Genomic DNA, 112,912 nt, shown 5'->3' with positions numbered 1-112,912 from the left:
TGTCATGTCGATGAAACGGACGTTGCTGTCCGGGCTGGTCCTCGCTCCGCTGTGCCTCGCCCTGCCCGGGACCGCGGCGGCCGCGGCCGGCCCCGTGTCCCGGGGCGAACCGCTGCCGCTCACCACCGGCTGGTGGCCCAACGGCTCCAGCAGCGACGAGGAGTCGGCCGTGTTCGCGGGCGTCGGCGGCGCCGGCGTGCTGCACCACGAGTCCGGTTCGGACGAATGGGGCCACCGGTGGAGCAACCACGACGCCAGCCTCGCGGGCATCGGCGGTGCCGCCGTGCTGCACGGGTCGCACGAGTCCTGGGGCGGCGGGCACCAGGACTGGCCGACCCAGGACACTTTGGGCGGCCACGAGTCGGCTGCCGTCGAGGCTTCGCCAGTCCGTCACACCGCGGCCGAGGATGCGGCCCCGGCCGTGACCCCGGTCAAGGCCGCCCCAGTGACGCCGGCCAAGAAGGCGGCCGTGCGCACCGTTCACTCCGTCCCGGTGCACGCGATCCGCGAGTCGGCGCCGGCCGTTCGCGGCGGCGACGATGACGACTACCCGGCCGGCAACGGCGCCGGAGCGTCGTATCACGCCCAGGCCGCATCCGCCGGTCCGGAAGGCGCGAACTCGGCGCAGGTGAGCAGCCACGCGGGCCGCGACCACGCCTGGTACAGCGCTTCCGAATTCGGCGCGGGCCCGGAGGGTGCCAGCTCGGCTGGAGTCGCCGCGCTCGCCGTGCCTGGCGCGGCGGGATACCGGACGTGGGATGTCGCGGCCGGTGCGACGGGCGCCTACAGCCACTCCACCCACGCCGCGGCGTGGGACGACAACGACTCTGACCTCGACTGAACCTGCTCGCACGAATCGGAAACCCGGCGAAGGGCTGGTGCGGAAGCACCAGCCCTTCGTCCTGTCCGCCGCCGCTCGCGCCCGGAGCGCACCGAGCGCCTCGCGATTCCGGTGCGACCGGTCGAATCGTCAGCCGGACGTCGCCGCAGCTCTTTTCCGAGGTCCCCGGCTCGCCCTCCGCCAGTCGAGCGAGTAGTCACCGGAGTTTTTCACCGAGGGTAACCATTTACCGCCACAGGACCCGTCGATCGTGAAGTTTCTTCCTCGATAGAGCTGGGTAACCAGAGCGATTTCCCGCCGAGGAAAAAGACACTCTTCGGAATGCTTTCCAGGAAAACAATCGCTTTCTCCCGGACCGCTCGGTAATGTCGGGAGCGCCAGGAGCGAACCGACCCCGAACCGGTTCGCTCCTGGCACTGGGGATGCGACACCGGCCGTGCCGGAGAGGAAGAACGGCGGGGAATCCGCCGGGCCGTTCTCGACGCGGAGGAGACCGTGGTTCAGAATTGAGGTGAGTCACCCCGGCCTTTCGCCGGATCTCGTGGCCACACCAGTCCTTATCAGCGTTTTCCGCAGTCGGCAAGAGTGGCATCGGACGAGTCGCGGAGCATCGAGCTGTCCGCGGTTTCCCTTGCGGCGACCCGGGTTCCGCCGTTGCTGGAGCGTCAGTACTATCGGCGGCGGTTCAGCCAGGAGCCGTGGAGGACGCGCCAGCGAGGCGGGTTCGCCCCCGGCTGTCCTCCCTTGTCAATGCCCAGCATTTTTTAGCGCGGGCGGACCTTTCGCGTCCGCTCGCCGACTCGGGGGAGGAATGGACAGTCATCTGACGATCGGCGCCCCGGGCGCCACGTACACCCCGCGCCTGGTGGCCATCACCGGCGATCGGCTCATCCACCCGGCCGATCCGCGCAACGACCTCGCGCGGATCGTGGTGCGCTGGGCGCGGGCGTGGGTCCCGGAAACCTGGGCCGCGCGCCAATATTTCGCTTCGCTGGGCATCGGGGACGACGAGGCGCCGCGCTACACCGACCGCGACGTCGCCGGCTGGCTGCTGCTCCAGCCGCAGCAGGGGTCGCTGGCCTCGCGGGTCCGCTCGTGCGAACTGGACGTCGCCACGGCCCTCGCGGCGGAAGCGGAGGCCTGGCCCGCGTAGCCGCCGATTCGCGGAAAGCTCCGCGCCGCCGAACACGGCGGCGCGGAGCACTTTCTCGTGCTTGGAATATTCTTCTTCCGAGGTGCGCTGCCCGCATTTCCCGAAGCGGCGTCCCGGCGATCGCGGGGAAACGCGGATTGTTGGCCAGAATGCAATAACGACGCGGATAACCCGAACGGGATCATGTCTCTCGGTCAGCGGCCCGGCAGCCGACACGATGGTGGCATGAAGTGGCAATAGCCCCTGGTTGTCAGTACGTTTTGCTCATCCGGTCGCGGAGCACACACCTTCATTGCCGCGGCCGCTGACGCAATCGTCAGAGTGCGCGGCCGGCGAAGCCGGTCGCGAAAATCCCAGAGGAGTTCTGAATGCTGAAGAAGATCGGTCTCGTGTCCACGGCGATGGCGGCCGGCGCGTTCCTGTTCGGCGGCATCGCGGCCGCCGCTCCGGCGGAGGGCCACCACCACGGCCAGCACGGCGACGGACCCGACCAGGTCGGCTTGGTGAACCTGAACAACACCGACGTGCTGCACAACGTCAACGGCACGCTCGGCCTGTGCGGCAACGACGTGAACGTCCTCGGCGTCCAGGTCCCGATCCGCAACTCGCTCAACGGCATCGGCGTGCCGATCCTGTCGCCGGGCGAGAACCACGCGGCGGGCGAATCCCCCTACAACTGCGCCTCGGGCGCCGTCGTCGACGGCGGCACCGTCCAGGGCGACTGAGTCTCCTGCCAGGCCGCCCGCTGTGTGTGCGGATAGCCGGCCGAGGCATGGAGTCCGACGGTTCGCGTCAGCGCCCTGAGGTGCACCCGGAGCGCGGGGAGAGCTGCACACTCCTGCTCCGCGCCCCGGGTGTCCCCGGCGCCTTGCGACGTCGGCACGGGTGGGACCGGTGACCTGGCTGAGGCAATGCCGGTCCCACCCGGCGTACTCGACACCGTAACCCACTTCCGCCGTCCCGGCGCTCAATGCCCGGGACGGCACTCTTTTGTGCTGGCCCCTCCGGATCCCGGCGGCAGCTCTTCCGCAGCTGGCAGCACTCGGCTTCCGGACCGGTTGTCCGAGCTGGCTGCCCTTCTGGTGCTTGTCTCGCCTCGGTTACCGTGGTGCCCGGTCAGCCGCATACGGCCGCCGATCAGGACGCCGCGGATCGGACCGACTGTCCGAGCTAGCCGCCGTTCTAGTGCTTGCCCGGCTACCGCAGTGGCCCGATCAGCCGCACGTGGCCGCTGATCAGGAGACCGCGGGGCAGACCGACTGTCCGAATTGGCCGCCGTTCTGGGTTTGCCTCGCCCGGTTACCGCGGTGCCTGATCAGCCGCACACGGCCGCCGAACAGGGACACTGCGGACCGGACCGGCAGTCCGAGCTGGCCGCCCTTCTAGCGCTTGCCTGGCCCCGATTACCGCAGTGTCCTGATCAGCAGCATGCAGCCGCCGATCAGGACACCGCAGACCGGACCGGCAGGCCGAACTGGCCGCCCTTCTGGTGCATGTCTCGCCCCGGCTACCGCAGTTCCCCGATCAGCCGCACACGACCGGCAATCAGGACACCGCGGAGCGGCAACGGCGCCGCCCGGGAGCAGGGCGATCATCGGCGATCAAGCGAAGGTGCGCGGCCCGCCACACCGTGCACCGCGCCCGGCCGAACCATCGCCGTCCGGAGCAGGTGCGGCAGTGGCCGCGCTCGTCGGGTTCGTGCGCGGCCAGCAGATCCCGCCACGCACCGGTCAGCTGGGGAATCACCGTATCGGCCAAAGTGGACTTCGACGGGTCGTCCACTTTGGCCAAGAGGGTGTCGACGTAGTCGAGGCGCTCCCGCACGGCCGCACGCAGCGCCGAGTCCAGAACTTCGTCCACGATCGTCTCCCCGCTTCGCCAGCGGCCTCAGGCCCCCGGCGGAGTGCGCCGCGGCCCGGCGGGCGGATACGTGTTCACGGGCGGACTTTGCTCCGGAGCGGCCGGATACCCCGACATCGCACCGGGTTTGGGTCCCCGGCGCGCCAGGCCCGCGAGACCGACAAGGCCGAACAACCCGAGCAGGCCCCACAAGCCATTGTTGCCGTTGTCGTGATCGTCGTGGTTGGCACCGTTGTCGCCGGTGTTCTGAACGGGCACCGGCTGCGCGGAATCGGATGCCGTTACGGCGGCCTCGGCGCTCCCCGCCGCGAACAGCGGGAGCACGGCTGCGGCACAGAGAGCGCAGACCTGACGGCGTACTTGAGCAGTCATCGGGAATTCCCCTTCCGGAAAATGCGGGTGAACTGTCCGCGGCGGTCCTGGACCGTCCGCGCGGCCGAAGCGGCCACGTGCCGAGCCGTCTCGCGCAGCCGCCGGACCGGCCTCTTCTCCTGATCGGCGGATTCACCGACGGCAGAAGCCGGTTGCGGCTCTTCGGCAGATTCCGCCGGAGCGGCCACATGCCGAGCCCTGTCACGCAACCGCTGCACCGGCTCCTTCTCCTGATCAGCGGATTCACCGACGGCAGAAGCCGGTTGTGGCTCCTTTGAAGACTCCGCCGAAGCGGTGCCATCCCGAGTCGTCTCACGCAACCGCCGAACCGGCTCCTTTTCCCGACCAGCGGAGACGCCGACGGCAGAAACCGGTTGCGGCTCCTCGGGCGACTCCGCCGAAGCGGCCACGTGCCGAGCCGTCTCACGCAGCCGCCCCACCGGCTCCTTTTCCCGACCAGCGGAGACGCCGACGGCAGAAACCGGTTGCGACTCCTCGGAAGATTCCGCCGAAGCGGCCACGTGCCGAGCGCTCTCGCGCAACTGCCGGACCGGCTTCTCTTCCTGACCAGCGGAGACGCTGGCAGCGGAAGCCGGTTGCGGCTCCTTGGAAGACTCCCGAACTGCCTCTGCGACATCGCCAGTGAAGCTTCCGGAATTCCCGAGATCACCGTTGGCAGGGAACGGCTGAGTCGGAACCAGCGCCGCGTCCGGTTCTCGCTCAACGGACCGGGATTCCGCCGCCGCAGCGGGTGCCGGTTTCTTGGGCACACCAGGCCGCGCCAAGCGTCCAGCGGACGGCGGCGCTTGCGGCCGGAGAGCCGCGGGTGCGTGCTGCGGTCCCGACACGCTCGCGGGTACGGGGCTGTCGTGCTCACCGGTACGCGCCCGGGGCACCGCGTTTGGCTCGGTGGCCTGGCCGCCGTCGTGATGGAGCATGTCCGGGGTGATCCGGGGCAGCATCAACGGGGTGTGTGCGGCGTCGGCGTTCGGGACCGCGGGTTCCCGCGCGACCGGATACCGGGCCAGCGGGTCCCGGCCGGACGACGGCATTCGCGCCCGGAGCAGGCCGTAGAGTCCGGGCAGTCCGGCCAGGCCCGCCAATCCCCACCAGGCAGTCATGGCGATCCTCGCTTCCCTCGCGTCAACCGGGTCCGCGATCGGATAACCGGTCGGCGCGCGGACAATCGCGAGACCACCTGGACGTGTGACGCCGGAATCGAAAGCGGGCTACGCGGATTCTCCGGAAAGTTCGGCAAGCTTGCCCAGGATTTCGGCACCGTCGCCCAACGCTTCGCGCTCCACCGGCGAGATGCGCCACCACACCACCCCGGTGACGACCCTGCTCGGCGGAAGAACAACGAGATCTCCCGGGGAAAGAGCCTCCACCCCGGGCACCGAAGCGCAATTCCCGCACGTGCCGGGTTCGACGAAAAAGAAAGCTCCGTGCGGCGACAACGCCATCGGGCCGAGCGGCTCGCCTCCACTGAACGCGGCGAGTGCGCGCCAGCCGAGATGCGTCGGCGCGCGCAGGACGTCGAAATGCTCGCCGACCGGCGCGAGAATCGCCTGCCGGTGTACGGCCCACCATTCCGAGATCACGCGCGGATCGACCGAGGCCTCAGACCGGGGCACCGTCGGCTCCCGGCCGCCGAGCAGCTCGAAAGTGACCGGATGCCAGGTAGTCAGCCCGTCGCACACCGGCCCCGGCAACACCGGCCAGCCCCGCGCGGCGTAATGCTCGGCCGCCGCACGCAGAGCGCGCAACGCGGCCCCGTGGTCCCTGGCCAGACAACGCGAACGGCTTCCGCGCACGACAACGGTCATTACAAGGATCCCTTCCGAGAGACGAGCCCCGGCCGCGCGGATCGAACGGCGGTGGTCGGTGCGGGAATCGGCAGCCGGGGTACCGCCCGACAACCTTGCGGCCGAAGCTCGCCGCGGACCAGCCCGTAAACCGGCAGCAAACCGGAAGCGGGCGTTGCCGGGAGGCGCCTCGGACAGCACACAGTTCGCTTCCGCCTCAACTCCTCAGCGCGTCTGATTGCCCTCAGGAGCTGTGACGGCGGCGATCACGCGGTGCCGCCCACCGCCCCTGCCAGCCGGATCTGGTTGCGGCCGTTCTGCTTCGCCTGCAGCAACGCGCCGTCGGCGGAAGTGAGCAGCTGCTCCGCGGAGACGCCGTCGCCGGGATACGACGCGACTCCCATCGACGTACTCACTCCAGCCAGTGTCCGAGGCGACCCGTCTGTCGTAGCGGTCAGCACGATCGGGGTACTCGCGAGCCGGGCGCGAATCCGTTCGGCTACCGCCAGCACTTGGCCGCGCCCGAGGCCCGGCAGCAGGATCGCCAGCTCGTCCCCGCCGTAACGGGCGACGAGGTCCTGAGCCCGGACCTCCGACCGGACCAGGTCCGCGACCGCGCGGATGGCCTGGTCGCCCGCGGGATGCCCGTAGGTGTCGTTGATGGCCTTGAACTTGTCGAGGTCCAGGAACAGCACGCCGAGGCTGGTCTGGCTGAGTTTCGCGCGGTCGAGGGCCGCGGTGACGACGTCGGCCCAGTACACCGGCGTCGCCAGCCCGGTCTTCTGGTCCGTGCGGGACGCCCGCAAGTACTGGGGCAGCAAGAGATCGCGGTGCACGCACAGCACGGCGATCATCGGAGCAGGCAGCGCCCACGGCTCGTGCACCAGCAGCACGGCCATGGTCGCGCCGAGTCCCAGCGCCGAAGCGACGACCAGCTGGTCGCCGGGATGTCCGAGGGCTTGCCGGACCGGCAGTTTCCCGGGTGCCGACAGGCCGATCGCGACGACGACCAAAGCGTAGTTCACCAGCCACCACACGGCGGCCGCGCCAGCCACGAGCAGCAGCGACCACACGTCGTGCGGCAACCGGGCGCCGTCGGGCGAAACGTTGTCCAGGACCATCGAAGCGACGGCCGACGCGAGCACGAACGTCGCGGCGGAGTAGATCTTCCGGTACAGGATCGTCGGCCCGTAGACCCGGTACCAGCAATAGCCGTACGACACCGCAGTCAGGGCGATGACGAGCGGCAGCGGGAGCACCATCAGCGCGGCGAAAACCCACAGGCTCTTGAGATTCGTGTACGGCGCTTTCTTCGACGCCTGCTCGCGACGGCGCTCGATCGTGCGGACCGCCTCGAGATGCGCCACCGCGGCCGCGGTGAGCAGAGCGAACCACCACCACTGCGTCCGCGTGACCGAGACGGAGACCGACGAAAACACCGCGATCGCGACCGCGACGGCGTCAACCGCGAGCACCAGGCACAGCGCGGGACGCGGCAGGGACCACAACCCCCGCCTCGCTCTGCGTCTGCCACTCTCACCAGTCACGCTGGTATTCGCCCCTGTCCACGAAGAGTAACCAGAATAATCGCACTGTGACCGGCAGTCGATACGCCGGTCGGACCAACCACCCGCGAGAAAGGCACCGCCATGAGCAACGCACCCGGCAACGAATGGACCCGGTTCGGCCGCGGCAACGAGTGGACTCGCTGCCAGGGCAACGAATGGACCCGGCGAGGCAACGAGTGGGGCCGCCGCGGCAACGAGTGGACCCGCTGATCCGCTACCCCGGTTCGCGGCGGGCGCGGTTCCAGGCCGCACCCGCCGCGAGCGCCGTCAGCACGCCGAGTCCCCCCGAGACGGCGAGGACCGTGCTCGCGCTCGCCGCGGTCGCCGCGAGACCGGCCAGCGCGATCCCGGCTCCTTGGCTGGTCGTCAACGCGGTAGCGGCCAGCCCGTACGCCTGCGCCCGCCGATGATCGGGAACCGCCACCGTGAACGCCGCCGACGCCGGCAGATGGTAAGCGCTCGCCATGCCCGACAGCCCCCACAAAACCGCCGTCACGACCAGCCCCGGCCGCGTCGCGCACACCACGAGCGGCACGCTGGCCGCCATCGCGAGCGGCCCGAGCAACCGCATCCGCACCCGCGACGGCAACCGGGACACGATCAGCATCCCGAGCACCGTCCCCGCCGGACTCGCCGCGAGCAGCACCCCCACGGCCTGAGCGGACCCGCCGATCGACTCCGCGTACGGCGCCGCCAGCCCCTCGACCGTGACGTAAAACCCAGCCACACAAGCCAAACCGACCAGCGAACGCAACCGAGGCGTCCGCACGACCAGCACCGTCCCGGCCCGCAGATCCGCCCACCACCGCCCCACCCGAGTCCCGCTGTCCACCATTCCCGGCGCCGGCCGCCCCCGGATGCCGAACCGCACCACCACAGCCGACACCACGAACGTCACCCCGTCCGCGAGGAGCGCCTGCCCCGGCCCGAGAAACGCGACCAGCGTCCCGCCCGTCGCGAACCCCACCACCTGCGCCAGCTGGACCACCATGTCCAGCACGCCTTTGCCCAGCACGAACTCCTCGCCCGGCAAAATCGCCGCCGCGGTCGCCGCCCGAGCCGCGTTGCCCGGCGCCCCCACCGCCTGGACCACCACCAGCAGCGCCGCGACCGCGGGCAGCGGCAGCGCGGGAATCGCCATCGCCGCGACCAATCCCGCGCGCAGCAGATCCGCCCCCACCATGACCCGCCGCCGCGGCCACCGATCCGCCAGCCCCGACAGCAACGGACCGGCGAAAATCGACGGCACGTAGGTCAAGGCGTAGACCCCGGCGGTCCAGCCCGCCGAACGCGTCCGGTCGAACACCAGCAACGACAACGCCACCCGCGCGAACTGATCGCCCGCGACCGAAACCACCATGCTCGCGAACAGCGCCCGGAACTCGGACCTGCCGAACACCCGCCGATACGTCGCCACCCGTCTACTGTGGCCGATCACCGCCGACGCGGCACACCCCCGCAGGTACGGAAGCTCGATTTCGGCGGAGGATTCCTTTTTCTGCTTCGAGAGCGTTGCCGGGGCATGGCAATGTGCTGATTTCGTAGTGTGCGGCGGGGATTTCCGCCCGATTGGCCTATCGCCTCAGCCAGGCGAACCACGTCCGACCATCTGGTCCCCGACCAAGACGACACAGGGCCGCTGAAAAGTTCTTCGAGCATCGGCCAGACCCAGCGCCTCCTCCTCGATGAATTCCGTGGTCGGCACTCCCTTAGCCACCATCGCCCGGCGTCCGGGAAATAGCGCGCCGGACTCGATGCCGCAGATCCGCATCCAGCACCTGCGAATATTTCATCCTGCCGAGCAGTTCCCCGATAAATTCGACGCCGAAGTTCGGCAGTCGTGCCATCTCGACTGCCCAGAACACGGCCAGCCGCATCCAGTAGGGCCGTCCAGAATTCCAAGCCGACTCGACGGCAAGCTCGATCAGCCTCTCCGGCGTCGGCACTCCGCCCCCGCGGAGCGATTCCCACGCACGGGAAAACTCTCCCAGGCAGAACTCCAGATCACGCTCCAAGAAGGGCCACATCGGAACGAACCCGGACGCCTCAAGAGTCGCGCGGCCCTCCTGTTCGACGCCCACGCCGATCAGGCCGCCAGGCATGATTCCGATCCATGCCCCGTCGCCGCGGTACACGACCGGAGTCCACCCGGCCGCCTCGATCCCGCAGCCAGTCGGCGTCCCGAATTCCATAGCCATTCAAGAACTCTAGTGCTCGTTGTCTTCCGGGAACACCTTATTCGTCGCAGCTAGGAGAGGTTGCTCGAGAACGGCTCCGTGGTCTCCGTCAAGGGCGTACTTTGCCCGGGTCTTGGCTGACGTTCGCACCACGCCCTTCCGCTGCGCCACCACTCCCGGCGGCGAACCACGCCTCAGACTTCCTCTGTGCCCGCGAGGGTTCAACCCGGCTCCCCCGGGTAACCGGACCCCGAACCGCGACGGGAAGGATTGGCATGTGCCGTCTGTTCGGGCTGTCCGCCGCCCCGCACCGGGTGCACGCTACGTTCTGGTTGCTCGAAGCGCCCGACAGTCTCGCCGCCCAGAGCAGGCGTGAACCGGACGGGACCGGGCTCGGCGTTTTCGACGAGCGGGGCGTCCCGCAGGTGTGGAAGCAGCCATTGGCCGCTTACGAGGACGAAAAGTTCGCCTGCGAGGCGAAGCAATGCGTCTCGACGACCTTCCTCGCCCACATCCGTTACGCCTCGACCGGCGGCCTCGAACCAGCCAACACCCACCCCTTCCTCCAGCACGGGCGGTTGTTCGCCCACAACGGCGTCATCGGCGACTTGCCCCGACTGGAGGAGCGGCTCGGCGAGTACCGGGACCTGGTCCAGGGCGACACCGACTCCGAACGGTTCTTCGCCCTCGTCACCAAGGAAATCGACGCCCGCCGCGGCGACGTTGGCGCCGGGATCGCCGCCGCCGCGCGCTGGGTGGCCGCGAATCTGCCGGTCTACGCGCTCAACCTGATCCTCACCACGCCGGACGGACTGTGGGCCTTGCGCTACCCCGACACGCACGACCTGTTCGTCCTGCAGCGTTGCGCCGGAGGCCCGCACGGCGACCGTCACCTGGAACACGCGAGCGCCGCCGGCCGGATCCGGGCGCGTTCGGGCAGTCTCGCGCGCCATCGCGCCGTGGTCGTCGCCAGCGAACGCATGGACGAAGACCGCGGCTGGCAGGATCTGCGGCCTGGCGAACTGCTGCACGTCGACGCGGACCTGACGGTGACCCGCCGGATGGTGCTCGATCAGGCGCCGCGCCATCCGTTGAGCCTCGACGACCTCGGTGCCCATGCTGCCGCGTCCCAGCAAGGAAAGTGAGCCGTCCGACCGCAGCACCGGCGACGTCGCGGTCAGCCCCGTGGCCGCCCGCGAACCCGTCGCGATTCCCGGCGGCCGCATCCCGGACGGAGAACTGGGCAACGGCACCTCCGGATCCAGGGCGGGCTCGCCGTTACTGCCGACCTGGCAGCCGGGGAAGGACAGGCCGCCGGTGGCGAGCTAACCGATGACTTGGTGTCAAAAGCCTTGGTGAATCCGTCCATCAGGTATCGGTCACCTGTCAGGGAAGTACTCCCTTCAGCTGCCGGGCGACAGTGGCCAGCAGAGCTGGAACCTGCGGTCACCAGCCCATGGCATCGAGCCGGGCGAGGATCAGTTCCACCGCCTCGCCTGGCGTAGTCCGGGTCGTATCGATGCGGACCGCGGGATCTTCCGGGGGCTCGTAAGGCGAATCGATGCCGGTGAAATCCGGAAGCAGGCCAGCCCGTGCCTTCCGGTAGAGCCCCTTCGGGTCCCGTTCTTCGGCCACTTCCAGTGGCGTGTCGACGAAAACCTCGCAAAACTCCCCGGATTCGACCAGGCCGCTGGCGAGCGCCCGTTCCGAGCGGAACGGGGAGATGAACGACACCAGCACCACCAGCCCGGCGTCCACCATGAGTTTCGCGACTTCGGCTACCCGCCGGATGTTCTCCGTCCTCGCCTCGTCGCTGAAGCCTAGGTCGCGGTTGAGGCCGTGCCGGACGTTGTCGCCGTCCAGCAGGTAGGTGTGCTTACCCAGCGCGTGCAGCCGTCGTTCGAGGAGGTTCGCGATGGTGGACTTGCCCGCTCCCGACAGGCCGGTGAACCACACGACTCCTGGGCGGTGGCCGTTGCGTGCGGAGCGTTCCGCCTTGCCGACGTCGAGTGCTTGCCAGCGGACGTCCGGTGCGGCGTGCATGGCCTCGCGCACCAGGCCCGCGCCTAGGGTGTCGTGGTCGAAGCGGTCGGTCACGAGGAAGCCGCCGGTGTGGCGGTTGTCGTCGTAGGGGTCGAAGGCGGCCATCCGGTGCGTGGCGATCTCGCACTCGCCCAGTTCGTTGAAGCCGAGCGTGTCCGCCGGGAGCTCGGCCTGGGTGTCGAGGTCGATCCGGTGCCGGATCGCCGTCACGGTGCCGGGCACGACGGCCGTGCCGAGCTTGAAGTCGTACGGGCGGCCGATCGCGAGCGGTTTTTCCGAGAGCCACGCGAGCCGGGCGACGAACCGGTCCCCCGCCGTCGCCGGGTCGTCCGCGGCGCACAGCAATTCGCCGCGGCTGATGTCGAGTTCGTCGGTCAGCGTCACCGTGACCGACTGCCCGGCGAGCGCGAACTCGGCGTCCCCGGACGGCGCGAGGATCCGGTCGATCCGGGACTCGCGGCCGCTCGGCAGCGCGCGCACCCGTTCGCCGCGCCGGATCGTGCCGCCGGCGATCAGGCCGCTGTAGCCCCGGAAATCCGGGTCCGGCCGGTTCACCCACTGCACCGGCAGCCGGAACGCGGTCTCCGGCGACGGGTCCGGGGCCACCTTCACCGTCTCCAGCAGCTCCAGCAGCGGCGGGCCTTCGTACCACGGCGTGCGGTCGCTGGGCGAGGCGACGTTGTCACCGTCCACAGAGGACACTGGGACGCACTGGACGTCCGGCAGGCCGATCGTTTCGGCGAACCGCCGGTACTCGCTTTCGATGTCGGCGAACACCCGCTGCGAGAACGACATCAGGTCGAGTTTGTTCACCGCCACCACGACCGACGTGATCCCCAGCAGCGCGACGAGGCGGCTGATCCGCCGGGCATGCGGCAGCACGCCCTTGCGCGCGTCGACGAGCACGAGCGCGAGGTCGGAGACCGACGCGCCGGTGAGCACGTTCCGCAGGTACTGCTCATGCCCTGGAGTGTCGGCGACGACGAACTTCCGCCGCGCGGTGGAGAAGTAGCGGTAAGCCACGTCGATCGTGATGCCCTGTTCGCGCTCGGCCGTCAGTCCGTCGGTCAGCAGTGCGAAATCCATTGCCGCGCCTCGCGTCCCAAACCTGGCCGAGTCCGCGCGCAGTGCCGCGAGCTGGTCCTCGGGCACCGAGCCGGTCTCGTACAGCAGCCGTCCGATCAGCGTGCTCTTGCCGTCGTCGACGCTGCCGCACGCCAGGAACCGCAATACGCTCTTGTCGTCCGCACGAGGATCCATCAGAAGTACCCGTCCCGCTTCTTCCGTTCCATCGACCCCGTGCCGTCGTGGTCGATCATCCGTCCTTGCCGCTCCGAAACCGCTGCCTGCGCGACCTCCGCCACCAGTTCCGCCACGGTCGACGCGGTGCTCTCCACCGCGCCGGTCAGCGGGTAGCAGCCGAGCGTGCGGAACCGCACCGTCTTGAGTTCCGGCGTTTCCCCCGGCTCCAGCGGAAGCCGGTCGTCGTCCGCCATGATCAGCATGCCGTCGCGCCGGACCACCGGCCTCGGTTTCGCGAAGTACAGCGGCACCACGGGGATTTCCTCGCGCTGGATGTACTCCCACACGTCCAGCTCGGTCCAGTTCGACAGCGGGAACACCCGAACGCTCTCGCCTTCGCGGGTGCGCCCGTTGTACGTCCGCCACAGTTCCGGGCGCTGTCGCTTGGGGTCCCACTGGTGCTGCGCGGACCGGGTCGAGAAGACCCGTTCCTTGGCCCGCGAAAGCTCCTCGTCGCGACGCGCCCCGCCGAATGCCGCGTCGAAGCCGTGTTTGTCGAGCGCCTGCCGCAATCCCTGCGTTTTCCACCGGTCGGTGTGCACCGCCGAGCCGTGCGTGAACGGGTTGACGCCCTCGGCCAGGCACTCGGGGTTCTGGTGCACGATCAGGTCGAGCCCGAGTTCGGCCGCCGTCCGGTCGCGGAACTCGATCATCTCGCGGAATTTCCACGTGGTGTCCACGTGCAGCAGCGGGAACGGCAGCCGGGCCGGCCGGAACGCCTTGAGCGCCAGCCGGAGCAGCACCGAGCTGTCCTTGCCGATCGAGTAGAGCAGCACCGGGCGTTCGCTCTCGGCGACGGCCTCGCGGATGATGTGGATGCTTTCGGATTCCAGCTGGTCGAGCCGGCTCAGCGGACTCAGCGCACTCATCGGGGCAGCCCTTCCATGCGGTCGCGGTCGAGCGGACTGGGGCGGCGGTCGAGCCGCGCGGAGAGCAGCCGAGCGGCGTCCTCGGTGCGACCGGCCGAAATCAGGGCGTACAGCAGGGTTTCTTCGACGACTTCGCGTTGCGCGAGGCTGCCGCCGACCGAGCCGAGCGACGAATGTGCCCGGCGCAGCGCGGAAATCGCCTCTCCCCAGCGCTGTTCGAGCACTGCCGCCAGCCCCGCGCACACCGGCTCGAGCGATTCCCGGCAGGAACTCGCCGCCGCCCAGTTCTCCAAGCGGCGCAACGCCTCGACGTCGTTCGCGGCGGCGAGGGTCACCGCCGCGTGCAGTGCGGCGAAGGAATTCGGCGGGCACGTCAGCCATTCCGGCGGCGCGGCGGCGAGCACCCGCCCGGCCTGCCCGACCGTCCACTGCCGGGTCACCGCGCACCGCCAGATCAGCGATCCCGAGTCGACCAGTGCGCGCGGGCCGGTGACCAGCGGCGCGTCGAGCTGTTCGGCGTACCGGCGGCGCACTGCCTCGGCGTCGCCGAGAGTCAGCTCGTGCAGGGCGGCGTGCCAGGAGAAGTGCGCGCGCCCGGCCGCCTCGGCAGACCAGTCCCGGATCCAGCCGTCCAGCCACTCCAATCCCGCGCGGTGCGCACCTTGTTCGTAGAAGACATGCGTGCGCGCGTGCACCGCGTGCGCTGACGCGGGCTGTTCGGCCAGCGCCGCGACAGCCAGCGATTCGGCCTCGTCCCAGCGCCCCTGTTCCTGCCGGACGAAGGCCAGCTGGCCGCGATACCACCAGTCCCCGCCGAACGTCCGACCGAGCCGCTCGATCAGCGCCCACGACTCTTCGCCGCAGGTGAGTCCACCGAAGGCGATAGTCGGCACCGCGACGCTGATCGCCAGTGCGTCTCTCGGGTACTGGTCGAGGTACCGCAGCAGAGCACCGCCCCGGTCTTCCGGCCGGGAGATCAGCTCGGCGACCGCGGCGACGAAAGCGCGTTCCCGTTCGTCGCCGCGGGTAGCGTCGAGCGCGGCCCGCAACCGCTCCCGGCAGCCGGAGGCCACGCCCCATTCGTGTCCGAGTAGCGCCAGCGTCGCGTGCCCGAGCGCGAACCCGGGGTCGGCCTCGGTCGCCGCAGTCAGCCGCTCGATCGCGCCGTCCTGTCCCAGCAGAACGCGGTCTACGCCTTCGTTGAACGCCTCGGCGGCCTCGGGGGTCGTGCTCAGCGAGAGCCCGTACCGGTCCCGCGGCCGCCGACGACGGCACCGATCGGCGAAAGCCAGGACCTCGGCGGCGACAATCCCCGCCTGCGCCCGGATCTCCGGGATCGCGGTGGTCTCCCACAGCGTGCCGATCCGCAGCGAGCCGAGTGTCCACAATGGATGATCGGCCAGCCTGCCGCCGTCGCCGGTGCCGAAGCCGAGCCCGTGCGGCCCCGGCTCCGCCAGCCCGCGGGCCAGCAAGTCCGCCACCAGCGGGTCCTGGACCTCGTGCGGCCGTTTCCTCGGCCCGGTGCAGTTGACCACGGCTCCGGCCCGCAGGATCCGGCCGCCGGTCAGCGTCACCTTCAGCCCGTCTCCGTCGGCGGCAGCGTCGAGCACCTCCGCGGGCAACACCCGCAGCCGTCCCGCGCGGCGAGCCGCGTGCAGCCGATCGGCGGCCTCCGGCGGCATCCGGTGCCGGAGCACGTCCCACTGCCGGACACAGGTGCCGAGAAACCGGTCTTGCTCGGCGGGAGAAAAGGATTGCCAAACCGCCGGTGTGTGCGGGCGCAGGCCGTCGACGGCGGCGCGCCAGCCGCGTCCGTCGCGCAGGCAGGCCCGCATGTGGCCGGTCACCGCGCGCCGCACGTCGTCCAGTCCGCCGAGTCCCGCCGGGTCGAGCGGAGCAGGCGGCGACGGCCGTCTCGCGTGCCGTCGCGGCAGAAGGCCGTGCCGGGAGATCGCGGTGACAGTCCGGCCCGGCCCTTCAAGCGCCAGCGCCGCGTCGACCATGGTCAGGCCGGTCCCGACGAGCAGGACGTCCTCGCCGGCCGGGATGCGCTCGAGCGCGCCGGGCGCCCAGGGGTCGGCGACGAACCGGGGCGAGGCGCGCAGGCTCTCCGGAGCCCAGTCGCAGCCGGGCGGGAAGACGCCCAGCGCGAGCACCGCGGCGTCCGCGCTCAGCACCTCGCCCGAGGCCAGTGTCAGCTCGACGCCGCCCGCGCGGCGGAGGCCGACGACCCGGTGGCGCACCCGCCGCAGCCGCGCGCACGACGCCCGTTCGGCCTCCGCGAGCACCTCGCCGAGATACCGGCCGAACTCCGCCCGCGGCAGGAAGCCGTCCGGTTCCGCGCCCGCCCACCGCGCGAAGTGGCCTGGTTCGCCGTCGACCGCGCTCAGCTTGCCCGCCGGGACGTTGAGCAGATGCCGGGCGTTCGAGGCCGAGTACGCGACGCCCCGCCCGGCCTCGCCCCGGTCGACGAGCAGGACTTCGAGCGGGCTTTTCGCCTGTGCCAGCAGCCGGATCGCGGTCAGCGTGCCCGCGGCTCCGGCCCCGACGATCGCGACCCGTGCTCCGGTTCGCTCCATGGTGCCCCCAGTAATCTACTTAATTGGTAGATTTTATAGATTTAAGAGGAAAACGATAGCCGCCCCCCGCCCGCGCCGGAAGGCTCCGGCTGCGGGAATGATGAGGGCGTGAGGGTGACAGCGAAGGTCGACTACGCCATCCGTGCCTGCGTGCAGCTGGCCGCCGACGCCGACGACGGACCGGTGACGGCCGCCCGGCTCGCCGTCGAGCAGGACATCCCGCTCAAGTTCCTGCACGCGGTGCTGACCGACCTGAAACGCGCCCGGCTCGTGCAGAGCACGCGCGGGCCGGACGGCGGGTACGCCCTCGCCCGGCCCGCCACCGAGATCAGCGTGGCCGACGTCTTCCGCGCGATCGACGGCCCGATGCTGACCGTCCGCGACCGCGGGCTGTCGGACCTGCACTACACCGGGCCCGCGCGGCCGCTGCTGGAGCTGTGGATGGCGACCCGGACCAGCCTGCGCGACATCTTCGAGAACACGACGCTCGCCGGAGCCGTGGCGGGCGAACTGCCCTCCGCGGTCACCGAGCTCGCGCAGCGCTACCGCGACGACCGCCGTTACTGAAGAAGCGACTCGACCAGTTCGGCGGGCCCCGGCTGCGCGTCGTTCTCGGCTTTCAACGCTCGCGCGGCCTCGCGGTGGACGTCCCCGAGCAGCGTCCGCACGTGCTCTCGGACCAGATCCGGCTCAAGCAGCTGATAGTCGACGCTCAGGCCGATCTTGGCGGCGGAGATCAGCTTCCCGTTGACGAACGCGTCCGCCATGCCGGGCACCGCCAGCTGCGGCAGGCCCGCGGCGACCGCGGCCATCATCGTCCCGCCGTGCCCGGCGTGCACCACGACGTCGCACGAGGGCAGCAGATTCTCCAGCGGGACGCCGGTGCGGAACACCGCGTTGGCCGGCCCCTCGCCGAGCAGCCCGCGAGACTTCTCGTCGAGCAGGACGATCTGTTCCACCGGCTCGCCGGAGAGCGCGTCGAGCACCGCCCGCACCGGAGCGACGTGGCCGCCCGCGCGGGCGAACGTCGCGCTCCAGGCGACGACGACCTTCGGCGCCCGCGACGCCGGGGGTTCCCGTTCGAGCACCGCCGAACCATTGAAAGGGACATACCGAATATTCCGGGAATCAGGCAACGAATCGACCGAGAGGCTCGGCGGCGCGGGTTCCGCGGTATGCGTTCCGGTCAGCGGCGTCCGGCCTTTTTCGGCAAACCATGAAATACCGAAACGATTGCAGAGCTCTTCGAGCGGCTCTACCGCATTCGGAACGCGAAGGTAACCCGAATCGGGGCCCCAGCAATGGCGTGCCGACGGAATGCCGAGCAATCCGGCCAGCACCGGACCGGCGAAGCACCTCGGTTCGAACACCACGAGATCGGGCCGCCAGCCCCGGCAGTGCTCCAGCAGCGGCTCGATCATCGCCTCGCTCGTCCCGGCGAACATCGCCGCGCTGCGCCGGGCGCGCTCGGCGTGGTGGGCCCGCCAGTCGATGTCCGCGGCGGGATCCGGGGCCGCGTCCGCCCCGCGCCAGTACGAGGCGAAGTCCGGATCCGGGCCCGCGGGCACGGTGACCAGGCCCGCTCCGGTGACCACCGGCGCGAACCCGGGCGCGCAGGCGAACCGGACATCGTGCCCGGCGTTGCGGAACGCCCACGCGGTGGGAAACAACGGGTAGCAATGACCCGCCGCGGCGAGAGCGGTGAACAGGACACGCATCGGCCAGGCTCCTTCCGTCCGGAACCGACCCTGCCGCCGCGCCCTCGAGGCGGGCGCACCGATCGGTGAAAAGAGGTAAAAGCTCGGCAAACCCGCAGGTGTTGAGCGGTGTCGGCGGTGTTGACAAAGCCATAGTCCCGGTGTTGAGTGGCACCCACTGGGTGGAATATCGACTGACTGCACGTTTTGCCGGGCAAGCGGCGCCGGACGCTTCCCCGGCAAACGGCTATTCGGGGCGGACTGAAGCACGAAAATCATTCGGTCTTTTGTGCCAGCTGCCGTGGAAACGACCCGCTCATCGGGTCCTGGGGGTAGGGATGCTGACCAATGAGCCTGGAAGTCAATGTATTAGGTCCGGTCGAGGCTTATCTCGACGGGCGAGCCGTCACGCCGTCGGCTCCGAAGATCCGGCGGGTGCTGGCCATGCTCGCGCTGCGCTGCGGGAAAATCGTTCCCGCTGAGCAGATCATGGACGAGCTGTGGGGCGAGAACCCGCCGAAAAGCTCCACGACGACCTTGCAGACCTACATCTACCAGCTGCGCCGATCGGTCTTCGACGTCGCGGCCGGCCTGCACGCGCCGTCGCTGATCACGCGGACGCCCGGCTATCTGCTCAATTTGCCGAGCGAGAATGTCGACGCGTGGCGATTCAAACGGGACCTCGATCGCGGTCGCGAGCTGATGGCCCGCGGGCAGACCGCCGCGGCGCTGAAAGCCGTCAACGACGCATTGCGGCTGCGGCGCGGCAACCCGCTCGCCGACGTCCGGTGCGGGCTGCTGCTCGAAGGCCAGGTCGCGGCGCTCAACGAGGACTGGCTCAGCGCGGTCGAACTGCGCTTCGACGCCGAGCTGCTGCTCGGCACGCACGCGAACATCATCGGGGATCTTCGCGAGCTGGTGAACCAGAACCCGCTCAACGAAAAACTGCACGCCCAGCTCATGCTGGCGCTGCACAAGTCCGGCCGCCGCGCCGACGCGCTCGGGGTCTACCAGCAGATCCGCGCGAACCTGCGCGAGGAGCTGGGCTCCGACCCGTCGCCGGTGCTGCGCGAAGCGCAGGCCGTCGTGCTCGGCGGGCAGGCGCGCGAGCACATCCGGGCGAGCGGGCCCGCGACGCGGGCGAGGGACGGGCTCGTCCCCCGGCAGCTGCCGCCGGACATCTCGGACTTCACCGGGCGCGGCGCGGAAACCGCGCAGCTGGCCGACTTCGTGGCCAGTCCCGGCGGCCGGGACTCCAGCCGGGTGGTGTCGGTCACCGGCGGCATCGGCTCCGGGAAGACGTCGCTGGCGGTGCACGTCGCCCACCGGGTGAAGGAGCATTTCCCGGACGGGCAGCTGTACGCCGAGATGCGCGCCGCCGACGGCACGCAGACCTCGGCCCGCGAGGTGCTCGGCCGGTTCCTCCGGTCCCTGCACTACCGCACCGAGGAGATCCCGGAGTCGCTGCCGGAGCGGGCCAGCCTCTTCCGCTCGGCGCTGGCCCCGAAGTCGATGCTGGTGCTGCTCAACGGAGTCGAGGACGCGAGCGACATCCGCGACCTCATCCCGGCCGGGCCGGGCAACGCCGTGATCGTCACCAACCGCAGGCCCGCCTACGGCCTTCCCGGCGCGCGCGAGCTGAAAGTCGGCCCGATGACCGCCGACGACGCGGTGCGGCTGCTGTCGGCGGTGGCCTGGAACCATCCGGTCGCCGAGCACCCGGACGCGGCGCGCAAGGTCGTCGAGCTGTGCGGGCGGGTCCCCCTCGCCGTCCGCGCCGCCGCCGAACGGCTGCGGACGTGGAACTGCCTGACCCTGGACGATTTCGCGAACCGGCTGGAGCATCGCACCGCCCGGCTCTCGGAGCTGCGCACCCGGGACTTCGACCTGGCCGCGCGGATCGCGGAGGCCTGCGACGCACTCGACGTCCAGGCCCGGGAAGTGCTCCGGCAGCTGGCGATCCACGACCCCGCGGTGTTCTCCGAACGCCGCGTCCGGCGGCTGGCCCCGCCCGGCTGCGACGTCGAGTCGGTGCTGACGACGCTGCTGGAGTCGCGGCTGATCACGTTCGCGCCGTCCGGCGAGCACAGACGGCCGCAGTTCCAGATCCCGGAACTGGCGCGGCTCTACGCGCTGGAACAGCTGTCCGCACCGGCTCGCGCGGCTTGCTAGCCGCGTCGAACCGGGAAAAGCAGCGGGGTCCCTTCCTTCGAGGAAGGGACCCCGTCGCTTTCCGGGTCCGGGCTATCTGCCCAGCAGCACGGCCGCGTTGAACCCGCCCAATCCCCTTGCCACCACCAGGATCCGGTCGAGCCGCAGCTCGCGCGCGGCGCCGTGCACGAGGTCGAGCCGGTACGCGGAGCCCGAGACCGCGGGGGTCGGCGGCAGGACTTGCTCGGTCAGCGCCCGGCAGGCCATCGCGAGGTCCCACGACGCGCCGGCCGCGTACATCCGGCCCACGCCCGCCTTCGGGGCCGTCACCGGCACCCCGTCCGGGCCGAACACCTCCGCCAGCGCGGCGGCCTCCGCCGCGTCGAGGTCGGCGGAACCCGCCGCGTCCGCGAACACTGCGTCCACTTCGGACGGTCCGATTCCCGCGTCGGCGAGGCATTTCCGGATCGCGGCGGCCAGCCTCGGCGGGCGGGAGGTCCACGGCGCCGGGTCGAACGTCGCGGCGTAGCCGAGCACCTTGGCCAGTTCCCGGCCGCGCCCGGCCCGCTCCATCGTCATCATCACCGCGCCCTCGCCCGGCACGTGCCCGGCCGCCGCGGCCTCGAACGGCAGATACGCCGTGCGCGGGTCCTTGCCGGTGCTCAGCCTGCCGCTCGTCATCAGGCAGACCAGCCCGTAGGGCGAGAGCGCGGAGTCGTAGCCGCCGACGACCGCGTGGGAGGCGCCGTCCCGGAACGCTTGGCGCGCCTGGCCGACGACGTCGAGCCCGCCGGCCTGTTCCGAGCACACGACGCTCCCCTGCCCGCGCAGGTCGTGCCGGATCGACACCTGGCCGGTGGTCGCCGCGTAGAACCAGGCGATCGACTGATAGGCGCTCACTTCCTCCGGCCCGCCCGACCACAGCCCGGTCATCTCCCGCTGTCCGAATTGGACCCCGCCGGACGAACTGGCGACCAGCACCGCCCGTTCGTCCGGGGGAATCTCCGCCCACTCGGTGTCCGCCACCGCCATCCGCGCGGCGGCGAGGCCGAAATGAGTTCCGGGGTCGGTCTGCACCCGCAGGCGCTTGGGAACCCATTCCCCGGTGTCGAAACCGCGCACCTGCCCGGCGAGGACCGTCGGGTAGGACGAAACGTCGAACGAACTGATCGGCGCCAGCGCCGAGCGCCCTTCGACCGCCGCCGTCCACGAAGCGTCGAAGTCGTTGCCGTTCGGCGCGACCACGCCGATCCCGGTGATCGCGAGCACGTCAGCCACAGCCGTCCTCCGGTTTGGTCAGCACCACCGCGGACTGGAATCCGCCGAACCCGCTGCCGATGCTCACCGCGGTGCCGACCCGGTGCGCCCGCGCGGCGAGCGGCACGTAGTCGAGATCGCACTGCGGATCGGCGGTGCGCAGGTTCGCCGTCGGCGGCACGAATCCGTGTTCCATCGCCAGCACGCACGCCACCAGCTCGATCGATCCGATGGCGCCGAGCGAATGCCCCACCATCGACTTGATCGAACTCATCGGCACCGCGTAGGCGTGGTCGCCGAGGGCGAGCTTGACCGCGGCGGTCTCGTGCCGGTCGTTCTGCACGGTGCCCGAGCCGTGTGCGTTGACGTAGTCCACTTGTTCCGGCGCTCGCCCGGCTTTGGTCAGCGCGCGGGTGATCGCCTGCGCCATTTCGACGCCGTCCTCGCGCAGCCCGGTCATGTGATAAGCGTTGCTGCGGCTGGAAAATCCGGAAACCTCGCAGTACACGCGCGCACCGCGCCGCCGGGCGTGCTCCGCTTCCTCCAGCACCAGGATCGCGGCCCCCTCGCCGAGCACGAAGCCGTCCCGGCCGCGGTCGAACGGGCGCGACGCCTCGGCCGGATCCCCGGCGAACGGAGTCGTCGCGCGGATCGCGTCGAAGCAAGCCACCGTGATGGGCGAGATCGGCGCGTCGGTCGCCCCGGCGATCATGACCTCCGCTCCGCCGTCCTCGATGGTCCGCGCGGCGTAACCGACCGCGTCGAGCCCGGACGTGCAGCCGTTCGAGACCGTCTTGACCGGGCCTTCCGCGCCCGCCGCCCAGGCGACCTCGGCCGACAGCGAGCTGGGCACGAGATACCAGTGGCAGTGCGGCGACGCGTAGCCCGGATCGACTTCCCACAACCGGCCGCGGTCGCTGACGACGACGTACTCGCGCTCCAGCGCCATGGTCTGGCCGACCGCGCTGCCGAGGCTCACTCCGATGTCGCCGGCGTCGGTGTCCGACAGCGCGAGCCCGCTGTCCTCGATCGCCTCCCGCGCGCTCACGACGGCGAGCTGCGCGGCCCGGTCCATCCGGCGGGTGTCGCGTTCGGACAGTCCTTCGGCGAGCGGGTCGAAATCGCATTCGGCCGCGACCTGCGACCGGAACCGGGACGGATCGAACAGGCTGATCCGCCGCGTCGCCGTCCGGCCCGCGCGCAGCAGCTCCTCGAACTGTTTCGCCCCGGCGGCCCCGGGCGCGACCACGCCGATCCCGGTGACGACCACGCGCCTGCTCACGGCCGCTCCGCGGGATACGCCTCGGTGTCGACGTGGCCGACCTCCGGGCGCGGCGCGAGCGGAGCGAGGAAGAACACCGCCTGCGCCGGCTCGTCGCCGTGGTTCTCCAGCCGGTGGCGCGCGCCGCGGGTGATCATCACGGCCTGGTCGCGTTCCAGCTCGACGGGCTCGCCGTTGACCCGCACCCGGACGCGCCCGTCGGTGACGACCAGGAATTCGTCGGAGTACGGGTGGTAGTGCTCGGAAACGTGCTCGCCGGGTTCGAGCCGCACGATCCCGGTGAAGCCCGCTGTCGCGCCGACTGTCGCCGGGCTGAGCAGCACCCGCAGGTCCCCGCCCCGGCGCCGGTTCGGCTGCACGGAGTCGAACCGGACCACGTCCGCGGTTGAAGCAGTCATGCGAAGGCCCTTTCTCAGCGGGTCCAGGTGTAGAACGGTTTCGCCATGGCGTCGCGCGGTTCCCGCCACGACTCGTGATAGGGACTGACCACTTCGGACAGTCTGGTGTCGATGTCGCGGAAGAGCGGATGCTCGCGCACCGTGCGCAGGTTCGGCTCCACCGCCTCGTCGGCCTCCACGAGGTGGAAATACAGGCCGTGGAAGGAAAACAGCGTCCGGCGGGACACCCCGAGCAAATGCGGCAGCTCGGTCCCGTCGGAATCGGCGAAGGTCTGCGCGACGTAGTCGAGGTCCTTCTCGTCGACTTTCGCGACGATCAGCGTTCGGTCACCCATGCCCCGGATCGTGGCTGGCCCGGCTGGGTCCGGGCTCGACTATCGCTGATGCGCGGCCCCGGCCCAGAACGCCTCCAGCCGGGGTCAAGCAGCGGCGGAAACGCTGGCGGGCATGGACGTTCACACCGGATCGCTGGCCTTGTCCGCGTTGCTGAGCGGCGTCGTCTCCGGCGTCTTCGCCGGGATCGTGCTCAGCGTGCTGCCGACCCTGCGCGCACTCCCGCCGGGCGACTACGTGCGGCTGCACGCGATGCTGGGCCGCGGCTTCCACCCCACCATGCCCCTGCTCGTGACGGTGCTCCTCGCCGCGCAAATAGCCGTGCTGTGCACCGACCCCGGCGTGCCTGCCGCGCTCGTCGTGGCCGGGGTCGCGGGCGTGCAGGTCGTTTCGCACTTCGGCAACGTGCCGCTCAACCGGATCGCGCGCACGACGCAGCCGGACGCGATCGGCCCGGAATGGGCGGATCCGCGTCCGGCTTGGGCGCGCTGGCACTACGTGCGTACGACGCTCGCGCTCGCCTGCTGCGCGACCGATCTCGTCCTGCTGCTCTGAACCGCCTCGGCGACCCGGTCCAGCTGGGCCGGGTCCGCGTCGCAGGGGAACAGCAGCAGCTCGTCGCACCCCGCCGCCGCGTACGTCCCGAGCACCTCGGCGAGTTTGTCCTCGTCGGTGACGGCGTGCTCCAGAACCCGGGAAACGGCGGGCCCGAAGTACGAGTAGTAGTCCGACAGATAGGCCTCGGCCTTCGCCGCCGCGCCCGGGCCCAGGCAGAAGTAGGTCAGCGCGACCATCCTCGGCCGTCCGGCCCGGCCTGATTCCTGCCACGCCGAAGTCGCGGCCGCCACCCGGTCCTGGTACGCCCGCACCGAACTGCCGCCCGCGATCCAGCCGTCCCCGCGCCGGGCGAACCGGCGCAGCGCCGCCGCAGAATGCCCGCCTACCAAAACCTCCAGCCCGGCGGGCAGCTGCTCGAGCACCTCGTCGAGCAACCGCCCGCGCCGGTGGTAGTCCACTCCGGACACCTCGAAATCGTCCGGGCGCCCGCCCGCGGCGACGCCGAGGGTCACCCGGTCGCCGGCCAGCCGCACGAGCGAGTCGAGCTGTTTGGCCAGCAGAGCCGCGTTCCCCCGGTACGCCGCGAGCAGGACGCTGAAGGTGAGCCGGACCCGGCTGGTCGCCCCCGCCGCGGCGGCGAGGGCGACCACGGGTTCGAGATTGTCGTACACCAGCCGGTCGAGCACGGCCACGCTGCTGAACCCGTGCTCCTCCGCACCCCGTGCCCAGTCGAGCGCGGCCGGACCGCGCCCGCCGGGCACCGTCGTCGGCAATCCGATGCCGATGTCCACGACCGCCTCCCTCAGGGCTTCACGGCGATCACCAGGGTGTCGAGGTACCCCAGCCGCCGCGTCTCGATCTCGGCGAAGCCCGCCTCGGCGCACCACGCCTCGCACTCGCTCGCTTCGTACTCGCGGCCGTGCTCGGTGGTGAACAGCATGTGCAGGCTGACGATCAGCTTGAACTGGCGCAGTTCGTCGTCGAGCATGACGTCGTAGATCGCCAGCCGCCCGCCCGAGGGCAGCGCGTCGTAGGCCTTGCGCACCAGCGTGCGGCACTCCTCGTCGCCCCAGTCGTGCAGCACGTGCCCGATCACCAGCACGTCCGCGCTCGGCAGGTCGTCGGCGAAGAAGTCGCCGCCGACGAACGACACCCGGTCGCTCACCCCGCGCCGCCGCATGTGGTCGGCGAACGGCTTGCCCATCGCGGGCAGGTCGAACACCGTGCCGGTCAGCCCGGGGAACTCGCTGACCAGCGAAGCCAGCACGTTGCCGCGCGCGCCGCCGATGTCGGCGACGGTGCGGACGTCGCTCCAGTCCAGCGCCTTCGCCAGCGCTGGCGAGACCAGCGCGTTCATCGCGTCCATCATGTCGAGGAACCGCAGCACCTGCTCGGGCACCTCGGTCACTTCGTCGAACGGGTTGCCCTTGCGCTTGCCGACCTGCGGCTCGCCGCTGACCAGCGCCTCGGGCAGTTTGCCCCAGGCTCCGTAGAGCACCTCGTCGGCGCGGCTGAGGAAGCCGCCGACGTAGCCGGGCTCGCCGGGGACGAGGTACCGGCGGACGGCGGCGCTGGTCGCCAGCCCGTCCTCGGTCTCCCGAAGCAGGCCCAGTTCGACGAGCACGCCGAAGAACGCGTGGGCGGGCCGCGGGTGCAGGCCCAGTTTCTCGCGCAGCTCCTCCTCGGCGAGCGCGCCGTCGCCGAGCAGCGGGAACACCCCGAGTTTCAGCGCGCTCAGCACGACCTGCGCCTCGGCGAACCGGGTGCCCAGCGCGAGCAGCTGGACGGGGTTGGTCGGGGCGGAGTTGTCCGTCCGCGTGGTCACCATCGCTCACCTTCCGGTCTGTCTGACAGTCGGCACAGCTCATCGCGGCGCGCTCAAGCCCGGCTCGAAAACGGTCCGCTTGAGCGCGCCTTGAGGGCGACAAGCGAAAGTACTTCCAGAACGGAAGCACTTCAGGGAGGGGACCGCGTGGGGGCCACCGACGTCGAAATCCGCTTGTTCGGCACCACGGAGATCATTTCCGGGACCGGGGCGCAGCGGGTCAGCTCGCCCAAGCTGCGCACCATGCTGGGCCTGCTGCTGATCTCCCCCGGGTCGGTGAGCGCGGTCGACGCGCTGGTCGCCGAGGTGTGGCGGACCCCGCCGAAGAACGCGCTCGCCACCGTGCAGACCTACCTGTACCAGCTGCGCCGCCACCTCGACGGCGTCGTGCCCGGCGGATCGCGGCACCTGGTCACCCACCCGGCGCGCTACCAGGCGGTGTTCCCCGCCGAGGCGGTGGACGTCCTGCGCTTCCAATCGCTGGCCGCGGCCGGTCTGCAAGCGCTTTCCGCGGACCAGCCGGAAGAAGCCGACGAATTGCTCAGCGAGGCGCTGCGGCTGTGGCGCGGCGAGCCGTTCGCGGACATCCCGCTCGGACCCGGTCTCACCGCGGCCGCGATCCGCCTGCGCGAACTGCGCGACCTCGTCGAAATCTCCCGGATCGACGCCGCCGTCCTCAGCGGCAGGCACGCCGAGATGGTGCCGGTGCTCGAACGGCTCCTGGTCTCCCAGCCGCTGCACGAGGGGTTCGCCGCGCGGCTGATGGTGGCCTACGCGAAGTCCGGTCGCGCGGACCGGGCGGCGAGGCTGTACGAACGGCTCGGCGCGCGCCTCGACGAGGAGCTCGGACTGCCGCCGATGCCGAGGCTGCAACGCCTGCGCGACATGCTGGCCGCCCCGCAATTGCTTCCGGATTGGGAGTTGTTGCGCATCGACGAGCGCCCCGGCCAGACCGGCGTCATCATGACCGATCACCTGTACACGCAGCCGATTTCGCTCAGCGGGCGCGCGGGCGAGATCACCATGCTGTCGGAATGGCTCGTCCCCGGCGAGAAATGCGCGCCCGGTCCGCGGATCGCGGCCGTGCACGGGCCGACCGGGGCCGGGAAAACGGCGGTGTGCCTGTCGGTCGCGCGCGGGATCCAGCATCATTTCCCGGACGGCCTGCTCGTGCTGGACCTCGGCAGCTGCCGGAGCGCGCCCGAGCTGATCCGCGAGATCCTCGGCAGAGCGGGAGTCCGCACCGACGATCTGGCCGGCGACGAACTCGTGGCGTGCTACCGCTCGTGGGCGGCGACCCAGCGGTTCCTGCTGGTGCTCGACAACGCGCGGAGCCTCGACCAGGTGCTGCCGCTCGTGCCCACGTGCGAGGAGGCCGGGCTGCTGGTGAACGGCCCGATCCGGCTCGGCGGCCTGCTCGGCACGCGCAGTGTCACGCTCGACGCGCTCGGCGAGGCGGACACGATCGTCGCGCTGCGCCGGTGTCTCGGCGAACGCTGGGCGGCGGAATCGCCGGACGCGGTGCGCGAGGTCGCGCGGTCCTGCCACGGTTTGCCGCTCACGGTGCAAGCCGCCGCGCAGATCGCCCGCAACCGAGGGCTCGGCGCCCGCGAGCTCGCCGCGCTGCTGGCCGACGAAAAGACGCGCTGGCGGGAACTCGACGCCGCCGTGCCGCGGATCGCCGACCAGCTCGCCCGGTGCTGGGCGCAGCTCGACGACGACGCCCGGCGGGCCTGGTGCGTGCTCGCCGCGCTGCCGGACCGGTTCGGCGTCGCCGACGCCGCCCGCGTCCTGGACGTGCCGCCTGCCGAGGCCGCCGCGCTGCTCGGCAGGCTGCGGGAAGTGTCGGTGCTGCGCGACTACCCCGACTCCCGGTACTCGCTCTACGACCTGGCTCGCGGGAGGGTCGCGTGCGCGTCCTTTTCGTGAACTCGGCTCTGGCCTCGCACCTGTTCCCGATGGTGCCGCTGGCGTCGGCCCTGCGCGAGGCCGGGCACGAGGTCGAATTCGCCGTGCCGCCCGACGTCGCGTGGGAGGCCCACCGGGTCGGGCCCGCGACCGAGCACGACCGGGTGTTCGCCAGGGTCCTGCGCACTCCGGCCGGGCCGAAACCGGGGGTGCCCCGGGTGCTGGGCCTGTTCGCCGAGGCGGCGTCGGCGATGGCGGCGGACCTGACGGCGCTGCTCGAGCGGCGGCGGCCGGACCTCGTGGTGTTCGAGCCGATGGCGCTGGCCGCGCCGCTGGCCGCCCGGCGTGCCGGGATCCCGTCGGTCCGCTTCCGCTTCGGCCCGGATCTCCTGGAGCGGTTTTTCCCGCAGCTGCTGGACAATCTGCCCCCGGCACTGGTCGCGGACGCCGGGCCGGACGCACTCGCGGGCGGGCTCACGCTCGATCCGTGCCCCGCCGGGCTCGGCTCGCCGTCCGTCGCGCCGGTCTGGCCGATCCGCTACACCCCGGCCTGGCCCGGCGACGGCGACGCGCCGGGCGGCCGCGGTTTCCGGGTGTGCGTTTCCTGGGGCAGCACGCTGTTCCGGGTCGCGCCGGACCGGTTCCTCGCCGGGGACGCGGCCCGGGCCGTGGCTCCCGAAGCGGACACGGTGTTCGTCGTCGTGCGCCGCGAGCAGGTCGACGCGCTGGGGCCATTGCCGCCCAACGTCGTCGTCCTGCCGGATGTGCCGCTGCACCGCGTGCTCGCGCACAGCGACCTGCTGGTCGGGCACGGCGGAGCCGGGACCATCCTGACCGGGGCCGCGGCCGGGCTGCCGCAGCTGCATCTGCCCCAGCTGCCAGACCACAAGTTCCACGCCGCGGCCTTGGCCGCGACGGGAGCCGGGCAGGTGGTGGCGTCGGTCGGCGAACTGGCTGTGCGGCCGGAACTGCCTGCGGCGCGGGAACTCGCGGCCGCGATCGCCGCCGCTCCGGCACCGGACGAGACGGCGGCGAAGCTGGCGGTGCGAGCATGAAAATCGCGGTGCTCGGGTGCGCGTCGATCGCGAACCGGCTCGGTCCGGTGCTGCGCGCGGATCCGGCGTTCGAGCTGACGGCCGTGGTCAGCCGGACCGCCGGACGAGCGGCCGAATTCGCGCGGAAGTTCGAGTGCGAGGCGATCACCGGGTACGAACGGCTGCTGTGCCGCGACGACATCGAAGCCGTCTACGTGCCGCTGCCGACCGGCCTGCACTTCGACTGGATCCGGGCCTGCCTCTCCGCGGGCAAGCACGTGCTCGCCGAGAAATCGCTCACCACGAGCGCGAGCCGGACCCTTGAGCTGGTCCGGCTCGCCGAGAAGAAGTCGTTGGTGCTGCTGGAGAACTTCGGGTTCCTGCACCACCGGATGCACGACGACGTCCGGCGTCGCGTCGCCGACGGGCTGATCGGCGACCTGCGCGCGTTCGAGGCCGAATTTGCCTTCCTGCCGCGCGCCGCGGACGACATCCGCTATCAGCGCGACCTCGGCGGCGGGGTGCTGCTCGACGCCGGTGCCTACACCGTTCGCTGCGCACAATTCTGGCTGGGCTCCGAACTCGACGTCATTGGCGCGTTCGCCGGGATCGACAACGAAACCGGCGTCGATGTGCGCGGCAGCGCGATGCTGGTCGGCGCGGAGGCGGTCCCGGCGCAGCTGAGCTACGGCTTCGACCATTCCTACCGCTGCCACTACACGCTCTGGGGCACGCGCGGCTCGCTGCGCGTCGACCGCGCGTTCACCGCGCCCGCCGGCTTCGCGCCCCGGTTCTTGTTCGAACGCGACGGCGAGACCGAAGAGATCACCGGCCCTTCCGACGACCGTTTCGCCGCGATAGCACGGCATTTCGCCCGGCTGATCGATGGAACCGAGGACCCGGCGGCGGAGTACGCCGCCGCGGTGCGGCAGGCCGAACTGCTCGAAGACATCACCAGGACCGCATACCAGCTCGGGTGCGCTCCGCTGCACCCGAAACACTGAGGAGATCCCGAATGCGCGTGCTGTTCGCGTCGTGGGCGTGGCCGTCCCACTATTTCCCGTTGGTGCCCTTGGGCTGGGGGCTGCTCGCGGAAGGCCACGAGGTGCGCGTCGCGAGCCAGCCCGCGCTGATGCCCGCGGTCACCGCGTCCGGCCTCGCCGGGGTCCCAGTCGGCACGGACCTGGACTTCGCCGCGCTCATGCGCAAGCCGATGGAGGGCGTCGGCGCCGCGCGGATGTCCCGGGAATTCTGGCGGGAACTGGCTGCCCGCAAGACTGCCGAAGCGATGGCCACCTTCGTCACGCTCGCCGAGAACATGCTCGACGACCTGCTCGCGCAGTGCCGCGCGTGGCGGCCCGACCTCATCGTGCACGACACGACGACCTACGCCGCGCCGATCGCCGCCGCGCTGCTCGGCATTCCCGCGGTGCGCCACACCTGGGGCCCCGACCTGATGGCCCGCTTCGACACCTCCGGCCTGGGCGATCTCCTTGCCCGCCATGGCCTCTCCCAGGACGACCTCGCCGCGAGGACGACCGTCGACCCGTGCCCGCCGAGCATGCAGATCGACTCGCCGCTGCACCGGACCTGGCTGCGCTACACCCCCTACAACGGCCCGGCCCGGGCACCGCGGTGGACGTGGGAGCGGCGCGGCGATCGGCCACTGGTCTGCATCACCATGGGAACGACGAGCGGGAAACTCGGCGGCGAGGACCGGCCGCTGCCGCTGAAGATCGTCGACGCACTGTCCGATGTGGACGTCGTGCTGGCGGTGTCGGAGGCGGAGCGGGCGGCGCTGGGGACGCTGCCGCCGAACGTCCGCACCGAGGTGATGATTCCGCTGCACGTCGTGCTGCCGCACTGCGATCTGCTGGTCCAGCGCGGCGGCGGCTGCACGACGATGACCGGGCTGACCTACGGGGTGCCGCAGCTGGTGGTGCCGTACCTGCCGGACCACGCGTTCAACGGACGCCAGTTCGCGGCGACCGGAGCCGGCCTGATGCTGCCCGACGGCGAAACGACCCCGTCGTCGCTGCGCGAATCGCTCGACCGGCTGCTGAACGAAAAGACGTTCGCGGCGAAGGCCACCGAGGTCCAGGCGGAGATGGCGGCTCAGCCGTCCACCGCCGAGGTCGTCGGGGAACTCGAGAGCCTGGTGTGCTGAGCCGGTTGCCCGGCACGCGTTTCGGAACCGCGCGAAAGGCTGCCGGACGGTTCGTCGTCCGGCAGCCCAGCGGCGTCAGCGACGCGGTGGCCCAGTCACCACGCCAGCACTTCCGACCCCCGCAAGAGACAGCCCGACGGCCCGTCGTCCGGCAGCGCGGCCGCGTCGGCGATGTCCGCGGCGGCCTCCTCGGGCAACCGCTGGCCTTTCGGCATCATGTCCGTCCGCGTCGTGCCCGGATTGACCGCGTTCACCAAGACGCCGTCCGCGCGGTGCGCCGCGGCGAGAAGCACCGTCAGCGCGTTCAACGAGGTCTTGGACATCGAGTAAGCCGGGATCGCGGGTGCGAGGCCGTTGGCGAAACACCCCGTCCCGCTCGACACGAACACGACCCGTCCCCAGCCCCGCTCGGCCATGCCGGGCACGAACGCCTGGCACACCCGCCACGCCCCCAGCACGTTGACCTCCCACGTGCGCGCGACGTCCGCCAGCGGCACGGTCGCCGCGGACGCACCCCGGTCGAGCAGGATCCCGGCGTTCGGCACCAGTACGTCGACCGGTCCGGCTTCCGCCGCGCACTTGTCCACAGAAGACTGCGAGGTCACGTCGAGCTGCAGCGCGGTGCAGCCGGTTTCGGCCGCCGCCGCTCGGGCGTCGTCGAGAGAGCGAGCGGTGAGCAGCACTTCGTAGCCGCGCGAGCGCAGTTCGGCGCAGACGGCTTTGCCGATCCCCCGGTTTCCGCCGGTGACCAGCGCCCGGCGCACAGATGCAGATGCCATGGGCCGACCCCAGTACACCGGCCTCGAGCCGCGCTCGCGGCCCGGCCGCATGAGCGCTTCCCCGGTCCCGCTCTACCGGGCCGGGGCACGCTGGCGGCAGACCCGGCCGTTTCCCGGAGGTAGCATGACGCAGCTAGCCGATCCACTGGTCTTCCCGTTCGCGGCGGAGACCCCGCTCGACCCGCCCGCCGAGTTCGCGCGGCTGCGCGAGCAGGACCCGGTCGCCCGGATCACCCTGCCGACCGGCCACGAAGCCCGGCTGCTCACCCGGTACGCGGACGTGCGCTACGCCTTGTCCGCCAAGGAGTTCAGCCGCGAGGCGATCACCAAGCCCGGCGCCCCGACGGTGTTTCCGCTCGCCTCGGGCTCGAAGTCGATCTTCGTGATGGACCCGCCGGAGCACACGCGGCTGCGCAAGCTGGTGGCGAAGCCGTTCAGCCCCGCCGCGACCGCGCGGGTGGAAGCGGAGATCGCCCGCCGCGCCGACGAGCTGCTCGACCGGCTGGCCGCGAAGGGCCCCGGCGCGGACCTCGTCTCCGGGCTGGCCAAGGCATTGCCGATCTCGGTGATCTGCGCGCTGCTCGGCGTCCCGGAGTCCGATGTGGACTCCTTCGGCGCGTGGACCGACGCGATGCTGGACTTCGGCGCGGGCTCGCGCGAGCGCGTTGAAGAGGCGACCGGGAACCTGACGCGGTATCTCACCGAACTCGTCGAAGCGAAACGCGAGCACCCTGAACCGGATCTGCTCACCGACCTGGTGCGGGCGCACGACGAGGGCGACCGGCTGAGCACGGCCGAGCTGATCGCGTTCGGCTACACCCTCCTCGGCGCGGGCTACCACGCCACCGCGGCGGAGATCGTCCACGGTTTCCTGAATCTGCAACGCCATCCGGAGCAGGCGGAGCTGCTCCGCACCGACCCCGGCATCGACGCCACTGCCGCCGACGAACTGGTGCGCTACTCCCAGACCGGCGGACTGGGCTCGCTGCGCATCGCGACCGCGGACGTCGAATTGTCCGGCGTCGTCGTGCGGGCCGGAGAAGCCGTGCTGCCTTCGATCAACGCGGCGAACCGCGACCCCGAGGTCTTTCCCGGACCGGACGCACTCGACCTGCGGCGCACCCCGAACCGGCACCTCGCCTTCGGGCACGGGCCGCACAACTGCCTCGGCGCGCTGCTCGGCCGGGTCGAGGTGCGCCGCGCGCTCGGCGGGCTGCACCGGCGGTTCCCCGGGGTGCGCGCGACCGTCGCCGAATCCGAGCTCGTGTGGGGTCGCGGCGCGTTCCGCCTGCCCGCCGAACTCCCGATTTCCTGGAGCTGACATGACAGCAGTGGTGCTCGGCGGAACCGGTTTCCTCGGCGGGCACGTCTGCCGCGCGCTGGCAGCCGCGGGCCGCCCGGTGGTGGTGGTCAGCAGAAGGCGGCTGCCCGGCGTCGTCCAAGTCGCGCACGACGAGCGGGCGTACGACGAGCTGACGGCGTTGTTCGCGCGGCTGCGGCCGGAGGTGGTGGTCAACGCGTCCGGCATGGCCTGGGCCCCGATCCCCGACCCGGAGAAATCGGTGAACTGCTCGCTGGCGGCGGCGACCGCGGAAGCGGCCCGCGACACCGGGGTGCCCCGGCTCGTGCATTTCGGCTCGTCCCACGAGTACGCGCCCGCTCCGCACGGCTCGGCGCTGCCGGAGGACTTCGAGACCGGCCCGCGCACGCCTTACGGCACAAGCAAATTCCTCGGCACTCAAGCGGTGCTGAAAGTCGCGAGCGACGGAGTGGACGCGGTCGTGCTGCGCGTGTTCAACGCGTTCGGGCCCGGCGTGCCCGAGCCGAGCCTGCTCGGCCAGACTGTGCGCCGGCTGCGTGCCGGAGAACGAGTCATCGAGCTGCGGCAGCCGTTGCAGTACCGCGATTTCGTCGACGCCAGGGACGTCGCGAGCGCGGTGACCGCGGCGGCGGGTGCGCCGCCCGGCGCCTTCGCGGGCGGGACCGTCCTCAACGTCGGCCGCGGCGAGGGTCTCTGCACCCGCGACGTGGTCGACGGGCTCATCGAAGCCAGCGGGCTCGACGCCCGGACCGTGCTGACCGACGCCGACGGCGGGAGCCGCGTCGCCGGGCTCGACTGGCAGTGCGCGGACACGACCCGGATCGGCGCGATGCTGGGCTGGAAGCCCGCGATCGGCATCAGCGCCACTCTGGCGGACCTGTGGGAATCAGCTGAACGGGGAGACTCGGATGACCGATGACGTCAAGGCCTCGATTCTCGAGGGCGTCCGGAAACTGCACGACAGCCGGGCGGCTCCGGGCTTCGTCCCCGGCCGGACGCCGATCCTGCCCTCGGGCGCGGTGCTCGACGCCGACGACCGGGCCGCGCTCGTGGAGGCGGCCGCCGAACTGCGGATCGCCGCCGGAGTGGACTCGCGGAAGTTCGAGCGGAAGTTCGCGAAGTACCTCGGCCTGCGCAAAGCGCACCTGACGAACTCGGGCTCGTCGGCGAACCTGCTGGCGCTGTCCGCGTTCACCGCGCCCGAGCTGGGCGACCGGCGGATGCGGCCGGGCGACGAGGTGATCACGGTCGCGGCCGGATTCCCGACCACGGTGAACCCGATCGTGCAGAACGGGCTCGTCCCGGTGTTCGTCGACGTCGACCTGCCGACGTACAACACCACCGCCGAGCGGGTCGCGGCCGCGATCGGGCCGCGCACGCGGGGCATCGCGCTCGCGCACGCGCTGGGCAACCCGTTCGAGGCCGCGGAAATCGCGGAACTGGCGAAGGAACACGGCCTGTGGTTCCTGGAGGACAACTGCGACGCGGTGGGATCGCTCTACCGCGGCCAGCTCACCGGGACGTTCGGCCACTTCAGCACGGTGAGCTTCTACCCGGCGCACCACCTCACGATGGGCGAGGGCGGCTGCGTGCTGACCGCGGATCTTTCGCTGGCCCGGCTCGTCGAGTCCTATCGGGACTGGGGCCGCGACTGCTGGTGCGAACCGGGCGAGGACGACCGCTGCCAGAAGCGGTTCGGCTGGTCGCTCGGCACGCTCCCGGACGGCTACGACCACAAGTACACGTTCTCGCACGTCGGCTACAACCTGAAATCGACCGACCTGCAGAGCGCGCTCGGCCTGTCCCAGCTGGCCAAACTGGACGAGTTCGGCAGGCTCCGGCGGGCGAACTGGCAGCGGCTGCGCACCGAGCTGGACGGGCTGCCCGGCCTGATCCTGCCGGAGCCGACGCCGGGCAGCGACCCCAGCTGGTTCGGGTTCGTCATCACCGTTTCGCCGGACGCCGACTTCAGCCGCCGGGATCTCCAGCTGTACTTGGAAAAACGGCGGATCGGCACGCGGCTTCTGTTCAGCGGCAACCTCACCCGGCACCCGGCGTACCAGGACGTCGAGTACCGGGTGCACGGAACGCTGGAGAACTCGGACGTGGTGGCCAGCCAGACGTTCTGGATCGGCGTGTACCCCGGGATCACCGACGAGATGATCGACTACATGGTGTCGTCGATCCGGGAGTTCGTCGCGCACGGCCGGTGAACCGACGGGCCGTCGCCAGGCACTACGCCCGGCGACGGCCCGTCCGCGCGGAGAACGTCAAACGAGTGCTTCCAGTTTCGCGGCGACTTCCGCCGGGGACGGCAGGCTCTCGCTTTCCTCGCGCAGTTTCGCCGCTGCCTGCCGGAATTCCGGCTCAGTGAGCACGCGTTCGATGTCGGCGGCCACCTCGTCGATCTCCGCTGTCGCCGGATGCACGACGCCCGCGCCGGTGCCCGCCAGCTGGCGACCGTTGAACATCAGATCCGGCATGTTCGGCAGCACGACTTGCGGCACGCCCTCGCTCATCGCGGTCATGAGCGTCCCGGAACCGCCGTGGTGGACGACCAGGTCGCAGGTTTGCAGCAACGCCTGCAGCGGCACCGGATCCACCACGGACACATTCGGCGGGAGACCGCCGAGACTCTCCTTCGCGGTCGTCGGCACCACGACGTCGATCGGGAGCCGGGCGATCGCGTGCAGCAGGCCGGCGAGATCCAGACCGCGGGAGACGCCCAGTTCGGACTGCGAAAGCCCCCACGTGACACAGACCCGGGGCCGCTCCGCCGGCGTGAGCCATTCGGGGATCGTGCCGCCGCCGTTGTAGGGCACGTATCGCATCGGCTGGTAGCCAGTGGCGCGGTCGATCTGCAGGCGCGGCGGGCACGGGTCGATCGTGAGATCGCCGTTGACGCCCAAGGTCTCCAGTCCGTGGCGGGCCAGCAGATCGGCGAACAGCTCGGTCTCGATGCTCGGCAGGTCGGCGGTGAAGTCCGGAGCCCACAGGTGCCGGATCGCCGGGACGCCGAGCAGTTGCCCGAGCAGCGGCCCGGCGAAGGTGGTCGGCTCGAACAGAATCAGATCCGGCCGCCACTGCCTGCCGAACGCGAGGGCGTCGTCGGCCATCACCTCGGCCAGCGTGAGGAAGTGCCCGAGGCCTTTGCGGGCTCGCAGCAGCACTTTCGCCTCCGCGGAATCGGCATCCCAGCGGCTCGGCAGCGCTTCGGTGGAGTTGGCTTTGGCCCCGAGATTGGCGCGCAGCAGCTCGGCGACGTCGACGTCGTGCCCGGCCGGGGTCATGGTCAGCCCGGACTCGGTGACCGTGCCGGCGAACCCCGGCTGGCTGAGCACCCGCACCTCGTGCCCCGCCGCGCGCAGCGCCCAGCCGAGCGGCACCAGCGAGAAATAGTGGGACCGGCCCGCCCAGGACATCAGCAGCACTTTCATCGTGAACTCCCCTGGTTTCGTGAGAACGCGTCCATCGTCGGCGCTGCGGCTCGATTCCGGCTGAGCGGTTGTCCAACGCGGCTCGAGACGCGGCGGACACGATGGACCGGTCCGGAATTCCGTCGCGGAGGTGGCGCGTGAAACAGGCATTCGAGCAGCTGGCTGTCGCGGGCGGCAGCCCGGAGTTCGACCGCGCGATCTACTTCGGAGTCCCGAACGTCGGCGACCGGAGAGCGTTTTCCGCGCGGGTGGACCAGATCTTCGACTCGCGGCGGCTGAGCAACGGCGGCCCGATGACCGAGGCGCTCGCCGACCGCGTCCGGCAGAGCGCGGGCGTGCCCGGCTGTGTGCTCGCCTGCAACGCGACTTCCGCGCTGCAGCTGGCGATTCGCGGATTCGGGCTGACCGGCGAGGTGATCGTCCCGTCGATGACGTTCGCCGCGACCGCGCACGCGGTGTCGTGGCTCGGGCTCACCCCGGTGTTCTGCGACATCGACCCGGTGACCCACAACATCGATCCGGCACAGGCCGAGCGGCTGATCACGCCGCGCACCAGCGCGATCATCGGCGTCCACCTGTGGGGACGGCTGTGCGACGTCGGGGCGCTGGAGGCGATCGCCGCCCGGCACGGCCTGCGGCTGCTGTTCGACGCGGCGCACGCCTACGGCTGCTCCCGGGACGGCCAGCCCACCGGAAGCGGCGGCGACGCGGAGATCTTCTCCTTCCACGCCACCAAATTCGTCAACGCCTTCGAGGGCGGCGCGGTCGTCACCCGCGACCGGGAAGCCGCAGAGCGGATGGCGGCGATGCAGAACTTCGGGATCGTCGGCGGCGACACCGTGGGCTATCTCGGGACCAACGCCAAGATGAGCGAGATCAGCGCGGCGATGGCACTGACCTCTTTGGACAGCATCGACGATTTCGTCAAGCACAACCAGCGCAACCACGAATGCTACGCGGCCTTGCTGAACGGACTGCCCGGAGTCGATTTCGTCCGGTACGACGACCGCGAGGACAACAACTTCCAGTACGTGGTGCTGACCGTCGACGCCGAGGGAGCCGGGATCTCCCGCGACCGGCTGCTCGAGATCCTGGCCGCGGAAAACATCCACGCGAAGAGGTATTTCTCGCCGGGCTGCCACCGGATGCCGCCCTACGCCCCGTCCGCGCCGCTGCCGCACACCGAATGGCTGGCCGACCGCGTGCTGGCGCTGCCGACCGGAACCGCGGTAAGCCAGCAGGACGCGCTGCGGATCGGCAGCATCGTCCGCACGGCGCTGGGCGCGGCCCCGCTGGCCTGACGCGTTCCGCGGGGCCGGGTTCGCCGGTACGCCGAACGCCCAGCCCCGCTCACCTGACCCGCGCTTCGGTCCGGCCAACCCCCTGGACCGTCCCCTTCCGCAGGCCCGGATTCGCCAAGTGCACCGCCCCAACGCCCAACCCCGCCCGCCTCACCCGTGCCTGGTCCGGCCAACCGCCTGGCCCGACCCGTTCCGCAGGCCCGGGTTCACCGGCGCTCCGCTCCACCGTCCAACCCCGCTCTCCCCGTCCACACGCGAAAAATCCGGCCCGGCAACCGCCAGGCCGGACCCCGCCGTGCCCATCAACCCCGGCACCACCGCAACCCCGCGCGGCACCGGCCCGAACCTCAGTAATTCACCGCGACTTGAGCGGCTCCCACCACGCGCGGTTCTCCCGGTACCACCGCACCGTCTCGGCCAGCCCGTCGTCGAACTTCACCCGCGGCGCGTAGCCCAGCTCGGCGGTGATCTTCGCGATGTCGACCGAGTACCGCCGGTCGTGCCCCAGCCGGTCCTCGACCCGGTCGACCCGGTCCCAGCCCGCCCCGGCCGCCGCCAGCAGCCGACCGGTCAGGTCCAGGTTCGTCAGTTCCGTGCCGCCGCCGATGTGGTAGACCTCGCCGGGGCGGCCGTGCTCGGCGACCAGTTGGATTCCCTGGCAGTGGTCGTCCACGTGCAGCCAGTCCCGCACGTTCCGCCCGTCGCCGTACAGCGGCACACGCCGGCCGTCGAGCAGGTTCGTCAGGAAGCGCGGAATCACCTTCTCCGGGAACTGGTACGGCCCGTAGTTGTTCGAGCAGCGGGTCACGCACACCGGCAGCCCGTAGGTGCGGAAGAACGACCGGGCGAGCAGGTCGGAGGACGCTTTCGAGGCCGAGTAAGGGGAATTCGGCTCCAGCGCGTGATCTTCGAGCCACGAGCCGTCGGCGATCGAGCCGTACACCTCGTCGGTCGACACGTGCACGAACTTGCCGGTTCCCGCGGCCAGCGCCGACTGCAGCAGGTTGTGCGTCCCGAGCACGTTCGTCCGCACGAAATCCGCCGAAGCCGCGATCGAACGGTCCACATGCGACTCGGCGGCGAAGTGCACCACCAAGTCCACAGTGGACATCAGGGCGGGCATCAGCTCGGGATCGCAGACGTCCCCGTGCACGAACCGCAGCCGCTCGCTTCCCGCCACCGGCGCGAGATTCGCCTTGTTCCCGGCGTAGGTGAGCTTGTCGAGCACGACCACCTCGGCGTCGGCCAGCGCGGGATACGCCCCGCTCAGCGCCTGCCGGACGTAGTGCGATCCGATGAACCCGGCCCCGCCGGTGACCAGCACGCGCATGCCGCACTCCTACCAGCACAGTGAACGCAGCGCCGCGATCAAGCTCCGCGCCTGGACATTGACGTAGTTGCTGTGCCGCAACAGCTCGGCGAGCCTGCCGAGCGGGATCCAGCGGTAGCCCGGCGGGACGTCGCCGGGATCGTCCTCGACGATCAGGTACCGGTTCTGCGCGTGATAGAACCGGCCGCCCTCCTCGGATTGCATGCTGTCGAAGCGGATCCGCTCCGGAGGCAGGGAGTCCAGCCGGTCGAGGAACGCGGGCCGGTGCTCCGCGGGCACGTCCGCGTAGTTCTCCGCCGTGCACTGGATGGTCGGCCCCAGCTCGACGATGTCGAGGCACCCCGCTTCGACGCGCGCCTGCACGAGCAGCTCGGCCGTTCCGTCGACCACCCTGGCGAAGAACGCCACGATCCCGTTGGCGCACGGCGCGATCAGCGGCTGCGACCACGTGGTGACCTCCCGCGTCCCCGCGGCCACCGAAACGCCGACGATCTCGAAGTACTTCCCGCTCTCGTGCCGGATCGCCAGGTCGTCGAAGATCCACCGGTCGATCTTGCGCAGCGGGACCAGCGCGGCCGACACGTCGCGCCGCGCCTTCACCTCGGTGAACCAGCTCAGCAGCTGGATGACCGCGTCGGCCGACCGGGATTCGGCGGCCAGCGACCGCGCCAGCGCGCGGCCGAACGGCGTCGAAGGCGTGCCGGAGTAGGGCATGCACGACAGCACGGTGCGCGAATCCATGTTGACGAAGTTGTCGATCTTCATCAGCTCGGCGATCTGGTCGAGCCGCAGCCACGTGAATCCGGGGTGCACCTCGACGTCGTCGAAGACCTCGACGATCATGTTGCGATTGCGCTTGTGGTAGAACCACGCGCCCTGCTCGGATTGGAGCACGTCCGCGACGACGGCGCCGCGGCCGGGGCCGGCGAAGTACTCGAGGTACTTCGTCGGCGCTCCTTTGTGGACGCGGGAGTAGTTGCTCTTCGTCGCCTGCACGGTCGGCGAAAGCTGGAGTTCGTTGAGGTTTCCCGGCTCCATCTTCGCCTGCATCAGGCAGTGCGGCACCCCGTCGAAATGCTTCACGAGGATCCCGAGTATCCCGATCTCCGGCTGGCTGATGATCGGCTGGTTCCACTCCGGGAAGTATTCGCTGTCGGTGCGGACGCGCAGTCCTTCGACGGAGAAGAACCGCCCGGAATCGTGCACCAGGTTGCCGGTTCCGGTGTCGAAGGACCACGCGTCGAGTTCGGCGAGCGGAGTCCGTTCGACCCGGAACCCGCCCGCGTCGGCTTGCCGGTTCCAGTCGGCGAGGAACGCGCCGAGATCGACGCGTGGTCCTCCGCGTCGCAAGGATCGGACCATCTTCGGCTCCTTTGGACGGTGTCTGCCGACACCCTCCCGCGGCCCGCTCGACGCGTCCTTGAGCAGTCGTCCCGGCGCGGTCCCGCCCGGCTCAGCCGCGCATCACGGTCAGAATCCCCGCGAGGTCGCTGCCCGTCAGCCCGAGTCCCTTGACCAGAAAGGTGAAAAGGTCGCCGTAGTCCTTGCGCACCTGATCGCGCGCGGCGTCGAGGTACTGGACGAAGCAGTACACGCCGCCGAGGGACACATTGGACAGCAGGTACTCCGCGTTGATGTCCGCACGCGAAACCCCCAGGAGCGCGTGCAGGATCGCGACCAGCCATCCGGACCGGTGCGCGCCGGCGGAATCGTGGAACAGCAACGGAACATTGCCCGACGAGGCGATCCGCTTGAGCGTGCGCGCGAACGCCGCCCGCGACGCCGGACTGGTCACATAGGACACATAGTTCGCCTGCGTGGCCGGATCGGGCTGGCCCGGCGGGGGCACTTCCATCGCGGACACCGCCGCGGCCTGTTGCGCGGCCCCGTAAATCGGCTCGGACACGTAGGTCACGCCGCCGGGCAGCACGTCCGGCCCGTAGTACTGCAGTTCGATCGGCGTCCGGAAGTCGATGGCGTACTTGAGATTCAACGCGGCGAGCTGTCGCGCGCCCGCCGAGGTCACTTGCGACAGCGTGCCGCCGCGGTACACCTTGCGCAGCGCGACGGTGCCCACCGCACAGGAGTATCCGCCGATGTCCCGGATGTTGCGCGCACCGTCCACGACGATGTCCTGATGCGCGGTGTCCGCACGTGCGATTCCCGGCAGCAGCAGCGCTCCCGCGGCCGCCGCCCCCACCCCCATGAACGACCGCCTGGTCAATCCTGTCATTCTCACTCCTTCACCCGTTCGGACTCCCCGAAGGTGCGAAGAAGGTAAACCGGACAGGTCGACCGGCGCTCGATATTCGTCGATTCAGTCCCGGATCAGCCGGTTCTGCCGGTTCAGGCGCGGCGGCGGCCGCTGTCGAACCAGGCCTTGGCCCGTCCGTTCGCCCAGATCAGCACGCCGACCGGGAGCAGCAGCCCGAACAGCGAGACCGGCTTGAGGGTCACGGCGAACTCGGTGAGCGTGATCAGCAGGACCACCGTCATCAGGATGTTGACCTCGACGCGCCGGCCCCAGCCGTGCTTGATCCGCACGGTGGTGATGACGCAGCAGACGCCGAAGGCCACCGAAAGGATCGACCAGATCTTCGAGCCCTCGCCCGCCACGCCCGCGAGGATCGTGAGCGCCCCCGCGCACAGGGTCAGTGCTTTCACGAGCCGGACCGAACCCGGTGCCTCAACACTGGAAGAAAGTTTCATGCTGGAAGGATATCAGCTCCAACAGCTACCCGCGAGCAATAACTTCGGTCACCCCTAGAGCAGAGTCGGACACGAGGCGTCATTCCGGCGCCCGGCGAGCCGCTCCAGATCGCCGACCAGGTCGTCCACCGACGGCAGCACGTGCGAATACCGCTGCAGCGCCCGCGCGCGGCTCCGGTATCCGGGATCGGCCAGCACCTTGGCGCAGGCCGCCGCCAAGTTTTCGACACTTGCTTCCGCCGGGGAAACGACCTCCGCGACCCCCGCCTCGGCCAAGCTGGCCAGGTTGTGCCGGTGGTCGCCGGCGATCGGCACCCCGACCATGGGAACGCCCAGGTGCAGCGCCTCCTTCACGCTGTTGAGCCCGCCGTGGGTGACGAACAGGTCGCACGAGCTCAGCATCAGCGGCTGCGCCACGAACGTAGTGACCTGCACGTTCTCAGGAGCCGGATAGCGCGCGGGGTCCCGCCCCGAGCCCACCGCCACGACCGCCTGGCAGTCCAGCCCGCCCAGCGCCTCGATCACCGAGCGGACGAATCCGCCCGCGCCGGGCAGGTCGTAGACCACGGTGCCGAACCCGGCGAACACTGTCCGCTTCGCGGGGTCCAACGCGGCCGCCCACTCCGGCATCCGCTCGCCGGGGCGTTCCGAGCTGCGGTGCTGGTAGCAGCGGACGTTCGGCAGCGCCAGCTCGGCCGCGCCGAACTCCGGCGGCAGGAAGCTGACGTGCCCGTGCCGGTACAGCCGCGCGGCCTCGGGATCACTGTCGAGGCCCAGCTCGCGGCGGCTTTCGTCGAGCTTCGCCGCCACTCGCGCCGGAGCGGCCACATGCGGGCCGCCGAAGGACGCGACCGACACGTGCGGCACGCCCATCGCCTCGGCCGCCAGGTAGCCGCCGTACTCGTCCAGCTCGCGGACGACCAGGTCAGGGGGCTCGGCGAGCGATTCGGTAATAGCCCGCGCCGACTTGACCGCGGCCGAGCCGAGATAGAGATCGACGACCGGGTCCTCGATGCCCGCGTAGGCGTCGGCGGCCTCGGCGAACGGCAGGTGGAAGTAGCCGCGGGGCAGCAACGGCACCACCTCCGGGGTCCAGTCGTGGCCCGCGGGAAGGAAGTCGAAGCCGTACCCGGTCACCTCGTCGCGCAGCCGCTCCGCCGAGCACACCGTCACCCGGTGCCCGCGCCGCTGAGCCGCGTGCGCGATCGGGACGAGGGGACGCAGATGCCCGCTGGCCGGCTGCGTGGTGAAGAGGATGTCTAGTGCGGTCATGGCCCCAGCGTGCGCGCGCCGCCTCAGGGGAAGCTCAAAGTTTCTCGGCCATTCCACCACTGCGGTACTACTTAGAACGCTAATACTTGCACGGCGGTAGTTCTTCTGCCATCCTGAGCGGGTGAATGACGCAACAACGGACGATCTGCTGCTCCTCACGCGCTCGCTCTCGACGATCAGCACGATCCTGCAGCGGGGCCAGCGGCGGGCACTGGACCCGACCCGCTTCGGGCTGTTCCAGCTGGCCATGGAGAGGCAGGCCATCCGGCCCTCGGACGTGGCCAAGGAACTGCAGGTGTCCGCGTCCTCGGTGACGCGGGCGGCGCAGGCGCTGCAGGACGAGGGCAAGATCGTGATGATCGACAATCCCACCGACCGGCGCGGCTACCTCATCTCGCTGACCGACGAGGGCCGCGAGGAACTGCTGGAGGTCGAGCGGCGCGGCGTCGAGTTCTTCCGCGCCGAACTCGCCGAGTGGGACTCCGACAAAGTGCACATCCTCGGCTTGCTGCTCACGCGGCTGGTCGAAACCCTCAGCAGCAGGCACGAGCAGCGGCGACAGGAGCGCGAAGCCTCCGGGCAGCTCGGCGTCTGAACACCAGAACTTTTCGAAAGGCCAGAAATGTCCGACAACCAGCCCGGCGTCCAAGAAAAGGCGAAGGACTCGCGCGCGAAGTTCCTCCTTCCGCTGCTTCTCGACGTCGTCGCCCCGGTCGCGCTCTACTACATCCTGCATTCGATGGGCGTCAACGACGTGCTGACGCTGAGCATCGCCGGTCTCATCCCGGCGGTGCGCGTGCTCTACACCGCGATCACCGCGCGGAAACTCGACAGCCTCGCCGTGCTCGTGCTGCTGATGGTCGTGGCGAGCCTCGCGCTCACCCTGGTCACCGGCAACGCGAAGTTCGTGCTGGCCAAGGAATCCTTCTTCACCGGCGCGGCGGGCATCTGGTGCTTCGTCACGCTGCTCGCCGAAAAGCCGATCATGTACTACGCCGCCCGTCCCTTCGCGACCCGCGGCAAGGCCGCGCGCGAGCGGCTGTGGGAGCCGACGTGGCGCGAATCGCGCGAGTTCCGCTCGTTCGTCAAGCAGATCACCATGGCGTGGGGCGTGATGTTCGTCGTGGACGCGGTCGCGCGCATCCTCGTCATCCAGTCGATGAACGTCGACAAGGCGGTCTTCGAGTCCCAGCTGCCCGGCATCGTGCTGTTCATCGGCACCCTGGCGTTCACCCGCCGGACCGGGTCCAAGATCCGCAAGCTGCTCGACGCGCGCATCCCCGAAGCGCAGTGACATGACGCTGACCGCGATCAAAGCCGACCGCCTGCACAAGAAATACCATTCGCCGCGCGGGGACGTCACCGCGGTGCACGAAGTCAGCATCGACGTCCCCCGCGGCGAGTTCTTCGGCGTGCTCGGCCCGAACGGCGCGGGGAAATCGACCACGATCGGCATGCTCACCACGCTGGTCCGCCCGAGCGGCGGCAGCGCGGAGGTCGCCGGATTCGACGTCCGGCGCGACCCGGAGCAGGTGAAGCGCCGGATCGGCGTGGTGTCCCAGGGCAACACACTCGACCGGAAGCTCAACCTCGCGGAGAACCTCGAATTCCGCGCCCGGTACTTCGGGCTGCCCGGCCCGGCCGCCCGCGAGCGCGCGGGGCAACTGCTGGAACTGCTCGACCTCACCCGCCGCGGCAACGCCATGGTGGACGAGCTGTCCGGCGGGCAGGCGCGGCGGCTGATGGTCGGCCGCGCGCTGGTGCACAGCCCGGAGATCCTCTTCCTCGACGAGCCGACCGCGGGCATCGACCCGCAGGCGCGGGCGAACCTCTGGGACGTGTTCCGGCGGCTGCACTCCGCGGGCGTCACGATCGTGCTGACCACGCACTACCTCGAAGAAGCCGAGGAGCTGTGCGACCGGATGGCGGTCATCGACCAGGGCCGGGTGCTCGCCGTGGACGACCTCGCCGGACTGACCAAGCTCGCCAACGCCGAAAGCGTGGTGAGCGTGACGTTCGACGGGCCCGCGCCGCGGGCGGCGGACTTACGGGCCCGGCTGGGCGACCGCCGGTTCGAGGTGGACGGGGACCGGGTGCAGGTGTTCACCGCCGATGCGAACGGCGTGCTCGGCGAACTGGTGAACCTCGGCTCCCGCGCGGAGCTGACCGTGCGCGACGCCTCGACGGTCTCGCCCTCGCTCGAGCACGTCTTCCTCGCCCTCACCGGAAGGGAGTACCGGGAATGACCGACCTCGTCCTCGCCGACCGGGCGGCGCTGCCGGAGCCGACCGCGCTGCGCGCGATGCGCGGCATGCTCGCCCGCGATTTTCGCGTGCTGCGCAAGGACATCGTCACCTTCGTGGCGCGCACCGCGATCCAGCCGCTGCTGCTGTCGTTCGTTTTCGCGGTGGTGCTGCCCGCGATCGGGTCGGCGGTCGGCGCGGGCCGGTCGTTCTCGTCGGTGCTGCTGCCGGGGCTGATCGCGAGCACCACCATCCTCAATGGACTCACCGGCGTCACCATGTCGCTGCTCAACGAGCTTTCCTACACCAAGGAGATCGAGGACCGCGCGCTCACGCCGGCGTCGGTGCGGATGCTCGGGGTGGAGAAAATCCTCTGGGGCGCGGTGCAGAGCCTGGTCTCCGGGCTGGTCGTGGTCCCGGTCGCGCTGCTGGTGCACGCGCCGGGCCAGGGGCCGTCCGTCGACATCACCGATCCGGCGCTGCTGATCGCGCTGGTGCTCCTGCTGCCGCTGCTGGCGTCGAGCATCGGGCTGCTGCTCGGTTCCGTTCTCGACGGCCACAAGTTCAACGTGCTCATCTCGTTCATCATCGTGCCCGCCATGATGCTCGGCTGCGTGTACTTCCCGTGGGCGGCGCTGGGGGCGCTGCCGTGGCTGCAGGTCGTCGTGCTGGTCAACCCGATCGTGTACGCCAGCGAAGGACTGCGCGCGGCGTTGATCTCCGGGACCCCGCACATGCCTGTGTACGTGATCCTGCCGGTGATCATCGGCGGCATCATCGGCACCGCCTGGGTAGGGCTCCAGCGTTTCGAGCGGCGGGTCATCAAATAGGAAAGGGCTGCCGATGACCTACGTCGACATCGACGACCTCGGCGCACCGGAGCTTCCGGACCGGCTGCGCGCGTGGGCGGAACGCCAGGACCGCGAAGAAGCACTGGCCGGGCTCGATCCGGAATCGTTGCTGGCCCGTGCCGCCGAACAGGCGGGCGCGGACGATTTCGGCGACGACTGGTTCCGCGAGCCGCTGGCAGCGCTGTGCCAGTCGCTGCGGACCGAGGCGGGGCTCAGCGCGTTCGGCGCGCTGGCGCAGCAACAGCAACTGCTGCAATTGCTAAGCGGCAGGCTGCGCGTGGAACAGCTGTACGCGAAGCATCCGGAGATCGCGGACGTGCCGCTGCCGGAACCGATCGTGGTCGCCGGGCTCCCCCGGTCCGGCACCACGTTCCTGCACAGCCTGCTTGGTGCCGACGAACGGATGCGGCTGCTGGCCGACGACGAGACGACCGGGCCGCCGGAAGCGGACGCGGGGGCGCCGTCCGGGCATTACGACCAAGTGCTGGAAGCCGGGCTGCCGCACATGAAACGCATGCTGCCGGTGGACGAGGAGAGCGCTCAGGAGGAAATCCGGCTGCTCGGGCTGAGCTGCGCTTCGGTGCTGTTCGAGACCCAGGTGCCGCTTCCGTCCTATCGGGACTGGTACCTCCGCACCGATCAGACGCCCGCTTACCAGTACCTCGCCCGCACGCTGCGCGCGCTGCACTGGCTTCGCGGCGGCGGCCGCTGGGCGCTCAAGACCATGCAGCACGTCGAGCAGATTCCCGCGCTGCTGGCCGCGTTCCCGGACGCGGTGGTGGTGCGCACGCACCGGGACCCGGCGGCGGTCGCGGTCTCGATCGCCACGATGCTTTCCTACGGCCAGCGCCTCATGACGGCCGAGGTGGACCCGGCGCGGGTCGGCGGCTACTGGGCGGAGCGGGTCGCCGGAATGACGGATCGCTGCGTGGAAACACGTTCGGCGCCTTCACGGGTGGTCGATGTGACGCTGGCCGAGATCCGCGACGATCCGGACGGCGTGGTGGACCGGATCTACGCGGTCGCCGGGCTGCCGATGACGGAGCAGGCGAGGGAAGCGATGGCCCGGCTGCGTGCCGAGCGGCATCCGCACCGGTTCGGGCGGGTACGGTACGACCCGGCGGTGCTGGGGATCGACCCGGCGGCGATGCGGGCGCGCACCGAGCGGTACCGCGCCGAGTTCGGGGTCCCGGCGGAAGGCTGATCCTCCAGTCCGTCGCGAGCGGGCCGTGGTTTTCTCGGGCTCCGACGCGAAACGAGGTGGGCGGATGAGTCGTACGCTGCGCGGCCCCCGGGTCAGGTATCCGCTCGGCGGCCGGGTGGACCGGCTGGTGGCCCGGTGGGCCTCGGCGACCCCGGACGCGACCGCGCTGCTCTGGCGCGGCTCCGAGATCACCTATCGCGAACTGGTCGGCGACGCCAGGCGCGTCGCGGGGTCGCTGGCCGAGCGCGGAGTACAGCCGGGCGACATCGTCGCGGTGCGGTTGAGCCGAAATCCGTCGATGGTGGCGGTGCTGCTGGGTGTGTTGATGACCGGAGCCGCGTACGCGGGTGCCTCGCCGCAATGGCCGCTGGCTCGGTTCCGACAGATCGTCGCGGCGACCGGCGCTCGTCTGTCCATTGAGGACAGTGATGTTCCCGGCCTGCTGCATGGCACGGAATCCGGCCCGGTTCCCGGCGACGGATCCGCCGCGTGCAGCGTGTTCTTCACCTCCGGAACCTCCGGCACTCCCCGCGCGGTGCTGTCGCCGCACCTCGGCACCGCGCGGATCGCTCTCGACCCCATGTTGGATTTCCGTGCGGACACCCAGATCCTGCACATCTCGCCGCTGGGCTGGGACGCGCCGTCGGTCGAGATGTGGGGGCCGCTGATCAACGGAGGGAGCTGCGATCTCTTCGACGGCACGCATCCGACGTCGCGGGACCTGGCGGCGTCGATCGCGCGCGGGACGAACACGGTGTTCCTCACGACAAGTCTTTTCAACGCCATCGTCGACGAAGACCTCGGCAGTCTCTCCGGCTTGCGGCACCTGATGACCGGCGGCGAACGGATCTCGCCGCGGCACGTTTCGCGGGTGCTCAACGAGCATCCCGGGCTGCGGCTGTCGCATGTGTACGGTCCGGTGGAGAGCACGATCTTCGCCACCGGCGCGGACTTGCGGCCCGGTCCGGACTTGCCGATCGGCAGTCCGATGGCCAACACCGGCGTTCACCTGATCGACGGGGAGATCGCGATCTCCGGCGACGGGCTGGCGCTGGAGTACCTCGGCGCGCCCGAGGAGACCGCCGCGAGTTTCGTCACGCTGCGCTCGGGCGAGCGGGCCTATCTCACCGGCGATCGCGCGACGGTCGGCGAGGACGGCCTGCTGCGGTTCCTCGGCCGGGCGGACCGGCAGTTCAAACTGCGCGGCGTGCGGATCGACCCGGCCGAAATCGAAGCGGCGATGGCGGAGACCGAGGGGGTGCGACGGGCGGCTGTCGTCGCGCTGCCGCTCGGCCAGGTCGCGAAGCGGGAGTCGGTAGGCTTCTTCGTGGGCGACGCCGATCCGCAGGTGGTGCGGAAACGCCTGGCTTCGCTGTTCCCGGCGGCGTGCGTGCCGGGCCGGATGTTCGCGGTCGAGGCGCTTCCGTTGAACGCCAACGGAAAGGTCGACGCCGCCCGGCTGGCGGAGCTCGCCGCCGCGCCGGATTCCGGTTCGCGTGCGGCGCGGACCGGCGATCCGCGGCTCAACGCCGTCGTCGCAGCCGCGGCCGACCTCCTAGAATGCGAGGTCGGCGCGGACAGCGACCTGCTGGCGCTCGGCGCGGACTCGATCGTGGTGATCCGCCTCGCCAGCCGGCTGCGGGAGATGGGGGTGACGGCCGGTCTCGTGCTGGCCCACCGGACTCCCCGTCTCATCGCCGAGAACGCCCGCCCCGACTCCGCGCCGCGGACTCCGCAGAAGCGCTCGCCGCTGCTCACGCACGGGATTCCGACGACGCAGTACCGGATGTGGTATCTCAGCCAAACCAGCCCGTCAGCCCGGGACCTGGTGAACCCGCTGCTGTTCCGCCTGGACGGCCCGGTGGACGTGCCCGCGCTGCGAGCGGCCGTGCGCACGGTCGTGCGACGCCACGCCGCGCTGCGCACCCGGCTGATTTCCGTCGACGACAAGACCATCGAGCCCGTTGCGGTCGCCCCGGACGACGTCCCGGACCTGCTGGAGACAGGCGCGGATCTCGAGGAGTTCTTCAGCCGCCCCTTCGATCTCCCGTTCCGCGCGGCGCTGACCGGCGACCGGCTGGCCCTCGCCGTGCACCACACAGCTTACGACGGCTGGTCCGAGGAAATCCTGTGCCGGGAACTTTCGGCCGCGTACGCGGGCACGCCGCTGCCGCCGGCTCCGCTGAGCTTCCAGGACGCCGCCCGGCTGCAGCGTGAGCAGATCGAGGGACGGATCGACGGGGATTTCTGGCTGGACCACCTGCGCGACGTCCCGGAGCTTCCGCTGCACTCGCAGAAAGTCGACGGCCCGGGACCGCTCGGCGAGGTACCGGTGCGGCTGCCCGCGATTCCTCCCGAAGCCTTGCGGAAGACCGGCGCGACCGCGACCGCCTTCTACCTCGCCGCCTGGATCCAGACGCTGCGCGCGGCGAGCGGCAGCGAAGACTTCGCCGTCGGGATGCCGATGGCCGGGCGCATCATCGAGGAAGCGTCCGACGTTATCGGGTGTTTCGCCTCGTCCGCAGTGCTGCGCTTCGCTCCTTCGGCGGACTCGCTGGTCGACCGTGCCCGGTCGCTGCTGGAACGCGTCCTGACCGACCAGTTCGTGCCGCTGGAGCGGTTGTACTGGGAACTGCGTCCCGAGCCGGGGCGGAATCCGTTCTGCCAGGCAGGTTTCGTGGTGCAGCACGGCGCTCCGGCTTCGCTGCCGGACCTGCCGGTGACGCGGCTGCGGGTGCCGCAGCGGAACTCGATGTTCGAACTGGCCCTGGTGCTGTGGCCGGGTTCGCCGCGGGACTGCCATCTCTGGTACCGCACGGATCTCTTTCCGGCCGGACTCGCCCGCGACCTGGCAGCGGAGTGGACGCGGGCGCTTGCGCGGCTGCTGGCCGCCGGGTGACAGTTTCCGGCTGGTCGAAGGGAAACCGCTGCGACCCGCTCCAGGGAGAAATCCGTTTCCGCCAATCTGGATTCGCAAGTGGGCGCATGGGACGCACCCAATGCCACATCGCGGTTTCCTCAGCAGGCGGACGCGGTGCCCGGCGGTCCACGACGCGAACGTCCGTGAGGGCCACCTTGAGGGAATCTGATTCCCTCAAGGTGGCCCTCACGGACCTCCCAGCCACCACCCGCCCCAAGCCCCGACGACGCTCCCAGCCCCCCGCCCCGAAACTCCCGCCCGCCCAACGAAATTCCCCGGCTGGTCAGGGGAGGAGACCAGCCGGGGAATGCGGGAACCGGGCAGTCAGCGAAGGATCTCCACTGTGCCCGCGTCGCCGTTCACGGTGACGATCTGCCCGGTGCGCAGCACCTCCGTGCCGTCGCCGGTGGCGATCACGGCGGGGATGCGGTACTCGCGGGCGATGATCGCCGGGTGGGAAAGCAGGCCGCCGGTGTCCGTGATCAGCGCGCCCACCTTCGGGAACAGCAGCGACCACTGCGGAGTCGTCTCCGGGCAGACCAGGACCTCGCCCTCGCGCAGCTCGTCGAACTGGTCCTCGCCGAGGATCACGCGCACCGGGCCGGTGTACTCCCCAGGCGAGCCCGCGACGCCGGCGAGGTCGCCCGTCGCCGAGGAAGCCGCAGTCGCGTTGCCGCGGCCGTAAATCCACATCAGCACCGTCATCGGGTGGCGGACCTGCTCCGGAAGGTGCTGCAGCCACGCGGGCGGCTCGTCGGAGTCAGAAGAGGGCGCCGGGTCCGGGCCGTAGTGCAGCGGGCCCCGGTTCCGCACCGCCCAGGTGTAGCGCGCCCGGCGCTCGCCGAGGACCTCGCGAGCGGGAACGGCGCCGTCGCGCAGCGCGGGAACGAGTTCCTCCACTTCGAGGAAGAACACCTCGTCGGGGTCCGAAAGCAGGCCGCGCGCGGCCAGCCGGACACCGAATTCCCGCACGGTGTAACGGAAAAGCCCGCGGGTGGTGGCGATCAGGAAAGCCTTGTCGTCCCGCGAGGGCTGGGCGCGCTCGGCGCGGGCGAGCAGATGTTCGAAGCGGCCGATCGCGCCGGGGTTCTTGTCGCGCAGCAGCGCCAGCGCCTCGTCGACCACGCCGCGCCGGGTTTCGGCCGACGACTCCGCGGCGGCCTGCGCGTCGTATCCGCCGGTCACCTGGTCGACCAGCAGCCGCAGCACCGTCCACTGCTGCTCCGCCAGCGTCGGCTCCGAAATGTCGACGCCCATCACGCGATGGCAGTACCGGTCGACGTACGCCGCCCACCGCTTCGCGAGTTCCGGGTCGAGGCCGGCCAGCGCGGCCGGGACGTCCAGCGCGGCGGACACCTCCAGCTCGGCCAGCCGTTCCGCCAGCTCCGGCTTCGAGCGCACCCAGCTCGCGATCTCGGCCAGCGCGAACGCCGGCTCCGTGGTCATCCCCGGCAGGCCGATCACGGCTTCCAGCGACCGGGGCAGATCCCAGCCGAGCTCGTCCCGGCAGAACAGGCCGAACTCCCCCATCAGGTACAGCCCGGCCGACCCGATCCGGAAGTGCACGGTGAACAGGTCGTCGACCAGTTCCCGCACGACGCCGAGCTGGCCGGTCAGCGCGGCGTCGTCCGCGCCGGCCAGGTCGAAGCGGCGGAATTCCCCGATGCGGCCGGTGAATTCCGCGCGCCACTCGCTGTACCAGCGCTCGATCGTCGCGCCGTGATCGTCGCGCTCCACCGCGGCGGCCACCGCGTCCAGCCGCGGCCCGAACTCGTCCGGGGCCAGTTCGATCAGCTGCGAATACGGCCATCCGCCGATCTGCCGGTACTCCAGGCCGTTCGCCATGCCGTAGTCGGCCATCCCGCGCGTGGACCGGTTCAGCACCGGCTGGAATTCGCTGACCTGCAACGGTTTCCACGGCCGGGTCGAGAACATGTCGCGCGTCCAGCGGCCCGGCGGCACCTCGATGCGGATCGGCGAAACCGCTTCCGGCTCGTCAGGCAGCGTGGTGATCGGGCGGGCCTGCACCAGCCAGATCCGCTCGCCGTCGAAGGCCCACTCGATGTCCTGCGGCTGCCCGAAATGCCGCTCCGCCGTCCTGGCCAGCTCCGCGACCTCGGCGATCCGGTCCGCCTCCAGCGCGTCCTCACGGCCCGATTTCCGCTCCGGGGCTCCGCCGGCGACGACCCATTCGTCCGGGGACGCCTGCCCGGAAACCAGCCGCTCGCCGAGCCCGCGCACCGCGTTCACCACGACCTCGTCGCGCCGTCCGGTGAGCGGGTTCGCGCTGAACGCCACGCCCGCCGCGACCGCGGGCACCATCTGCTGCACCACCACGGCCATCGCGCTCTCGCCGTCCGCCCCGTGCGCGCGCTGGTACTCGCGGACGTGCGCGGAACTCGCCGACGCCCAGCAGGTGCGCAACGCATCTTCCAGCGCCGCCCGGCCGCGCACGTTGAGCACGGTCTCGTACTGTCCCGCGAACGAACTGCCCGCCAGGTCTTCCTTCACCCCGGACGACCGCACCGCGACGTCGGCGTCGCCGAGCGCGGCGGCCAGTTCGTCCAGCGCCGCAGCCACGTCCGCGGGCAGCGGCACGGTCGGATAGTCCGTTCCGGCCTCGGCCACCCGGAGCTGGGCGTCGGTGGTCACGACGCGGCCGGGCGGCACCGGCAGCCCGGCCCGCAGCATCTCGCCGAGGAAAGCGGCCTTGCGCCCTACGCGCGCGGTGTCGTCGGTCCCGGCCAGCTCCAGCGGCTCGACATAGCGGTTCACCGATCCGTCGGATGATTTCATAACGGTAGTATCTCCCAAGATCGTCCGGTGCGCAACCGCGACCGCCTTACTGCCGTGCACCTCTGTATATCGCATCGCGCACGAGGCCGGCTTGAGCACTTTCGCCCGCCGAAATACTTCCAATTCGGTAGCTTATCGGTCATTGAGTTCGGCTCGAGACGGCCGCCGCACGATGGGCCGGGTCGAGACGAAAGGCGGTGCCGCGATGCGGATCCTGTTCGCCACCTGGGCGTGGGGGTCGCACTACTACCCGATGGTGCCGCTCGCCTGGGCCGCCGCGGCCGCCGGGCACGACGTGCGGGTCGCCAGCGCGCCCGCGTTCTCCGAAGTGATCGTGCGCTCCGGCCTGCCCGCGGTGGAGATCGGCAAGGACGTCGACGTGCCGGCGCTGATGCGCGAACGCAAGGCGGGCGCGATCTCGCGGCCCGGCGACGCCAGCCGCGAGCAGCGGGCGAAGGAAGGGATCTCCATCTTCGCCGACGTCGCCGAGCGGATGGCCGACGACCTCGTCGCCTTCGGCCGGGCGTGGCGGCCCGACCTGGTGGTGTTCGAGCCGACGACGTTCGCCGCGCCGCTGCTCGGGCAGGTGCTCGGCGTGCCGTCGGTGCGGCACCTGTGGACGGTCGACTTCACCAGGGACATCGACCTCTTCGAGGAAGAACTGCTCGGCCCGCTGGCCCGCAAGTTCGGCCTCGACCGGGTGCGCGCGCTCGGCGATCTCACCGTCGATCCGTGCCCGCCCCGGCTCCAGGCTCCGAAAGCCGTGCCGCGCCAGCCGATCCGGTACGTCCCCTACAACGGCCCGGCCACGGTGCCCGGCTGGCTGAACACCCCGCCGGACCGCGACCGCGTGTGCGTCACCTGGGGCACCTCGCTGGCGCGGATGGGACTGGGCGCCGACACCTTTCGCGTGCCCGCCCTGCTGGAAGTGCTCGCCGAGCAACCCGTCGAGGTGGTCGTGACGCTCGTCGAGGAACAGCGCGCGCTGCTGAAAACCGTGCCGGGCAACGTGAAAATCGTCGACCCGGTGGCGCTCAACCTCCTGTTCCCGACGTGCGCCGCGGTGGTGCACCAGGGCGGTGGCGGCACCATGATGACCGCCGCCGTGCACGGGCTGCGCCAGCTCGCCGTCCCGCAGCTGCCCGACCAGATGCTCAACGCGCGCACCCTGGCGGGCACCGGGGCCGGAGCCATGGTGAGCGGGCTGGACTTCGACCCCGAATCGTTCGGCCGCGAGCTGAGCCGCGTGCTCGAAGACGGCGCCGTCGGCGCGCAAGCGGCGGCGCTGGCCGGGGAAATGGCGGACCGGCCAGGAGCTTTCGAAGTCGTCTCGACGCTGGAACGCCTGAATCTGGAGGAATGATGCCGACTCTCGCCCTCGACGAACTCAAGACGATCCTCTACGACGTCGCAGGCGACGGCGAGGAGCCGATCTCGCCGGACAACCTCGACGTCGCCTACGGCGACCTCGGGTACGACTCGCTGTCGGTCATGGAGCTGAGCGTCCAGCTCAAGCGGCGGTACCAGGTGGTGCTCCCGGAGGAGCTGGTCACGCCCGAGCTGACGCCGCGCCGGACCCTCGCGCTGGTCAACGAAGCCCGGCAGGGGGTCGCCTGATGGCCGCGCGGACGGAGAACACCGTGCGCATCGACGCGCCGCTGGACCTGGTCTGGGACATGACCAACGACATTCCTTCGTGGACCGAGCTGTACAGCGAGTACGCCGAAGCGACGGTCCTCGAACAGGACGGGAACCGGATCGTATTCCGGCTGACCATGCACCCGGACGAGAACGGCAAGCAGTGGTCCTGGGTGTCCGAGCGGGTCGGCGACCGCGAACGCGGCGTCGTGCACGCTCGCCGCATCGAAACCGGGCCGTTCGAGTACATGAACATCCATTGGTATTACTCGGATTCCGGCGACGGCGGCGTGCGGATGCGCTGGGTGCAGGAGTTCGAGATGAAGCCCGACGCGCCGGTCACCGACGAGCAGATGGCCGAGCGGATCAACCGCAACACCCCGGTGCAGATGGCCCGGATCAGCGAGCGGGTCGAGGCGGCCGCGAAGGCCGGGGCGCGGTGAACCACGGGCTCGCCGTGGCGGGGGTGCTTCTGCAGGGTCTCGCCTGCGGGGTCATGCTCGCCACCGCGATCGGGATCTTCCCGATGATGCAGCGGATGTCCTTCGGCCAGTACGCCGCGTCGGTGCGGCTGCTCTGGCCGCGGTTCGACCCGGTCATGCCGATCCTCAACGTGTCGGCGACCTTGGTCAACACGGCGCTGGCCATCACCGCGGAAAGCGTTCTCCCGCGCGCCTTGTTCGGTTCGTCGGCCCTGTTCCTCGTCGTGGTCATCGTGATCTCGGTGGTGAAGAACGTGCCGATCAACAAGGCGGTCAAGGCGCTCGACCCCGACGATCGGCCGGACGGCTGGGCCGACCCCCGCCAGTCCTGGCGCAAATGGAACCTCATCCGCACCTCGCTGGCCGTCAAGGCGCTGGCGACGACTGTCGGCGGCGCCGTCGCGCTCGGCATGGCGTGACCCATTCCAACGAAAGGATCGCAGTGGACCTCAGGCTCACCGGAAAGAACGCCGTGATCACGGGCGGCACCAAGGGAATCGGCAAAGCGATCAGTCTCGCCTTCGCCAGGGCGGGCGCACGGGTGCTCGCCTGCTATCACAGCGACCACGACGCCGCGGAGAAGCTGCGCGTCGACCTCGGTTCCGAAGCGGGCCACCGGGTCGTCTCGGCCGATGTGTCCACTCAGGACGGAGTAGCGTCCCTTGTGGACACCGCGAAGTCGGAGTTCGGCCGCATCGACCTCATCGTGCACTGCGCCGGGGTGATCAGCCACGTCCCGTTCGGCGAACTGGACCTGCCGGAGTGGCGCCGGATCGTCGACACGAACCTCACCGGCGCGTACTCGCTGGTGCGCGACAGCCTGCCGATCCTGTCCGACGGGGCCGCGGTGTCGTTCATCGGCTCCGGCTCGGCGTTCAACGGAGTGCCGGAGCGCGCGCACTACACCGCGTCGAAGGCGGGCCTGACCGGGCTGTGCCGGTCGCTGGCCAAGGAGTTCGGCCCGCGCGGCATCCGGTTCAACGTCATTTCCTCCGGCATCGTGCAGACCGAGAAAGCGGTGCCGGAGAAGACGGTCAAGTCCTACACCCAGCGGATCCCGCTCGGACGGCTCGGGCGGCCCGAGGAGGTCGCGGCGGTCGCGACGTTCCTCGCCAGCGACGCGGCGAGCTACGTCAACGGAGCCACGGTCTCGGTCGACGGCGGGATCTGATGTACCGGGTGACAGTCAAGATCGAGGTCCGGCCGGGCACCGGGCCGGAGTTCGAGCGCGAATGGCCGCGGGTCGGCGAGTCCGTCGCGGGCTTCGACGGCAATCTCGGCCAATGGCTGGCCAGTGACGCGGGCACCCCGGACGTCTATTACGTGACCAGCGACTGGACCGACGAAGAGGCGTTCGGGCGGCTCGAACGCAGCGAGCGGCACCGCGAACACCGCGCCGTCGTCGACCGCTACCGGGTCAAGGGCTCGATGACGGCGATGCGCGTGCTGCGGGTGATGACGCCGTGAGCCGGGTGCGCGTGCTGGTCTATTGCGCGACCGACGAACCGGACCGGCTGCTGGAGTCCTATCACGCGGTCAGCTCCGCGATGGAGGGCACGCCGGGGCTGGTCGGCAACGAACTGCTCCGCTCCCCTCTCCGGCCGGGCGCTTTCGCCGTGGCCAGCGAATGGACCAGCTTCGCCGAATTCCAGGCGTGGGAACAGGGACCGGACCACCGGGACACGACCGCGCCGATCCGGCCGTACCAGGACCCGGCGATGTCGCCGCCGTTCGCGATCTACGAGGTGATGGCCGCATGGTGAGCCTGGCAGGCAAGAACGTGGTGGTGACCGGCGGTTCGCGCGGTCTCGGCCGGGCCATCGCCGAGGCCGCCGCCGCCCAGGGCGCGCAGGTGTGCACGTGCTCGCGCAGCGGACCGGTGCAAGCGGACGTCACCACCGAAGCGGGGGTCGCGCGGCTCGTCGAAGAATGCGGCGAGCGCCTCGGTTCGGTGGACGTGCTGGTCAACAACGTCGGTGTGGACGGCCACCGCCCGCTGGGCGAACTCGACGCCGCCGAGTGGACCCGGGTCCTCGACGCGAATCTGACCTCGGGGTACGCGGTGATCCGCGGGCTGCTGCCGCTGCTGAGCGACGGCGCTTCGATCGTCAACGTGGGAGCTTCCGCCGCGTTGCGCGGACGGCCGGCGTCGGCCCACTACACGGCGTCGAAGGCGGCACTGGTCGGGATGACGAAGTCGCTTTCGCGGGAGCTGGCCTGCCGCGGCATCCGGGTCAACGTGGTGTCCCCCGGCGTTCTCGAAGACGAGGACAAGCCAGGCCCGCCGCCGCACGTACGGGAGCGGGTGCTCGCCGCGGTGCCGATGGGCCGGTTCGCGGCGTACGCCGACGTCGTCGGCCCGGTGCTGTTCCTCGCGTCCGACTCCGCCGCTTACGTCACCGGGCAGAACCTGCTCGTCGACGGCGGCATGTGAACCAAAGACGCGGCATGTGAACCAAAGACAAGGAGTGTGAACCATGCCTTTCCAGGCGATCACCTATGACATCAAGGACGGCTGCGAGGACGAGATCGCCGAGCTGTTCGCCGCCTTCCAGCGGGTGGACACGCCTGTGATGACGGACGAGGACGGCCGCGAGGTCGGCAAGCTGCTCGGCACCGCCGTGTTCATCAAGGGCGACGTCATGGTGCGCGTGATCCACTACGAGGGCGACTTCGCGGCGGTCGGGCGGCACATGTCGACGCAGGCGGGCGTGCACGCGCTGGAAGAAAAGCTGAAGCCCTACCTCGCGGTGCCGCGCGACACCGAAGCGCCGGAGAACTTCCGCAAGCACTTCGCCAAGAGCCTGATGCGCCGGATCTCCGCGCTGGGTTCGGCGGAAGAGCCGGTCGCCAGCTGATGGCCACGCGAATCGCCATGCTCGGCCTCGGCCGGATGGGCAGCGGAATCGGCTCGCGCCTGACCGAACAGGGCTTCGCGGTCACGGTCTACAACCGGACCGCGGCCAACGCGGCCCCGCTGACCGCCGCGGGCGCGGTGTACGAGCCGTCGCCCGAGGCGGCGGTGCGGGACGCGGACTTCGTCCTCGTCAGCCTCGCCGATTCGGCGGCGGTCGACGAGGTGCTCTCGCCGAAGGTGCTCGGCGCGCTGGCGCCGGGCACGCTGATCATCGACCTGACGACGACCTCGGCGGAGTACGCGCGCGCCAAGGCGGCCGAACTGGCGGAGGCGGGCTTCGGGCGGGTCGAGACGTGCGTCCTCGGCAATCCGTTCCAGGCGAAGTCGGGTGAGCTGCGGCTGCTGGTTTCCGGAGCGGCTGAGGACGTCGAGCGGGCGAAGGAAGTGCTGGACGCGATCGGGCACGAAGTCCGGCACCTCGGCCCGGCCGGTGCGGCCAGCACGATGAAGCTGGTGTTCAACGCGCTGCTCGGCGCCCAGGTGGCCGCGCTGGCGGAAGCGGTGAGCTTCGGCGAACGGGCCGGGCTGGACGGCGGGATGCTGCTCTCGGCGATCGCGGGCAGCGGGTTCAGCTCGAAGGTGATGTCGTTCCGGGCGGAACTCATGCGGTCCGGCCGCTACGAACCCGCGGCGTTCCGGTCGGTGCTGATGGCCAAGGACTTGGGACTGGCGGTGGCGGCGGCTGCCGAGGCCGGTGTTTCGGTTCCGGTGCTGGCGCAGTCCGCGGCGCGGTTCGACGAGCTGGTGGCTGCCGGGTATGGCGACCATGACGCCGCGGTGCTGTTGGAACTCCAGCGCAAGTAGCCGTCGGGCGCGCCGTGCGGCACGGCGCGCCCGACGCTCGCGCGGAGGTCGCGGTTGCCCGCCCGCGAATCCCTTTGACCACAAGGTGATCCGAGCGCGATTCGTCCCTGGAGAAATTCGGGCTGTGCGGGTCAACGGTGTTCGAGGCGCCCGAGTTTCGCGTAGCCGAGGACCGGGTAGCCGGGCAATCCGACGGAGACAAAGCCTTTCTTGGGCTGGCCCGCTACCCACAGGACCCCGGTCGTCCGGACCGCGGCGACGAGCGTCGGTCCGCCGAGGGACACCATGCGGGATCCTTCCGGCGAGGTGGCCCGGCAGGTGAGTTTCCGGTTCCTGCCGCCGTTTCTCATTGAGTCGGCGACGATCCGCAGCGGTGTCCAGTGGGTTGCCCGAGCCGCCTCCGGTGCGCGGATCAGCCACCAGTACAGGGATCGCGCGGACACCCAGACGAGCAAGGCGGCCAAGTAAAGCCCGACGAACGTGGCGAGCCCGAGGAGTTCATCGGATTGCCGGTAGGTGTGTAGCAGCAGGGGCGCGTAGGTGGCGCCCAGCAAGGCCGCCAGCGCGAGCCTCGCGAGGGCGGCCGCGATCTGCCGGGGCCGGTAAAGCCGGATCATGAGGCGGAGTTGCGCTTGGTGGTCCGGGCGCGATTCCCGAGGGGCCACCGGACGCGCCGAACCGGGCAGAGCACGAGCGCGCAGCACGCCCGTGGCCACCGAACCTGGCACCACGACCCCGGCCCGGCCCGAAGGTTCGGGGCCGACCATCCAGACGTAACCACTGCTGTCGATCAAGCCGACGGCCGCTGGCGGGCCGACGCGGAACCACTGGTCGTCCGCCAGCCTCACGTACAGCACGCGCTTCGTGGCCCGGAGCATGTCGTCGTCCACGAACACCTTGCGAAACGGCAGGTCGAGCAACCGTTCCCGCGCTTTTCGCGGGCCGCGCAAGGCGATCCGGGCGAGCAACCCAAGCCGGACAGCCGCGAAAGCAGTCACGACGGCGGGAAGAGCGAGGTAAATCTTCGCCCGGGCGAACACGATTAGCGCCACGCCCGTCGCCAAACAGACAAATGCGAACACGGCGCTTCTGCGCAGCGCATTCCGGTCCCCGCGCAGACTAGGCGCGAACCATGGGTCCTGCCTCGACGGCTGGCCCTGTTCCGGCTCGACCGCGACGACGCGGTCCGCGGCCTGCGGCGTATCGGCATCGGGGACTGCGCTCATCGGCGAATCCGTCCTGACCAGGCGGCTCCTGATCGGACCCGAGTGTGCAAGAGATTAGTACGCGAGCCCGGGAGCGTCATCAGTCTTTTCCGCACCGGCCACATCGGCCAAACGCGGCGATATTCGGGATTTTCGCCGCCTAAAGGATCATCTTGTTTCCGCGCCATGGGTTTGCCAGCCGGTTATTTACTGACGGAATCGGCGGTCGTCGGTATTTCCGCCGTCCCCGGGCCGGGCCGGGTCTGACCATGATCGTTTCCTGTCCTGCCGCCGCACCGCCGTTTTGCTGGGCGCCGTCGCTGTTCTCGCCGCCCGACATCGCCCCGGCGGTGATCAGCGGATCGCTGGTGGTGGCGGGCAAGAACAAGGCGGGGCAGCCCGCGGTGTGGCGGGTGACCGAAGGTGCCGCGACACCGTTGCTGACCGGGAACACGGCGCCGAAGCTCAGCGCGCACCTCGCGATCACCGCCGAACAAGGAGTCTCCACCGCCGACCGCAAGGGCGCCGCGACTGGTCTCGTCACCCGGCCCAGCGGCACCTACCACGAGACCGGACCCGGCTCCTCGGGCCAGCCCCGCGACGTCGTGTCCGGGATGACGTGCGCCCGCTGGGCCGACGCGGACACCGTGCTCCTCAGCCGCTACAACGGCGACCTGCCCTCGGTCATCCCGTCCGGCGGCGCGCTCGCGCCGAACACGACGGTCCTCGGCCGGGACAGCAGCGCAGCTCCCGGACGCTCCCGATCGCGTTGGGCGGCGACAGCGGCATCCGCGAACCCGTTGGCAGCACCTCGTTCGTCCCGTCACCGGCGCCCGGCGCGCTCGCCGCGGCGTACGCGGACGTCAACACGCACCAGCTGATCGTGGCGGACCTCGCGACCGGCGGCACCCGCCGTCTGGACGGGCCGTGGAGCGAGGCCACTCAAGTGCTCGGCTGGACTTCGAGCGCCACCTAGCGCCCAACGACCAACGCGACCTGCCACACCGGACTGAACGCAGTCCGCAGCGGCTTTGCACACCGCGTTCCGATCGCTCGACGGCAATGCCAGCCGAGGCGCCGAACAGGACCGTGCCGTGCCCGGGTCAGTGCCGGTCGTCCAAGAGAGCGATCGCGCGCGCCTCGGGAACTCCCAGCAGCAGCAGGCTCGTGATCGTCGCGGCGCGGGCGCCGAGGGTCCCGTCCGGCAGGTCGCTGTCCGCGATGGCGAACACGACGCCGTAGGCGAGCTGGCTCAGCATGCCAGACGGAAGGTGCTGCGCGAACACTTCGCTGTCCTGGCCCCGTTTCACGAGGTCGGCGAGGAGGTCGTCGACTGGCCCGAGCAGGCTGTGGATCGCCTCGCCGTACTCGCCGCGGCGCAGCGCCAGCAGCACCCGGTACCGGTGCGCCACCGGCCAGACGCGGGCGACGAACGCGACCCACGTCGCGTCCGCTTCCGCGTGGGAAGCGGTGGTTTCGGCGAGGACGGCCGTCATCTCGGCGACGGCCCGTTCCGTGAGCGTCCGAATCAGGTCGAGGCGCGAGGGAAAGTGGCCGTAGACAGTGCGGCGGACGACGCCGGCGGCGGTGGCGATGTCGCCCATACCGGCGTCGGGGTTGTCTCCCAGCACATCGAGGGCGACGTCGAGGATGCGGTCGCGCGTCTCGTTCACCGAGCGCGCGCGGGAGGACTCGGCGGGCACGCCGACAGTTTTGCACACCGGTGTGCAATGACGTAGGTTGCACACCAGTGTGCAACGAAAAGTTGTGCCGCGCTCCGAGCTCAGGAGAAGAAGGCAATGACCGCACCGACGTCACCGGCCCTCGTCCGCCCGTTCACCGTCTCGATCCCGGATTCGGCGATCGCCGACGTGAAGCGGCGGCTGGCCAGCACTCGATGGCCGGACCCGGCGACCGTGGGCGACTGGTCGCAGGGGGTTCGCGTGGAGAACGCCCAGGCGCTGGCCAGCTATTGGGAGCACGACTACGACTGGCGGCGCTTCGAGTCCGAGCTCAACCGCTTCCCCCAGTTCCTGACCGAGATCGACGGGCTGGACATCCACTTCATCCACGTCAGGTCCGGCAATCCCGGCGCGATGCCGCTGCTTCTCACGCACGGTTGGCCGGGCTCGCCGCTCGATTTCCGGAAGCTGATCGGCCCGTTGACCGACCCGGTTTCCTTCGGCGGAGACGCCGCCGATTCCTTCGACGTCGTCGTCCCGTCGCTGCCCGGGTTCGGGTTCTCCCAGAAGCCCGCGGAGACCGGGTGGACGGTATCGCGCATCGCCGACGCGTGGGTGGAACTGATGAAGCGTCTCGGCTACCCGAGGTGGGCCGCGCAAGGCGGCGATTGGGGTGCCGTGGTCACCACCGCGCTGGGAGCCAGGCGGCCCGAAGGGCTGCTCGGGATCCACCTGAACACCCAGTACGCCTTTCCCGCGCGGATACCCGACACCTTGTCGCCCGAAGAGCGCCACGCCGTGGAGACGCTCGCCCTCTACACCGGCGATCTCGGCGGGTCGAACCATCTCCAAGGCACGAAGCCGGAGACGGTCGGCTTCGCCCTGGCGGACTCCCCCGCCGGCCAGGCCGCGTGGATCTACGAGAAGTTCCAGTCCAAGACCGACAACCCCGGCCTCGCCGAGGACGTCCTCAGCCTCGACGACATGCTCGACGCGATCTCCCTCTACTGGATCACCAACAGCGCGGCGTCGTCCGCCCGCATCTACTGGGAGAACAGGTCGCTCACTTTCGCCGGCCCGAAGCTGACACTCCCGGTCGCGGTGACCGTCTTCCCCAAGGACATCCCGCGCCCGCCGCGAAGCTGGATCCAGGACACCTACCGCACTCTGATCCACTACGGCGAGGCCGACCAGGGCGGGCATTTCGCGGCCCTCGAACAACCCGAGATCCTGGTCCGCGAAATCCGCGACGGCCTGCGCACCCTGCGTTCCTGACGCCGGCCTACCTGGTTGCGGACGTCGCGGTGCGGACGAGGTAGGACCAACCGGCGTGCAGCTGGCTCGGGTTCCATACTTGGTCGCGTTTGAAGTGCGTCTCGTCTTCGTCCGACCATCGCGCCGGGCCGCCCGCGGCGATCGCCATCAGCTGTGTCCGGCAAGCGCGTTCGAGCAGGACCGCGTACATCACGGCGGATTGGATGTCCGGCCCGGCGGTGACCGCGCCGTGGTTGGGGATCAGCACGCCGTTGGCCGTACCGAGTCGCCGAGCGAGTGCGCGGCCGAGTTCGGGAGTGGCGATGAGCGCGCCGGTGTCGGTGAATCGGGGAAGCTGCGGGTGGGCGAACGGCACGGCGTCGTGGGACAGCGGGACGAGGTCGACGTCGAGTGAGGCGAACGCGGTGAGCGCGGGCGCGTGAGTGTGCACGACGGCACCGACTTCGGGGCGTGCGGCCATGGTTTCGGTGTGGATCGGGTATTCGAGGTGCGGCCTCCCGGTTCCGTCCACAATGGACCCGTCCGGGGCGACGAGGACAACCCTGTCCTCAGTGACCTCTTCGAATCCCCAGCCGGATGCCTTCATCCAGACGCCGCGCCCTTCGGGGTCGCGGATCGAGGCGTGGCCCCAGACCAGGTCGCCCAGTCCGGCGGCGGCCAACGCTTGACTGGCCTGGGTCACCAGTTCCCGGGGGTGGGGCATGAGTGTCTCCTCGCGTCGGGTTTCAGAGTGCATGCGGGACAGCGTGTTCGGGGATGACCACGTCGGTTCCGGACGGGGCCAGGGTACGCAGCACTTGATGGTGCATCTGCTGATGCGCGGAGGCCAGTCCGGCTTGGTGGATGGGGACGACGACGCGCGGAGCCACGGCGCGGACGTACTCGATGGCCTCGCTGAGTTTCATCCACGGCCCTCCGGCGGGCGCCAAGAGCACGTCGACCGCGGTCGGGGCCGGGTCCAGGGCGTCTCCGGGGTGCAGCACGAGGCCGCCGATGAGGTAGCCGTTGTTGTCCGAGCCGGGCAGGTCGGGGTGGACGGCAGCGTGCGCACCGCTGCCGGTCACCACGATTTCGAGGCCGTTGACGGTCAGGGTGTCTCCGGGGACGGCGGTGGTCGTCGTCAGCTCGGCGAGAAGGTCAGCGGCACCAGGGCTGTGCACGATGGTCGCGCTCGGGTTGTGGGCGGCCAGCGTGCGCAGTCGGCCGACGTCGAGGTGATCAGGGTGGGCGTGGGTGACGAGGATGGCGTCGAGGTCGCGGAGGCCTTCGAAGCCCGCGGAATACGTGCCCGGATCGAGCAGGATCCGCGTTGCCTTGTGCTGTCCGGGAAATTCGACCAGTACGCAGGCGTGGCCGTAGTGGGTGAGGTGCATGGTTCTGGGTGGTCCTTCGGTCGGTCAGGGATTGACGACGGTCATCCACATCGGTTCGGCGCGGCGTTGCATGAGATCCACGGCTTTGACCGCCTCCGAAAGCGGGAAGCGGTGCGTGATCAGTTCATCTGCGGTGAGAGTGCCGGTGGCGAGCATGCGCAGGATCGCCTGAGCGTCGTTGCGGGTGCAGGCCCGGGTTCCGACGAAACGCCAGCAGTTGACCATCATCGCCGCCGGTGGCACGGGCAGCGGGGTCGCGTTGGATCCCATGTGGACGAAGGTGCCGCCGGTCGCCATGGCGCCCATGGCCTGTGCGGAGACGGGGCCGTCGGGGATGAAATCGATGACGGCGTGCGCGCCGCCGGGCGCATGCTCGCGGATCCGTGCGGCAAGCGCATTGGCGCTCCCCTCGCCCGAGGGGAGCTCGTTGAGCGCGATGATGCTGGTGTCCACGTCACCGGCTAACCGCGCGACGGATTCGAGCCGTTCGCGCTCGCGGCCTACCAGGACGAGATGGGCGATACCGAAGTGCGCGGCGAGCTTGATGGTCGCGGTGCCCATGGTGCCGGTCGCCGCGGTCACTACCACGGTGGCGCCCGCGGAAAGACCGGCGGAGTCAAGCGCCCGCAGCGCGTTGGCCAAATCGTGCACCTTGGCCGCGACGTCGAAACCCACCGTCTCGGGCAGCGGATCGATCAGCCAGTGCGGAACCCGGACGTACTCGGCGAGTCCGCCGTCGTGGTACTCGTCGTACAGCGGAGTCGCCGTGGTGCCGAAGGCAGCGTGGCCGAGCATGGCCTGCTGGGCGCACATCATGTCCCGGTCGCTGCGGCAGTAGGGGCAGTCGCGGCAGTTGAGGTTCGGGTGCACCCGGACCCGGTCCCCCACGGCCACGTCCGGCACCTCGTCGCCGACGGCCGCGACGATCCCCGCGGCCTCGTGCCCGAGGGTGGTGGGCAGATGCTTGAACGCGCCCATTTCGAGCAGCCGCATCATGCCGGGCGCCAGCCCCGCCGAGGCCACTTCGACCACCACGTCGCGCGGGCCGGGTTCGGGCACGGGGATGTTCTCCAGCACCAAGGTTCCGGATCCCTGGTGGGCGCGCAGGGCGAGCATGGTCTTCATGAGCGCACCTTCGTCTCGATTCGTTCCGGTGCATAGGCATCGGCGAGACGGGTGGTCTCGGCGACTTGGGGAAGCTCACGGTGGGAGAGCAGGCTGAGGTGCTCGCCGGCCTGAGTGGTGACGCTGGTGTGAGCGATGCCGAGGGGAATGCGGACGAAGTCGCCGGGTTCGAGGTCCACGATTCCGCGCTGGGTGATCAGGGTGCGTTTTCCGCTGGCCTGGTACTGGATTTCGTCGGCGTCGAGCAGGCGCCGGTAGCGTCGTTCGCCGCCGGGTGTGGTGGCGGTGATGCCCAGCCGGGTGGTTCCGGTGCCGTAGAGCCAGGTGGTGCCGCCGCCCGTACCGGCGGCGAGCACTCCGATGCGGCGTTGTTCGCGGTCCACCTGGCCGAGCAGCCGGGCCTCGTCCGCACCGAACACGGCGATGTCGTGGCCCGGCGTGCCCATGCATTGCGTGACCGCCTCGTTCACCGGGCCGGGACTCCATCCGGGGAACGGCGGGAAGACCGCCGAGGATTCCCGCTGAGCCGGGGCGAGTTCGTCGACCGGCGCGGGCAGGTAGAACAACAGATGGCTCTCGGCTCGTCCGTAGTTGTCGTGGGCGACGCCGCGGGGAATGCGGGAGAACTCGCCGGGCCGGTGTTCGATCACGCCCAGTTCGGTCATCAGGGTGCGTTCGCCCGCGATCTGGTAGGAGATCTCGTCGACGTCGCAGTTGCGGTGATAGAACGGCTGCCGGTTGTCCATGGTCTGCCATTCGACCCGGATCTCGTCGTTCTCGTAGACGCCGCGCGGTGGAGCGAACGGCTGGGCGCGGAACGCTTGCGGGTAGTGCACCACGTTCAACGGCGGATGGTCGTGCCAGAGTTTGATGGGCACCTGAGGCGGGTGCGGCGGAGACAGCAGCAGGTGTTCGTCACGGGTGACGCTGCGCAACGGCTGGTCCGAATCCAGCACCAGGATGTCTTCGACGACGTCCATGGCAGGCTCCTTGTCTGGGTGCGAGTGGGGTCAGTTTCCCGGCAGGGCTTGGTAATACCGCCGCGCGCCGGGATGCAGCGGGATCGGTGTCCGGCCGATCGCCGCGGGATCCAGCGGATAGGTGACCGGGCTGCGCTCGGGCGGCAGATGCCGGTACTGGTTCTCCAGGATTTCGCGGGTTTCGCCGAGGATCCAGGCCACCGCGTAGGCGAGGTCGTCGTCGAGATCGGCGGTGGTGACCATGAGGAAGTCGGAGAAGTCGAGCGTGCGGAAGCCGTCCGCGCCCGGGAAGTAGCCGTCCTCGACGGTGGCGGCAGGCCAGCCGTAATCGGCCTCGATCCCGGTCAGCACGTCCTCTTCGATCGGCAGGAAGCAGTAGTCCGGTGCCAGCCGCTGCCAGTGCGGGAGCATCACGGCCTCGTGGACGATCGCGTTCGCGCGCCCGGCCAGTACGTGCTCGAGCGATTCGAAAGGGCGTTCGTCTTCCAGGAAGGAGCCGCCCCAGCCGAGGACGTCCACGCCGGAGCGATCGAGGAGCACGTGCGCGGCCAGCCCGACGTGATTGACGCCGTCGTTGACCGACGTCGCCAGCCGCAGCCGCGGAGCGTTCTCGCGCAACTGCGCGACCGTCGCGGCCTTCACCGAACGGTGCACCGCAAGCACCAGCCGGTCACGCTGCGGCAGCACACCGAGAGCGCGCAAGTGCGGGAACGCCTCGCCCGCGTAACTGCCGCTCCCGTCCATAGCCGCGCGTGTGAAGGCGGCGGGCGTAGTCAACGCGATGTCGACTTCGCCGTGGCCCACCGCGCGGACGGCGTCGACGAAACCGCGGCTGTTCCAGGTCGCGATCCGGGTGCCGGGTCCGCTGCGGTCGCCGAGTTCTTGGGCGACCCAGCCACAGATCCGGTGCAGGTTGGCCCCGCCCCAGTCACCGCGCAGGTGCACCGTCAGGTCGCGGTCGATCCTCGGTTCTTCCGGTCGGCTGGTCACGCGGCAGCCCCCGTCGACGGCTGGCCGTCGCGCACGGTGTTGCGGATGGTGCCGACCCCGTCGACTTCGACGGTGATCTCGTCTCCGGCTCGGAGGAACACCTGGGGATCGCGACGGAACCCGACACCGCCCGGGGTGCCGGTGAGGATCACGTCGCCGGGAGCGAGCGCGGTGAAAGTGGAGATCGTGGCGATCAGCCGGGGAATGGAGAACATCAGCTGGGACAAATCGGACTCCTGCATTTTTCGTCCATTGAGGACGGTGCGAATGCCTGCGTCCTCAATGGACACCTCTTCGGGCGGGACCAGGAAGGGGCCGATCGGCGTGCTCGCGTCCCAGGCTTTTCCTTGCAGCCATTGATGAGTCTTGTACTGGTAGTCGCGCATGGTGATGTCGTTGGCCACCGCGTACCCGAGCACGTGAGTGGGGGCGTCGGCCTCGGCGATCCGGCGGCCCGCGCGCCCGATCACCACGGCGAGTTCGCCCTCGAAGTCGACCTGGGACGACTCCGGGGGCAGCACGATGTCGTCGTAGGGGCCGAGCAGGCTCGTGGCGAACTTGCCGAACAGCACCGGATAGCTTGGGACCTCCCGCTTGCTTTCGGTGACGTGGTCGCGGTAGTTGAGCCCGACGCAGAAGATTTTCTCCGGACGAGGCACCACCGGCAGCAGCCGCACCTGCTCGACCGGGACAGCGGCGGTGTCCTCCCTCGGTGCCGACGACAGTGCTTGGGAGTCCGTCGCAGCCCCGATCTCACTGATGCCGGTCAAGGGAATCAGCGTCGTACCGCGGAGTTCGCCGACCCGGCGGGTTCCGTTGTGCTCGAACGTCGCGTAGCTCATCGGTTCATTTCCCTTCGCTGGTGCGGCGCCAGGACGCGAGCTGACCGCCCCAGAGGTTCACCGTGGTAGGAACGGGTTTCCATCGACGGGGCACGTAGGCGACCCGGTCGTCGTGGAACTTCTCCATTTCCGCGGACAGTTCGACGTGGTTGCCCGCGGGGTCGTCGAAGAACACGAACAGGTTGTTGCCGGGACCGTGCCGCCCCGGCCCCCAGGTGACGTCGACGTTCTCGTCGGTCAGCCGGTCGCACCAGGATTTGAAGTCCTCCCATTCGGCGAGGTCGTAGGAGCAGTGGTCGATGTCACCGCCTCGGCCCGTCTCGACCACCGCGAGGGTGTGATGGTCGCGATCGCTGCGCAGCCAGGCGAAGCGGCCGTCCTCGAGCTGGTCGGAGATCCGGAAGCCGACCACGCCGACATAGAAATCGACGATCTTCTCCACGTCGTCGGAGCCCAGGGTGATGTGCTGGTACTTGACCGGACGACGGGCGGTGTCGGCGGTGGTTTCCCCGTCCCGCTGCACCGTGGTGTGGAAGTGGACTTCGGTGCCGTGCGGATCGACCGTGGTAAGTCCCCGCGCGGGAGCGACGGCGGCGTCGAGCAGGTCCGCGTCCAGCTCGCGCACTGGATGACCGGCGGCTGCCAGGCGTCGGGAAATCCCGGCGATTCCGTCCGGGTCACGCACTTCGAAGCCGTAATGGCGGAGACCCCGCGCCCCTTCGACCAAATCGAGCACGTGGTGCCCGCGGCCCCACCCCAGCCGTAGACCGCCGCCCGGCGACTCGCGATGCACGGTCATGCCGAGGACACGACAGTAGAACTGGGCGGTCGCCGCTACGTCCGGCACGGAAAAACCGATGTGCGACACCGAGGTCCGGGTCAGCGCGCCGGCCGCGTCGCCCTCGCGCAAGATGATCCGCTGTGGGCTATTCATGAATGAGTGCTCCTTCCGAGGGGACGGTGGCCGTCCGGGGAGTCCAAGCCAGGACCCGGTCGACGTGTTCTGCGGTGTCCGCGGGCCGCCAGGACGCGGCCACAACGCGATCGGGGCGCAGCAGCACGAACGAGCCGCGGTAGGCGGTAAACTCCCGATCCAGTGCGCCGTCGACGTCAAGCAGAAGACGCCGCGAGGTCCGGGTCAGGTGCTCCCCCAGTCCGACCCTGACAACTGCCGCCGTCAACGCGGTGACGATCGGCTCGGTCGGCGGCCAGGCCGCGTCGTCGACTTCGACGCCGAGCAAGGCCCAGCCCGGCCCCAGAACCTCGTCCAGACGGCGGATGCGGTGGTCCATGCTGTCGAACGCGAGCGGCTGCCCGATCGGCACCCCGGCCGGGCCGCCGCTGCCCGGCACGATCAGACCGGCGGTGAACCGCTGTGCCGGGCGGTAACGCATTTGTTCGAGGTAGGCGCGTCCTTTCGCGGTGGCCAGCGCGCGGCGCACCGCCGCGTCCCGTCGCCGGGCGAGTCCCGGCCTGGTGGTCATGACCCAGCGGCCGAGTCGTTCCGACATACGCACCGTGGCCAGCGCATGCGGGTAACGCTCCTGCTGGTAGCTGGCCAGCGCCTCCGGAGCCAAGCGGCCAGCGAGGACGTCGGCGATCTTCCAGGTGAGGTTGATCGCGTCCCGGATTCCCGAGTTCAGCCCTTGCCCGGCGAACGGCGGCATCATGTGCGCGGCGTCGCCGAGCAAGAACGAGCGCCCGATCATCCACTGGTCGGCGACGACGGCGTTGAAGCGGTAGCAGACCGCTCGTTCGACCTGCCGGGGAGTGATCGGCCGATACCGGGACAGCAGCCGTTCGATCAGCGCGAAAGACGGGGTGTCCCGCGGAGTTCCCTCTCCGGCGAACAGGCGGAACTCGTACCGGCAGCGTCCGCCCGTGCCGGGCACGATCACATGTGGACGGTCGGGAACCGCGTGGTGCATGGCGAACCGTTCAGTGTGCGGATCGTCCACAGTGTCCACTACCAGCCAGACGTCGTCGTAGCTGCGGCCGGTCATCCCCACCTCCTGCAGCACCCGGGTGGCCGACCGGCCGCCGTCGCAGCCGAGCACATACGCGGCGTCGAGAGCGACCTCGCCTTCCGGTCCGATCGCGTGGACGCGGACGTGATCGCGATGCTGGTCTAAACCAGTCACGCGGGTCTCGAACGACAGCCTCGCGGTCGGCATTTCCGCGACCGCGCCGACGAGAGCCCGCTCCAGATCGGGCTGGGCGAACGGATTCTTGAACGGATAGCCCAGCCGGAGCGGTTCCGGGCCTGCCGCGTGGAACAGTTCCCGCCCGTCGCTGCCGTAGTAGCGGGTCCCGGTTCCCGGGGCGAGCACCGGAAGCACGCGCCCGGCGATCCCCGCTTGGTCGAATCCGCGGAGAGCCTCGTCGTCGATGCTGATGGCTTTCGGTTCGTCGCTGGTGCTCGAATGCTGCTCCAGCACCGTGACGCTGACACCTCGTGCGGCGAGCAGCGCCGCGGCGGTCAGGCCGACCGGGCCGGCACCGCATACGACCACTTCGGCGGTTCCCGTGAGCGTCATCGTGTGCCTTCCCGTCATGATCGGACCTGTCGCCAGGTTAGGCACGAATTCCTGTTCTTCGTAAACAGAATCCTGATATGCAGGACTACGGGACTGCGCTTATGGTGAGGTCATGCCCCCGCGCAGCCGCAGCACCAGCACCTATCGCGAGCGCAACTCGACCGCCGACCGCGCGCTCGACATCCTGTTGCTGTACTCGCCCGAAAAGCCGGTCTGGACCGCCGCGGAAATCGCGGCGGAACTCGGCGTCGCGCGCTCCACCGGCTACCGCTACATCCAGAGCCTGGTCCGCACCGGATTCCTCGAAGAAACCGCCGGAGGACTGCGGCTCGGCCCGCGGATCTTCCAGCTGGCCCGTTCGGCGAGGATGGGTCTCGGCCTGTCGGAGGTGGCGCTGCCCGTGATGCGGGACCTGGCGGCCGAGGTAGGCGAGACAGTGCTGCTCACCCGAAGGTCCGGGCGGTCGGTGGTGTGCCTCGACCTGGTCGAGGCGTCCCGCGCGGTCCGGCTTTCCTATGAGCGCGGCCATGTCCTGCCCATCAACGCCGGCGCGGCCGCCGAGGTGCTGCTGGCGTGGGCGGATTCCCGCGAAGTCACTTCGGTCCTCGGGCAAGCTCCGCTGGAGCGGTTCTCCGCCCGCACCCTCACCGACCCGGACGACCTGCGCGCCCGGCTCGCCACCATCCGCAAACGCGGAGTGGCGATCTCTCGCGGCGAACTGGACGACCACATCCTCGGTGTCGCCGCCCCGATCCGCGACAGCTCGGGCAAGGTCTGCGCGGCGATCAGCGTCGCCGCACTGGCGGCCAGGGTTCCCCGTTCGCGACTGTCCGAAGTGGAGAGTGCGGTCCGGGACGCGGCGGCGGCGATCACCGGGAAGCTTGACCTTCTCGGCAATTGATGCTCGTCCTGAAATTCAGGAAGCTCGCCGGGCGTGCTGCCTTCCTTCGCGACGTTGCTCGCGTCCGTCCACTTAGGTCACGTCCGCGAGTGCGCCGCGGCACGCAGGATCGCCGCCGCCGACCGCTCGACGTCCGACTCGGTGGTCGACCAGTTGGAGACCGAGATGCGCAAATAACGGCGGCCGCGCCAGGTGGTGCCGCCCAGCCAGCAGGTGCCGTCGCGTTGCACCACGTCGATGATCGCGTCGGTCCGGTCGTCGTCGCCGAACCCGACCAGCACCTGGTTCAGGACAACGTCGTTGGCGATCTCGGCACCGCCTTCGGCGAGGATCTCGGCGAACAGACGCGCATGCCGGCAGCAGCGGTCGACGAGGTCGGCCACGCCGTCGCGTCCCAACTCCCGCAGGGCCGCCCACACCGCGAACACCCGTGCGCGGCGCGATGCCTCGAGCGTGAGGTCGCCCATGCCGGACAACTCGGCTGAACCAGTCAAGTAAGGAGCGCGATAGGCGATGGTCTCGGCGTGCAGTGCCGGGTGAGCGCAGAACGCGAAGCCCGAGTCGTAGGGGACGTTGAGCCACTTATGGCCGTCGCACGCCCAGGAGTCGGCCAGTTCCAGTCCGTCGACCAGCGCCGCTGTCGCGGGATTGGCCCCGGCCCAGAGCCCGAAAGCGCCGTCGATGTGGACCCAGGCACCGCGGCGCTTCGCGATTACGCAAGCGGCGCGCAGGTCGTCGCAGGCGCCGGTGTTCACGTTCCCCGCCTGCAAACAGACGATCGCGGGACCCTCTCCCCCGTCCAAAACCCGGGCCAGGTCCGCCACGTCGATCGCACCCTGCGGACCCGCGGTTATCTCCTCGATCGCCCTGGTGCCGACGCCGAGCAACCTCAGCGCGCGATCGATAGTCGCGTGCCGCTCGGCGCTCGCGACGACCCGAAGAGCGGGCGCCCCGGCGAGACCGTCCCGTTCGACGTCCCACCCGGCTTGGGCGAGGACGTGGTGCCGCGCCACCGCGAGCCCGACCGTGTTGGCCGCTTGGCCTCCGGTGACGAACCCGGTCGACGCGGTGGCCGGAATCCCCAGGAGATCCTTGAGCCACCCGCCCGCGACGTCCTCCGCAGCGGCCGCGGCGGGCGACAGAGCGGGGTTGAAGCTGTTCTGATCCCACCCCGCTGCCAGGAAGTCCGCCGCGACCGCGGACCGCAAAGCCCCGCCGATGACCAACCCGAAAAACCGCGGTCCCGCCGTCGCCACGAGTCCTTTCTCGGCGATGCGAGCGAGTTCTTCGAGGACGGCGTCAGGAGGGCTGGATTCACGGGGAAGTTCTTCTCCGAAAGCCTTCCGCAAGGCCGCGAGGTCGACCGGCTGCGCGACCGGCCGATCACCCAGACCGGCCACATACTCGGCAGCCAGCTCCGCGGCCCGCGTGAAAAGAGAGCGCTCCTCGTGCATGAACATCCTTCCCGATGCCACGACTGCCCGGTGCTCGTCAAGCGGAACGAGCCCCGGAGCCGCCCCCGGTCCCGACCCGCAGATGCTCCCGTGCCCACTCCTCGAAGCTGGTGAGCGGGATGCCGAGATCTCGAGCGTACCGGGGCCGGGCGGGTTTTTCGGCCACGTTCAACATCTCGTGCGAGGCGCCCATCGGCGGCATCCCGGCAGCGAGGGCCTCTTCCTCGGTCATGTCCGGCGCGGACACCCGTGTGCCCAGCACGCGGGAAAGAACCTCGGCGATCTCCGTCATCGACAGGTAGTCACTCGCCAGTTCCAGCTCGACACCGTCGAAACGCTCCGGTTCGGCGACAGCCGCCGCGGCCGCCCTGCCGATGTCGTCCACAGCGACCAGAGACAGCCGGGTCCGCGGCTTCAGGACGCTCACCAGGCCGCCCTCGATGCCGCGCGGGAACAGAAAAGCCATGGAGGGCAGGAAATTCTCCATGAAGAAACCCGGCTTGATCAGCGTCCAATGCTCGAAACCCGCTTCGCGGACCCGTTGCTGGATTCCGGATTTGGCGGCGTAGTAGGGCTCCATCGCCGCCCAGCGGCCTTCGGCCCAACCGGGAGTATCGACGTGCTGGTCAGCGCCGCTGACGGACGTATGCACGAACTGCGGCACTCCGGCGGCCTTCGCACCCTCGACGAGGTTGACGCCCTGCACCATCTCCCCTTCGAAATCGGGGCCGTCCGTGGTAACAGCAGGCATCTGCACGGAAAACACCGCACGGACGCCTTGCGCCGCCCGGATCACGGAATCGCGGTCGTGCAGATCGCCGGGCACCAGTTCGACACCGAGCGCCCCGACGGCCTTCGCCCGCTCAGTCGCCGGATCGCGCACCAGCGCGCGGACGGGAACGCCCGCCGCACGCAGCGCTCGGACGGTCGCGCCGCCCTGCCTTCCAGTAGCGCCGGTGACCAGGACAGGCGCGGAATCTGCGGACATGCTGCTCCTCGAGAGCCTCGGACGATAAACGGCGGGGCCCGCCGGTTATGCCCGGCAACCATACGGCGGGCCCCGCCACTTAGCAAACCTGGAGGTCAAGCCATGCGCGAGTACCCATGCCCGGCGCAATCACGGTCAACACGGCCCCGCACTCGAGCGACATCCGCGCGGCGCGGCCGAACGCGTCCGCCGAGGCCATGGCGCGAAAAAACCACTTGCCCAACCCGACCGCATACCCATGCTCGACGATATGGCGCGCGCAGGAGAACTCTCAGCAGGTCATCCTCCGTTGCGGTGTCACTGTCCCTTGTGGACGTCGACTTCGCCGGGATGCTCGCCAAAGTCCTGCGCAACCGCCTCAGCGACACCTGGCCGCGGCGGACCCGCGAAGACCGTTTCCCGGTGACAAAACGAAAAGCGCGCGCTCGGCCGCAGTTGACAACTTAAAGACCACTCGGCCTTTGTCTCTTGAAAGTCCTCCGCCGATCCGTTCCCCTTTGACTGGGATGCCGGGCACACGGCGGTCCGTCGCAGTCCGGCGCCTGCTCAGTCGATTCCTGTCCTGACTCACCGCGGAGTTGCCGTATGCCCGTTTCCTTTCGCCACGGCCTGATCGCCGCCGTCGCCGCGACGCTCGTCACCGTGGCACTCAGCGCGCCACCGGCCGCCGCCGACACGACTTCGGTCTATATCCCGGTTTCGCCGCTGCCCGCGGGGCAGAACGGCGACGTGCTCAAGTCGCAGCCCTCGAACTACAACGGCGCGACGGCCACCCGCATCCAGTACTTGTCCCGGGACAACAAGAACAAGCAGGTCGCGGTCAGCGGCACGGTCCTGGTGCCGAACACCGCCTGGAGCGGGCCCGGCGAGCGGCCGATCGTGGCCTACGCGCCGTTCACCTTCGGGATGGGCCCGCAGTGCGCCCCCTCGAAGACTTTGGCAGGCGAGGGCTCACAGGACATGGTGTCCGGTTTCCAAGGCGGCTTCGTCAACGCGTTGCTGAGTGCCGGGTTCGCGGTGGCGCAGACCGACTACATCGGACCGTGGGTCGAAGGCAGCGGCGATCATCCGTATGTGAACCGGCTGTCCGAAGCGCACACCGTGCTGGACGTGATCCGCGCAGCGCAGCGGTTGCAAGGGACCGGCTTGCCTGCCAGCGGTCCGGTGGGCATCGCCGGTTACTCCGAAGGCGGAAGCGCCGCCGCATCGGCGGCCGAACTGGCCCCCGCCTACGCACCCGAACTGAACGTCAAAGGCGTCTACTCCGGCGCGCCGCCCGCGGACAAGGCCGCCCTAGCCAAGTCCCTCGACGGCGGCATGTACGCCGGGTTCCTCGGCTACGCGCTGATCGGCATCAACCAGGCCTACCCCGAAGCCAGGCTCATGGACCTGGCCAACCCGGCGGGCGCTCAACTGTTCCTGGAAGCCCGGCAGACCTGCACGCTGGACTCAGTCTTCAAGTTCATGGGCAAGCAGACGAGCTCGCTGACCAAGAACGGCCAGCCGGTCTCCTCATTCCTTGCGCAGCCGCCGTTCGACGCCATCGTCGCGGAGAACCGGATCGGCAATATCAAGCCCGCCATGCCGACAATGGTCGAGCAGAGCCCGATGGACGACGTCATCCCGGCCGCCGTCGGCAAGCAGATGGCCAAGGACTGGTGCGGCGAGGGCGCCAACGTCCGGTGGAAGGACCTCCCGACCTTCTCGCCATTCCTCTCCCATGCCCTGGGCATGATGACAGCTCCCGGCGACGCCACAGAGTGGCTCAAGGGCGTGTTCAACGGACAAACGAGCAACGGCAACTGCGGCCAGTTCTGATCACCAGCATTTCGACCGGCAAGACGTGAAGGAGGTCCTTTCCCGAAAACCGGCCAGCGACGGACGCCTTCACCGCACCCAAGGTCGCTGAGAAATCTCCGGTGGGCGATGTGCGCGGGTTGCATGCTGAGGCGGTCGTCGGCGTCTTTCCGCAGCCGCCATCGACGTCACATGTGGGGTGGGCATTGCAGGACGCAGTTCATCTGCGTCCTGCAATGCGGTACTGGAATGGACTCGACCGCGGCGGGAATACTCGACTTGCCCCGTAAACTTTGCTTACGAGTCCTGGCCAACGCGACGTTGTCCATTACCGTCAACCGTGTTCAGGTCACCTGGTTAAATCCAGCGACAAGCGTTGGCCGTGAGATCAGCGCGGTCTGCTACTCGGCAAAAACCTTCGCAGCATGCTGTGTTTGAACAGCGGCAGGCACGAGCATTCCGGTGATCACGTGGCGTTGCATGATCACCTACGCCCGCGCCTGCCCCGTCATCGGCCAAGCAGTTCGACTCGCTGGGTCTCAAATGCCGGAGCCGCTTAGCCGCACTTGTTTGTTGTTCCTGACGAAGAGCGCCGCCGAGATGGCGGTCAGTCGCAGCCGTGTGCCCAGCGGTGCGAGGAAATGTTGTCGGCAGGGTGCTCCCAGTATCCGCCGTCGCCGTTGGTGCCGTGGTGGGAGAAGCGGACCCAGTCGTCTCTCAGTTCTCCCCAGTAGTCGCCCCGGCTGATGCAGGCGTAAGCACCGGTCTGGTCGATACCCCAATACATGTTCACGGCGTCGTTGTAGTCCTGGTAGCCGCGGTTCTCGACCGACCGGACGTTGTTGCGGCACTTGCCCCAGTTGCCCGAGTTGCCGGACCACGAGCAGGATTCACCCCCGCGACCGGGTTCCTGCCAAGCGTAGAACCTGCCGTCCGGGTCGGCGGCGGCCGTCGGGACGGTGGTGTTCGGGGCGGCTTGGGCCACCGTGGCCGGGGCGATGGCCAGCGTCGCGGTCAGGGCGCCGGTACCGATCAGTGTCACGATCTTTCTCATGAGATTTCCTTCCCTTGGCTGGGTGTTCCCCGGCAGCGGCAGCTGCGGAGTCTGGGTGGCCGGGTCAGCTGGCGGTGATGGTGCGAGCCTTGGGCAGGGCTGCGCGTTGCAACGCGAGCTTGGCGGCCAGCTCGTGGGCGTACCGGCGTTGTAGTTCGTCGTTGAAGCGGGCATCCAGCTCTGCGGCTGTCCGGGCCAGCCCGGAGCTGTCCGCGCAGCTCACCTCCGCCACCGCCACCCGGATCTCCACGTCACGTGGCCCGGGTGGTGCCGCGGAGAGAAACTTCTCGCGGGCCGCACCCGGTGAGGCGTAGGCGAAACCGGCCGCGCGCATGCAGGCGGTCCAACGGTCGAGCGGGCGGCGGTAGGCGGGGTCGTCTTGCACCATCCTGTGGCGCGCCGCGGCGAGATTGCCGGTCACCCGGTCGACCCGGTACCACGTGTGGAGATCGCCGTACAGCATGCGCTGGGCTTGTGACGTGCAGCCCTGATCGCTGTGCTGCACGGTGCCGCCGGTGGGAAGGGTCGCGGTCAGCCCCTCCGGACGCTTTCCGTTCAGCGCGTCCAGGGCGGCATCCTTCCGGTCGGGTGGCAGGCTCGCGAAGTAGTGCCGGTTGGGATCGTGTGCTGCCAGCTCCTGCTTGCGACGCTCGATGTCGCTGCCATACCCGTGCTGCCGGGCCCACCACAGATCGTCGATGACGTACGGAAAATTGCGATCGCCGTCGACTCGGTCGTCCGGGCCCGGCACTACGCGAAAGCCCAGCTGTCCCATGCAATCCCCGGTCAGGATCTGTTCGGCCCGCAGCAGCAGGCGGGCGTCTTCAGGACTGATGTTCGTGGTGACATCGGCCGCGGTGTCAACGGGAGCCGGACCCGAACCGCAGCCGGTCAGCGCGGTTGCGGCCAGCAATGCCATGACGGGCAGGCCCCGAGCTCGGCTGCCCGGCGATGGGTCGGTGCGACAGAACCGCCTCACTGGCCAAGCGGTGACCCGTGACGTCCTCATCTCGGTTCTCCTTCGCAATTCACGTCACCCGCCTGTCGCAGCGTTTCCAAGGGCACCCATGGCCTGGACCGGGCGGGTCTGGCACGCAGCGAGACCAGACCCGTCTCGTGGTTGGACTTTTCTGGTTTCTCCTGCCCGGGCCTTTCTTGTTACGCGGCGAGGCCGGGCCTCAGGTATAGCGACGCGACGTTGTTGACGGTCGGCAGGCGACCGGTTAAGAAACAACGGCAAGAACAAACAATCGCTTCACCACGCAAAACAACATGAGTTGACCCTCGTAGCGAGCAATGCGAACCGTTCGCGCGTCACCGAGAGGCACCTGCTTCGACGCCCGACGGCTCAACTCCGTTCGCTCGGCGAGGAAGCGTTGCAGATCTCGGGTGCTGGGCCGGTGCCGGGAAAGTCGCGGCTGATGCTGTCGCAGAGCCGCCGGATCGCGTCGTCGAGGTTGGTGTTCCAGAGGATAACGGTGTTGTCTTCGCTGCTGCTGGCGAGGACGCCCGCCGGGCTCCAGCGGATTCTGGAGGTTTTTCCGGTGTGGCCGGTGAGCGTCGCCCAGCGGGTTCCGGTGGCGATGTCCCAAATGGTCACGGTGTCGTTGTTGCCGAAAGTGGCGATATAACGGTCGTCCGGGCTGAAGTACGGCGAGCGCGCTTCCGTGGCCGGGGTGGGGAATTCGGCCACCACAGCGAAGGTCGCCGTGTTCCAGACGGTGATCTTTCCCGAGGCGGCGAGCTGCGGGTTGGTGGAAAGCAGCAGTGACCCGTCGCGGCTGAACCGGTAGACCGGCCAGTCGCTGCCGCGGGCTTCGTCGACGACGGTCAGCTTCTTGACGGGCGTGTAGTCGTCGGTGTTCAGGATGGTGATGGTCGTGCCTGCGCTGATGTAAGCGAACATACGCCCGTCCGGGCTGTAATGCGTGTTGCCGACGTCGATCCCTTCGGCGATTTTTCGCACGTATTGTCGGGTGGCGAGGTCGTAGAACCAGATGCCGCCGTTGTCTCGGGTCGCGATGGCCAAGGTGCGGGAGTCTCGGCTGAAGTCGAACGACCTGGCGTGCAGCCGGTTCGCCGGCCGCGGAATCTCGGCGACCACCGCGGCGGTTCTCGCGTCGTGGAGCGCTATGCGGCCTTTGTCGTTGACCGCAACGAACTTCCCGTCCGGGCTCAGGATCGAGAGCCCTCCGGCGTCGTCGGAGTTCGCGGGCGCCGCGATTACCCGGCTCGTCCGGGTCTTCATGTCCCAGAGGACGGTCGGCGACCCGCCTCCGCTCGCGACCACCGTGCCGCCGGAGTCGCTGACGTCGAGGTAGAGCGCATGCCCGGTGCCGCCCATCAGCGGGAGGCGCGCGCGGTCCCACAGCGCGATGCCGTTGTCGACGACGCCGGCGATGGTTCTCCCGTCGGAGCTGACGGCCACCGACGACGGCAGGGAAAGGTCTTTGACCAGGGTGGCCAGCAGCGTTCGGCGGCCGATGTCCCATACGTTGACGGTGCCTTGGGCGTTGACGGTGAGCAGCTGCGCGTTCGCGGGGTCGGCCACGACGCTGAGCTGAGGATCGGGATCTCCGGCGAGGCTGGCGACCTGCCGGCGGGCGGTCACGTCCCAGAGCCGGATTCCCGGTTCCGCTCGGCTTGTGGTCGCGAGAGTGCGGCCGTCGGAGGCGAAGTCCGCGGAGTTCGTCCAAGCGCCGTCCGCCGGCAGCGTGCCCGCTCGTGTCGCGGTGCGCAGGTCCCAGAGCGCGACCGCGCCGGTGGTGTCGGTGAACGCGAGCAGCGCGCCGTCGGGACTGACCGCCACCGCGGCACGGCTTACGGGCTCGGGCGAATCGTGTTGCGCGACGAGGGTGACAGGAGCCGTCTTTCCGCTGGTGTCCCAGAGTTTCACCGCGTTGTGCTGATCGGCGGAGACCAGCAGTCGTCCGTCCGGACTGAACCGCAACGTGGCAATAGGCGTATCGGCGTCCGCGGCGGTGAACGAGGCGGTGATTCTCCGCGAGGGCAGATCCCAGATGTGAATACGCCCGTCGAACGTGCCGACAGCGAGCCGCTGACCGACGGCGCTGAACCTGACCGCTGTGACTTGGTCGAGCGGAGCATCGAATACGGCCGCGCGGCGGCGGGCGGGAACGTCCCACAGGGTGAGGTGGCGTGCTTCCCCGGGGGCGGCGAGCCAGTGCCCGTCGGGGCTGAACGCGACCTCGAAGGTGGTCTTGGGCGGTGACGGCAGCAGCGCGTGATAGGGACGATTGGAGGCGAGGCTGAGAATCGCGCTGCGAGCCTCGGCAGTGGGCTGGGTGAGATAGGCGTCGAGACTTTTCCTGATCGCCGCCGCCGTGTCCAGTCTGGCTTGGGCCTGGGCTTCGGCGGCAAGCTGCCGTGACGTAGCGGTCCGTTCCTGAGCGAGTGTGTGTTCGCGTTGCCGCACAGCCGTTGTCGCGATCGCGGCCGCGGCGACCAGCAGCACGGCCAGACTCGCGGCTAGCCAGCGCAACTGCCGGGAACGCCGCCGCCATCGGGCGTGTTCTCGGGCCTCGGCGACTCGGCTCGCGTCGAGGAATTCACGCTCCAGCGCGGTGAGCCGGACGTCCGCGCTGCCGGCCCAGTCGCCGACGGCGGCCAGCCGCACGCCGCGGTAGAGCATGCCGGGATCACGCCCGAGTTCGGCCCAGCCGTTCGCGTCGTCGGCGAGGCGGCGCTGCAGTCGCAGGCCGTCGCGGTCCGCGTCCAGCCAGCCGCGCAGCCGCGGCCAGCCTCGGATGAGCGCTTCATGCGCGATCTCGACGGTGTCGCGGTCGAGCACGATCAGCCGCGCCGCGCTGAGTTTCTCGAGCACAATTTCGGCGTCGCCGCCGGGCAGGTCGAGTTCGCGGCGATGCAGCCTGCGTTTGGTGTCTTCAGTGCCGTCGCCCAGCGCGGTGAGCCGGAGGAACAACTCCCGCGCCACCCGCTGTTGCGCCGGGCCGAGGTCGGTGAACGCGGCCTCCGCGGTCTGCGCCAGCGCGTGCGCGATGCCGCCCACCGCTTGATAACCGCTCAGGCTCAGCGTTGTGCCGCGGCGACGCCGCCACGTCTGCAAGAGCGCATGCGACACCAGCGGCAGTGCACCGGCCTGGCCCGCGGCGTCCGCTATGACCGCGGCGACCAACGCTCCTTCGACCTGGCAGGACACACCGGCTGCGGGCTGGACGATCGCTCGGCGGAGGTCGTCGGTCTTCATCGGGCCTACCAGAAACTGCGCGTCGGCCAGCTCCGCCGCCAGAGCCTGGTGCTGAGCGCAGTGGGCATAGAAGTCTGCGCGCACGCCGAGCACCACCCGGGTTCGGCTGGATTTCTCCTTTGCCGCGTACAGCAGCATGGCGATGAACTGATCTCGTTCGTCATCGCCGCGGCACAGCGTGAAAACCTCCTCGAACTGGTCGACCACCACCAGAACATCGGCGTCTTCTCCGATCTCGGCGAGATGCTGCCGAATTCGCAGATGCAGATTCGCCGGATCGTTCTCCAATTCGGAACGGACTACCGCCGCGGAGCTTCCCGTCAGCGCCGCGAGCTGAACGGAGCACTCCTGGACCGGGTGGTCGCCGGGCGACATCAACAGCGTCCGCCGCTCGCCGCCGCAGCGATGAAACCCCGGAATCAACCCCGCACGCAGCAGCGAGGACTTCCCGACGCCGGAAGCGCCGAACACCGCGAGAAACCTGCGCTGGCCGACCCTCCGGACCAGATGCTCGCTGAGCGTTTCGCGGCCGAAGAACCGATCCGCGTCCTGCGGCTGAAACGCCGCCAGCCCCACATACGGGCCAGGCGGCTCCGCACCCTCCGCCGCGCTGGCGGCCCCGGCGTTCACCTCGGCCGCCACCGCGTGCCAACGCCGCTCCCACTCCTCGACGTCGCCCCCGCAGGCACGCACGTAAGCCACCGTCACCGCCAGGGTCGGGAGCTTCGTACCGGACGCCGCGGTGGCCAGGGTCGGCACCGAATAGTGCGCGCGCCCCGCCAATACCTGATACGTAGGATTCCCCGCCTTGCGCCGCAAACGACGTAGATCCACCGCCAACTGCACAACGGGATTCTCATCGTTTTCGTCCAGCGGACGCTCTTTACGCGGCACGACTACCTCCCCGTGAGTCGTTCCGCTCATTGTCTCCGAGCTGTTTGTCAGGCAACACCCCCCGACACACAACAACCCGTTCGCGCTAGAACTCGTCCAGTCGGCGACTCGCCCAAACAGCCGCTCGAGGCCACAACCGGCGTTGTCGTCCACAGCGGGTTCCAGTGCCTGCAATGGGGCCACCGTGATGTCCTGAGCATCAGGGGAGCGCAGGCGGTCGAGAAGGATGGTTCGTTCCCTAGACTTCACGGCGAGGGCGGGAGCGATGTCGGTGCGAACCGGTGGCTTCTCCGGGGGGCCGTCGATTCCGGGCACGCAGGCGAGCTAAGGCCGCGCGCCAGCTCACCTCTCCGAAAACCATTACCCAAAGTAGAAAAAATGCGCTGACGTCGGCCTTTCGATCACTGGAAGGCGATTTCACGCCAATCGGCCAGGAAAGCGCTCGCCACTGCTCCGCTCGGGCCGACCCCTCAGACGGGGGAGGTGCCACACCACCCCGGACGCGATCCCAGAATTGCGCGCCGACCTGCGGATACGCTTGCACTGCACGCGCCGCGATCACAGCCGGTCATTCACTCGAACGGGGACCCGCGCAGAATCGGCCTAGTGCTCGCTGTCACCTTTTGTCAGACTGCTCTCAGCGCGGCGACGGAAAACGAATGACCACCATTCACCGCCGCTCATCACCGACGCAGGCTCCCAGGAGGCCCTCGTCATGAGGTGCGACACCATGCCAGCAGAGCAAGCGGGCCGGATGACCCGCTGGGCAGTCCGCGTGCTGTTAGTGGCGGCGATCGCCGCGTGCGGGCTGGTGCTGGCGTGGCTCGCTTCGGGGGATTCCGCGTCCGCCGAGCCCGCGCCGCCGGTACCCGGCGTCGAACCTGTTGCGGCTGGCGTCGCGCGGGCAGCGATCGGCTCCGCGGTGGTTCCAGTCCGCGACGGCGCGGCGGACGTTGTTCGCGCGACTACTAAGAATGTGGCCCAACCGCTGACCAGAACCGTCGCACATACGGTCGCTTCCGACGGAACCGCGGTTCGCGAGATCATTGCCCGGCTGCCCCGGACCGGCGTCCTGCCGACGAAGCCCGTCGCGGAAACGCCAGTCACGGCACCTGCGACCCCGGTACCGCACACGCGAGTACAGAAAGCGGAAAAAGCGCCGTCGATCCACTCTGCGATTCCATTGAGCGCAACCGCCGCAAAGAAATCTTCCCGGCACGATCTCGCGGCCATTCCGGTCCCCGACGGCAAGGTCCACCGGGCGACAATTCCATCACGTCCCGGACAATCGACGACCGCCCTGGAAACTCCGCCCCGACCGGTTTCGGCTCCGCTCGCGCCGCCGATCCCGAGGTCGCCCAGTGCGCCTGCCGACGGACACGTCTCCCCGCCATCGGCCGGAATCATCCAGTCCGCAGGGCGGCCCGAGCCCCTAACCGGCGCGGACCCCTGCCCTGCCCCTTGCGTTGACCGACCGTCGGGCATCAATTCCCGGCCCGGCTGCAACCCCGACTGATCCGGCTTCGCTTCGGCGTACTGCCGAATTCTTCGCCGCGTCGCGGCGATACACCCGACAGGTCTCCGGACCCGGGAATCCCCAAAACAGGTTCCGCTGGAGCCTGCCCAAGAAAACCCTGAAATGGAACGAGGGAATTGTCATGCACATCTGGGTCAAACGCGGCATGCAGACGGCGCTGCTCTCGGGCGGTTTGCTCGTGCTGGGCACCGGGATCGCCTCGGCCGCCGACGCCACCAGTCCGGATACTCCGGCGAACCCGATCGACGCCGGGATCACCGTGCCGATCGACATCGGCGACAACGTGCTCGGCACCGCGGCCGGACAGACGAAACTGCCCGGATACCAGGGCGAGGTAACCACGAAGACGCTCACGAACCCGCTCCAGCAAGCCTTGCGAATGGGGAAGACGGGCTCCTCGATTGCCCGCGCGGCGAGCCCGGTCACCAGCGGCGCGAAGCCCGCACAAGACGCCGTGCCAAAGACAAGCAAGTCCACCAGCCCATCCCCCGGCGCCAAGGCAGCGCCGACGGGAGATCCGTTGCGGGGCAACCGCGCGAACGCCGAGCTGGCGGTGCCGGTCCAGATCGCCGGCAACGCCTTCGCCGTGGGCGGACCCGCCGAGGTCGACGGCTCGAACCACCACCAGACCTACCAGAACAACCACGACATCAAGACCAGCGGCGCAAACACCCCGCTCGGCGGCAATGTCGTCGACGCGCGCTGGGCAGTACCGGTGCAGTTCGCGAACAACGCGATCTCCTGGGCCGGCGCCGCGCGCACAAAGGGCGGTCGCGCCGAGCAGACCACCGCGACGAACGGAGCCGACAGCACCGACGGCAGCGGCGGCACCGGTTCCGGCAACGTGCTGGCCGGGCAATGGGCGACTCCGCTGCAGGTCACCGGCAACGCGGCATCCTGGGGTGGTTCGGCCCAGACCACCGACTCCCAGGCGCAAAGCACGACCTCCTCCGGCGGCCCGATCTCCAGCGCCGGAAAGGACGGCAAGCTCGCGGGCAACGTCGGCGCGGCGCCGCTGGCGCTTCCGCTCGAATTCAACGGAAACGCCCCGACCTGGGGCGGTGTGTCCACAGTAGACTCGTCGAACACCACCGACACGGTGACCGCGGGCGGCACCAAGGAAGGCATCAACCACATCCCGTCCTACGTCCAGACCAACGGCGACCGCGGGACCGGCTCCGGCAACATCGTGCAACCGCAAGGCGCGGGCATCGCGAACGTCGCCAGCGTCGCCGCCGCCTGGGCGGGCAAATCCAGCACCGGCGGCGTGCACGGCAGCCCGCTGGCCGACCCGCTCCCGCTGCCCGGCTACCCCTTCCCGACCGGCAACCCGCTCACCGGCGGAATCAACCCCGCCGCCCCGACGCCCACCGGCCAGCCGACCCGGCCGGACGGCTCGCCGCTCTGGCCGGTCCCGATCCCGAGCCCGCAGCCAGTGGCCCCAGCACACGCGCCGAAGTCGGCGTCCAGTTCCAAATCGACCGTCACCTCCGGCGGGTTCTCCTCCACCTCCGCACAGGACGGGACCGGGTCGGGCAACATCGCCGACGCACCGCTGGCCGTCCCCGCCGAAGTGTTCGGCGTCGCCGGGAACTGGGGCCTGGAGTCCTACGCCGGGCACGACAACACCTCCGACGTAAAGTCCGGCAGCGGCACCTATACGAACGGCAACGGCGGAAAGGCGTCCGGCAACCTCGTCTCCGAGCCGGTCGCGGCGAGCCCCGACGTGTTCGGCTCCGGTGCCTCGTGGATCGGCAACAGCTACGGCCAAGCCACCAACGACAAGAACGTGCAGGCCGGTGGCTACGACGGCACCCAGGGCAACAACTCCGAGGGCTCCGGAAACATCGTCACCGCCCCGGCCGCGCTGCCTGCCGAGGTGTTCGGCGTCGGCGGCTCCTGGATCGGACAGGGAGTCGGAGTCGCCGACGAGCACAAGAAGGTGACCGCAGGCGGCGACGGAAACACCAACGACGACAACGGAAAACTCTCCTCGAACGTCATCGCCGCTCCGCTTTCCGCACCGACCCAGGTGTTCGGAGACGGAGCAGCCTGGATCGGCCGGGGTGTCGGCGAAGCGAGCAACCACACCGACTCCAAGGCTGGCGGCAACTACCACGGCACCGGCGCGCTCGGCACCGCGGCCGGAAACATCGCGCAAGCCCCGATCTCCCAAGTCACCCAGATCGACGGAGACGGAGCCGCGTGGGGCGGCTACGGACAAGGCGTCTCCGACAACACCACGAACTCCCGCGCAGGCGGCAAAAACCTCGCCGACGGCCGCGGCGGCACCCTCGCGGGCAACGTCGTCAACGCGCCGTCCGCTGGCACCGCGGGCGTGTTCGGCGTGGCACCGGCGTGGATCGGCCGAGTGACCGGCGACGCGACCAACAACGTCACCTCCACCGCAGGCGGCGACACCCACACCGCGGGAGACCGCGGACAACTGGCCGGTGACGTCGTCTCCGCCGAAGCACTGCCGATCGCCCAGGCCTTCGGCGACTCGGCCGCGTGGGTCGGAATGGTCGACGGCAGCGCGGTGAACAACACCCGCAACACCTCCGGCGGCGACATCACCAGCTCCGGCACCGGCACGTCCGGCGTCGTGCAGGACGTGCCCACCTCCGAGGTGGCGCAGGTGTTCGGCGATTCCGCGGTCTGGGGCGGAATCGCGAACGCCTACGGCGACAACACCACCCACGGCAACTCCGGCGGCACCATCGCCACGACCGGCCAGCACAACCAGACGCCGATCGGCGCGATCGGGCAGATCTACGGCCTCCACCCGGCGCTGCTCGGCCAGGCCACGTCCATCGTGCCGGAGAACGTCACCCAGGTGGAAGACGGGAACACCCCGGCCCAGCTGAATCTCCCGGTGAACCCGTCGGCGTTGCAGGCCAACGAAATCCCGGCCCTGCCCGGCATTCCCCAGTAGCCCCGCGGGAATGACGGAGGCGCGGGGCGGCCGGGCATGCCCCGCCCGAACGCCCCGCGCCTCCACCCGTCGCCAGAGCGGTCCTCGCCGCGACTCCCGTCCGATTCACTTCGGATCCAGCCTGCATTCACAAAGAAGGCCAGAATCCGCAGAGACATCGAAACAAGACGGCCCCGTCTTCAAAACTCGCAGTTTCGACATCTTCCGACCGACGCCGCCGTATCCCGGCGGCACAGCTCGGCACGCCACAGGCTTCGCATGCACGCGCCGAGCAACGACGACATGCCATACCAGGAGCGACAGCGACCCGCACAGCTCCCGCCCATGCCTCCGAACTGCCAAGCTTCCCGCAGGAGCCTGTGGCTTTCTGAGCTTGATGGCGCGCAATCTTCATCGTTATGTGACGTCGCTGACGGAGGTGGTTGTTTAGTTGACACGGCATGAACACTGTGAGGATGGATCATAGACAGGACGCGACAGGGTCGCCGTCGCACTGGGTGCGCTCGGTACTGGGGGCGGTCGTGCTGGCGGCCCTGACCATCGCCACATGGTGGTCGTGGTTGGGATCGGATACCACTTATCAGATCGATCCGGTCACGAGGGAGCGCACCGGACCGTACGAACCGTGGCAAGTCGTTGGCTGCGTGCTGTGTCTGGTTGTGCTCGCGGTAGCCGGGACGATGATCGGATTGTCTCGGTGGGTTGTGGTGCCGGTCATGTCCGTGGTGTTCACGGTGGCGTGGTGCGTGTCAGCAATTGCCTCGGCCACCTCTGGCCTGTGGGGCGTGGGGGCGCTGATGGTTGCGATCGGGATGGTGCTCGGTTCGTACGTGGTCGTATCCGCTGCGGATAATGCCCGCACCACCCTGGCACGACGGCAGCGCTGAGCGCGGTCCGTGCCGGAGACGCGCTCAGCCGTGCCCAAGCTGGACAACCCCGGCCCGGTCGGCACCCGACGCCCGCGAGATCAGCGATTCCCTGGCCGCGCGCCAAGGCGAAGGGCAAGCAGCCCAAGCTGTCGGCCTGGCAGCAGGCCCACCTGGTCAGGCTCCACGAGGCCGACAGCCACACCCATCGTCGAGTAGGCTGAACTCCCGGCCGACGGCGTACCGGGTGCTCGACAGTGTCCGGAGTGGTACCACGTGAGTTTCGGCAACTTCGCCCGCAAGGTGCGCGACCCCGCCCTGTCCCACCAGAACCGCGTCTCGGCGCTGCGGTCCTGCGTGCAGCTGTACCGGCCGATCGGCTTCCACGCCACGCTGAGCTTTCTTCATCACGAAGCAGGCCCCTTCCAGCGCGACGAAGCGGCGCTGCTGGATGCCCTCGACATGCTGCAGGCCAGCCGGACCGCTTGGCACAGCGAGATTCGCGCCTATGCCGCCGCACGACGCGCGGCCAAACGGCGTGGCCAGCGCACCCCAAACCCCGCCGAGGTCAATCCATACACCCCGACACACTGGTACGGCGCACCCCGACCCGCCGCACTGCACGCGCTGCGATTCTGGCACCAGCAGTGGCTTACGCCTCTGCTCAACGCGAGCGACCAAATCGGCCAGGACGTCAGCCAGTGCGTCACGGCATTCCTGGAGTCCGGCGGCCAGCTCACGGCCACGCAACACCAACTGCTCGCCAGTTGCGTCGACAAGCTGTTGCCGCGCCTGTCCTACGACGCCTGGCGTGAAGATCCAGCCCGCTACGACCGATCCAGGAACCTGCTGAAAACCGTCCGTCTCCTGCAAGCCTCAGCAACCGACGAACAGCCAGACACCAGCGCCCCGTAAAGCCGCAGATTCCGGTGCCCTCGCGAATCGCGGCACTTCCGTCGGAAACGGGCCGAGGTGCGGAATCCTGATTTTGTCCAATTTGGACAAAGCGCTGCACCCTGCCGACAGCTTCACCCTCCCCAGCCTCGTCTGGCAGGCCAACCTCGCCGCGATCGAACTGCGCGTTCCACAGTGGACAATCGACCGGAAAGGCCTGCCGCCTGCCCGACCGGCTCGTCATCGATCCAGGCGACGGCGCGTCACCGTCGCGACACGCCAACGCGCCCTGGGCATACGCGCAGCATCTGGCCCAGAAGCTCGCCCGGGAACCCCGACATGGTCACCGCGGTCATGGTGCAAGCCCGCCGCGCCGGAAAAGTCTTGGATTCTGGACTGTCCATTGTGGTCGTTAGCGAGAGTCGCCTACCGCAGAAAACCTACGCGGGATGCCGGGAGCCGCCGGTCCCATCGCGTGAAGATCAACTGCGAGACGTTCCTGGTCCGTGTCCTGCGCGGCCAGATGTGGTGCGAGCACCAACGGCAGTCTCCGAGTCGATCGCAACAGCGTTTACCGACTCGCATGCGAGCGTCGAGCGACCAATCGACATGTCGAGCGAGGGCCGCCCACGCCAGGATCGACAGCGGCCAACGCGGCGACGCCGCCCCACCGCTCCGAACTGCCACAGGCTCAGCGAACCACCGACGACCCCCGGCAGCCGACCGCTGGGGCAACCGGCAAAACCGACGCTAAATCGCCCCTGCTTACGGACAGCAAAAAAAGCCCAGGTCGATGACCTGGGCTTTGGCTCCCCCGCTTGGACTCGAACCAAGAACCCTCCGGTTAACAGCCGAATGCTCTGCCAGTTGAGCTACAGGGGATCGTGCTTCGCCGGTCCGGATCTCTCCGGGCTGACAGGAAGAACTTTAGCCCATGCCGTTCCGGCCTCGCACAGGGGGGTGGGTTTTCGCCCGGGCCGCACGCGGGCCCGCACGGGAGGCGGTTGTGCTGGACAATGGACAGTCGGAAGCCCTACTGAGGAAGAGGTGTGGCCGCCGATGAAGAAGTTCCTGCTGGGCGTGGGCCTGGGGTACGTGCTGGGCACCAAGGCCGGCCGGGGACGGTACGAGCAGATCGTGCGCACCTACCGCAAGCTGGCCGACCATCCGATGGTCCAGGGGGCCGCCGGGGTGGCGCGGGCGAAGATCGGCGAGAGGTTCGAGCGCGGGAATCGCTGAGGAAGCCCAGCTCAGGACGGACTTCGCCAGGTGAGGGAGTAGCGCCGCAGGACGTGTCTGCGGTAGCGCACGCCTGGTAGCAGCCGCTGCGCTGCCGTGCGGACCTCGCGGTAGCTCATCCGCGGCCGCGTTTCCGGCATGCCCTCCGGGCCGTGTGCGCGGCGGACCGTCTTCACGATCCGGACGATCGGCGCGGACGCGATCGTCGCCGCCCGGTCTCGCACGCTCCCGTCCCGGGCTAGGCCGACGACTACCAGGACGCCGCCTGGGCTCAGCAGGTTTCGCATCCGTCGAAGGGCTGCCTCGAAATCCAGGTGGTGGATGGTGGCGACGGAGCAGATGAAGTCGTAAGTGCCGAGCTCAGCGGCGAGAAAGTCGCCCTCGATGAAGACCCCGCCGGGCAGGGAGCGGGCCTGAGCGATCATCTCCGGGGACTTGTCGATCCCTGTGACGTGAGGCACTGTCCCGGCCAGTTTCCGCACGAGCAGGCCGTCGCCACAGCCGACGTCCAGCGCGGTCGCGCAGCTGGCGGGCACAGCGCGGAGAATGTCCGCGTGCCGGGCGACGTTCGTGTTCCAGTACGGCATCAGGCGGGGATCGTCGCGACGAAGAAGATCCTCCGGAATTCGAACCAGGTGGTGCCGTCCTCGCGCGGCGGGTAGGCCTCGTCCAGCAGCGGGGCCAGGTCGTCTTGGAAGGCGGCCCAGTCCGCGTCGTCCAAGGCCGCGCGGATGGGGCGGAGCGCGGTTCCGGTGATCCACTCCAGCACGGCGCGCGGGCCGGAAAGCCGTTGCACGTAGGTGGTTTCCCAGGCGTCGACGAGGCAACCGGCGTCGGCGAGGAGGTTCGCGTAGTCGCGGGGTTCACCGACCGCGTCTTCGGCTCGCAACGACACCGAGGACAGGCGCGAGGCCCAGGCTGGCGAAGCCGCCAGCTGACGGGTGAGGGCGTGCGAAGGGGCGGAGAAGTTGCCGGGGACCTGCACCGCCAGGACCGCTCCGGCGGGCAGTTCCGCGGCCCAGCGGCGCAGCAGGTCCTCGTGTCCGGGCACCCATTGCAGGACCGCGTTCGAGACGACCACGTCGGTGTCCGGTTTCGGGGTCCACGACCGGACGTCGCCGACCTCGGCGGCCACCCCGCGTTCCCGCGCCGCGGCGACCATTTCCGGCGAGCTGTCCATGGCCTCCAGGACCGCGCCGGGCCAGCGGAGCGCCAGATCGAGAGTCAGGGTGCCGGGGCCGCAGCCCAGGTCGGCCACCCGGCGGGGGGACGCCGCCGAGATTCGCCCGATCAGGTCGTAGAACGGCCGGGCGCGCAGATCGGAGTAGTCGAGGTACTTCGCCGGATCCCACATGAGCAGCCTCTCGCCAGCAAACAGTACAGCCGTACTGAGTACGAGCGTACTGCTACTCCGCGCGGTTGGCCAGCTTCTCCGCGACCTCCGCCGCGACCGCCTCGACCAGTGCCGGGTCGGTGCCGGGGTCCGGGCGCACCTGCAGTTCCACGCCGTCGCGGCCGGGGATCTTGCGCTGGACGAACCACGCGCCGCCCTCCGGGAACTCGTGCCGGTGCCTGCCCCGCACCGAGCCGTCGACGCGCAGGCGCACCTGCTGCGGCACCTTCCCCGGCCGCGGCAGCCGGAACCGCACCGGCGCGCGGTCGGCCAGGACCGCGACCGCGCCCGCTCGACCGGTCTCCTCCGATTCGGTCAGCGTGAACACGCCGTCGCCCCAGGCCGCCTTGCCCACCAGGTGCCAGCCGACCCGCCGCGCGCCGTCGCCGTCCGGAATCCACAGGCCCAGCGACGTCACGACGAGGTGCCCGCCGCCCTCGACCGCGGCCGCGGCGACCGGATCCTCGCCCTCGGCCAGCTTGCCGGGAAAGCCCGGGGGCAAGCCGCCGCCGAAGAACCGGTTCAGCAGCCCCACGTCACTCCCACCCGCTCGCGGCCTGCTCGCGCAGCGACTTCCGGTACTGCTCCAGCGCGACCAGATCGCCGAAGAGCGCCCGGTAGTCGTCCGGGGCCTCGACCGGCGAAAGCCGCTGCAGCTTCGACTTGATCTCGCCGATCTGCCTGCCGACGAGGTTTTCCTGGACGCCCGCGAGCACGCCGGAGATGTAGCGCGAGTCCACTTCTCCCAAGGCGCGCAACGGTTCCACCGCCAGTTCGCTGAGCACGCGGCGCACGGTCCCTTCCGGACAGTGCGCTGCCGCGGCGTCCAGCAGCGCGGGCCCGGTGAGCCCGGACGCCGCCCCGCCCGCTTTCAGCACGGCCAGGTGCACCGCCACGTACACCGGATGCGTGAACGCCTCTTCCGGCAGCGAGTCGTACTCCGGACCGGCGATCGCGGGCTGCTGCAGCGCGGCCTTGAGCGCCTCGCGCTGCCCGATGAACCTCGGGTCGTTCGGCGCGGGACGCGGCAGGTCCTTCTTCTCCGGTTCGGGAGCCGGAGCTTCCTGCCGGGCCGCCGACCGCCGCGGCTGCGGTTCCGCCGGACCGCGCCGGGCCGCCGCTCCGGCCGCGCCGCGCACCCGGTTGACCACCTGCGCGACGTCCTGCCAGCCGACCCACCACGCGAGTTTTGAGGCGTATCCGTCCCGGCTCGCCCGGTCCTTGATCGCGGCGACCATCGGCACGGTCTTCTGCAGCGCGGCGACCTGGCCGTCGACCGAATCCAGGTCGAACTGCTTCAACATGCTCTTGATCACGAACTCGAACAGCGGCGTGCGCCGGGCCACCAGGTCGCGCACCGCGGCGTCGCCCTTCGCGATGCGCAGCTCGCACGGGTCCATCCCGTCCGGCGCGACCGCGATGTAGGTCTGCCCGGCGAAAGTCTGGTCGCCCTCGAACGCCTTGAGCGCCGCCTTCTGGCCCGCCTCGTCGCCGTCGAAGGTGAAGATCACCTCGCCGCGGAAGGCGTCGTCGTCCATCATCAGCCGGCGCAGGACCTTCATGTGGTCCTCGCCGAACGCGGTGCCCGAGGACGCGACCGCCGTCGGCACGCCCGCCGCGTGCATCGCCATCACGTCGGTGTAGCCCTCGACCACGACCACCTGGTGCCGTTTCGCGATCTCCCGCTTGGCCTGGTCGAGGCCGAACATCACCTGCGACTTCTTGTAGATCTGCGTTTCGGAGGTGTTGAGGTACTTCGCCGAGATCCGGTCGTCGTCGAACAGCCGCCGCGCGCCGAAGCCGACCACGTCGTTGCCGACGTCGCGGATCGGCCACACCAGGCGCCGGTGGAACCGGTCCATCGGGCCGCGCTGGCCCTCCTTCGACAGGCCGGACGCGATCAGCTCCTTCACCTCGAACCCGCGGTTGAGCAGGTGCTTGGTGAGCTTGTCCCAGCCGCCGGGCGCGAACCCGCAGCCGAACTGCTTGGCCGCCGCGGCGTCGAACCCGCGCTCGGTCAGGAAGTCCCGCGCCGCGCGCGCCTCGTCGGTGCCGAGCTGCTCGATGTAGAACTCGGCCGCCGCGCGGTGCGCCTCGATCAGCCGGGACCGGGTGCCCCGGTCGCGCTGCACCGACGCGCCGCCGCCCTCGTAGGTCAGCCGGATCCCGACCCGGTCGGCGAGCCGTTCGACCGCCTCCACGAACGACACGAGGTCGATCTTCTGAATAAACTTGATGACGTCGCCGCCCTCGCCACAGCCGAAGCAGTGGAAGGTCCCGTGGGTGGGGCGCACGTTGAACGACGGGGTCTTCTCGTTGTGGAACGGGCACAGGCCCTTCAGGCTGCCCCCGCCGGCACGGCGCAGCGCGACGTACTCCCCCACGACCTCGTCGATCCGGTTGCGCTCACGCACCTCCGCGATATCGCTCTCCCGAATCAGTCCTGCCACGGCACCACAATAGTTCTCCCTCCCGCCGCGCCGTGCGGCACACTCGGGACATGAGCACCACCACCGCGCTGGAGGACTTCGCCGCCGAGTTCGCCGCCCACCGGCCGCACCTCGTCGCGGCGGCCTACCGGCTCACCGGCACCCGCGCCGACGCCGAGGACGCGGCGCAGGAGGCCTGGCTGCGGCTGTCCGGGCTCGACGACTCCGGCCGCGCCGGGATCCGCGACCTGCGCGGTTGGCTGACCGCCGTGGTCGGCCGGATCTGCCTCGACCGGCTGCGGTCGGCGGCCGTGCGGCGCGAGAAGTACGTGGGCGAATGGCTGCCCGAACCGATCGTCACGCCGCTCGGCGCACCGGCGAGCGAAGATCCGCTTGAAGCCGCGGTGCGCGACGACGGCCTGCGCATGGCCGCGATGGTCGTGCTCGACCGGCTCACGCCCGAGCAGCGCGTGGCGTTCGTGCTGCACGACGCGTTCGCGGTGCCGTTCGCCGAGATCGCCGACGTGCTCGGCTGCAGCCCGGCGGCGGCGCGCCAGCACGCTTCCCGGGGACGGCGCGCGGTCGAGGACTCCGATCCGCCCGGCAGGCTCGAGCTGGCGCAGCAGCAGGCGGTGCTGGAGAAGTTCGTCGCCGCGGTGCTGGCGGGCGACCTCCGCGCGGTCACCGAACTGCTGCACCCGGACGTGGTCATGATCGGCGATTCCAACGGCCGCTCGCGCACCAGCCGCCGGATGATCGCCGGACCGGACAAGGTCGCCCGGTTCGTGCTCGGGGTGCTGGCGAAGTACGCGCCGGGCACGATGGGGAACGGGCGGCCGGTGCTCGTCAACGGCGACCTCGGCCTGTGGCTGCCGCGGCTGCCCGCGGTCGACGGCTATCTCGCCCTGGACGAGCGCGTGCAGACTTTCAGCATCCGCGACGGCCGCATCGCGGGCTTGTTCGACCAGGTCAACCCGGAGAAGCTCACCCGGATCACCCGCCCGGAGCAGTAGGCCGTGAAGGACTCGTTGCGGGAATCTGATCCCCGCAACGAGTCCTTCACGGGCCTTTCCGGCGTCAGGGGATCGGCACGCGGCAGGCGTCGCCCGAGGTGAAGCCCTGGTCGACGATGCCGAGCGCGCTGTTCATCCGCGCCCGCGAGTTCTCCAGGCCGATCTGATACGTCAGCTCGACCACGCCCTTCTCGCCGAATTCGGCCACCAGCTCGGCGATCTGCTCGTCGGTGACCGTGACCGAAGGGCCGGACATCGCGTCCGCGAGCGCGAGCGCCAGCCGCTCCTGCCGGGTGAACAGCGGCGAGGTCGCGTACTCGTCGATGTGCTTGAGCCGGTCGATGTCGAGCCCGTCGTGCCGCTGCAGCATGGTGCCGAAGTCGACGCACCACGAGCAGCCGATCTGCGTGGCGACGCGGTACACGGCGAGTTCCCGCACGCTCGCGGGCAGGTGCTTCGACGCCTTCTCCGCCATTAGCTCGTGCACGATGCTGGTGCGCAGCAGCCCGCGGTGATGCGCCACGACGGCCATCGGCTCCGGCACCGCGCCGTAGCGCTTCCCGGCGATCCGGTAGAAGAGCTTGAGCACCGGGCCGCCGTCAGCGGCTCGTTTGACCGGGATACGAGGCATGTCGGGTCCTCCTTCTGAGTGGTTCGAGGGAGGAACGGGACAGCCGCGCGGGATGTGACAGCGTCAGCGGCGCCCGGTGATCGGGCGCACGTCCCAGACCCACACGCCGTCCACGTACTGCCCGGGTTTGCGCAGCAGGAGGTCGACGGTCGCGCGGTAGGCGTCGCTGTGCTCGCGCGGGATCAGCACCAGCACGCTGGCGTTCCAGTAGCGCAGATCCTCGATCGCCTGGTCCCGGTCGGCGTCGGTGACCTCCTGCGCCTGCTTGGAGTCGCGGACCCGGTCGAACAGCAACGAGGTCGGCCGCTGGTAGGCGCCGTAACGGCCGCGTTTGTCGTTCGGGCCCTGCGGGCCGACGAAATAGCCCTCGGGCATCGCGTACCGCAGGCCGGCGTCCATCTGCCAGTGCAGCGGCTCCGACTCCCCCGAACTCGGCAGCGGCACCGGCACGACGGTGCCGCCGGGCGCGACGTAGGTCTGCCAGGTGCCGTCGGCGAAGAACGCGGGCGTCGGCGGGCGTTTCTGCACCAGCAGCTGGGTCGGCGCGATCGGCAGCAGGACGGCCGCGACCGCGCCGAGCCAGATCAGCCGCACCGGCGGTTTCAGCTCGCCCTTCCCGGCCGCGGCGAACACCCGGTCGGTCGCGATCGCCAGCAGCGCGCCGATCGCGGGCACGCAGGCCATCGCCAGCCGCGATTCCAGCAGCGATTCGAACAGCGGCAGGTCCGCCAGCAGTTTCCACGGGCCGGGCACGCCGGTGTTCTCGTGCAGCACGGTGATTTCGGAGCCGAGCGAAAGCCAGGCCATCAGGAACATCGAGATCGCCAGCGACCGGGCCACGACCTCGCGCCACAGCCACGCGGTCACCACGACCATCAGCACGATCAGCGGCCAGCCGAAGAAGGCGTTCTCCTCGGTGCGGTTGAGCGACACCGCGGCCGCCGCCTCGGGCTGCCCGGACACCGACTGCGTCGCGAACCGGGTCATCGCGGCGGTGTCGTTGCCGACCTGGCCGTGCTCCAGCCCGGTGTAGCTGTCCGGGCCGAAGAACTGCCACCACAACGGGAACGCGACGACCACCAGCGTCAGCGCCACCGCGATGCCGCCGCCGAGCAGGACCGGCCGCACCATCGCCTTGACCTCGCGCCGCCGCGAAACGCAATAAGCGACCGCGAAGATCAGGAAGCCGAGCGCGAAGATCAGCAACGGCTCTTCGCCGAGGAAGATCTGGTACGCGGTGAGCACGCCGAGCCAGATCCCGTTGCGCACCGGGCGTTCGCCCCGCGCCAGCTGGATCACCTTGAGCGCGATGAACGGCAGCAGGAACCACGCGACGAAGTTCGGATGCGCGTTGGCGTGCGAGATCATCGGCGGCGCGAATCCGGCGAACGCGCCGCCGATCGCCGCGGACACCCGGTGCCGCACGAGATGCCGGGAGAACACCCAGTACCAGGCCGCCGCGCTGCCGGCGAGGCTGCCGGTGAGCACGAGCGCCCAGGTGGCGGTGGGGCCGAAGGCGAGCGTGATCGGCGTGAGCGGGACGCCGACGCCGAGCATGGCCGTGTTGGCCATCATGTTCACGCCGAGCGGATAGTTCTGCAGGCCGCTGGTGAGCGGATTTTCCAGGTGCTGCACCGATTTCGCGGTGACGGCGAAGAACCATTCCCACAGGTTCTGGTCCGACGCGCTGTTCCACAGGTAGCCCTGGCCGAGATCGGCCCACAGGCCGCCGAACAGGAGCACCGAGAACGCCAGGTACGCGCCGATGATCCCGGCGTCGGCCCAGGACCGGCGCATCCGCGGTTCGGCGGCGGCCGCGGCTTCGCCGGGTTCGCGAGGCGGTGCTTCGGGTTTCGTTTCGGGGTTCGCTTCGGGCTGGAACACGCTCACGCGGGGCGCACCACCCGCGCGAAGAAGTACACCGCGCCGGTGCCGGCGTGGCGCACCAGCAGCAGGAACGGCCGGTCGACCCGGACTTCGAGCGGCTCGCCGGAGATCAGCGACATGGTCCGCATCTGGACAGCGGTGGCGGCCGCGCCTTCGAGGCCCTGTTCGTCCAGCCGCAGCACGGCCTGGTGCAGGATGCTGTCCACCCACAGCGGCCGGTACGGGGTGAGGCCGGTGAGGTCGGCGTCCTGGGTGAACAGCTCGCGCACGCCGAGGCCCTGCAACGCCCGTTCGAGGTCGGCCCGCACGTCAAGCGAGATCTTGGGCAGGGAGAGCTTGATCTTGTGCTGCTTCGGGCTTTCCAGCAGCCCGCGCAGCGCTGGGGTGTCGAGCGCGGCTTCGGCGCTGTCGAGGTCGCCGTCCGGGAGCAGGATCACCGTCTCGACGCCGCCCTCGGCCGCCAGCCGGACGACCTGCCAGCCGTCTTCGTGCGCGTAGCCGACGGATTCGTCCAGGTGCATCGTCGGCACCTGGCGCACGCCGTCGGGGGTGTGGAAATCGGCGTCCGCGGTGGCGTGTTCGGGGAACGGGTGCCGCCAGGCGGTTTTCAGGTAGAGCGCGTTGACCAGGCTGGCGCGGGTGTACGAGTGGATCGCGCCTTCGGGCAGCAGCTCCGGGATCAGTCCGTGCGTGGTCTGGTCCACGTCGGCGTTGATCCGCTCGCGCGCGCCTTCGGGATCGGTCTCGAACGGCGCGGTCTCGGCCTTGCCGCCGGGCCAGCGCACGAGCGCGGCCTGGAAGCTGTCCTCGACGGTGATCAGGTCCGAGGCCCAGAGCGTGTTCGCCACGGCCAGCCGGACGTCGTCGCCCAGCTCGGCGGCGGCGTGCAGCAGGCCGCTCTGGTCGTGGCCGAGCACCGCGACCAGTTCCTCCGCGGTGCGTCCGCGCGCGGCCTGTTCGGCCAGGCCGAGCGCGCTCGCCGCCGAATAGGGCGAGAAGCACGCGTCGCTTCCCGGGGGCGCGATCGCACCGTGCAACGCCAGGGTGAAAGTGAGGTGGCTGTCCAGGGCCATGCGGCGACCGTACCGGAACGGGTGGTCGCGCGGCTCACGGTTCGGCAGGCGGCGCCGTTCCGTGCCGTCCGGTGTGCCATCGGTGCCATTCGTACGCCTGCGCGTCGGTGAGCGACGCCACCTGGTCCACCACTACCCGCAACCGCGCCGCGTCGTCCGCCGCCGCGTTCCACGCCGGAGCCAGCAGCGGGTCCAGCGCCTCGGGCGCGCGCCGGCACAGGGCCGCGACCAGCTCGGTGATCACCTCCCGCTGCCCGTCCTGCATCGCCAGCCGGCGGCGATCGCTCATCACGTAGCGCAGCGCCAGCGCCTTGAGCAGCGCGACCTCCGCCTTGACCTGCTCCGGCACCGCCAGCCGCGCCGCGTACCGGGTGAGCGGGCCCTCGCCGTAGCCCGCGCGGGTGCCGGTGACCGCCGCCGAGGCGAACCGGCCGACCAGCTCGCTGGTGAGCCGTTTCAGCGCGACCTGCGCGCGCAGCGAACCGTCCGGCTCCGCCCGCACCAGCTCGGCGACCACCGGCAGGTCGAGCAGCTCCTTCGCCGCACCTTCCAAAGTGGACACCGACAGCGTGGAGAAATGCCGGGCCGCGGCTTCGGCCACCGCCGCGCGTTCCTCCGGGTCGGCCAGCAGCCGCAACCGGATCCGCCCGGCCAGCACCCCGTCCTCGACGTCGTGCACCGAGTACGCCACGTCGTCCGCCCAGTCCATGATCTGCGCTTCCAGGCACCGGCGCAGACCCGGCGCGCCCTCGCGGATCCAGCCGAAAACTGGCATGTCGTCCGGGTACACGCCGTATTTCGGCTCGCCGGACCGGCGCGGCCACGGATACTTCGTGGCGGCGTCGAGACACGCCCGGGTGAGGTTGAGCCCGGCCGTCGCGCCGTCCGGCCCGACCGCCTTGGGCTCCAGCCTCGTGAGAATGCGCAACGTCTGGGCGTTGCCCTCGAAGCCGCCGCACGCCTGGGCCACTTGGTCGAGCGCGCGTTCGCCGTTGTGGCCGAACGGCGGATGCCCGATGTCGTGCGCCAGCCCGGCGGTGTCGACCAGGTCCGGGTCCGCGCCCAGCTCCTCGGCGATGCCGCGGCCGATCTGCGCGACCTCCAGCGAATGCGTGAGCCGGGTCCGCGGCGCGCCGCTGACCTCCGCGCCCTCGCCCGGCCCGACCACCTGGGTTTTTCCCGCCAGCCGGCGCAGCGCGGCGGAATGCAGCACCCGCGCGCGGTCGCGGGCGAACGCGCTGCGCCCGTCCGGCCGCGCACCGGCCAGCGCCGCGCCCTTGGGTTCCTCGGCCAGCACGCGGGCGCGGTCGTGCTCGCGGTAGCCGTCGCTCACCCCGCCAGCTTAGGCGCGGAGACCGACAATTCAGCCCATCGTCGTGCCGAACAGGTCGTCCGCGGGCGACTTGGTGAGCTCGTAGAACAGCAGCGCGCCGGTTTCGCGGAAGATGTAGCGGACCTGCGTCGAACGCTCCTGCACGATCGGCCCGCTGTGCGTCGGCGCGGTCCAGGCCTCCAGCCCGAGGTCCTCGGACATCGTCCGCGACCGGTAGGAATGCCACGGATCGCTGACCAGCACCACCGAACGCCAGCCGCGCGCCTTCACCTGGTCGGCGACCGCGCGGAGGCTGCGCAGGGTGTCGTTGCCCTCGCCGACCGGCAGCGTCGCGGCCTCCGGCACGCCGTGCTTGGTCAGCCACCGCGCACCGGCCGTCGCCTCGGTGAAGTTGTCGCGGGTTTTCTTGCCGCCCGCGGTGATGACGGTCTTCGACACGCCCGCGGCGTAGAGCTGCCGCGCCTTCTCCAGCCGCGCGGTGAAGATTTCCGACGGCTTGCCGTTGTATTGCGCGGCGCCCAGCACGACGATCGCGTCCGCCGGGGTCCGGTCGTTCTCGCGCGCGACCTGCCACACCCGGAACGCGGTTCCCCCGATGACCGCGACGAGAGCCAGCACCGCGCCGAAAACGAGGCGGCGCACCCAGTTTCCCGCTGTGGGACCAGTCCGCGCATCCATGGCGGCCATCCTCCCAGAGCCGCGGTCCGGCACCGGGAAGGCACCCCGATGTCGCCTCAGGGGTTAAAGCCAGCCGCGTTCCTCCGACAGCCGCACCGCCTCCGCACGCGTTCGCGCACCAGTCTTCCCGATCGCCGACGACAAGTGATTGCGCACCGTCCCGTCGGACAGGAAAAGGGATTTCGCGATGTCCGCGACGGTACTGCCGTCCTTGGCCGCGCTGAGCACGTCGCGTTCCCGGGCGGTCAGCGGGCTGGTTCCGGTGGCGAGCGATTCCGCGGCCAGCGCCGGATCGACCACCCGGAGTCCACTGTGGACTCGGCGGACCGCCTCGACGAGCTGTTCCGGCGGCGCGTCCTTCACCACGAATCCGGCCGCCCCCGCGGCCATCGCTCGCGCGAGATAGCCGGGGCGGCCGAAGGTGGTGCAGATGATCACCCGGCACGCCGGCAGCGCGGTTTTCAGCTCGGCCGCCGCGGTGAGCCCGTCCATGCCGGGCATCTGCACGTCGAGCAGCGCGACATCGGGCGCCGTCTCCTTCGCCGCGGGCACCACCTCGTCGCCGGCGCCGACCTGGGCCACCACTTCGATGTCGGTTTCCAGGCCGAGCACGGTGGCCAGCGCCCCGCGCACCATCGCCTGGTCGTCGGCCAGCAGCACCCGGATCACGCCAGTCCTCCAGCGGGTTCGGCCCGCACCGCGACGGCGGATCCGCCCGGGCTCGGCTCCGGGGCTTCCGCCCGGACGATCCATCCTCCCCCGGGCCGCGCCCGGGTCGTCACCGTGCCCCCGATCGCGGCCAGGCGTTCGGACAATCCGCGCAAGCCGTTGCCGGGCACGACGTCTCCCGCGGCGCGGCCGTTGTCCTCGATCTCCAGCCAATCGCGGCCGAGCCGCACCTTCACTTGCTTCGCACCGGAATGCCGCAGCACATTGGTGATCGCCTCGCGCAGCACGTAGCCGAACGTGCTGTGCAGCTCCGCGCGCACAGTGTCCACCGCGTGCGGCAGCTCGGCGTCGATCTCCGCCGCCCGCAACGCCGCCCGCGCCCCCGCGATCTCGGCGGGCAGCGAAACCTCGCGATACTCCGACACTGTCGCCCGCACATCCGACAGCGCCGACCGGCTCAGCCCTTCGACCTCGTGGATCTCCTGCACTGCCCGGTCGACGTCACCGGAGCTTTCCAGCACCCGCCGCGCCAGACCGGCCTTGACCGTGATCGTGGTGAGGCTGTGCCCGAGCAGGTCGTGCAGATCGCGGGCGACCCGCTCGCGTTCGTTCGCGACCGCGAGCGTGCCGATCTCCTGGTTCGCCAGCTCCAGCCTGCGGATGACGCGGATCAGGTTGGACATGAAGAACATCGCCGACGTGACCGACGCGACCGTGATCACGTCCGAGACGTGCTCCGGCAAGTCCCCGCGCAGCCACAGGACCAGCACCAGCACGCCCAGCGCCGTCCCGTTGAAGATCAACGACCAAGCGGCCGGGAACAGGAAGGCCAGCGTCGCGGTGGCGTAGAGCAGGACGTACGGGTTGGCGTCGGTGCTGAGCGCGCACAGCAGGCCCAGCACCAGCATCACCCCGCCGAACCACAGCTTCACCCGGCGAGACTTGCCGAACACCGCGGGAAACACGACGTAACAGGCACCGTAGGCGTAGAGCAGCACGCCGAGCAGGAGCCGGATCGCCAGCGGACCGGAATCCACGAGCAGGCCGCGGGTGGCCGGGATCAGGAACGGCAGCATGAACGCCACCGCGAAGATCGGCCAGCCGACCTTGTGCGGACCGCGTCCCGGGCTCGTCGGCGGGTCGTCCCACCAGGCCGCCCGGTCCCTGAGCCCGAACCGGTGCTCCGGGGACCGGCCGGTCGTCGCCTCCCGTCCGAGTGGCCACACGTCGTTCTTCCCTCCCTGCCCGGTCAAACCCGGGCACTGTCCTTACGGTATCGCCTGACCACGACAATCCCGAGCACGAGCGTCCACGCGGCCAGCACGCCGATCGCGGCGGGCAGGCTCACCAGCAGCCCGTCCGTCACCGCGGGCCGGACCAGCCCGAGCACCCAGTAGGTCGGCATGATCTGCGCGACCTCGTGCATCCAGGACGGCATGCCCTCCAGCGGGATCCAGAGCCCGCCGAGGAAACCCATGCCGAGGGTGACGATCATGCTGATCGGCTGCATCGACTCCGGCGTGCCGAACTGGCCCAGCAGCAGGCCGAGCAGCACCAGCGGAACGGTGCCGAGGAAAATCCCGAGGACGACCCGCAGCCAGCCCGCCGGGTCGAGGTGCACGCCCTGGGAGAACGCGGCGAGGACGGGCACCAGGATGAGCGCGGGAAGCCCGGCGAGCATTCCGGACAGCGCTTTGCCGCCGAGGTAGCCCGCGCCGGACAGCGGGGTCAGCCGCAGCTGCCGCTGCCAGCCGCCGGCCCGTTCGATCGCGAGCCGGGCGCCGTTCGTGATGGCCGCGGCGAAGGTGCCGAACGTCATCATGTTGACCATGATCACCGCCGCGACCGCGACGTGGTCCGGCGCGGACGGGTTGGTGAAGACCGTGGCCTGCAACAGGAACATGACGACCGGGAAGGCCACGACGAAGATCAGGAACCGCGGCGAGCGGAACAGCCTGCGGGTTTCGACGAGCAGGTACGCGGGGTTCATCGGACGGCTTCTTCCGTTTCGTCGGAGGTCAGGGAAAGGAACGCGCCTTCGAGGCCGACGGCGCTGATCTCGATGTCGCGCACGGCCGGGACAGCGGCGAGCAGCGCGCGCAAGGTGGTGTCGGAGTCCGAACTGGACAGTGCGACGCGTTCGCCGCGCAGTTCGAAGGAAGTGACCGCGGGCAGGGCCGAGACGAGCTCGTCCCCGATCCCGGCGGGCAGCACCGCGCGGATGGTGCGGCCGCCGGCGAGGGCGCGGACCTGCGCGACGGACCCGTCGGCGACGATCTCCCCGGCCCGCATCAGCACGACCCGGTCGGCGAATTCCTCGGCCTCTTCCAGATAGTGCGTCGCGAACAGCACGGTGCGGCCGGTTTCGGTGAACGAGTACATCGACTTCCAGAACTCGCGCCTGCTGCCGACATCCATCGCCGCGGTCGGCTCGTCGAGCACCAGCAGATCGGGATCCGACACCAGCGCCACCGCGAACCGCACCCGCTGCTTCTGGCCGCCGGAAAGCTTGTTCGCCCGCCGGTCGGCGATGTCGTCGACGCCCGCGGCGCGCAGCGCGTCGGCCACCGGCATCGGACGGCGGTGCAGTTTCGCGACGAGACCGACGGTTTCGCGCACGGTCAGGTCGTCCAGCAGCGTGCCGCCCTGCAGCATCGCGCCGATCATCCCGGCGCGCACCGCGTCGGCGGGCGTCTGGCCGAACACCGAAACGGTGCCCTCGTCCGGAGTGGTGAGCCCCAGAATCATGTCGACGGTGGTCGATTTGCCCGCCCCGTTGGGCCCGAGCAGTGCCACCACTTCCCCCGGCGCGATGGTCAGGTCGACGCGCTTGACCGCGCGCACGTCGCCGTAGCGCTTCGCGATCCCGCCCAGCCGGATCGCCGCCCCCGCCGCGATTTCCCGTGTGTTGTCCATGGCTTGAAGCGTGCCGCGCCGCGGCGGCCGGTACGCAGGCCGAGCGTCACGACCGGACCGTGACAGGTGTCAGGGGTGGTGCGGGCGAAACGCCGGACGGCCCTCCCCCGCGCGTGCGGGAAAGGGCCGTCCGGAAGGGTTTTCGCGCCGGTCAGCAGCCGAGCAGGCGGCCGGCCAGGTACGACTCGACCTGGTCGATCGAGATGCGCTCCTGCTTCATGCTGTCGCGCTCGCGGATGGTCACCGCGTTGTCCTCGAGCGTGTCGAAGTCGACCGTGACGCAGTACGGCGTGCCGATCTCGTCCTGGCGGCGGTACCGGCGGCCGATCGCCTGGGCGTCGTCGAAGTCGACGTTCCAGTGCTTGCGCAGCCGCGCGGCCAGGTCGCGCGCCTTCGGCGACAGGTCGGCGTTGCGCGACAACGGAAGCACCGCGGCCTTGAACGGCGCGAGCCGCGGGTCGAGGTGCAGCACGGTGCGCTTGTCGGTGCCGCCCTTGGCGTTGGGCACCTCTTCCTCGTCGTACGCGTCGACCAGGAACGCCATCATCGAACGGCCGACGCCCGCGGCCGGCTCGATCACGAACGGCCGGTAGCGCTGGCCCGAGGCCTGGTCGAAGAACGACAGGTCCACGCCCGAATGGTTCGAGTGCGTGGTCAGGTCGAAATCGGTGCGGTTGGCGATGCCTTCCAGCTCGCCCCACTCCTGGCCGGCGTTGAACGCGAACCGGTACTCGATGTCGACGGTGCGCTTCGCGTAGTGCGAGAGCTTTTCCTTCGGGTGCTCGTAGTGGCGCAGGTTCTCGGGCTTGATGCCGAGGTCGGTGTACCACTCGGTGCGCTGGTCGATCCAGTACTGGTGCCACTGCTCGTCGTCGCCCGGCTCGACGAAGAACTCCATCTCCATCTGCTCGAACTCGCGCGTGCGGAAGATGAAGTTGCCCGGCGTGATCTCGTTGCGGAAGGACTTGCCGATCTGGCCGATGCCGAACGGCGGCTTCTTGCGCGAGGCCTTCTGCACGTTGAGGAAGTTCACGAAGATGCCCTGCGCGGTCTCCGGGCGGAGGTAGTGCAGGCCTTCCTCGGACTCGACCGGGCCCAGGTGCGTCTTCAGCATCATGTTGAAGTCGCGCGGCTCGGTGTACTTGCCGCGGGTGCCGCAGTTCGGGCACGGCACCTCGGACAGGTCGTCCTCGGTGGTCGCCTTGCCGGTGCGCGCCTCGAAGTCCTCGGCGAGCTGGTCGGCGCGGAAGCGCTTGTGGCACGAAAGGCACTCGATCAGCGGGTCGGTGAACACGTTCACGTGCCCCGAGGCGACCCAGACCTGGCGCGGCAGGATCACCGACGAGTCGATGCCGACCACGTCCTCGCGGCCCTGCACGACGGTCTTCCACCACTGGCGCTTGATGTTGTCCTTGAGCTCCACGCCGAGCGGCCCGTAGTCCCACGCCGACTTGGTGCCGCCGTAGATGTCTCCCGACGGGAAGACGAAGCCACGGTGCTTGCACAGGCTGACGACGGTTTCGATTTTGTTGGCGGGCACTCCACGCTCCGGACGCATGCGGGGACGGTTATCGGACTTGAAGGTCCAGCGTATCCGGCCGGTCCCCGGAGCCTCCGCGCAGGTCGGAGGTCACGAACGGGTGACCGGCGAGGCCGTCGCGACCCGGTTGTCGTCGTAGCCCTCCTGGCCTCCGACGTAGTCGCCGCCGCACGTGACGAGCACCAGCCGGTGCGGTCCCTCCGGGTCGAAGAGCTTCGCGGATTCGGCGGCCAGGTCCGATTTGTGGATCGTGCGCACCTCGTCGATCTTGTACTCCCACTGCTTGCCCGCGGTGTCGGTGACGGTGACGACCTGGCCGGCCTTCATCCGCCAGAGCTCCTGGAACGGCCCGGACTTGCCCGCCCAGTTGACGTGCCCGGACAGCAGCGTGACGCCCTGGGCGGCCCCGAGTCCGGATCCCCACCAGGCCGCTTCGGCGAGGCTCTTCGGGATCGGCAGCGCGCCGTCCGCGCCGACTTCCTCGGGGATCAGCTTCGCCTGCCCGCCGCCGGGAAGCTTGACGGTGCCCGGGGTCTGGCCGGGGTCCGGCTGGGTGTTTCCGGCTTGGCTGTTCCCGGCCTGGCCGGTGCCGACCTGCGCGGTGCCGGTCTGCTGCTGCGGCTGCGCCGAATCGGCGGTGTCCTTGCCGGTGAAGAAGATCAGCACCGCGGCGATGGCCGCCACTACGACGACGGCGGCTACGACGATCAATGCGCCGCGTTTGCGTGCTGGTTGGGCCTGTGTCCCCTGCATCGTGCTCCCCTGGGTCTGGATGTTTCTCCGGGGAGACATGCGGTGGGGCGGCGGCGGGGTTGCACGGATTTTCGGCGGGATGGGTTTCTGGGGACGCAGTTCAAGCGGGCCGGTTCAGTCCGGCCGGGAGACCAGATCCGCCGTCACGATCCGGTTCTCGTCGTACCCCGCCGTACCGCCGACGTAGTCGCCGCCGCAGGTGACCAGGACCAGCCGGTGCGGGCCGGTCTGGGCGAACCAGCCGGGGGCTTGGGCGGGCAGCTGTTCCTTCGGGATCGTGGTCGCGCCGGTGACGCGGTAGAGCCAGCGGCCGCCGGAAGCGTCGACGATGCTGACGTTGTCGCCGGTGTGCACGCGCCACAGGTCGTCGAAGGGACCCTTCGTTCCGGCCCAGTTGACGTGGCCGGACAGCACCGCCGCGCCCTCGTTCGCGCCTAGGCGGGCGCCCCACCACGCGGCGTCGCCGAGGCCGCGCGGGATCGGCAGGATGCCCTTCTGGGTGATCTCGGTGCGTTTCAGCCGGGCCTCGGAGCCGTCCGGGAGCCGGACGCTGCCGGGGCGCTGCAGGCCGATCGCCTGGCCGTCCGAGGGCAGTTCGGCGGGCGCGCCGTCCTCGCCCGGCAGGGAGCCGGGCGGCGGGTCGGCGACGACTGCGGCCGGGACCGGCACCCAGGTCAGGACGATCACGCCGGCCGCGATCGCCAGGACGGCGATCACCGCCGACGCGACCGTCAGCACGGTGCGCGGCATGGCCTATTCGCCGCGAGAGCGGACGACCCGCGCCGCACGGCGCCGGCCGAGCACGATCGCGACGGCTCCGAACAGCAGACCGCCGCCGAGCAGGCCGAAGCCGAGCGGCAGGCGCAGGTCGTCCGACGGCGCGGCGGCCTGCGCGCCGAGGTAGCCGGCCGGGACCTCGGTGGGCACCGACGGCTGCTGCACGGTGCCCCCGCTGCCCGAGCCGTTGCCCGCCGCGGCGACGAAGTTCTTCGGGATCGAGCAGCTGACGCCGCCGAGCACCATGGCGGTCTGCACGTCGCTCAGCTTGGTGTTCTTGGCGTCGCGCGCGTGCGTGGTGATCTCGACGCGCCAGCCCGCCTGCGCGGTGACGTCGCCGGAACGCCAGCCGTCCTGCTTGATCAGCTGGTCGAACGCGGAAACGCGGGACACGACGAGGTCGGAGGTGGTCTTCGCCGGGTCGCTCTGCGGCACGCTCGTGGGCGAGCCCATCTTGAGACCGGTGACGTTGAGCGACCCGCTGGCCGGCATCGCGACCTGCTTGAGCGCGTCGTCCTCGCCGCGCACCCAGACGCGAGCGGCCGTGGTGGAGCCGGTGGCCTTGCCGGGACCGGAGCAGTCGACCGAGCTGCGCGCGCCTTCGAGGACCAGCATCGTGTTGTCGACCGGCTTGGGCTTGGCGCGGCTGTTGTCGCGCAGCGCGTAGTTCGTCTCCGCGACCGCCGTGGGCACGTGGGTGGTCTGCAGCGCGGCGACGACCTGGTGGTCGCGGCTCGCGATGCCGGACGGGTACGGGCTGGCCGAGCTGTCGGCGTACTTGCCGAGGTCGATCTCGTAGTTGGGGCCGAAGGTGCTGCGCTCGCCCTGGTCCTTCGGCACCGCGACCCGGTCCGTGCCGAGCTGCGACTGGCCGGGGGTGAGCGGGGACCGCTGGGTTTCGGTGATCAGCGCGCCGCCGTGCTGCGGATCGGCGCCGAGCCGGACGGACGCCGCGTTGGCGAACGACACCGGCCCGGTCTTCTCGTCGACTGCCTGCCCGGCCTGCGTCTGCGCCGCGGCGGCCGGGGCCAGAGCCGGCAGTGCCACCAGGGCCGCCACCGCGGCCTTCGTCCCGAAACGAGTCATGTCTCCCCACTGCCCTCCGGCAACCCCGAGCGATCGTCACTGTACGAGACGCGACAACCGCCACCACGACAACCTTGCACCGTCCGCCACGCCTTGTGCAGCCGACAAGCCACATCTCGCCGAACTCACCCGATCGGGTCAGTTCGGACCGCCGGTCCCCCTGGACCCGGGGAGCACCGCGCCCGGGAAAGGGAACACTACGATGGCGGCGAAGGTTATCGGCAATGACATCCGGCTTCGGAAACGCCGCCCTCTCGGTGGGGGGGGGAAGTGTCGAGGCGAAGCGGACGGCGGGACGCGAGTGGAGGCAGCGATGACGTCGGCACCTTCGAGCGCCCTGTCCGACGGCCTGGGGGCTGGATCTCCGGGCGCGGGTGTGGCTGGGCAGCGTGGTGGCACTGCCGCGGGCGCTGCCACGCCGGGCGCGGCGACGACCGGCGGCGGGCGGACGCCTGCGGGGCGCGAGGTTGCGGCCGAGACGACCGCTGCTGGTTCGCCTCCCCACTCGGAGACTGCCGAGACACTCGCCAAGCACTCCGGCCAGACCACTGCGAGTTCGCCTACTCCGCACCCGGTGACGGCCCAGGCAGACACCGAACACTCCGGCACGGCCGCGACAGGCTCGGCTGTCCCGCACCCGGCGACCGTCCAGGCAGACACCGAACATTCCGGCATGACCAACGCAGGCTCGCCTGCCCCGCACCCAGCAACCGTCCAGGCAGACACCGAACACCCCGGCACCACCAACGCACGCTCGACTGCCCCGCACCCAGCAACCGCCGAACACCCCGGCACGACTAACGCAGGCTCGGCCGCGACAACCTCGGCCGCCCCGGTTGCGGCCGCGGGCGGGAACGTCGAGGCCTCCGCTGAGCGTGTTTCCGCTGTCTCGGGCGAGGCGGCCGTCGGCGGGCAGGCGGAGGCTCCCGCGGACCCGCCGCACCCGGTCGGCGGTGGGAGTGCGAGCGAGGCGGCGGGGACGGCTGATCGGGCCGCCGGGTCGGGACCAGCGCTCTTGCCCCCGGGCGTGCTCACCGACGCGGGCGAGCTGCTCCGGGCGCTCGCCGCTCCGGTGCGGATCGCTATCGTGCTGCAGTTGCGGGAGGCGGACCGGTGCGTGCACGAGCTCGTGGACGAACTCGACGTCGCCCAGCCGTTGATCAGCCAGCACCTCCGCGTTCTCAAGACCGCGGGCGTGGTCCAGGGCGAGCGGCGCGGCCGCGAGGTCGTCTACCGGCTGGTGGACGATCACCTGGCGCACATCGTCGTCGACGCGGTCGCCCACGTGCAGGAAGGGAAGTGACGATGTCCTCGGTCTCCAAACCGGCCCCGGTGCCCGGCCGGCGGTCCACGAAGCAGCGGGCGGCGGTGGTGGACCTGCTCAGCACCGTCGACGACTTCCGCTCGGCCCAGGAGCTCCACGACGAACTCCGCAAGCGCGGCGACGGCATCGGCCTGACCACCGTCTACCGGACGCTGCAGTCGCTCTCCGAGGCGGGCGAGATCGACGTGCTGCGCACCGACTCCGGCGAGGCGATCTACCGCCGCTGCTCTTCGCACCACCACCATCACCTCGTATGCCGCGTGTGCGGGCGCACGGTGGAGGTCGAGGGTCCCGCGGTGGAACGCTGGGCGGAGAAGATCGCGGCGGACCACGGGTTCACCGAGATCAGTCACACCGTGGAGATCACCGGCACCTGCGCCGAGCACGCTAGCTGACCTCAGGCCGATCATGGCCTGCGCCACGGGTGCCCGGGAAGTTTCGGGGTGCCCGGCACGCAGGCTGCTGGGCCGTGTGGCGAGGTCTGCGCTCCGGCGGCGGCTGGAGCACTCAGGTCTGTCGGACTCGTGAGCCGATTCGGTGTTCTCTGGCGGAACCGTTACGGGCTGGCCGAAGACGCGGGGTCCGGCGGCGGTTCGGGGCTTGCTCCGGGCAAGTGGAGCTGCGGCGAGGCCGTCGGGCCGCGGGTTTCGCAACTCTGGGCAGGTTCGGGTCGATGGCGGTGAGGTTCCGTTCCAGGCTGGCTCAAGCGGCGGGATTGAGCGAGCGAAGCGGAACCGCTCCGGGGTCAGCCGAAGAAGCTCAGGTGCACCGGGCGGGTGGGTGCGGTGGTCCGCGCTCTGGGGCGGTCGCGGCCGACGGGTCGAGGGCGTTAGGCCGTTCAGTATTCATACGGATCCTTCGGCGCGTTGATCCGCTCGACTGTCGACGGGACCAGGTCCGGCGTGTAGCTGTTGGCCTGGGTCGCGGTACCGGGGACGATCTGGCCCGCGACGCGCAGCCAGGTGTCACTCGGGAAGCGGTCGGCGTCACCGCCCTTGAGGTGCACGGTGACGGGGGCCGCGTCGGCCGCGCAGCAGCTGATGACCAGGCGGGCCAACAAGGTTTGGCCTCCGGTGTGCACGACGAATCCGGAAATCTCGACGGTGCGGCCGTTCAGGGTGCCGTTGGCGTCCCAGCCCGCGCGCGTGACTACCTCGTTCATCGCCATGGGAACCACCGCTCCGGCGGGGAGCGGCGGAAAGGCGGCTGCCGACGTGGTCGCGGCGCTGGCGGGCAGGCGTGCTTCGGTGCGGGTGACGGAATCCGCGCCTAGCGCGGGCGGGGCGACCAGGAACACTGCCAGTACTGGGACGACCAGCAGCCAGGCTGAGCGCGCGGGGTGATGGTGGTGGCCGTGCGCGTCGGAATGGCCGTTGTCTGCTTCGGATCCGTGGGCTGCTTTCGCCGCGGCGCGGGCGGTCGCGATGTCGCGGATGATGGCTGCGGCGCCCAGCAGCAGCATTACCGCGCCGCCGGCGATGATCCAGGGTTGCTGGGCCGGTTTCACGTAGCGCAGGTAGTCGCCGTTGAGGGCGATCTTCACCAGGGCTCCGCCCAGCAGGATCAGCAGGACGTTCTGGGTTTCGCGCCTCATCGGACGCCCCCGAGGAAAATCACGCCCGCGATGGTGCCGCAGGCGATGGCCACCACGAAGGTGACGGGGGCGAACCGGGCGGCGAAGGAGCGGCCGAAAGTGCCTGTCTGCAAAGCGAAAAGCTTGACGTCGACGGCCGGGCCGACCACCAGGAACACCAGCTTCGGCAGCAGCGGCACGGCGGTGAGGGAAGCGGCGACGAACGCGTCGGCCTCGCTGCACAGCGCGAGGACCACGGCCAGGACTGCCATCACCACAACGCCGACGACGATCTGGCCCGACAGCACTTCGAACCATTTCGCGGGCACGAGAACGTTGAGGGAAGCGGAAATCAACGCGCCGAGGACGAGGAAGCCGCCAGCTTCCACGAGATCAGTGCGGGCGGTTTCGGCGAATACGCGCCATCGCTGGCCCGGCTGGACGTCGGGCAACCGGCGCAAGGCTCGTTCGGTGATCCAGGAGAGTTTGCCCCAGCGGGCCCAGATCCAGCCCATCGCCATCGCAGTGGCGAGCGAGCCGGCGAACCGGGCGAACACCATTTCCGGACGGCCCGGGAACGCGACCGCGGTGGCCACCAGCACTACCGGGTTCACCGCGGGCGCGGCGAGCAGGAAGGTGAGCGCGGCGGCGGGCGCGACGCCTTGGCCGATCAGCCGCCGCGCGACGGGGACCGACGCGCATTCGCAACCGGGCAGGGCGACTCCGGCCAGCCCCGCGACGCCGACCGCGGCCGACGCTTTCTTCGGCAGCACCCGTTCCAGCGCGCGGGCGGGCACGAACGCGGCGATCGCGCCGCTGATCAGCACGCCGAGCACGAGGAACGGCAGCGCCTGCACGCACACCGCGACGAACACGGTGGAGCCGGTGCGCAGCGCGGGCACGTCGAAGAGGTCCTGGAGCTTACTTTGCGCGAGGACGGCGACCAGCAGCACGGCGCACAGGATCTCGATCGAGCTGATCCGGAACCGCCGCGTGCGGGGTCGCTCCTCGGCGGCGTTGTTGGAAAGGGTTTCCACGAACGCGATGATGCCAGCCGGGTCCGACAGAACCCAGCCGCAGGTGTCGCGAGGGGACCCCTCGCGCCGGGTTTGCGTGAATGTCACCCGATTGGGAAGGAGATAAGGGGTGGAATTGGGCGGTGCGGAGAACGGGGACCGGGTGCGGTGGGATCTCGGGCGCAAGAGCGGCGTGTACGGAAGGAAGGGCAGAGAGGACGAACCAGCGGGGATGGGCGAAGCCACGACTTGGGCGAGCGGCGGACGTTCAGTACACGGCCGAAGCCGAGGCGAAGGCGAAGCGGTCGCGAACGCCGAAGGTGACCGCGAAAACCAAGCTGGCACCGGGGTGACGACGGACTGGTGGAAGCGAGAAAGTGATTCCAGGTAAGGAGATCCGCGATGCTGGGGCGGCACACGGGGCAGCCTCAGCGGGTTGGCGAGGCGGCCGGGGGCCGAAACGCGTTCTGGCCAAAGGGAATCCGCGACGCTGGCGGGTGCGCGAAATCGCTCAGGCGGTGCGCCACCTGACCGCGAAGAAGGAGCGGCCGAGGCGACAGCGCGAATTGCCGTCCCCGCAGAGCCACGAAACCGCGAACCCGAACTGACCGGCAAACGCAGTTCCGACCAGCCAAAGCGACCGCACGGATCGCCGCCCCAACCGACCCACCACACCGCGCCCAACCCGTCCGGCAACCCCCAGTCAGGACACCGAAACCCGGCTCAAGCCTCCACACCAGGCAGTTCGGTCCGCAGCTGCGAAGCAGTGGAAACCACCAGCATCAGCAGCGTCCCCAGCGGCGACGGGTCCATCCCCTCCGCCGGGAACGCGTACCGCAGCG

102 protein-coding genes, 1 tRNA gene and 1 pseudogene (1 of these 104 cut by a window edge) are annotated in these 112,912 nt (G+C 70.0%); 44 read left to right on the top strand and 60 right to left on the bottom strand.

The genetic code is table 11. The annotated features are described in order from the left end of the window. Positions 1 to 4: 4 nt before the first annotated feature. From ACZ63D_RS21370 to ACZ63D_RS21360, 3 genes are all read left to right on the top strand, one after another. Positions 5 to 841: a hypothetical protein gene (locus ACZ63D_RS21370; RefSeq protein WP_465356066.1), complete on the top strand. Its 837-nt coding sequence runs from the start codon at positions 5 to 7 to the stop codon at positions 839 to 841. 811 nt (positions 842 to 1,652) lie between these two features. Next, a complete protein-coding gene (locus ACZ63D_RS21365) occupies positions 1,653 to 1,994 on the top strand; it encodes a hypothetical protein (protein WP_465356065.1) in 342 nt (113 codons plus the stop codon). Between the two features lie 368 nt (positions 1,995 to 2,362). Then, positions 2,363 to 2,719 (top strand): hypothetical protein, encoded by a 357-nt coding sequence (locus ACZ63D_RS21360; protein ID WP_465356064.1) that lies wholly within the window; start codon positions 2,363 to 2,365, stop codon positions 2,717 to 2,719. A gap of 820 nt (positions 2,720 to 3,539) precedes the next feature. Here the strand turns inward: ACZ63D_RS21360 and ACZ63D_RS21355 are convergent. From ACZ63D_RS21355 to ACZ63D_RS21340, 4 genes are all read right to left on the bottom strand, one after another. After that, the gene (locus ACZ63D_RS21355) at positions 3,540 to 3,854 is read right to left on the bottom strand and encodes a hypothetical protein (protein WP_465356063.1); all 315 of its coding nucleotides are present in this window, start codon (positions 3,852 to 3,854) and stop codon (positions 3,540 to 3,542) included. Positions 3,855 to 3,881: 27 nt separating this feature from the next. Beyond that, positions 3,882 to 4,226, bottom strand: a complete 345-nt coding sequence (locus ACZ63D_RS21350; RefSeq protein WP_465356062.1) for a WGxxGxxG family protein — start codon at positions 4,224 to 4,226, stop codon at positions 3,882 to 3,884. A 1,229-nt stretch (positions 4,227 to 5,455) separates the two neighbouring features. Further along, positions 5,456 to 6,052, bottom strand: coding sequence for a bifunctional DNA primase/polymerase (locus ACZ63D_RS21345; protein ID WP_465356061.1), 597 nt, complete (start codon positions 6,050 to 6,052; stop codon positions 5,456 to 5,458). A gap of 245 nt (positions 6,053 to 6,297) precedes the next feature. Further along, positions 6,298 to 7,539: a GGDEF domain-containing protein gene (locus ACZ63D_RS21340; RefSeq protein ID WP_465356060.1), complete on the bottom strand. Its 1,242-nt coding sequence runs from the start codon at positions 7,537 to 7,539 to the stop codon at positions 6,298 to 6,300. Between the two features lie 141 nt (positions 7,540 to 7,680). Here ACZ63D_RS21340 and ACZ63D_RS21335 point away from each other — a divergent pair, with 141 nt between their 5' ends. Then, positions 7,681 to 7,809: a hypothetical protein gene (locus ACZ63D_RS21335; RefSeq protein ID WP_465356059.1), complete on the top strand. Its 129-nt coding sequence runs from the start codon at positions 7,681 to 7,683 to the stop codon at positions 7,807 to 7,809. 4 nt (positions 7,810 to 7,813) lie between these two features. Here ACZ63D_RS21335 and ACZ63D_RS21330 read toward each other — a convergent pair whose 3' ends face one another. Continuing rightward, on the bottom strand, positions 7,814 to 9,016 hold the full coding sequence (locus ACZ63D_RS21330) for an MFS transporter (RefSeq protein WP_465356058.1): 1,203 nt from the start codon (positions 9,014 to 9,016) through the stop codon (positions 7,814 to 7,816). A gap of 292 nt (positions 9,017 to 9,308) precedes the next feature. Then, positions 9,309 to 9,797, bottom strand: a complete 489-nt coding sequence (locus ACZ63D_RS21325) for a hypothetical protein (RefSeq protein ID WP_465356057.1) — start codon at positions 9,795 to 9,797, stop codon at positions 9,309 to 9,311. Positions 9,798 to 10,051: 254 nt separating this feature from the next. On the opposite strand from ACZ63D_RS21325, the gene ACZ63D_RS21320 reads away from it, so the two are divergent. Both ACZ63D_RS21320 and ACZ63D_RS21315 read left to right on the top strand, forming a co-directional pair. Beyond that, on the top strand, positions 10,052 to 10,921 hold the full coding sequence (locus ACZ63D_RS21320) for a class II glutamine amidotransferase (RefSeq protein ID WP_465356056.1): 870 nt from the start codon (positions 10,052 to 10,054) through the stop codon (positions 10,919 to 10,921). Continuing rightward, entirely contained in the window at positions 10,893 to 11,105 is a 213-nt protein-coding gene (locus tag ACZ63D_RS21315; RefSeq protein ID WP_465356055.1) for a hypothetical protein, read from the top strand. Before ACZ63D_RS21320 ends, ACZ63D_RS21315 begins: the two co-directional genes overlap by 29 nt. A gap of 117 nt (positions 11,106 to 11,222) precedes the next feature. On the opposite strand, the gene cysC is transcribed toward ACZ63D_RS21315, so the two are convergent. The 3 genes from cysC to ACZ63D_RS21300 are packed head-to-tail and all read right to left on the bottom strand — an operon-like array spanning position 11,223 to position 16,569. After that, complete coding sequence (gene cysC / locus ACZ63D_RS21310) at positions 11,223 to 13,079, bottom strand: adenylyl-sulfate kinase (protein WP_465356054.1); 1,857 nt, start codon at positions 13,077 to 13,079, stop codon at positions 11,223 to 11,225. Next, a complete protein-coding gene (cysD, locus tag ACZ63D_RS21305) occupies positions 13,079 to 13,990 on the bottom strand; it encodes a sulfate adenylyltransferase subunit CysD (protein WP_465356053.1) in 912 nt (303 codons plus the stop codon). Before cysD ends, cysC begins: the two co-directional genes overlap by 1 nt. Then, positions 13,987 to 16,569, bottom strand: a complete 2,583-nt coding sequence (locus ACZ63D_RS21300) for an FAD/NAD(P)-binding protein (RefSeq protein ID WP_465356052.1) — start codon at positions 16,567 to 16,569, stop codon at positions 13,987 to 13,989. The genes cysD and ACZ63D_RS21300 overlap by 4 nt, the downstream gene beginning before the upstream one ends. A gap of 108 nt (positions 16,570 to 16,677) precedes the next feature. On the opposite strand from ACZ63D_RS21300, the gene ACZ63D_RS21295 reads away from it, so the two are divergent. Then, on the top strand, positions 16,678 to 17,136 hold the full coding sequence (locus tag ACZ63D_RS21295) for an RrF2 family transcriptional regulator (protein WP_465356051.1): 459 nt from the start codon (positions 16,678 to 16,680) through the stop codon (positions 17,134 to 17,136). Here the strand turns inward: ACZ63D_RS21295 and ACZ63D_RS21290 are convergent. Then, positions 17,130 to 18,287 (bottom strand): nucleotide disphospho-sugar-binding domain-containing protein, encoded by a 1,158-nt coding sequence (locus ACZ63D_RS21290; RefSeq protein WP_465356050.1) that lies wholly within the window; start codon positions 18,285 to 18,287, stop codon positions 17,130 to 17,132. The genes ACZ63D_RS21295 and ACZ63D_RS21290 overlap by 7 nt on opposite strands. Positions 18,288 to 18,614: 327 nt before the next feature. On the opposite strand from ACZ63D_RS21290, the gene ACZ63D_RS21285 reads away from it, so the two are divergent. After that, positions 18,615 to 20,438, top strand: a complete 1,824-nt coding sequence (locus tag ACZ63D_RS21285) for an AfsR/SARP family transcriptional regulator (protein ID WP_465356049.1) — start codon at positions 18,615 to 18,617, stop codon at positions 20,436 to 20,438. 72 nt (positions 20,439 to 20,510) lie between these two features. On the opposite strand, the gene ACZ63D_RS21280 is transcribed toward ACZ63D_RS21285, so the two are convergent. From ACZ63D_RS21280 to ACZ63D_RS21265, 4 genes are read right to left on the bottom strand one after another with little or no spacing between them, the layout of a single operon-like run. Further along, a complete protein-coding gene (locus tag ACZ63D_RS21280) occupies positions 20,511 to 21,695 on the bottom strand; it encodes a beta-ketoacyl synthase N-terminal-like domain-containing protein (RefSeq protein ID WP_465356048.1) in 1,185 nt (394 codons plus the stop codon). Continuing rightward, complete coding sequence (locus ACZ63D_RS21275) at positions 21,688 to 22,956, bottom strand: beta-ketoacyl-[acyl-carrier-protein] synthase family protein (protein WP_465356047.1); 1,269 nt, start codon at positions 22,954 to 22,956, stop codon at positions 21,688 to 21,690. Before ACZ63D_RS21275 ends, ACZ63D_RS21280 begins: the two co-directional genes overlap by 8 nt. Beyond that, positions 22,953 to 23,354 (bottom strand): cupin domain-containing protein, encoded by a 402-nt coding sequence (locus ACZ63D_RS21270; protein WP_465356046.1) that lies wholly within the window; start codon positions 23,352 to 23,354, stop codon positions 22,953 to 22,955. Before ACZ63D_RS21270 ends, ACZ63D_RS21275 begins: the two co-directional genes overlap by 4 nt. A 14-nt stretch (positions 23,355 to 23,368) precedes the next feature. Then, positions 23,369 to 23,689, bottom strand: a complete 321-nt coding sequence (locus ACZ63D_RS21265) for a TcmI family type II polyketide cyclase (RefSeq protein WP_465356045.1) — start codon at positions 23,687 to 23,689, stop codon at positions 23,369 to 23,371. A 112-nt stretch (positions 23,690 to 23,801) separates the two neighbouring features. Here ACZ63D_RS21265 and ACZ63D_RS21260 point away from each other — a divergent pair, with 112 nt between their 5' ends. Continuing rightward, positions 23,802 to 24,242 carry an anthrone oxygenase family protein gene (locus tag ACZ63D_RS21260; protein ID WP_465356044.1) on the top strand — a complete coding sequence of 147 codons (441 nt, stop codon included), beginning with the start codon at positions 23,802 to 23,804 and terminating at the stop codon, positions 24,240 to 24,242. Here the strand turns inward: ACZ63D_RS21260 and ACZ63D_RS21255 are convergent. Beyond that, on the bottom strand, positions 24,182 to 25,036 hold the full coding sequence (locus ACZ63D_RS21255) for an LLM class flavin-dependent oxidoreductase (RefSeq protein ID WP_465356043.1): 855 nt from the start codon (positions 25,034 to 25,036) through the stop codon (positions 24,182 to 24,184). The two genes, ACZ63D_RS21260 and ACZ63D_RS21255, sit on opposite strands and share 61 nt — an antisense overlap. Positions 25,037 to 25,047: 11 nt before the next feature. Beyond that, positions 25,048 to 26,070: a methyltransferase gene (locus tag ACZ63D_RS21250; protein WP_465356042.1), complete on the bottom strand. Its 1,023-nt coding sequence runs from the start codon at positions 26,068 to 26,070 to the stop codon at positions 25,048 to 25,050. Positions 26,071 to 26,217: 147 nt separating this feature from the next. Here ACZ63D_RS21250 and ACZ63D_RS21245 point away from each other — a divergent pair, with 147 nt between their 5' ends. The 4 genes from ACZ63D_RS21245 to ACZ63D_RS21230 are packed head-to-tail and all read left to right on the top strand — an operon-like array spanning position 26,218 to position 31,179. Continuing rightward, a complete protein-coding gene (locus tag ACZ63D_RS21245; RefSeq protein WP_465356041.1) occupies positions 26,218 to 27,999 on the top strand; it encodes an AfsR/SARP family transcriptional regulator in 1,782 nt (593 codons plus the stop codon). Then, the gene (locus tag ACZ63D_RS21240; RefSeq protein ID WP_465356040.1) at positions 27,981 to 29,033 is read left to right on the top strand and encodes a nucleotide disphospho-sugar-binding domain-containing protein; all 1,053 of its coding nucleotides are present in this window, start codon (positions 27,981 to 27,983) and stop codon (positions 29,031 to 29,033) included. The genes ACZ63D_RS21245 and ACZ63D_RS21240 overlap by 19 nt, the downstream gene beginning before the upstream one ends. Further along, positions 29,030 to 30,016, top strand: a complete 987-nt coding sequence (locus ACZ63D_RS21235) for a Gfo/Idh/MocA family protein (protein WP_465356039.1) — start codon at positions 29,030 to 29,032, stop codon at positions 30,014 to 30,016. The genes ACZ63D_RS21240 and ACZ63D_RS21235 overlap by 4 nt, the downstream gene beginning before the upstream one ends. An 11-nt stretch (positions 30,017 to 30,027) precedes the next feature. After that, positions 30,028 to 31,179, top strand: coding sequence for a nucleotide disphospho-sugar-binding domain-containing protein (locus ACZ63D_RS21230; protein ID WP_465356038.1), 1,152 nt, complete (start codon positions 30,028 to 30,030; stop codon positions 31,177 to 31,179). A gap of 95 nt (positions 31,180 to 31,274) precedes the next feature. On the opposite strand, the gene ACZ63D_RS21225 is transcribed toward ACZ63D_RS21230, so the two are convergent. Beyond that, positions 31,275 to 31,958: an SDR family NAD(P)-dependent oxidoreductase gene (locus ACZ63D_RS21225; protein WP_465356037.1), complete on the bottom strand. Its 684-nt coding sequence runs from the start codon at positions 31,956 to 31,958 to the stop codon at positions 31,275 to 31,277. Between the two features lie 124 nt (positions 31,959 to 32,082). Between ACZ63D_RS21225 and ACZ63D_RS21220 the strand changes: the two genes are divergently transcribed. Genes ACZ63D_RS21220 through rfbH form a run of 3 tightly spaced genes read left to right on the top strand, consistent with a single transcriptional unit; the run spans position 32,083 to position 35,492 of the window. After that, positions 32,083 to 33,279, top strand: coding sequence for a cytochrome P450 (locus ACZ63D_RS21220; protein WP_465356036.1), 1,197 nt, complete (start codon positions 32,083 to 32,085; stop codon positions 33,277 to 33,279). Between the two features lies 1 nt (position 33,280). After that, complete coding sequence (locus ACZ63D_RS21215; RefSeq protein WP_465356035.1) at positions 33,281 to 34,198, top strand: NAD-dependent epimerase/dehydratase family protein; 918 nt, start codon at positions 33,281 to 33,283, stop codon at positions 34,196 to 34,198. Beyond that, a complete protein-coding gene (rfbH, locus tag ACZ63D_RS21210) occupies positions 34,188 to 35,492 on the top strand; it encodes a lipopolysaccharide biosynthesis protein RfbH (RefSeq protein WP_465356034.1) in 1,305 nt (434 codons plus the stop codon). Before ACZ63D_RS21215 ends, rfbH begins: the two co-directional genes overlap by 11 nt. 57 nt (positions 35,493 to 35,549) lie before the next feature. On the opposite strand, the gene ACZ63D_RS21205 is transcribed toward rfbH, so the two are convergent. Then, positions 35,550 to 36,716 carry a nucleotide disphospho-sugar-binding domain-containing protein gene (locus tag ACZ63D_RS21205; RefSeq protein ID WP_465356033.1) on the bottom strand — a complete coding sequence of 389 codons (1,167 nt, stop codon included), beginning with the start codon at positions 36,714 to 36,716 and terminating at the stop codon, positions 35,550 to 35,552. A gap of 137 nt (positions 36,717 to 36,853) precedes the next feature. Here ACZ63D_RS21205 and ACZ63D_RS21200 point away from each other — a divergent pair, with 137 nt between their 5' ends. Further along, positions 36,854 to 38,017: an aminotransferase class I/II-fold pyridoxal phosphate-dependent enzyme gene (locus ACZ63D_RS21200; RefSeq protein WP_465356032.1), complete on the top strand. Its 1,164-nt coding sequence runs from the start codon at positions 36,854 to 36,856 to the stop codon at positions 38,015 to 38,017. A gap of 355 nt (positions 38,018 to 38,372) precedes the next feature. On the opposite strand, the gene rfbB is transcribed toward ACZ63D_RS21200, so the two are convergent. The 5 genes from rfbB to ACZ63D_RS21175 all read right to left on the bottom strand — a co-directional run bounded on the left by rfbB (position 38,373) and on the right by ACZ63D_RS21175 (position 43,328). Next, positions 38,373 to 39,347 carry a dTDP-glucose 4,6-dehydratase gene (gene rfbB / locus ACZ63D_RS21195; protein WP_465356031.1) on the bottom strand — a complete coding sequence of 325 codons (975 nt, stop codon included), beginning with the start codon at positions 39,345 to 39,347 and terminating at the stop codon, positions 38,373 to 38,375. 9 nt (positions 39,348 to 39,356) lie between these two features. Further along, entirely contained in the window at positions 39,357 to 40,709 is a 1,353-nt protein-coding gene (locus ACZ63D_RS21190) for an NDP-hexose 2,3-dehydratase family protein (RefSeq protein ID WP_465356030.1), read from the bottom strand. 91 nt (positions 40,710 to 40,800) lie between these two features. Further along, entirely contained in the window at positions 40,801 to 41,580 is a 780-nt protein-coding gene (locus ACZ63D_RS21185) for a tyrosine-protein phosphatase (protein ID WP_465356029.1), read from the bottom strand. A gap of 113 nt (positions 41,581 to 41,693) precedes the next feature. After that, entirely contained in the window at positions 41,694 to 42,056 is a 363-nt protein-coding gene (locus tag ACZ63D_RS21180) for a hypothetical protein (protein ID WP_465356028.1), read from the bottom strand. 54 nt (positions 42,057 to 42,110) lie between these two features. Continuing rightward, complete coding sequence (locus ACZ63D_RS21175) at positions 42,111 to 43,328, bottom strand: glycosyltransferase (protein WP_465356027.1); 1,218 nt, start codon at positions 43,326 to 43,328, stop codon at positions 42,111 to 42,113. Positions 43,329 to 43,449: 121 nt separating this feature from the next. Between ACZ63D_RS21175 and ACZ63D_RS21170 the strand changes: the two genes are divergently transcribed. The 6 genes from ACZ63D_RS21170 to ACZ63D_RS21145 all read left to right on the top strand — a co-directional run bounded on the left by ACZ63D_RS21170 (position 43,450) and on the right by ACZ63D_RS21145 (position 50,525). Continuing rightward, entirely contained in the window at positions 43,450 to 43,923 is a 474-nt protein-coding gene (locus tag ACZ63D_RS21170; protein WP_465356026.1) for a MarR family winged helix-turn-helix transcriptional regulator, read from the top strand. Between the two features lie 27 nt (positions 43,924 to 43,950). Further along, complete coding sequence (locus ACZ63D_RS21165) at positions 43,951 to 44,622, top strand: VC0807 family protein (RefSeq protein WP_465356025.1); 672 nt, start codon at positions 43,951 to 43,953, stop codon at positions 44,620 to 44,622. A gap of 1 nt (position 44,623) precedes the next feature. Beyond that, entirely contained in the window at positions 44,624 to 45,574 is a 951-nt protein-coding gene (locus ACZ63D_RS21160; RefSeq protein ID WP_465356024.1) for an ABC transporter ATP-binding protein, read from the top strand. Continuing rightward, the gene (locus ACZ63D_RS21155; RefSeq protein WP_465356023.1) at positions 45,571 to 46,401 is read left to right on the top strand and encodes an ABC transporter permease; all 831 of its coding nucleotides are present in this window, start codon (positions 45,571 to 45,573) and stop codon (positions 46,399 to 46,401) included. Before ACZ63D_RS21160 ends, ACZ63D_RS21155 begins: the two co-directional genes overlap by 4 nt. Positions 46,402 to 46,414: 13 nt before the next feature. Beyond that, complete coding sequence (locus ACZ63D_RS21150) at positions 46,415 to 47,626, top strand: sulfotransferase family protein (RefSeq protein WP_465356022.1); 1,212 nt, start codon at positions 46,415 to 46,417, stop codon at positions 47,624 to 47,626. A gap of 64 nt (positions 47,627 to 47,690) precedes the next feature. After that, the gene (locus tag ACZ63D_RS21145) at positions 47,691 to 50,525 is read left to right on the top strand and encodes an AMP-binding protein (RefSeq protein WP_465356021.1); all 2,835 of its coding nucleotides are present in this window, start codon (positions 47,691 to 47,693) and stop codon (positions 50,523 to 50,525) included. A gap of 345 nt (positions 50,526 to 50,870) precedes the next feature. On the opposite strand, the gene ACZ63D_RS21140 is transcribed toward ACZ63D_RS21145, so the two are convergent. Further along, positions 50,871 to 53,342 carry a PEP/pyruvate-binding domain-containing protein gene (locus tag ACZ63D_RS21140; RefSeq protein WP_465356020.1) on the bottom strand — a complete coding sequence of 824 codons (2,472 nt, stop codon included), beginning with the start codon at positions 53,340 to 53,342 and terminating at the stop codon, positions 50,871 to 50,873. A 142-nt stretch (positions 53,343 to 53,484) separates the two neighbouring features. Between ACZ63D_RS21140 and ACZ63D_RS21135 the strand changes: the two genes are divergently transcribed. From ACZ63D_RS21135 to ACZ63D_RS21090, 10 genes are read left to right on the top strand one after another with little or no spacing between them, the layout of a single operon-like run. After that, the gene (locus ACZ63D_RS21135) at positions 53,485 to 54,705 is read left to right on the top strand and encodes a nucleotide disphospho-sugar-binding domain-containing protein (RefSeq protein ID WP_465356019.1); all 1,221 of its coding nucleotides are present in this window, start codon (positions 53,485 to 53,487) and stop codon (positions 54,703 to 54,705) included. Continuing rightward, positions 54,705 to 54,959 carry an acyl carrier protein gene (locus tag ACZ63D_RS21130; RefSeq protein ID WP_465356018.1) on the top strand — a complete coding sequence of 85 codons (255 nt, stop codon included), beginning with the start codon at positions 54,705 to 54,707 and terminating at the stop codon, positions 54,957 to 54,959. The genes ACZ63D_RS21135 and ACZ63D_RS21130 overlap by 1 nt, the downstream gene beginning before the upstream one ends. Beyond that, complete coding sequence (locus tag ACZ63D_RS21125) at positions 54,959 to 55,423, top strand: SRPBCC family protein (protein ID WP_465356017.1); 465 nt, start codon at positions 54,959 to 54,961, stop codon at positions 55,421 to 55,423. Before ACZ63D_RS21130 ends, ACZ63D_RS21125 begins: the two co-directional genes overlap by 1 nt. Continuing rightward, positions 55,420 to 55,881: an anthrone oxygenase family protein gene (locus ACZ63D_RS21120; RefSeq protein ID WP_465356016.1), complete on the top strand. Its 462-nt coding sequence runs from the start codon at positions 55,420 to 55,422 to the stop codon at positions 55,879 to 55,881. The genes ACZ63D_RS21125 and ACZ63D_RS21120 overlap by 4 nt, the downstream gene beginning before the upstream one ends. 23 nt (positions 55,882 to 55,904) lie before the next feature. Beyond that, positions 55,905 to 56,633, top strand: coding sequence for an SDR family NAD(P)-dependent oxidoreductase (locus ACZ63D_RS21115; protein ID WP_465356015.1), 729 nt, complete (start codon positions 55,905 to 55,907; stop codon positions 56,631 to 56,633). Between the two features lie 8 nt (positions 56,634 to 56,641). After that, positions 56,642 to 56,929 carry an antibiotic biosynthesis monooxygenase family protein gene (locus ACZ63D_RS21110; RefSeq protein ID WP_465356014.1) on the top strand — a complete coding sequence of 96 codons (288 nt, stop codon included), beginning with the start codon at positions 56,642 to 56,644 and terminating at the stop codon, positions 56,927 to 56,929. After that, positions 56,926 to 57,225 carry an antibiotic biosynthesis monooxygenase family protein gene (locus tag ACZ63D_RS21105; RefSeq protein WP_465356013.1) on the top strand — a complete coding sequence of 100 codons (300 nt, stop codon included), beginning with the start codon at positions 56,926 to 56,928 and terminating at the stop codon, positions 57,223 to 57,225. Before ACZ63D_RS21110 ends, ACZ63D_RS21105 begins: the two co-directional genes overlap by 4 nt. Further along, the gene (locus tag ACZ63D_RS21100) at positions 57,219 to 57,896 is read left to right on the top strand and encodes an SDR family NAD(P)-dependent oxidoreductase (RefSeq protein WP_465356012.1); all 678 of its coding nucleotides are present in this window, start codon (positions 57,219 to 57,221) and stop codon (positions 57,894 to 57,896) included. The genes ACZ63D_RS21105 and ACZ63D_RS21100 overlap by 7 nt, the downstream gene beginning before the upstream one ends. Positions 57,897 to 57,939: 43 nt before the next feature. After that, positions 57,940 to 58,320 carry a SchA/CurD-like domain-containing protein gene (locus ACZ63D_RS21095; protein WP_465356011.1) on the top strand — a complete coding sequence of 127 codons (381 nt, stop codon included), beginning with the start codon at positions 57,940 to 57,942 and terminating at the stop codon, positions 58,318 to 58,320. Then, positions 58,320 to 59,183, top strand: a complete 864-nt coding sequence (locus ACZ63D_RS21090) for an NAD(P)-dependent oxidoreductase (RefSeq protein WP_465356010.1) — start codon at positions 58,320 to 58,322, stop codon at positions 59,181 to 59,183. The genes ACZ63D_RS21095 and ACZ63D_RS21090 overlap by 1 nt, the downstream gene beginning before the upstream one ends. A gap of 131 nt (positions 59,184 to 59,314) precedes the next feature. On the opposite strand, the gene ACZ63D_RS21085 is transcribed toward ACZ63D_RS21090, so the two are convergent. Beyond that, positions 59,315 to 60,409, bottom strand: a complete 1,095-nt coding sequence (locus ACZ63D_RS21085; RefSeq protein ID WP_465356009.1) for a hypothetical protein — start codon at positions 60,407 to 60,409, stop codon at positions 59,315 to 59,317. Between the two features lie 248 nt (positions 60,410 to 60,657). Here ACZ63D_RS21085 and ACZ63D_RS21080 point away from each other — a divergent pair, with 248 nt between their 5' ends. Further along, a complete protein-coding gene (locus tag ACZ63D_RS21080; RefSeq protein ID WP_465356008.1) occupies positions 60,658 to 61,269 on the top strand; it encodes a hypothetical protein in 612 nt (203 codons plus the stop codon). Positions 61,270 to 61,491: 222 nt separating this feature from the next. On the opposite strand, the gene ACZ63D_RS21075 is transcribed toward ACZ63D_RS21080, so the two are convergent. Next, positions 61,492 to 62,091: a TetR/AcrR family transcriptional regulator gene (locus tag ACZ63D_RS21075; RefSeq protein WP_465356007.1), complete on the bottom strand. Its 600-nt coding sequence runs from the start codon at positions 62,089 to 62,091 to the stop codon at positions 61,492 to 61,494. A gap of 96 nt (positions 62,092 to 62,187) precedes the next feature. Here ACZ63D_RS21075 and ACZ63D_RS21070 point away from each other — a divergent pair, with 96 nt between their 5' ends. Beyond that, positions 62,188 to 63,345: an epoxide hydrolase family protein gene (locus ACZ63D_RS21070; protein ID WP_465356006.1), complete on the top strand. Its 1,158-nt coding sequence runs from the start codon at positions 62,188 to 62,190 to the stop codon at positions 63,343 to 63,345. 7 nt (positions 63,346 to 63,352) lie between these two features. Here the strand turns inward: ACZ63D_RS21070 and ACZ63D_RS21065 are convergent, their stop codons facing one another. From ACZ63D_RS21065 to ACZ63D_RS21030, 8 genes are read right to left on the bottom strand one after another with little or no spacing between them, the layout of a single operon-like run. Next, positions 63,353 to 64,048 carry a class II aldolase/adducin family protein gene (locus ACZ63D_RS21065; protein WP_465356005.1) on the bottom strand — a complete coding sequence of 232 codons (696 nt, stop codon included), beginning with the start codon at positions 64,046 to 64,048 and terminating at the stop codon, positions 63,353 to 63,355. A 22-nt stretch (positions 64,049 to 64,070) separates the two neighbouring features. After that, positions 64,071 to 64,718 (bottom strand): MBL fold metallo-hydrolase, encoded by a 648-nt coding sequence (locus tag ACZ63D_RS21060; RefSeq protein WP_465356004.1) that lies wholly within the window; start codon positions 64,716 to 64,718, stop codon positions 64,071 to 64,073. A 24-nt stretch (positions 64,719 to 64,742) separates the two neighbouring features. Beyond that, positions 64,743 to 65,834: a zinc-dependent alcohol dehydrogenase gene (locus ACZ63D_RS21055; RefSeq protein ID WP_465356003.1), complete on the bottom strand. Its 1,092-nt coding sequence runs from the start codon at positions 65,832 to 65,834 to the stop codon at positions 64,743 to 64,745. 5 nt (positions 65,835 to 65,839) lie between these two features. After that, positions 65,840 to 66,823: a hypothetical protein gene (locus ACZ63D_RS21050; protein WP_465356002.1), complete on the bottom strand. Its 984-nt coding sequence runs from the start codon at positions 66,821 to 66,823 to the stop codon at positions 65,840 to 65,842. 30 nt (positions 66,824 to 66,853) lie between these two features. After that, a complete protein-coding gene (locus tag ACZ63D_RS21045; protein ID WP_465356001.1) occupies positions 66,854 to 67,813 on the bottom strand; it encodes a TAXI family TRAP transporter solute-binding subunit in 960 nt (319 codons plus the stop codon). Continuing rightward, entirely contained in the window at positions 67,810 to 68,655 is an 846-nt protein-coding gene (locus tag ACZ63D_RS21040; RefSeq protein WP_465356000.1) for a fumarylacetoacetate hydrolase family protein, read from the bottom strand. The genes ACZ63D_RS21045 and ACZ63D_RS21040 overlap by 4 nt, the downstream gene beginning before the upstream one ends. 4 nt (positions 68,656 to 68,659) lie before the next feature. Beyond that, complete coding sequence (locus ACZ63D_RS21035) at positions 68,660 to 69,589, bottom strand: VOC family protein (RefSeq protein WP_465355999.1); 930 nt, start codon at positions 69,587 to 69,589, stop codon at positions 68,660 to 68,662. After that, on the bottom strand, positions 69,582 to 71,192 hold the full coding sequence (locus ACZ63D_RS21030) for an FAD-dependent monooxygenase (protein WP_465355998.1): 1,611 nt from the start codon (positions 71,190 to 71,192) through the stop codon (positions 69,582 to 69,584). The genes ACZ63D_RS21035 and ACZ63D_RS21030 overlap by 8 nt, the downstream gene beginning before the upstream one ends. A 112-nt stretch (positions 71,193 to 71,304) precedes the next feature. Here ACZ63D_RS21030 and ACZ63D_RS21025 point away from each other — a divergent pair, with 112 nt between their 5' ends. Then, the gene (locus ACZ63D_RS21025; RefSeq protein WP_465355997.1) at positions 71,305 to 72,093 is read left to right on the top strand and encodes an IclR family transcriptional regulator; all 789 of its coding nucleotides are present in this window, start codon (positions 71,305 to 71,307) and stop codon (positions 72,091 to 72,093) included. A 77-nt stretch (positions 72,094 to 72,170) separates the two neighbouring features. Here ACZ63D_RS21025 and ACZ63D_RS21020 read toward each other — a convergent pair whose 3' ends face one another. Both ACZ63D_RS21020 and ACZ63D_RS21015 read right to left on the bottom strand, forming a co-directional pair. Continuing rightward, entirely contained in the window at positions 72,171 to 73,547 is a 1,377-nt protein-coding gene (locus ACZ63D_RS21020) for a pyridoxal phosphate-dependent decarboxylase family protein (RefSeq protein WP_465355996.1), read from the bottom strand. 37 nt (positions 73,548 to 73,584) lie between these two features. Next, complete coding sequence (locus tag ACZ63D_RS21015; protein ID WP_465355995.1) at positions 73,585 to 74,535, bottom strand: NmrA/HSCARG family protein; 951 nt, start codon at positions 74,533 to 74,535, stop codon at positions 73,585 to 73,587. A 585-nt stretch (positions 74,536 to 75,120) separates the two neighbouring features. On the opposite strand from ACZ63D_RS21015, the gene ACZ63D_RS21010 reads away from it, so the two are divergent. Beyond that, positions 75,121 to 76,353 carry a lipase family protein gene (locus ACZ63D_RS21010; protein ID WP_465355994.1) on the top strand — a complete coding sequence of 411 codons (1,233 nt, stop codon included), beginning with the start codon at positions 75,121 to 75,123 and terminating at the stop codon, positions 76,351 to 76,353. A 586-nt stretch (positions 76,354 to 76,939) separates the two neighbouring features. Here the strand turns inward: ACZ63D_RS21010 and ACZ63D_RS21005 are convergent. The 3 genes from ACZ63D_RS21005 to ACZ63D_RS20995 all read right to left on the bottom strand — a co-directional run bounded on the left by ACZ63D_RS21005 (position 76,940) and on the right by ACZ63D_RS20995 (position 82,508). Further along, positions 76,940 to 77,386 (bottom strand): hypothetical protein, encoded by a 447-nt coding sequence (locus ACZ63D_RS21005; RefSeq protein ID WP_465355993.1) that lies wholly within the window; start codon positions 77,384 to 77,386, stop codon positions 76,940 to 76,942. Positions 77,387 to 77,450: 64 nt separating this feature from the next. Continuing rightward, positions 77,451 to 78,305 (bottom strand): hypothetical protein, encoded by an 855-nt coding sequence (locus ACZ63D_RS21000; protein ID WP_465355992.1) that lies wholly within the window; start codon positions 78,303 to 78,305, stop codon positions 77,451 to 77,453. Between the two features lie 429 nt (positions 78,306 to 78,734). Further along, a complete protein-coding gene (locus ACZ63D_RS20995; protein ID WP_465355991.1) occupies positions 78,735 to 82,508 on the bottom strand; it encodes an nSTAND1 domain-containing NTPase in 3,774 nt (1,257 codons plus the stop codon). Between the two features lie 1,658 nt (positions 82,509 to 84,166). Between ACZ63D_RS20995 and ACZ63D_RS20990 the strand changes: the two genes are divergently transcribed. The 3 genes from ACZ63D_RS20990 (at position 84,167) to ACZ63D_RS20980 (ending at position 88,761) form a co-directional block, all read left to right on the top strand. Then, complete coding sequence (locus ACZ63D_RS20990; RefSeq protein ID WP_465355990.1) at positions 84,167 to 86,980, top strand: beta strand repeat-containing protein; 2,814 nt, start codon at positions 84,167 to 84,169, stop codon at positions 86,978 to 86,980. 455 nt (positions 86,981 to 87,435) lie between these two features. Beyond that, positions 87,436 to 87,867 carry a hypothetical protein gene (locus ACZ63D_RS20985; protein ID WP_465355989.1) on the top strand — a complete coding sequence of 144 codons (432 nt, stop codon included), beginning with the start codon at positions 87,436 to 87,438 and terminating at the stop codon, positions 87,865 to 87,867. A gap of 255 nt (positions 87,868 to 88,122) precedes the next feature. After that, entirely contained in the window at positions 88,123 to 88,761 is a 639-nt protein-coding gene (locus ACZ63D_RS20980; RefSeq protein ID WP_465355988.1) for a hypothetical protein, read from the top strand. A 785-nt stretch (positions 88,762 to 89,546) separates the two neighbouring features. Here the strand turns inward: ACZ63D_RS20980 and ACZ63D_RS20975 are convergent. Further along, positions 89,547 to 89,622 (bottom strand) — tRNA-Asn (locus tag ACZ63D_RS20975). A gap of 177 nt (positions 89,623 to 89,799) precedes the next feature. Between ACZ63D_RS20975 and ACZ63D_RS20970 the strand changes: the two genes are divergently transcribed. Then, positions 89,800 to 89,979, top strand: coding sequence for a hypothetical protein (locus tag ACZ63D_RS20970; RefSeq protein WP_465355987.1), 180 nt, complete (start codon positions 89,800 to 89,802; stop codon positions 89,977 to 89,979). 11 nt (positions 89,980 to 89,990) lie between these two features. On the opposite strand, the gene ACZ63D_RS20965 is transcribed toward ACZ63D_RS20970, so the two are convergent. From ACZ63D_RS20965 to dnaG, 4 genes are read right to left on the bottom strand one after another with little or no spacing between them, the layout of a single operon-like run. Continuing rightward, positions 89,991 to 90,566, bottom strand: coding sequence for a class I SAM-dependent methyltransferase (locus tag ACZ63D_RS20965; RefSeq protein WP_465355986.1), 576 nt, complete (start codon positions 90,564 to 90,566; stop codon positions 89,991 to 89,993). Further along, positions 90,566 to 91,333 carry a trans-aconitate 2-methyltransferase gene (locus ACZ63D_RS20960; RefSeq protein WP_465355985.1) on the bottom strand — a complete coding sequence of 256 codons (768 nt, stop codon included), beginning with the start codon at positions 91,331 to 91,333 and terminating at the stop codon, positions 90,566 to 90,568. Before ACZ63D_RS20960 ends, ACZ63D_RS20965 begins: the two co-directional genes overlap by 1 nt. A gap of 52 nt (positions 91,334 to 91,385) precedes the next feature. Further along, positions 91,386 to 91,907: a hypothetical protein gene (locus tag ACZ63D_RS20955; protein ID WP_465355984.1), complete on the bottom strand. Its 522-nt coding sequence runs from the start codon at positions 91,905 to 91,907 to the stop codon at positions 91,386 to 91,388. 1 nt (position 91,908) lies between these two features. After that, positions 91,909 to 93,822 (bottom strand): DNA primase, encoded by a 1,914-nt coding sequence (gene dnaG / locus ACZ63D_RS20950; RefSeq protein WP_465355983.1) that lies wholly within the window; start codon positions 93,820 to 93,822, stop codon positions 91,909 to 91,911. Positions 93,823 to 93,872: 50 nt separating this feature from the next. On the opposite strand from dnaG, the gene sigJ reads away from it, so the two are divergent. Further along, positions 93,873 to 94,814, top strand: a complete 942-nt coding sequence (gene sigJ / locus ACZ63D_RS20945) for an RNA polymerase sigma factor SigJ (RefSeq protein ID WP_465355982.1) — start codon at positions 93,873 to 93,875, stop codon at positions 94,812 to 94,814. A gap of 64 nt (positions 94,815 to 94,878) precedes the next feature. Here the strand turns inward: sigJ and ACZ63D_RS20940 are convergent, their stop codons facing one another. The 13 genes from ACZ63D_RS20940 to ACZ63D_RS20880 all read right to left on the bottom strand — a co-directional run bounded on the left by ACZ63D_RS20940 (position 94,879) and on the right by ACZ63D_RS20880 (position 108,157). Further along, positions 94,879 to 95,445, bottom strand: a complete 567-nt coding sequence (locus ACZ63D_RS20940) for a carboxymuconolactone decarboxylase family protein (RefSeq protein WP_465355981.1) — start codon at positions 95,443 to 95,445, stop codon at positions 94,879 to 94,881. A gap of 63 nt (positions 95,446 to 95,508) precedes the next feature. After that, on the bottom strand, positions 95,509 to 97,242 hold the full coding sequence (locus tag ACZ63D_RS20935) for a glycosyl transferase (RefSeq protein ID WP_465356302.1): 1,734 nt from the start codon (positions 97,240 to 97,242) through the stop codon (positions 95,509 to 95,511). Positions 97,243 to 97,331: 89 nt separating this feature from the next. Beyond that, on the bottom strand, positions 97,332 to 98,405 hold the full coding sequence (locus ACZ63D_RS20930) for a serpin family protein (protein WP_465355980.1): 1,074 nt from the start codon (positions 98,403 to 98,405) through the stop codon (positions 97,332 to 97,334). Between the two features lie 34 nt (positions 98,406 to 98,439). Further along, complete coding sequence (locus ACZ63D_RS20925) at positions 98,440 to 99,738, bottom strand: deoxyguanosinetriphosphate triphosphohydrolase (RefSeq protein WP_465355979.1); 1,299 nt, start codon at positions 99,736 to 99,738, stop codon at positions 98,440 to 98,442. Between the two features lie 30 nt (positions 99,739 to 99,768). Then, positions 99,769 to 100,416: a YdcF family protein gene (locus ACZ63D_RS20920; protein ID WP_465355978.1), complete on the bottom strand. Its 648-nt coding sequence runs from the start codon at positions 100,414 to 100,416 to the stop codon at positions 99,769 to 99,771. A 63-nt stretch (positions 100,417 to 100,479) separates the two neighbouring features. Then, on the bottom strand, positions 100,480 to 101,085 hold the full coding sequence (locus ACZ63D_RS20915; RefSeq protein ID WP_465355977.1) for a response regulator: 606 nt from the start codon (positions 101,083 to 101,085) through the stop codon (positions 100,480 to 100,482). Further along, entirely contained in the window at positions 101,082 to 102,311 is a 1,230-nt protein-coding gene (locus ACZ63D_RS20910; protein WP_465355976.1) for a sensor histidine kinase, read from the bottom strand. The genes ACZ63D_RS20915 and ACZ63D_RS20910 overlap by 4 nt, the downstream gene beginning before the upstream one ends. A gap of 23 nt (positions 102,312 to 102,334) precedes the next feature. Further along, positions 102,335 to 103,075, bottom strand: a complete 741-nt coding sequence (locus ACZ63D_RS20905; RefSeq protein ID WP_465355975.1) for an ABC transporter permease — start codon at positions 103,073 to 103,075, stop codon at positions 102,335 to 102,337. After that, complete coding sequence (locus tag ACZ63D_RS20900) at positions 103,072 to 104,001, bottom strand: ABC transporter ATP-binding protein (protein ID WP_465355974.1); 930 nt, start codon at positions 103,999 to 104,001, stop codon at positions 103,072 to 103,074. Before ACZ63D_RS20900 ends, ACZ63D_RS20905 begins: the two co-directional genes overlap by 4 nt. A gap of 151 nt (positions 104,002 to 104,152) precedes the next feature. Further along, positions 104,153 to 105,541, bottom strand: coding sequence for a glycine--tRNA ligase (locus tag ACZ63D_RS20895; protein WP_465356301.1), 1,389 nt, complete (start codon positions 105,539 to 105,541; stop codon positions 104,153 to 104,155). 90 nt (positions 105,542 to 105,631) lie between these two features. Beyond that, a complete protein-coding gene (locus ACZ63D_RS20890; RefSeq protein ID WP_465355973.1) occupies positions 105,632 to 106,294 on the bottom strand; it encodes a class F sortase in 663 nt (220 codons plus the stop codon). Positions 106,295 to 106,408: 114 nt separating this feature from the next. Next, complete coding sequence (locus ACZ63D_RS20885) at positions 106,409 to 107,044, bottom strand: class F sortase (RefSeq protein WP_465355972.1); 636 nt, start codon at positions 107,042 to 107,044, stop codon at positions 106,409 to 106,411. A 3-nt stretch (positions 107,045 to 107,047) separates the two neighbouring features. Beyond that, positions 107,048 to 108,157, bottom strand: a complete 1,110-nt coding sequence (locus ACZ63D_RS20880) for a hypothetical protein (RefSeq protein WP_465355971.1) — start codon at positions 108,155 to 108,157, stop codon at positions 107,048 to 107,050. Positions 108,158 to 109,058: 901 nt separating this feature from the next. Between ACZ63D_RS20880 and ACZ63D_RS20875 the strand changes: the two are divergent. Beyond that, positions 109,059 to 109,460, top strand: a pseudogene (locus ACZ63D_RS20875) (ArsR/SmtB family transcription factor); the annotation flags it as partial. A 2-nt stretch (positions 109,461 to 109,462) separates the two neighbouring features. Continuing rightward, entirely contained in the window at positions 109,463 to 109,876 is a 414-nt protein-coding gene (locus ACZ63D_RS20870; RefSeq protein WP_465355970.1) for a Fur family transcriptional regulator, read from the top strand. Positions 109,877 to 110,319: 443 nt separating this feature from the next. On the opposite strand, the gene ACZ63D_RS20865 is transcribed toward ACZ63D_RS20870, so the two are convergent. The 3 genes from ACZ63D_RS20865 to ACZ63D_RS20855 all read right to left on the bottom strand — a co-directional run. Next, the gene (locus ACZ63D_RS20865) at positions 110,320 to 111,075 is read right to left on the bottom strand and encodes a TIGR03943 family putative permease subunit (RefSeq protein ID WP_465355969.1); all 756 of its coding nucleotides are present in this window, start codon (positions 111,073 to 111,075) and stop codon (positions 110,320 to 110,322) included. Then, positions 111,072 to 112,091, bottom strand: coding sequence for a permease (locus ACZ63D_RS20860; RefSeq protein WP_465355968.1), 1,020 nt, complete (start codon positions 112,089 to 112,091; stop codon positions 111,072 to 111,074). Before ACZ63D_RS20860 ends, ACZ63D_RS20865 begins: the two co-directional genes overlap by 4 nt. Positions 112,092 to 112,793: 702 nt before the next feature. Beyond that, on the bottom strand, positions 112,794 to 112,912 hold the 3' end of the coding sequence (locus ACZ63D_RS20855) for a hypothetical protein (RefSeq protein ID WP_465355967.1). It continues 301 nt past the right edge of the window; only the last 119 of its 420 coding nucleotides appear in the window; its start codon lies beyond the right edge, outside the window; it ends in the stop codon at positions 112,794 to 112,796.

The organism is Amycolatopsis sp. NPDC104775, assembly GCF_055583325.1.
This window is presented reverse-complemented; position numbering and strand designations above follow the sequence as displayed.

Bases quoted from the DNA above. Each gene is read 5' to 3' on its own strand.
- ACZ63D_RS21370 (WP_465356066.1), top strand. From the start codon at position 5: ATGTCGATGAAACGGACGTTGCTGTCCGGGCTGGTCCTCGCTCCGCTG.
- ACZ63D_RS21365 (WP_465356065.1), top strand. From the start codon at position 1,653: ATGGACAGTCATCTGACGATCGGCGCCCCGGGCGCCACGTACACCCCG.
- ACZ63D_RS21360 (WP_465356064.1), top strand. From the start codon at position 2,363: ATGCTGAAGAAGATCGGTCTCGTGTCCACGGCGATGGCGGCCGGCGCG.
- ACZ63D_RS21350 (WP_465356062.1), bottom strand. From the start codon at position 4,226: ATGACTGCTCAAGTACGCCGTCAGGTCTGCGCTCTCTGTGCCGCAGCC.
- ACZ63D_RS21345 (WP_465356061.1), bottom strand. From the start codon at position 6,052: ATGACCGTTGTCGTGCGCGGAAGCCGTTCGCGTTGTCTGGCCAGGGAC.
- ACZ63D_RS21335 (WP_465356059.1), top strand. From the start codon at position 7,681: ATGAGCAACGCACCCGGCAACGAATGGACCCGGTTCGGCCGCGGCAAC.
- ACZ63D_RS21325 (WP_465356057.1), bottom strand. From the start codon at position 9,797: ATGGCTATGGAATTCGGGACGCCGACTGGCTGCGGGATCGAGGCGGCC.
- ACZ63D_RS21320 (WP_465356056.1), top strand. From the start codon at position 10,052: ATGTGCCGTCTGTTCGGGCTGTCCGCCGCCCCGCACCGGGTGCACGCT.
- ACZ63D_RS21315 (WP_465356055.1), top strand. From the start codon at position 10,893: ATGCTGCCGCGTCCCAGCAAGGAAAGTGAGCCGTCCGACCGCAGCACC.
- cysC (WP_465356054.1), bottom strand. From the start codon at position 13,079: ATGGATCCTCGTGCGGACGACAAGAGCGTATTGCGGTTCCTGGCGTGC.
- cysD (WP_465356053.1), bottom strand. From the start codon at position 13,990: ATGAGTGCGCTGAGTCCGCTGAGCCGGCTCGACCAGCTGGAATCCGAA.
- ACZ63D_RS21300 (WP_465356052.1), bottom strand. From the start codon at position 16,569: ATGGAGCGAACCGGAGCACGGGTCGCGATCGTCGGGGCCGGAGCCGCG.
- ACZ63D_RS21290 (WP_465356050.1), bottom strand. From the start codon at position 18,287: ATGCGTGTCCTGTTCACCGCTCTCGCCGCGGCGGGTCATTGCTACCCG.
- ACZ63D_RS21285 (WP_465356049.1), top strand. From the start codon at position 18,615: ATGAGCCTGGAAGTCAATGTATTAGGTCCGGTCGAGGCTTATCTCGAC.
- ACZ63D_RS21270 (WP_465356046.1), bottom strand. From the start codon at position 23,354: ATGACTGCTTCAACCGCGGACGTGGTCCGGTTCGACTCCGTGCAGCCG.
- ACZ63D_RS21265 (WP_465356045.1), bottom strand. From the start codon at position 23,689: ATGGGTGACCGAACGCTGATCGTCGCGAAAGTCGACGAGAAGGACCTC.
- ACZ63D_RS21260 (WP_465356044.1), top strand. From the start codon at position 23,802: ATGGACGTTCACACCGGATCGCTGGCCTTGTCCGCGTTGCTGAGCGGC.
- ACZ63D_RS21235 (WP_465356039.1), top strand. From the start codon at position 29,030: ATGAAAATCGCGGTGCTCGGGTGCGCGTCGATCGCGAACCGGCTCGGT.
- ACZ63D_RS21230 (WP_465356038.1), top strand. From the start codon at position 30,028: ATGCGCGTGCTGTTCGCGTCGTGGGCGTGGCCGTCCCACTATTTCCCG.
- ACZ63D_RS21225 (WP_465356037.1), bottom strand. From the start codon at position 31,958: ATGGCATCTGCATCTGTGCGCCGGGCGCTGGTCACCGGCGGAAACCGG.
- ACZ63D_RS21220 (WP_465356036.1), top strand. From the start codon at position 32,083: ATGACGCAGCTAGCCGATCCACTGGTCTTCCCGTTCGCGGCGGAGACC.
- ACZ63D_RS21215 (WP_465356035.1), top strand. From the start codon at position 33,281: ATGACAGCAGTGGTGCTCGGCGGAACCGGTTTCCTCGGCGGGCACGTC.
- rfbH (WP_465356034.1), top strand. From the start codon at position 34,188: ATGACCGATGACGTCAAGGCCTCGATTCTCGAGGGCGTCCGGAAACTG.
- ACZ63D_RS21205 (WP_465356033.1), bottom strand. From the start codon at position 36,716: ATGAAAGTGCTGCTGATGTCCTGGGCGGGCCGGTCCCACTATTTCTCG.
- rfbB (WP_465356031.1), bottom strand. From the start codon at position 39,347: ATGCGCGTGCTGGTCACCGGCGGGGCCGGGTTCATCGGATCGCACTAC.
- ACZ63D_RS21190 (WP_465356030.1), bottom strand. From the start codon at position 40,709: ATGGTCCGATCCTTGCGACGCGGAGGACCACGCGTCGATCTCGGCGCG.
- ACZ63D_RS21185 (WP_465356029.1), bottom strand. From the start codon at position 41,580: ATGACAGGATTGACCAGGCGGTCGTTCATGGGGGTGGGGGCGGCGGCC.
- ACZ63D_RS21180 (WP_465356028.1), bottom strand. From the start codon at position 42,056: ATGAAACTTTCTTCCAGTGTTGAGGCACCGGGTTCGGTCCGGCTCGTG.
- ACZ63D_RS21175 (WP_465356027.1), bottom strand. From the start codon at position 43,328: ATGACCGCACTAGACATCCTCTTCACCACGCAGCCGGCCAGCGGGCAT.
- ACZ63D_RS21165 (WP_465356025.1), top strand. From the start codon at position 43,951: ATGTCCGACAACCAGCCCGGCGTCCAAGAAAAGGCGAAGGACTCGCGC.
- ACZ63D_RS21160 (WP_465356024.1), top strand. From the start codon at position 44,624: ATGACGCTGACCGCGATCAAAGCCGACCGCCTGCACAAGAAATACCAT.
- ACZ63D_RS21155 (WP_465356023.1), top strand. From the start codon at position 45,571: ATGACCGACCTCGTCCTCGCCGACCGGGCGGCGCTGCCGGAGCCGACC.
- ACZ63D_RS21150 (WP_465356022.1), top strand. From the start codon at position 46,415: ATGACCTACGTCGACATCGACGACCTCGGCGCACCGGAGCTTCCGGAC.
- ACZ63D_RS21145 (WP_465356021.1), top strand. From the start codon at position 47,691: ATGAGTCGTACGCTGCGCGGCCCCCGGGTCAGGTATCCGCTCGGCGGC.
- ACZ63D_RS21140 (WP_465356020.1), bottom strand. From the start codon at position 53,342: ATGAAATCATCCGACGGATCGGTGAACCGCTATGTCGAGCCGCTGGAG.
- ACZ63D_RS21130 (WP_465356018.1), top strand. From the start codon at position 54,705: ATGCCGACTCTCGCCCTCGACGAACTCAAGACGATCCTCTACGACGTC.
- ACZ63D_RS21125 (WP_465356017.1), top strand. From the start codon at position 54,959: ATGGCCGCGCGGACGGAGAACACCGTGCGCATCGACGCGCCGCTGGAC.
- ACZ63D_RS21100 (WP_465356012.1), top strand. From the start codon at position 57,219: ATGGTGAGCCTGGCAGGCAAGAACGTGGTGGTGACCGGCGGTTCGCGC.
- ACZ63D_RS21095 (WP_465356011.1), top strand. From the start codon at position 57,940: ATGCCTTTCCAGGCGATCACCTATGACATCAAGGACGGCTGCGAGGAC.
- ACZ63D_RS21090 (WP_465356010.1), top strand. From the start codon at position 58,320: ATGGCCACGCGAATCGCCATGCTCGGCCTCGGCCGGATGGGCAGCGGA.
- ACZ63D_RS21085 (WP_465356009.1), bottom strand. From the start codon at position 60,409: ATGAGCGCAGTCCCCGATGCCGATACGCCGCAGGCCGCGGACCGCGTC.
- ACZ63D_RS21080 (WP_465356008.1), top strand. From the start codon at position 60,658: ATGATCGTTTCCTGTCCTGCCGCCGCACCGCCGTTTTGCTGGGCGCCG.
- ACZ63D_RS21070 (WP_465356006.1), top strand. From the start codon at position 62,188: ATGACCGCACCGACGTCACCGGCCCTCGTCCGCCCGTTCACCGTCTCG.
- ACZ63D_RS21065 (WP_465356005.1), bottom strand. From the start codon at position 64,048: ATGCCCCACCCCCGGGAACTGGTGACCCAGGCCAGTCAAGCGTTGGCC.
- ACZ63D_RS21060 (WP_465356004.1), bottom strand. From the start codon at position 64,718: ATGCACCTCACCCACTACGGCCACGCCTGCGTACTGGTCGAATTTCCC.
- ACZ63D_RS21055 (WP_465356003.1), bottom strand. From the start codon at position 65,834: ATGCTCGCCCTGCGCGCCCACCAGGGATCCGGAACCTTGGTGCTGGAG.
- ACZ63D_RS21050 (WP_465356002.1), bottom strand. From the start codon at position 66,823: ATGGACGTCGTCGAAGACATCCTGGTGCTGGATTCGGACCAGCCGTTG.
- ACZ63D_RS21040 (WP_465356000.1), bottom strand. From the start codon at position 68,655: ATGAGCTACGCGACGTTCGAGCACAACGGAACCCGCCGGGTCGGCGAA.
- ACZ63D_RS21035 (WP_465355999.1), bottom strand. From the start codon at position 69,589: ATGAATAGCCCACAGCGGATCATCTTGCGCGAGGGCGACGCGGCCGGC.
- ACZ63D_RS21030 (WP_465355998.1), bottom strand. From the start codon at position 71,192: ATGACGCTCACGGGAACCGCCGAAGTGGTCGTATGCGGTGCCGGCCCG.
- ACZ63D_RS21025 (WP_465355997.1), top strand. From the start codon at position 71,305: ATGCCCCCGCGCAGCCGCAGCACCAGCACCTATCGCGAGCGCAACTCG.
- ACZ63D_RS21020 (WP_465355996.1), bottom strand. From the start codon at position 73,547: ATGCACGAGGAGCGCTCTCTTTTCACGCGGGCCGCGGAGCTGGCTGCC.
- ACZ63D_RS21015 (WP_465355995.1), bottom strand. From the start codon at position 74,535: ATGTCCGCAGATTCCGCGCCTGTCCTGGTCACCGGCGCTACTGGAAGG.
- ACZ63D_RS21010 (WP_465355994.1), top strand. From the start codon at position 75,121: ATGCCCGTTTCCTTTCGCCACGGCCTGATCGCCGCCGTCGCCGCGACG.
- ACZ63D_RS21005 (WP_465355993.1), bottom strand. From the start codon at position 77,386: ATGAGAAAGATCGTGACACTGATCGGTACCGGCGCCCTGACCGCGACG.
- ACZ63D_RS21000 (WP_465355992.1), bottom strand. From the start codon at position 78,305: ATGGCATTGCTGGCCGCAACCGCGCTGACCGGCTGCGGTTCGGGTCCG.
- ACZ63D_RS20990 (WP_465355990.1), top strand. From the start codon at position 84,167: ATGCACATCTGGGTCAAACGCGGCATGCAGACGGCGCTGCTCTCGGGC.
- ACZ63D_RS20985 (WP_465355989.1), top strand. From the start codon at position 87,436: ATGGATCATAGACAGGACGCGACAGGGTCGCCGTCGCACTGGGTGCGC.
- ACZ63D_RS20970 (WP_465355987.1), top strand. From the start codon at position 89,800: ATGAAGAAGTTCCTGCTGGGCGTGGGCCTGGGGTACGTGCTGGGCACC.
- ACZ63D_RS20965 (WP_465355986.1), bottom strand. From the start codon at position 90,566: ATGCCGTACTGGAACACGAACGTCGCCCGGCACGCGGACATTCTCCGC.
- ACZ63D_RS20960 (WP_465355985.1), bottom strand. From the start codon at position 91,333: ATGTGGGATCCGGCGAAGTACCTCGACTACTCCGATCTGCGCGCCCGG.
- sigJ (WP_465355982.1), top strand. From the start codon at position 93,873: ATGAGCACCACCACCGCGCTGGAGGACTTCGCCGCCGAGTTCGCCGCC.
- ACZ63D_RS20940 (WP_465355981.1), bottom strand. From the start codon at position 95,445: ATGCCTCGTATCCCGGTCAAACGAGCCGCTGACGGCGGCCCGGTGCTC.
- ACZ63D_RS20935 (WP_465356302.1), bottom strand. From the start codon at position 97,242: ATGCGCCGGTCCTGGGCCGACGCCGGGATCATCGGCGCGTACCTGGCG.
- ACZ63D_RS20930 (WP_465355980.1), bottom strand. From the start codon at position 98,405: ATGGCCCTGGACAGCCACCTCACTTTCACCCTGGCGTTGCACGGTGCG.
- ACZ63D_RS20920 (WP_465355978.1), bottom strand. From the start codon at position 100,416: ATGGATGCGCGGACTGGTCCCACAGCGGGAAACTGGGTGCGCCGCCTC.
- ACZ63D_RS20905 (WP_465355975.1), bottom strand. From the start codon at position 103,075: ATGAACCCCGCGTACCTGCTCGTCGAAACCCGCAGGCTGTTCCGCTCG.
- ACZ63D_RS20900 (WP_465355974.1), bottom strand. From the start codon at position 104,001: ATGGACAACACACGGGAAATCGCGGCGGGGGCGGCGATCCGGCTGGGC.
- ACZ63D_RS20890 (WP_465355973.1), bottom strand. From the start codon at position 106,294: ATGCAGGGGACACAGGCCCAACCAGCACGCAAACGCGGCGCATTGATC.
- ACZ63D_RS20885 (WP_465355972.1), bottom strand. From the start codon at position 107,044: ATGCCGCGCACCGTGCTGACGGTCGCGTCGGCGGTGATCGCCGTCCTG.
- ACZ63D_RS20880 (WP_465355971.1), bottom strand. From the start codon at position 108,157: ATGACTCGTTTCGGGACGAAGGCCGCGGTGGCGGCCCTGGTGGCACTG.
- ACZ63D_RS20870 (WP_465355970.1), top strand. From the start codon at position 109,463: ATGTCCTCGGTCTCCAAACCGGCCCCGGTGCCCGGCCGGCGGTCCACG.
- ACZ63D_RS20865 (WP_465355969.1), bottom strand. From the start codon at position 111,075: ATGAGGCGCGAAACCCAGAACGTCCTGCTGATCCTGCTGGGCGGAGCC.